This window comes from Cyclonatronum sp., assembly GCF_022565315.1.
Taxonomy (GTDB): Bacteria; Bacteroidota; Rhodothermia; order Balneolales; family Cyclonatronaceae; genus Cyclonatronum.
Map to the genome: position 1 here is coordinate 1 of NZ_JAIUMX010000004.1, position 84827 is coordinate 84827.

At 49.8% G+C, this 84827-nt stretch carries 77 protein-coding genes; 51 read left to right on the plus strand and 26 right to left on the minus strand.

Going from position 1 to position 84827, the window contains the following annotated elements; translation table 11 throughout:
- The first annotated feature begins 279 nt into the window (after positions 1–279).
- The 3 genes from dusB to LAT75_RS01560 are packed head-to-tail and all read left to right on the plus strand — an operon-like array spanning position 280 to position 2420.
- On the plus strand, positions 280–1266 hold the full coding sequence (dusB, locus tag LAT75_RS01550; protein WP_291480854.1) for a tRNA dihydrouridine synthase DusB: 987 nt from the start codon (positions 280–282) through the stop codon (positions 1264–1266).
- A gap of 51 nt (positions 1267–1317) precedes the next feature.
- On the plus strand, positions 1318–2019 hold the full coding sequence (pdxH, locus tag LAT75_RS01555; protein WP_291480855.1) for a pyridoxamine 5'-phosphate oxidase: 702 nt from the start codon (positions 1318–1320) through the stop codon (positions 2017–2019).
- A gap of 35 nt (positions 2020–2054) precedes the next feature.
- Positions 2055–2420: a hypothetical protein gene (locus LAT75_RS01560; RefSeq protein WP_291480856.1), complete on the plus strand. Its 366-nt coding sequence runs from the start codon at positions 2055–2057 to the stop codon at positions 2418–2420.
- A gap of 85 nt (positions 2421–2505) precedes the next feature.
- Here the strand turns inward: LAT75_RS01560 and LAT75_RS01565 are convergent, their stop codons facing one another.
- The 17 genes from LAT75_RS01565 to thrS form a co-directional block, all read right to left on the minus strand.
- Positions 2506–3903 (minus strand): phosphoglucomutase/phosphomannomutase family protein, encoded by a 1398-nt coding sequence (locus LAT75_RS01565; protein WP_291480857.1) that lies wholly within the window; start codon positions 3901–3903, stop codon positions 2506–2508.
- 178 nt (positions 3904–4081) lie between these two features.
- Positions 4082–5221, minus strand: coding sequence for a glycosyltransferase family 4 protein (locus LAT75_RS01570; RefSeq protein WP_291480858.1), 1140 nt, complete (start codon positions 5219–5221; stop codon positions 4082–4084).
- A gap of 11 nt (positions 5222–5232) precedes the next feature.
- Positions 5233–6204, minus strand: a complete 972-nt coding sequence (locus LAT75_RS01575) for a PorV/PorQ family protein (protein WP_291480859.1) — start codon at positions 6202–6204, stop codon at positions 5233–5235.
- A gap of 12 nt (positions 6205–6216) precedes the next feature.
- Entirely contained in the window at positions 6217–7290 is a 1074-nt protein-coding gene (locus LAT75_RS01580) for a hypothetical protein (protein ID WP_291480860.1), read from the minus strand.
- Between the two features lies 1 nt (position 7291).
- Entirely contained in the window at positions 7292–8830 is a 1539-nt protein-coding gene (locus LAT75_RS01585) for a hypothetical protein (protein ID WP_291480861.1), read from the minus strand.
- On the minus strand, positions 8830–9624 hold the full coding sequence (locus LAT75_RS01590) for a hypothetical protein (RefSeq protein ID WP_291480862.1): 795 nt from the start codon (positions 9622–9624) through the stop codon (positions 8830–8832). Before LAT75_RS01590 ends, LAT75_RS01585 begins: the two co-directional genes overlap by 1 nt.
- Before the next feature lie 340 nt (positions 9625–9964).
- A complete protein-coding gene (locus LAT75_RS01595; RefSeq protein WP_291480863.1) occupies positions 9965–10651 on the minus strand; it encodes a tetratricopeptide repeat protein in 687 nt (228 codons plus the stop codon).
- Between the two features lie 59 nt (positions 10652–10710).
- Complete coding sequence (locus LAT75_RS01600) at positions 10711–11415, minus strand: ABC transporter ATP-binding protein (protein ID WP_291480864.1); 705 nt, start codon at positions 11413–11415, stop codon at positions 10711–10713.
- A 31-nt stretch (positions 11416–11446) separates the two neighbouring features.
- Positions 11447–12259 carry a TIGR00282 family metallophosphoesterase gene (locus LAT75_RS01605; RefSeq protein WP_291480865.1) on the minus strand — a complete coding sequence of 271 codons (813 nt, stop codon included), beginning with the start codon at positions 12257–12259 and terminating at the stop codon, positions 11447–11449.
- A 195-nt stretch (positions 12260–12454) separates the two neighbouring features.
- Positions 12455–12769 carry a cell division protein ZapA gene (locus LAT75_RS01610; protein WP_291480866.1) on the minus strand — a complete coding sequence of 105 codons (315 nt, stop codon included), beginning with the start codon at positions 12767–12769 and terminating at the stop codon, positions 12455–12457.
- Positions 12766–13044: a hypothetical protein gene (locus tag LAT75_RS01615; protein WP_291480867.1), complete on the minus strand. Its 279-nt coding sequence runs from the start codon at positions 13042–13044 to the stop codon at positions 12766–12768. The genes LAT75_RS01610 and LAT75_RS01615 overlap by 4 nt, the downstream gene beginning before the upstream one ends.
- A gap of 13 nt (positions 13045–13057) precedes the next feature.
- The gene (gene pheT, locus LAT75_RS01620) at positions 13058–15478 is read right to left on the minus strand and encodes a phenylalanine--tRNA ligase subunit beta (RefSeq protein ID WP_291480868.1); all 2421 of its coding nucleotides are present in this window, start codon (positions 15476–15478) and stop codon (positions 13058–13060) included.
- Between the two features lie 6 nt (positions 15479–15484).
- Positions 15485–16492 carry a phenylalanine--tRNA ligase subunit alpha gene (gene pheS, locus LAT75_RS01625; RefSeq protein WP_291480869.1) on the minus strand — a complete coding sequence of 336 codons (1008 nt, stop codon included), beginning with the start codon at positions 16490–16492 and terminating at the stop codon, positions 15485–15487.
- A 107-nt stretch (positions 16493–16599) separates the two neighbouring features.
- The gene (gene rplT / locus LAT75_RS01630; RefSeq protein ID WP_291480870.1) at positions 16600–16947 is read right to left on the minus strand and encodes a 50S ribosomal protein L20; all 348 of its coding nucleotides are present in this window, start codon (positions 16945–16947) and stop codon (positions 16600–16602) included.
- Between the two features lie 41 nt (positions 16948–16988).
- Positions 16989–17186, minus strand: coding sequence for a 50S ribosomal protein L35 (gene rpmI, locus LAT75_RS01635; RefSeq protein WP_291480871.1), 198 nt, complete (start codon positions 17184–17186; stop codon positions 16989–16991).
- A gap of 249 nt (positions 17187–17435) precedes the next feature.
- Entirely contained in the window at positions 17436–17969 is a 534-nt protein-coding gene (gene infC / locus LAT75_RS01640) for a translation initiation factor IF-3 (protein ID WP_363320500.1), read from the minus strand.
- Positions 17970–18005: 36 nt separating this feature from the next.
- Positions 18006–19967: a threonine--tRNA ligase gene (gene thrS, locus LAT75_RS01645; RefSeq protein WP_291480872.1), complete on the minus strand. Its 1962-nt coding sequence runs from the start codon at positions 19965–19967 to the stop codon at positions 18006–18008.
- A 266-nt stretch (positions 19968–20233) separates the two neighbouring features.
- On the opposite strand from thrS, the gene LAT75_RS01650 reads away from it, so the two are divergent.
- The 18 genes from LAT75_RS01650 to LAT75_RS01735 all read left to right on the plus strand — a co-directional run bounded on the left by LAT75_RS01650 (position 20234) and on the right by LAT75_RS01735 (position 44751).
- Positions 20234–20494, plus strand: a complete 261-nt coding sequence (locus LAT75_RS01650; protein ID WP_291480873.1) for a hypothetical protein — start codon at positions 20234–20236, stop codon at positions 20492–20494.
- 189 nt (positions 20495–20683) lie between these two features.
- Entirely contained in the window at positions 20684–22054 is a 1371-nt protein-coding gene (locus LAT75_RS01655; protein WP_291480874.1) for an acyclic terpene utilization AtuA family protein, read from the plus strand.
- A gap of 67 nt (positions 22055–22121) precedes the next feature.
- On the plus strand, positions 22122–23168 hold the full coding sequence (locus tag LAT75_RS01660; protein WP_291480875.1) for an FAD-dependent oxidoreductase: 1047 nt from the start codon (positions 22122–22124) through the stop codon (positions 23166–23168).
- Between the two features lie 9 nt (positions 23169–23177).
- Complete coding sequence (locus LAT75_RS01665) at positions 23178–24977, plus strand: ABC transporter ATP-binding protein (RefSeq protein WP_291480876.1); 1800 nt, start codon at positions 23178–23180, stop codon at positions 24975–24977.
- Positions 24978–25103: 126 nt separating this feature from the next.
- Positions 25104–26756 (plus strand): ribonuclease Z, encoded by a 1653-nt coding sequence (rnz, locus tag LAT75_RS01670; protein ID WP_291480877.1) that lies wholly within the window; start codon positions 25104–25106, stop codon positions 26754–26756.
- Entirely contained in the window at positions 26743–28527 is a 1785-nt protein-coding gene (locus tag LAT75_RS01675; protein ID WP_291480878.1) for an ABC transporter ATP-binding protein, read from the plus strand. Before rnz ends, LAT75_RS01675 begins: the two co-directional genes overlap by 14 nt.
- Before the next feature lie 77 nt (positions 28528–28604).
- Positions 28605–29045, plus strand: a complete 441-nt coding sequence (locus tag LAT75_RS01680; protein WP_291480879.1) for a peptidylprolyl isomerase — start codon at positions 28605–28607, stop codon at positions 29043–29045.
- A 266-nt stretch (positions 29046–29311) separates the two neighbouring features.
- Positions 29312–31996, plus strand: coding sequence for an alanine--tRNA ligase (gene alaS / locus LAT75_RS01685; RefSeq protein ID WP_291480880.1), 2685 nt, complete (start codon positions 29312–29314; stop codon positions 31994–31996).
- A gap of 85 nt (positions 31997–32081) precedes the next feature.
- Positions 32082–33155, plus strand: coding sequence for a pyruvate dehydrogenase (acetyl-transferring) E1 component subunit alpha (pdhA, locus tag LAT75_RS01690; protein WP_291480881.1), 1074 nt, complete (start codon positions 32082–32084; stop codon positions 33153–33155).
- 36 nt (positions 33156–33191) lie between these two features.
- Positions 33192–34172: a pyruvate dehydrogenase complex E1 component subunit beta gene (locus LAT75_RS01695; protein WP_291480882.1), complete on the plus strand. Its 981-nt coding sequence runs from the start codon at positions 33192–33194 to the stop codon at positions 34170–34172.
- Between the two features lie 27 nt (positions 34173–34199).
- Positions 34200–35498, plus strand: coding sequence for a pyruvate dehydrogenase complex dihydrolipoamide acetyltransferase (locus LAT75_RS01700; protein ID WP_291480883.1), 1299 nt, complete (start codon positions 34200–34202; stop codon positions 35496–35498).
- 193 nt (positions 35499–35691) lie between these two features.
- A complete protein-coding gene (rfbD, locus tag LAT75_RS01705) occupies positions 35692–36561 on the plus strand; it encodes a dTDP-4-dehydrorhamnose reductase (RefSeq protein ID WP_291480884.1) in 870 nt (289 codons plus the stop codon).
- A gap of 12 nt (positions 36562–36573) precedes the next feature.
- The gene (rfbC, locus tag LAT75_RS01710) at positions 36574–37149 is read left to right on the plus strand and encodes a dTDP-4-dehydrorhamnose 3,5-epimerase (protein WP_291480885.1); all 576 of its coding nucleotides are present in this window, start codon (positions 36574–36576) and stop codon (positions 37147–37149) included.
- Between the two features lie 11 nt (positions 37150–37160).
- The gene (gene rfbB, locus LAT75_RS01715; RefSeq protein WP_291480886.1) at positions 37161–38162 is read left to right on the plus strand and encodes a dTDP-glucose 4,6-dehydratase; all 1002 of its coding nucleotides are present in this window, start codon (positions 37161–37163) and stop codon (positions 38160–38162) included.
- A gap of 228 nt (positions 38163–38390) precedes the next feature.
- Positions 38391–39041: a hypothetical protein gene (locus LAT75_RS01720; protein WP_291480887.1), complete on the plus strand. Its 651-nt coding sequence runs from the start codon at positions 38391–38393 to the stop codon at positions 39039–39041.
- A 75-nt stretch (positions 39042–39116) separates the two neighbouring features.
- Positions 39117–40799 (plus strand): hypothetical protein, encoded by a 1683-nt coding sequence (locus LAT75_RS01725; protein WP_291480888.1) that lies wholly within the window; start codon positions 39117–39119, stop codon positions 40797–40799.
- Positions 40800–41058: 259 nt separating this feature from the next.
- The gene (locus tag LAT75_RS01730) at positions 41059–43521 is read left to right on the plus strand and encodes a GAF domain-containing hybrid sensor histidine kinase/response regulator (RefSeq protein WP_291480889.1); all 2463 of its coding nucleotides are present in this window, start codon (positions 41059–41061) and stop codon (positions 43519–43521) included.
- 30 nt (positions 43522–43551) lie between these two features.
- The gene (locus LAT75_RS01735; RefSeq protein WP_291480890.1) at positions 43552–44751 is read left to right on the plus strand and encodes a hybrid sensor histidine kinase/response regulator; all 1200 of its coding nucleotides are present in this window, start codon (positions 43552–43554) and stop codon (positions 44749–44751) included.
- A gap of 26 nt (positions 44752–44777) precedes the next feature.
- Here LAT75_RS01735 and LAT75_RS01740 read toward each other — a convergent pair whose 3' ends face one another.
- Together LAT75_RS01740 and LAT75_RS01745 are read right to left on the minus strand one after the other, a co-directional pair.
- Entirely contained in the window at positions 44778–45209 is a 432-nt protein-coding gene (locus tag LAT75_RS01740; protein WP_291480891.1) for a MerC domain-containing protein, read from the minus strand.
- A gap of 3 nt (positions 45210–45212) precedes the next feature.
- Positions 45213–45659, minus strand: coding sequence for a Fur family transcriptional regulator (locus tag LAT75_RS01745; protein WP_291480892.1), 447 nt, complete (start codon positions 45657–45659; stop codon positions 45213–45215).
- 400 nt (positions 45660–46059) lie between these two features.
- Between LAT75_RS01745 and trpE the strand changes: the two genes are divergently transcribed.
- The 22 genes from trpE to LAT75_RS01855 all read left to right on the plus strand — a co-directional run bounded on the left by trpE (position 46060) and on the right by LAT75_RS01855 (position 66608).
- Entirely contained in the window at positions 46060–47526 is a 1467-nt protein-coding gene (gene trpE, locus LAT75_RS01750; protein WP_291480893.1) for an anthranilate synthase component I, read from the plus strand.
- Between the two features lie 44 nt (positions 47527–47570).
- The gene (gene trpS / locus LAT75_RS01755; protein WP_291480894.1) at positions 47571–48569 is read left to right on the plus strand and encodes a tryptophan--tRNA ligase; all 999 of its coding nucleotides are present in this window, start codon (positions 47571–47573) and stop codon (positions 48567–48569) included.
- Between the two features lie 18 nt (positions 48570–48587).
- A complete protein-coding gene (locus LAT75_RS01760) occupies positions 48588–49190 on the plus strand; it encodes an aminodeoxychorismate/anthranilate synthase component II (RefSeq protein ID WP_291480895.1) in 603 nt (200 codons plus the stop codon).
- Between the two features lie 11 nt (positions 49191–49201).
- Positions 49202–50242, plus strand: coding sequence for an anthranilate phosphoribosyltransferase (gene trpD, locus LAT75_RS01765; protein WP_291480896.1), 1041 nt, complete (start codon positions 49202–49204; stop codon positions 50240–50242).
- Positions 50235–51044, plus strand: coding sequence for an indole-3-glycerol phosphate synthase TrpC (gene trpC / locus LAT75_RS01770; RefSeq protein WP_291480897.1), 810 nt, complete (start codon positions 50235–50237; stop codon positions 51042–51044). The genes trpD and trpC overlap by 8 nt, the downstream gene beginning before the upstream one ends.
- Before the next feature lie 39 nt (positions 51045–51083).
- Positions 51084–51749: a phosphoribosylanthranilate isomerase gene (locus LAT75_RS01775; RefSeq protein WP_291480898.1), complete on the plus strand. Its 666-nt coding sequence runs from the start codon at positions 51084–51086 to the stop codon at positions 51747–51749.
- 102 nt (positions 51750–51851) lie between these two features.
- Positions 51852–52091, plus strand: coding sequence for an addiction module protein (locus tag LAT75_RS01780; RefSeq protein ID WP_291480899.1), 240 nt, complete (start codon positions 51852–51854; stop codon positions 52089–52091).
- Positions 52088–52381 (plus strand): type II toxin-antitoxin system RelE/ParE family toxin, encoded by a 294-nt coding sequence (locus LAT75_RS01785; RefSeq protein ID WP_291480900.1) that lies wholly within the window; start codon positions 52088–52090, stop codon positions 52379–52381. Before LAT75_RS01780 ends, LAT75_RS01785 begins: the two co-directional genes overlap by 4 nt.
- Positions 52382–52469: 88 nt before the next feature.
- A complete protein-coding gene (mnmA, locus tag LAT75_RS01790; RefSeq protein WP_291480901.1) occupies positions 52470–53585 on the plus strand; it encodes a tRNA 2-thiouridine(34) synthase MnmA in 1116 nt (371 codons plus the stop codon).
- Positions 53586–53590: 5 nt separating this feature from the next.
- Entirely contained in the window at positions 53591–55048 is a 1458-nt protein-coding gene (locus tag LAT75_RS01795; RefSeq protein WP_291480902.1) for a hypothetical protein, read from the plus strand.
- Entirely contained in the window at positions 55035–55799 is a 765-nt protein-coding gene (locus LAT75_RS01800) for a hypothetical protein (RefSeq protein ID WP_291480903.1), read from the plus strand. The genes LAT75_RS01795 and LAT75_RS01800 overlap by 14 nt, the downstream gene beginning before the upstream one ends.
- Before the next feature lie 86 nt (positions 55800–55885).
- A complete protein-coding gene (locus tag LAT75_RS01805) occupies positions 55886–56656 on the plus strand; it encodes a 5'-nucleotidase C-terminal domain-containing protein (RefSeq protein ID WP_291480904.1) in 771 nt (256 codons plus the stop codon).
- A 12-nt stretch (positions 56657–56668) separates the two neighbouring features.
- The gene (locus LAT75_RS01810; protein WP_291480929.1) at positions 56669–57613 is read left to right on the plus strand and encodes a metallophosphatase; all 945 of its coding nucleotides are present in this window, start codon (positions 56669–56671) and stop codon (positions 57611–57613) included.
- A 73-nt stretch (positions 57614–57686) separates the two neighbouring features.
- Positions 57687–58847: a 1-deoxy-D-xylulose-5-phosphate reductoisomerase gene (dxr, locus tag LAT75_RS01815; RefSeq protein WP_291480905.1), complete on the plus strand. Its 1161-nt coding sequence runs from the start codon at positions 57687–57689 to the stop codon at positions 58845–58847.
- Positions 58848–58902: 55 nt separating this feature from the next.
- Positions 58903–60255: an RIP metalloprotease RseP gene (rseP, locus tag LAT75_RS01820; protein WP_291480906.1), complete on the plus strand. Its 1353-nt coding sequence runs from the start codon at positions 58903–58905 to the stop codon at positions 60253–60255.
- 4 nt (positions 60256–60259) lie between these two features.
- Complete coding sequence (locus LAT75_RS01825; RefSeq protein ID WP_291480907.1) at positions 60260–60913, plus strand: phosphatidylserine decarboxylase family protein; 654 nt, start codon at positions 60260–60262, stop codon at positions 60911–60913.
- Positions 60914–60918: 5 nt separating this feature from the next.
- The gene (gene pssA, locus LAT75_RS01830) at positions 60919–61788 is read left to right on the plus strand and encodes a CDP-diacylglycerol--serine O-phosphatidyltransferase (protein ID WP_291480908.1); all 870 of its coding nucleotides are present in this window, start codon (positions 60919–60921) and stop codon (positions 61786–61788) included.
- Between the two features lie 88 nt (positions 61789–61876).
- Entirely contained in the window at positions 61877–62626 is a 750-nt protein-coding gene (locus LAT75_RS01835) for an HAD-IIB family hydrolase (protein WP_291480909.1), read from the plus strand.
- Between the two features lie 109 nt (positions 62627–62735).
- On the plus strand, positions 62736–63884 hold the full coding sequence (hppD, locus tag LAT75_RS01840; RefSeq protein WP_291480910.1) for a 4-hydroxyphenylpyruvate dioxygenase: 1149 nt from the start codon (positions 62736–62738) through the stop codon (positions 63882–63884).
- An 88-nt stretch (positions 63885–63972) separates the two neighbouring features.
- Positions 63973–65130: a homogentisate 1,2-dioxygenase gene (locus LAT75_RS01845; protein WP_291480911.1), complete on the plus strand. Its 1158-nt coding sequence runs from the start codon at positions 63973–63975 to the stop codon at positions 65128–65130.
- Positions 65131–65225: 95 nt separating this feature from the next.
- Complete coding sequence (locus tag LAT75_RS01850) at positions 65226–65834, plus strand: flavin reductase family protein (RefSeq protein ID WP_291480912.1); 609 nt, start codon at positions 65226–65228, stop codon at positions 65832–65834.
- 141 nt (positions 65835–65975) lie between these two features.
- Positions 65976–66608, plus strand: a complete 633-nt coding sequence (locus LAT75_RS01855; protein WP_291480913.1) for a class I SAM-dependent methyltransferase — start codon at positions 65976–65978, stop codon at positions 66606–66608.
- Between the two features lie 169 nt (positions 66609–66777).
- Here LAT75_RS01855 and LAT75_RS01860 read toward each other — a convergent pair whose 3' ends face one another.
- The 3 genes from LAT75_RS01860 to LAT75_RS01870 are packed head-to-tail and all read right to left on the minus strand — an operon-like array spanning position 66778 to position 68530.
- Positions 66778–67491: an SDR family oxidoreductase gene (locus LAT75_RS01860; protein WP_291480914.1), complete on the minus strand. Its 714-nt coding sequence runs from the start codon at positions 67489–67491 to the stop codon at positions 66778–66780.
- A gap of 5 nt (positions 67492–67496) precedes the next feature.
- Positions 67497–68147: a 7-carboxy-7-deazaguanine synthase QueE gene (locus LAT75_RS01865; protein ID WP_291480915.1), complete on the minus strand. Its 651-nt coding sequence runs from the start codon at positions 68145–68147 to the stop codon at positions 67497–67499.
- On the minus strand, positions 68147–68530 hold the full coding sequence (locus LAT75_RS01870; RefSeq protein ID WP_291480916.1) for a 6-carboxytetrahydropterin synthase: 384 nt from the start codon (positions 68528–68530) through the stop codon (positions 68147–68149). Before LAT75_RS01870 ends, LAT75_RS01865 begins: the two co-directional genes overlap by 1 nt.
- A gap of 102 nt (positions 68531–68632) precedes the next feature.
- On the opposite strand from LAT75_RS01870, the gene LAT75_RS01875 reads away from it, so the two are divergent.
- Positions 68633–69499, plus strand: coding sequence for a hypothetical protein (locus LAT75_RS01875; RefSeq protein WP_291480917.1), 867 nt, complete (start codon positions 68633–68635; stop codon positions 69497–69499).
- A 33-nt stretch (positions 69500–69532) separates the two neighbouring features.
- Positions 69533–70165, plus strand: a complete 633-nt coding sequence (locus LAT75_RS01880; protein WP_291480918.1) for a trimeric intracellular cation channel family protein — start codon at positions 69533–69535, stop codon at positions 70163–70165.
- 19 nt (positions 70166–70184) lie between these two features.
- Here LAT75_RS01880 and LAT75_RS01885 read toward each other — a convergent pair whose 3' ends face one another.
- A complete protein-coding gene (locus LAT75_RS01885; protein ID WP_291480919.1) occupies positions 70185–71675 on the minus strand; it encodes a sodium-dependent transporter in 1491 nt (496 codons plus the stop codon).
- Between the two features lie 88 nt (positions 71676–71763).
- On the minus strand, positions 71764–74160 hold the full coding sequence (locus tag LAT75_RS01890; RefSeq protein ID WP_291480920.1) for a M1 family metallopeptidase: 2397 nt from the start codon (positions 74158–74160) through the stop codon (positions 71764–71766).
- Between the two features lie 156 nt (positions 74161–74316).
- Between LAT75_RS01890 and LAT75_RS01895 the strand changes: the two genes are divergently transcribed.
- The 6 genes from LAT75_RS01895 to LAT75_RS01920 all read left to right on the plus strand — a co-directional run bounded on the left by LAT75_RS01895 (position 74317) and on the right by LAT75_RS01920 (position 81346).
- A complete protein-coding gene (locus LAT75_RS01895) occupies positions 74317–77328 on the plus strand; it encodes a DUF2723 domain-containing protein (protein ID WP_291480930.1) in 3012 nt (1003 codons plus the stop codon).
- Between the two features lie 182 nt (positions 77329–77510).
- Positions 77511–77963: a hypothetical protein gene (locus LAT75_RS01900; RefSeq protein ID WP_291480921.1), complete on the plus strand. Its 453-nt coding sequence runs from the start codon at positions 77511–77513 to the stop codon at positions 77961–77963.
- A 6-nt stretch (positions 77964–77969) separates the two neighbouring features.
- Positions 77970–78407, plus strand: a complete 438-nt coding sequence (ybeY, locus tag LAT75_RS01905; protein ID WP_291480922.1) for an rRNA maturation RNase YbeY — start codon at positions 77970–77972, stop codon at positions 78405–78407.
- Positions 78404–78853, plus strand: a complete 450-nt coding sequence (locus LAT75_RS01910) for a DUF494 family protein (protein WP_291480923.1) — start codon at positions 78404–78406, stop codon at positions 78851–78853. The genes ybeY and LAT75_RS01910 overlap by 4 nt, the downstream gene beginning before the upstream one ends.
- A 17-nt stretch (positions 78854–78870) precedes the next feature.
- Positions 78871–80271: a hypothetical protein gene (locus tag LAT75_RS01915; RefSeq protein WP_291480924.1), complete on the plus strand. Its 1401-nt coding sequence runs from the start codon at positions 78871–78873 to the stop codon at positions 80269–80271.
- Positions 80261–81346 carry a DUF445 family protein gene (locus tag LAT75_RS01920; protein WP_291480925.1) on the plus strand — a complete coding sequence of 362 codons (1086 nt, stop codon included), beginning with the start codon at positions 80261–80263 and terminating at the stop codon, positions 81344–81346. The genes LAT75_RS01915 and LAT75_RS01920 overlap by 11 nt, the downstream gene beginning before the upstream one ends.
- Positions 81347–81697: 351 nt before the next feature.
- On the opposite strand, the gene LAT75_RS01925 is transcribed toward LAT75_RS01920, so the two are convergent.
- Both LAT75_RS01925 and ade read right to left on the minus strand, forming a co-directional pair.
- A complete protein-coding gene (locus tag LAT75_RS01925; protein ID WP_291480926.1) occupies positions 81698–83029 on the minus strand; it encodes an MFS transporter in 1332 nt (443 codons plus the stop codon).
- A gap of 94 nt (positions 83030–83123) precedes the next feature.
- The gene (gene ade, locus LAT75_RS01930; RefSeq protein ID WP_291480927.1) at positions 83124–84740 is read right to left on the minus strand and encodes an adenine deaminase; all 1617 of its coding nucleotides are present in this window, start codon (positions 84738–84740) and stop codon (positions 83124–83126) included.
- Positions 84741–84827: the final 87 nt, after the last annotated feature.

Here is an 84827-nt window from a genome sequence, read left to right on the forward strand (position 1 = left end):
AATTCAAATTTGAATAAGTGTATGAGATTTGATTTGTGCAAGCGGGTTTATTTTTCTTTCTGCCTGTTTTTTAGGATGATGGGTGCTGTGCCTGCATAGCTTACGATGCTTCAAAGCGCTTTTTTGAGGATGTTATGAAACAGCACGACTTGTTTGATGTTTGAACCCTCAGCCTGCATTCACGGTTGAAAATGCTTATTTTAATAGCTTTTGCAGGAAACGAGTGCTTCAGCCTTTTTCCGGCAAACTTAACCTTCCCGCAACAAGATTTCTTTTTCCATGCAAATTGGTTCCATAAAGCTTCCCGATCAGCCCGTAATTCTTGCCCCTATGGAAGATGTGAGCGATTCACCCTTCCGACAGATCTGCAAGAGGCTCGGTGCCGATGTGGTGTACACCGAATTTATCAGCTCTGAAGCCATCATCCGTGATTCCGATAAATCCATGCACAAAATGCGGTTTGAAGAGATGGAGCGTCCGTTCGGGATTCAGATTTTCGGCGGCAGGGAAGAAGCGATGGAAGGGGCCGCACAGATTGCAGAGGCCAATAACCCGGACCTGATTGACATCAATTTCGGGTGCCCCGTCTATAAAATTGTGAAGAAAAATGCGGGCTCCGCCTGTCTGCGCGATTTGGGGCTGATGGCACGCATGACCGAAAAAGTGGTTGATGTCACCAAACTTCCTGTAACTGTAAAAACACGGCTTGGCTGGGATCATGACAGTATCCGTATTCAGGAAGTTGCGCTCATGCTGCAGCGTATTGGTGTGAAGGCGCTCACGGTGCACTGCCGTACGCGTGCGCAGGGCTACAAGGGCTGCGCCCGCTGGGAGTATCTGAAGCTGCTCAAAAACACGCCCGGCCTTGAGATCCCTGTTATCGGCAACGGCGACATCACCACCCCCGAAGAAGCAAAGCATGTGTTTGATTCTACCGGTGTTGACGGCATCATGATCGGCCGGGCCGCTATCGGCAATCCGTGGATTTTCCGGCAGATGAAAGTGTATCTGGAAACAGGGGAGAAGCTGCCGGAGCCAACGCTGCAGGAGCGCATGGAAATCTGCGCGGATCAGCTGCGCGCCTCCGTTGCCCATCACGGGGAGAAGTACGGGGTCATCACCATGAAAAAGCATTACGGCAACTACCTCAAAGGCATCCGCAACGGGAAAAAACTGCGCCTTGAACTGATGGAGCACGATACCCCGGAACCCATCATTGAAGCCCTGCTGAATTTCGACGATCAGGATGTGTATGCGCTCAGCTGAGCTGCATCGCGCTGATCAGAGGTCATCATCCTAAAAAAATCAAAATTTACTTTGCTAAATCCTATCAAGAGCTGGTTCAGTAAGCGCGACGTACAGACATGGCGCACGGCTGTGGCGGCTATGCGGCGCGAGTACACCGGTGAGCCCCTCACCGAAGAGGCTGCAGGAGCGAATCCGCTCGAGCTGTTTGAACGCTGGTACGCCGAGGCCGCCGAACAAAGCCTGTTCGATGCCAATGCGTTCGTACTTTCCACCGTTTCGGAAAACCGTCCGCATGCGCGGGTGGTGCTGCTGAAGGGCTTCGACGAGCGCGGGCTCGTTTTTTACACCAACTATGAAAGTGACAAGGCGCGGCAAATCGACGCCAACCCGGAGGTCGCCCTTACCTTTAACTGGCCGGAGTCGTTCCGGCAGCTTCGTATTGAGGGTACCGCAAGCCGCATCAGCGGGGCGGAGTCCGATGCCTACTTCAATGCGCGGCCGGCTGAGAGCAACCTGAGCGCGGTCATTTCGCCGCAAAGCCGCCCGGTTGAGAGCCGGCAGTGGCTGGAGGAAAAACAGGAGGCGCTCAAAACAGAGCTTCAGGTTTCAGGCAAACCGCTTGAGCGCCCGGCCAACTGGGGCGGCTACCGCATCATGCCGAAGTATTGGGAATTCTGGCAGGGCCGCACCGGCCGCCTTCACGACCGGATTGCTTTCATCCCCGATGCATCCCGCCCAAACACCTGGAAGACCCAACGACTTGCCCCCTGACCATCCCCTGACCTTAACTCTGAGAGAATCCGCACATGCTTTACACGCCCGTCAGCATTATTGTTGGTGCGTTAATCACCGCTGAAGGCCTGAAGCTTCTTATTGATGAGGGGCGTACAAACCGCTTCTCAAATTTTGTGTCCGCCGTTGAGCTGATGTGGATGCTCATCAGCCTTGTTTATATGTTTACCGAGGAACTGTACGGCATTTACCTTGTAATGCCGGCTTTTTTTGTGGCCTATGTGGCCGCCGGATTCGTGAGCAGCCTTTTTATGATCCGGCAGTTCAAAAGTATGGAAGAGCTTGAAGATTTCAGGGTACCCAAAAATTATGCCATTGTTTCGATGATTGCCGGATTTCTGTTCAGCGCGGTGAGCATGGCGATCTTTGCTGCCGGCTGAGCTTCATCCCATAAAAAAAGGTGCGCGGAACTGAATCCGACACACCTTTTTTGTGAGTACCTGAAAGTTAGCCCGACGGCCTGACTTACACCATCGCGCTCACATCATCTACAAGCTGCTGCGCACGGGCTCCGGTTGTGGCTTCGGAGTAAATCCGCAGCACAGGCTCGGTTCCGGAGGCGCGGACCAGCAGCCAGGTGCCGTCGGCCAGCCAGTGTTTGATACCGTCGATCTGCTCAACCTTCACTACTTTCTGACCGCTGATTTCCGTCAGTTTTTCCTGCTTGCACAGATCAATCATACGGTTTTTCCGCTCTTCGGTGGTGTGCAGGTCATTCCGGCGGCAGTGATGTTCGCCGAATTCATCAAAAAGCTCCTGCACCAAAGCGCTTAGCGACTTTCCGCGCCGGGCACACATCTCGGCAATCAGCAGCCCGATGTAGATGCCGTCCCGCTCAGCGAGATGTCCTTTCACGGCGATCCCGCCGGATTCCTCGCCGCACACAAGCACATCGCCTTCCAGAATTTTTTCGGTGATGTATTTGAAGCCGATGGGCGTCGTGATGATCGGCAGTCCGTACTTTTCGGCCTGTTTGCGAAGCATATCTGTGGTGGAAACTGTTTTAACCAGCTCGCCTTTCATGCCTTTCGTATCGGCCATGTACTTGGCAAGCAGCGACAAAATCTGATGGGAGTCCACGTAATTTCCCTGCTCGTCGAACATGGCTACGCGGTCGGCGTCGCCGTCGTTGGCAATGCCGAGCATGCATCCCTCATTCACAATAACCTGAGGCAGCTCGGTGAGGTTTTTCTCGATGGGCTCAGGCGGCACGCCGTTGAAGCCGGGGTTCTGCTCGCAGTTGAGCTCAACGGCGAGCTCGCCGAGCAGTTCGCCGATGAGGCCGGCACCGGAGCCGTACATGGCATCGTGGGCAATTTTGCCGCCATGTGCGCGGATCACATCCAGATCGATCCGCTCACGGATGATATCGAGGTAGCGCGTGTTCAGGTCGAGCAGCTCAATGCTGCCTGATTCCGTGAGGGCGCCGAAACCGGGCAGGCCGCTGGTATCGTAGTTTTCGGGGATACGCGCCTCAACTTCAGTAATTTGCGCCGGTGAGGCAGAGCCCCCGAACGGAGCCTTGATTTTGAAGCCGTTATACTCGGGCGGGTTATGGCTTGCGGTGATTACGACCCCAACGGCATCAAACTGCTGCGCCCCCAGACTTACCGCGGGTGTCGGGCAGATGTTGTCGGAAAAGCGCACGTGCAGGCCTTCATGCGCCATGATGCGTGCCGCAAGTTTCGCAAAAGCCTCGCTCTGAAAACGGGCGTCGAAGCCTACAACAACGCCATTTTGCGATATGCCGCTGTCTTTAATCCATCGTGCCGTTGCTGCCGCTACGCGAGCTACGTTTGAAAAAGTGTACTGATCAGCAATAACCGCACGCCAGCCGTCGGTACCGAATTTAATTGTGGACATAAAAGGGGGATTTAAGTGAGTAAAACCTTATTTGAACAGTCGCTTTGTTTGCGAAAAAGAAATCATACATAAGCCGTTGTTTGGTGCAAACCTGCAATGATGAAAGCTTTTTCCGTCCTGCATTATTTATAGTGTAAAAATAGGGGAAGCCGGCCTAAACCTGAAAGCTTAATTATGCCTAAATCAGCTTTTGGTAGAGCGCGAGCAGCCGTTCTTTTTCGGCTGACCAGGTTAGGTCGGCAGACGCCCGCTTTAGTCCCTCTTTGAGCCCTGCATCTTGGTTTGTAAGCTCCTGAAGGGCGCGGGCAATTTCCTCTGACGCAAACTGCTCGGCTGAAATGATGCGGCCGACTCCGTACTGCTCAACGATTTGCCTGATTTCCGGTAGGCCGGTTGCGATCACGGGCAGGCCGTAGTGGATGTACTCTGTGAGCTTGTTGGGCAGGGAGTAGTAATGGCTGAGGCCGAGCGGTTCGGTGAGCAGGAATCCCGCATGGCAAAAGCGGCTGATGCGCAGGATGTAATCGCGGCTTACCATGCCCGTAAATCTCACCCGATCCGTTATGCCGAGCTCAGCGGCAAGCTGCTCCAAAGCTGCTTTTTGGGAGCCGTCCCCGCAAATTACGAATCCCCAGTCCGGCGTTTGGGCTATTGCTCTGAGCATGGCATCAACGCCGCGGCCGTGCTGAATCACGCCCTGATAGAGGGCAAGGTACGGCTGAGGGGGCAGGCTGAGGCTCATGCGGCTGTCATCAGAGCCGGAAGGTGCCGGCAGCGGATCCGTGAAGTTGCGCACAACTACAGGCCTTTCTGCAAGCTTGTACCGCTGCTGCAGTACGCCGGCAATGCCCTCCGAAACAGTAATGACCGCATCGGCCTGCCGGATGTAGCGGTTTTCAATCAGTGCCCAAAGCTTGCGCGTGAGCGGGCGGTGCTGCAGGGAGTGTACTTCGGTGTGCAGCTCATGGCTGTCGTAAATCAGCCGGGCGTGTTGCTTTTTGGATGCCGGGGCACAGGCAAGCAACCCGTCCAGATCATGGGCATGGATGAGGTCAGCCGGCCGGAGTTCAGCGATTTTGGCACGGATCCGCTTCACAAATTCCCAATAGCGCGCTTTGCCGGTTTTTTTTTGTAGGGGGATGAAATGCACCCTGGCCCCATCTGCTTCTTCGCATCTTGCAAGGCTTACATCGGGCGATGCGGCAATGATTTCGAGCTCGTAGCCGGCCTGCGTGAGCGCGGCGGTTTCGCGACGGACCCGGTGATCGTGCAGGTAGTCGCTGTGTACCGCCATCAAAACCCGCCGGGTTTTACGCATTCGTGCCGGGCTTACAGGTTGAAATTGTAGTTCAGCCCGATTGAATGCACCATCCCGAATCCGGTTTCAAAGGGGATGAAGCCGTAGAAGAACTGAACCGGATTTACCTGAACAGATGCGCCAAAGGACCAGTTGCGGGCGGTTTCGCCGGTTCGGTAGCCGGCCCGTACGCCAATCATATCATAAAGCTCGGCCTGAAGACCGAACGTAAGAAAGTTCCCGGATTCGATAGCGGTATCTTCATTTCCGTTTACCCGGATGTTTTCTTCTTTAAGCGGCATCACAAAATCGGCGCTCAGGTTAATCACAACAGGAATCTCCGCACCGGAAAAGGCAGAAATCTGAACAGCATTAACATCGAAGCCGGTACGCCAGCGCGTCGGTACCGTTGTGCGTTCGTTCAGCAGTTCGCCCATGCGTCCGGCATTGGTAATCGCTGAACCCACCCGAAGCCGCTGATCCAGAAATTCCCCGGTAATCCCTCCTGAAAAAGCGTAGCCTGAAGCATTCTGCTGAAACAGCTGCTCGTAGAGGTAGCTCACAGAAGCACCAACCGAAAGAAACGAAACGTTGCGCGCATAGGCCGCCGTAAGGGCGAGGTACTGAACCGAGAAGCTTCCGGTTGAAGGCCCGGGGTTCTGACGCGCTTCGAAGTCATCAATCAATGATGACAAAACACCGAAACCGAACACATCGCGGTCGCGGCGTATGGCGGCTGAGGCCTGTGTATTCTGCGTGTCGGCTATCCAGAGGGAGTAGGAGAGGCCGAGGCTCGACTGATCGGAAAGCATGAGGTTCGCCGGATTGGTAAACACGCTGGCAGAACCCAGCGGCACGGCGGTATGCGCTTCAGAAATACTCAGGGAGTGCGCATTTGGCCCGATATTCAGGAAATCAAGTCCGGTCTGGGCCATGGAAACAGCGGGCGCAAGCAGCAGAAAGCTCAGCAGTATCCCTTTGAGGCAGCTTTGAAAGTTAGGCATGGTTGTGAATGTTTAGCGGATGATTCGAAGGGCAAAAACGTGCATGTAGCTGATGCCCTCGGGTTCACGTACAAAGGTATAATCAATTGCTGAGTTGAAATTCCGAAGGGGAAGTTTCAGGCTGAAACCACCCATAAACCGCTGCGATTCAGCGAGGTAGCTGAGATCACCGGCATCCCAGCCTGCCCGCAGGTCGATGCGCTCATGAATACCGTATTGCGTTCCGAAGCGAATCATAGATGAGCCGGTCGTGATGTCAGTTAGGGTGCTTCGGATTACGGGCTGCCCCGGTGTAACATCAACCTGCCTTTCCTGAATAAAGGAACTTTGTGAACGGGTTTCGAAATCAGCTGAAAAGAGGAGGTTGTATTCGGGCAATTCATAAGCTGCGCCGAGCTTGAAGCGCACCGGGAAATTGTCTGATCTGTTGCTGAGCGAGCCGCCGTAAACAGCTGAAGTGTTCCAGGTATAGTTGGCAAACATATCCTGAACGGTGCCGCCAATGCTCAGGCGTTCGCTTGCACGATATAAAAAGCCGATATCAAGCCCGAAAGCGAGCGGGTTGTCAACGTCGTCGAAGTAGCTGGCGTAGTAAAGATTTGCGCTGAAACCGAGGCTCAGTTTTCGGCCCGGGTTGAGCCCGAAAGCGATGAAAGCTTTGAATTCATTGGTCGAAAAGCGGGCGGTCGGCACCCCTGAGACTGTTCGTCCGTCGAAATCTGAAACACCGGCGTGTATCAGGCCTATGTTGATGCCGGCATTTGGCGGCAGCATAAAGGCCACGTTGAGCATATTCAGCTGCCTGTCGAGACTCATGGAAGAAGCCGAAAAATCAAACTCGGTGTCCGTTACGGTTGAAGCCAGCGCGGGATTGTAGTGTGCGAATACGCCCTGCTGATGTACGGCCGTCATGGCGTTGCCCATGCCCATACCGCGCGGACCAAAGCCCATCCGGCTGAAAGCACCTGCAAATCCGCCGTTTTGAGCCATAAGGTCGGCTGAGAAGAAGAGGCTCATCAGGCAGAGCAGCAGCGCGGAGCGGAGGGGTAATGTGAATGCCCGGGTTTGTTCAGGAAAGTTCATCATATTAATCCAGTACCAAAATTTTGCCGGTTATATCCGAGCCGCCGGCTGAGATGATATAAAAAACCGGGCCGTTTGCAACAATGCGGCCCCCACCGTCGGTGCCATCCCAAACCGCTTCGTAGGTTTCACCCCGGGTTACGGGCACGCCGGCATCGAGTTCGCGTATGAGGTTCATGCCAAAATCGTACAGGCGGATGCTCGCGTTGCCGCTGTGCGGGGCTTCGAACTTGATGCGGACGAGCTCATGTACCCGACGCGAGAACGGATTCGGGTAGGCGTAGCTGCGTACATCGCGTGCATCGGGTACAAACTGATTGCCGCCCTGAAGCGGAAAATTCACACGGGTGAGCTGCCAGGTTTCGCCGCCGTCGTCGGTTGAGGCAAGGCCGTCGGTAGTGCCGACCCACACGCGGTCCGTAGTTTTTGCAAGGCTCAGGTAGTTGGCGCTCGCCTTGATAAATCCGTTAGGGGTGCTGATCTGCCGGATCTGATTCCAGCTTTGGCCGTTATCGGGGCTGATGAACAGGCCGTTAGTGCCGGCCGCGTAAATCCGCTCTCCCTCAAAGGTAAGGTCATAAATTTGCTCACCGACCAGGTGCTGCTGAAAACTCTCTCCCATATCGTAAGTTACCACAACGCCCTGCTGATCGGTGCCGCTGTCGGCAATCCAGTTGGTCATCCAGACGCCGCCGTCGAAATTGTTTTCTCTGATGCGGATGATCCAGTTCCCCAGGAGCCCGTCGCTAAGGCCCGTACGCCGTTTTTTGTTCCAGCGCACCTGGTTTGCAGGAGCAGTGAGGGCGTTGTCGGAAATATTCAGCCCTCCGGCGGTACCTGCCCAGACATTCCCGTCGCGGTCAATCATCACCGAAAAGCCGAGGAAGTTATTGTCGAGGCGCGGGTCGAAAACGAAGTTGTAGGTGTTTTCCGGGGTGAGGATGCTTGCGTCGCGCGGTGGCAGAAGCAGCCTTTCCCAGGTTTCACCAAAATCCATACTCCGGCGGATGCCGGAAGCCCAGCCTGCAAAAAATACGGTTTCACTGCGAAAGTCAACATTGTAGGGCGGCGACTGCTGCGGCACAATTACGGGAACGGACTGAATTTGCTGATTGCCGTAGGTGATGAAAGTCTGGTCCGGATTATCGAGGGGAGGGGGGATGTAGGCCCAGTTCAGGCCGCCATCGGTTGAGACATGAAACCCCAGGCTTGTCTGTACGCTTGAGCCGCCGCTCACAAAATTGAATCCCAGCCCGGCAAAAACGGTATCGGGCGCAAGGGCGATGGAAAAAAGGCGTCCCGGCCCGGCAGCTATCGAATCGGCCCGTTCCGGGAAGGTAAAATCAAGACTGTTGCGCACATTCAGCATCATCAGCGGGCCGACCCAGAGCGAATCGCCGAGCGCGCCCATATTAGAGACGCTGTTTTGGCTGATGGAATTGAAGGTTTCCGGCGGGGTAGGACCCGTTATCTGCGCCAGGGCCGGCGCAGGAAGCATCCATCCTGAAAAAACAAAAAATAAAGCGGTGAGGCGGATCAGCATTACTGAATGGTAAGGGTTGATGAAATGGTGTCGCTTGAAAGACCCTGCCGGTCAAGGGCATAGGCTCTAACGTCGTAGGTTTCCGGCTGATTATTAGGACCAATTGAAAAGGCTCGTGTGAAGATACCGTCGCCAGCTTCCACATCGCCGGAATTCTGCTCATCGCCGTCGTCGAGCATGGTGAAGGGTTCACCGCCAAGCATATTTCCTGCGGAATCAAATAGTTCGAGCAGTACAGCAGCTATGTTCTCCTGACCCTCAGGGTGTACAACCCTTGCCAGGAATCTGAAAGAAGTTGTGCCTTCAGTCGGGATGAGAACAACACTCGGGTGAGCCAGAGACTGAATTTCGGGCGGCTGTGTGGTAAAGCCGGTCTGAATCAAACTTCTCTGCAGGGTATTTGAAAGCACGCCCCCTTCAATTTGGTCGAATACGTAAACCGTAAAAAAAGCACTGTTGTTGGTAGCCGTGCTGAAGCTGAAGCTTGCTGTGAGGTTACCGCCCGAATCCTGAGTAAGGCTTCCCTGCCTGAATACTTCTGAAAATCCCTGTCGCCGAACGCTGAACGAAGGATTTTGAACGGACGCACCAGCACGCAGCTGTGCACTGATTACTACGGTAACGGTTGTGTCCCTTATACCGGCTTCCGGGTCGAAGGTGAGCTCACCCGGCGTAAGGGTGAGGGTGGCGAAAGGTTGCGGACTGACCTGGTATGGTGCAGTGCCCGGCGGGGAGTCACAGCCAATAATCGCAACAGCTAAAAAAAGAAAAGCTGTAATGCTGGCAATGAGCACTCGAAACAAATTTATTGATGATGTTTTCAAACCTGCAATTTCGGGCATAAAAAAAGACACGGGTTAAGTGAGACGAGAAACTAAATTATCGAAATTACCGGAATGATTCTCGTTTCAATTTAAATCCAAGCCGGCAAACTAAGCTTAATTAACTGAGTATTGCACAACTGCAAGACACATTTAAAACTGTATGTCTGTCTAAAGGTTCCGTTTGGGAAGCAACAGTCAAAAAAAAAGCCCGGTTTGCGCTAACGAACCGGGCTTTGAATGGAGATTTTTTAATATGAGGTCATCTCCGTTGGTTAGACGGAGATGGAACCTCAAAGGTTACAAATAAAAATCAGTTTCTTGCAGAAAGCATGCCTTCGAGGCGCTGTGCATTAGGAGCCTGTTGCGAATTCGGGTAATCCGATTTGATGCGGCGTGCAAGTGTTGCAGCCCTGTTGTAGTTACCTGCTGCATAAGCTGCTTCTGCGGCATTGAGCAGGTTGAAGGGCGTAGTTGCTGAGTTAAGGTCCCAGTTGGCTGCGCGTTCAAACATGGAAGAAGCGTCGCTGTACTGCCCAAGCTGCATCAGAATCATACCGTGAAGACTTTTGGGAGCTACACCCATCACGCCGGAGGGGATATCAAAACGGCGGATGTTTTGGAGAGCAGAATCGTAATCACCAATTTCAGCAAAACTTACTGCAGCGTAGTAAAATGCGAGATTGCCGGCAGTTGTACGCGGAAAACGGCTGATAATTTCAACCAATCCCGGCTCAAACGCATCTTCATCTCCGAAAAGTGCATTTTCAAAATTGCCGCTCAGAAACTGCTCTTCTGCATAAGTCATGGCTTCACGGGCATTGTTTTCCGCTGCAGATGAGCTCGAAACATACCAAAGAATGCCTGCTATGAGTACAGTTACGGCAACAACAGCACCAATGATTGAAGTCTTGTTATCTTTGTAGAAGGAGAGCGCTCTCACATAACCTGTTACCAGCGCATCAGCTTCGAGTTCATCTTTTGAGAGTCTTTGAGCCATTTTTTTGTTTGAAAATTATAGTTGTTTACAGAAAGGCTAAAATAAAGCGTATTAAATGATTAGACAAGCCCCAAATTAGCTGTATCGGAAACAATCAAACCATTTTCTATTCTGAAAGTCCGGTCGCAGCTTGCAGCTATGGATTTGTCGTGCGTTACCATGATAATAGTAAGGCTTAGTTCATTTCGCAGCTCAAAAAGCTGCTTTAAAAGGCTTTTGGTATTGGCCTCATCGAGATTGCCTGTTGGTTCATCTGCAAGCAGAAGATCCGGCTTGTTCATCAGGGCTCTCGCAACGGCTACCCGTTGCTGTTCACCGCCTGAAAGTTCAGAGGGCCTGTGATGGTATCTTTTTGAAAGCCCAAACTTATCCAGCAATTCTTTTGCCCGCAGTTCACGTTCATTTGGAAACTGACCACCGATAAGGGCTGGCATCAGCACATTTTCCAGAGCAGAAAATTCGGGCAGCAGGTGGTGAAACTGAAATACGAAGCCCATGTTCTTATTTCTGAAGGCAGCAAGCTCTGCAGCATTGAGCTTGTTGAGGTTTGTGCCACGAAAAAAAACTTCACCCGAACCCGGCCGGTCGAGGCCGCCAAGAATGTGAAGCAGCGTACTTTTGCCCGATCCGCTTGCCCCTACTATTGCAACAACCTCATTTTCCGCTATAGCGATGTTTATGCCTCTTAAAACATGAAGTCTTTCTGCAGATTCTTTTTCTGCATAAGATTTCTCAAGGTCGCGTGCATGAAGTATTGGTTCCATTGGCCGGGAATCCATGGTTTTGGAAAAAAAACTACAGATTGGAATTACGGAAGGAAGGGTAAGCAAAAGGCTCAATATGAACGCATTTACCCGTTTCTGTATCAATTACAGAATGAATACCGCACAGCCTGTTATCGCCGTTTGCTGAGCTGTATTTGTGTGGCGTTTGCAGCAGGAACCGTTTGATGGCAGTATCTTTATCCATGCCAATAACTGAGTTGAAAGCACCGGTCATCCCTACATCCGTTATGTAGCCGGTACCGTTGGGAAGAATGCGTGCATCACCGGTAGGTACATGAGTGTGGGTACCCGCAACTACAGATACACGGCCGTCAACATACCAGCCAAAAGCCTGCTTTTCAGCAGTGGCTTCCGCATGGAAATCGACAAAAATGAGATTTGTTTCTTCCTGTATCTTTTCAATAACCCAGTCAGATGTGCGGAAAGGGCAGTCAAGAGGTTGCATAAATGTACGCCCCTGCAGGTTCACTATACCGATTTTAAGCCCTGTATCCGGAATTTCATACACCCCGTAGCCGTAACCGTGTGCACCTTTGGGGTAGTTGAGCGGCCGGAGCAGATTCCGGTCTGTTTTCATGTACGGGTAAATTTTCCATTTGGCAAAACTGTGATTGCCACCCGTTACAACGTGAGCGCCAAGGCGATAAAAATTTTTGACGATTTGCTCATTTGTTCCCATTCCCTCATGAGCGTTTTCCCCGTTAATTACAACAAAGTCTGAGTTGTACTTCTTGATGATGGTTTGAAGGAAGGTATCTGTAAGTGCAATACCCGCGTCGGATACAACATCACCGACAAACAGTAAATTTATAGTTTTAGACATTGGGGAAAATAAAAAAAGGACAGCGGGAATTGCAAAGAACCGTTTTACACACGGTGGGAACCCTCTCTTGCAAGTTCGTCTTCCACTATTTCCCGAAGGAACATGAGGCACGACGTTGTCGCACGAAGCCGGACTCCCTGTTGATTAATATCGTTCAAGCAATAACCAAACGCTGTCCTTATTAGAATATACAACCTATTTTGTGTTTTTGGAACCCTTAATTTGATCGATCGTGTCCCGAAGCTGTGTGCTTACTTCTCCGAAAAGCAATGCATTCAATGCTTTATCAACGGGTTCCGGCATATTTTTTTTTAATAAAAAAAGTTCCTCTGCCAAACTGAGGCAGGAGAGTATCATAATGGTATCATTGGGCTGGCCCGCAAAGTGTTTTTTCATCTCTCTGAGCCGTTTATCCACGAACTGAGCTACTTCTTGCATCAGAGCTTCATCACCTGGCTGTACCTTTAGCGGGTATTGTTTGTTTAGTATGGTAACCTTGATGGAATTCAAGCTTTTTCCTCCAGGTGTCGGTCGAGTCTGCGGATCATTCGGGCTAACTGCTGCTTAAGAATGAGCCGTTCTTTTTGGGTTAAGACCGGTTCAGCCTCTCGAACAGCAAGCTGATCTTTAATTTTTTCGTTTTCTTTTTTTAGCCGGCTGTTTTCCTGAACAAGTTCATTGTTGCGTTGCACAAGCAGGGCGGCAGCAGAACGAAGCTCATCCAGCAGGTCGCGAAGCTCCTGAATTTGTACTGATTTACCTCTTTTATGTGCAAAGTTGTTCATGATAAAGCCAGATTTAACCCCTGAGCTGAGCTCCCAATGTCTTTTCAAGACCGGCAGTGAGCTTTTTGATGACGGTGTTCACGTCTTCAATAGTAAGGGTTTTTTCTGCATCCTGAAAGATTAGCCGGAAAGCGATACTTTTTTTGCCTGCTTCTATGCTTTTTCCTTCAAAAACATCAAAAACATCAACGGACTTAAGACGGTTACCACCGTTCGTTCTGATGTAATCCATTAGCTTGACCGCTTCAAGATCACTGTCAACTATAAGAGCGATATCAAATTCAAAAGGAGGGAATTTTGGTATGAACTGATAGCGTACGGCCTTAAGGTTCGAAGCCAGTTTCACCAGCTCATCACAGTTTATTTCAGCTATAAATGCCGGTACATCAAGATCAAAGCGCTTGCGCTGTTCATCCGAAACTGCGTAAAGACGGCCTATGGCCCGATTGCCGTGCTTCAAAAGTGCTTCATGCGCTTCGTGTACTATTGTTACATCATTACTGAGCCGAAGCTGTTTCAGCAGCCCTTCAACCAGGGCTTTCAGATCGTGAAAGGCAAAGGGCATAGCAGGGTGCTGCCAGTGCTGATCCTGCTTGTTTCCTGCGAGGCCGAGCAGCAGGCTTTTCGATTCTTGGATACCTTTGATCCAGTTTCCGTCTCCTTTGCGGAATACACGGCCAATCTCAAAAGCTCTGAAACCTGTTGCTTTCCTGTTGAAGTTATAGGCGGCCGATTTCAGAAACCCATAGGACAGATCAGGGCGCATAATGGCCTGATCGCGTGAAATGGGGTTAAGGGTACGCACAAGTTTAGCTGCTTCATTTTCAGAGAGTTGTTTTTCGATGTTTTCGGGAAGCAGGGAGTTGTTATAAAGCTCAGTAAGGCCAAGCCGGAGGCAGGCCTGATGCAGTTTAGTGGTAAACTGTTCGTCAAATGGTGTTACCGGCGGTCGGGCAAAAGAAATGCGACCGGTAGTGGGGATGTTGTTATAGTCGTAAATCCGGGCGATTTCTTCAATAAGATCGACCTCAATACTCACATCCGGGCGGAAGGAAGGAACCGTGCAGTGAATCAGGCTACCTTCAGCTTTGGGTTCAAAACCGAGGCGGCTCAAAATGCTGATCATCGTTTCCTGCGGAATTTCGGTTCCGATAATCTGATGGGCACGGGCAATGCGCATGCTGAGCTGCTTTAGCTGAGGTGCAACAGGATGAATATCCGTTACCGGACCAACTGATTCAGCTCCCGTCCATTCTGTAATGAGCTGAGCGCAGCGGAGGGCGGCTTTCAGAGTGATACGGGGATCGGCACCGCGCTCAAACCGGTAGGATGAATCGGTTTGCAGGGAAAGTGTACGTGCTGTTTTACGGATTGAAACAGGATCGAACCAGGCAGATTCAATCAGAATTTCGGTGGTATCATCCTGTATTTCGGAATTTAGCCCTCCCATGATTCCGGCTAAGGCTACCGGTTTTTCCTCATCACAGATAAAGAGCGAGCCTGCAGGAACCTCATGCGCGGTTTCATCCAGGGTTGTGAAATTTACTGGCGAATCAAATGATTTCACCAAAATACCAGGTCCGCGGAGGGTCTTAAGATCGAATGCATGAAGCGGCTGCCCGAGCTCGTGCATCACATAATTGGTGGCATCAACAACCGCGTTACGCGGACGCAGCCCGATAGCTTTCAACCTGTTCTGAACCCACCGGGGAGACGGCTGAACTTTCACATTTTTCATTACAATGCCAACATATCTATGGCAAAGGCTGGTATTTTCAATACGGATTTGCACCGCGGGGTTGCCGTCAGGCTGATGGGTAACGTCAGCAGCTTTTAGTTTTTCAGCGGGGTGCGTAAAGGTTTCGCCGGTAACGGCAAACAAATCACGGGCAGTACCGGTATGGCAGGCCGCATCAGGGCGGTTTGGTGTGAGGCCGATTTCGAGCACAGTATCACGAGTAGGGGGTACGACTTCACCGAAGGGTGTGCCGGGTACAAGCGCCTGATCAAGCACCATGATGCCGCTATGATCGGTGCCGATGCCGAGTTCGTCTTCGGCGCAGATCATTCCGAAAGAAACTTCCCCGCGTATTTTGGATTTCCGGATTTTGAAAGGCTTGCCGTCTTTGTCAGTGAGTGGCAGGGTTGTGCCTACTGTTGCTACAGCTACTTTCTGGCCAGTTGCCACGTTGGGTGCTCCGCAAACGATCTGAACGGTGTCGGCGCCGGTATTGACCTGGCAAAGCGTAAGTTTATCAGCATTAGGATGCTTTTGTGCGCTGAGTACTTCCCCTACAACAACGCCGGCGAAATCACTGCCAACTGTTTCAAGCTCGTCAACTTCGAGGCCGGTAAGGGTGAGTTTGTCCGCAATTTCAGCGCCTGTCAGGCTTGTGGAAATATAATCACGGAGCCAGTTAAGCGAAATTTTCATAATGGATTATTGAAACTGTTGCAGGAAACGGAGGTCATTATCATAAAGCAGGCGGATATCATCTATGCCGTAAAACAGCATGGCAATACGTTCCACACCCATGCCGAAAGCAAAGCCGCGGTATTCTTCCGGATCAACGCCAACAGATTGCAGCACATTGGGGTGCACCATGCCAGCTCCTAATATTTCGAGCCATTTTCCGGTTTCATCATCACCCCACCAAATATCCATTTCAAGGCTGGGTTCGGTAAACGGGAAGAAAGACGGCCTGATGCGGTAGCGAACACCTTCCCCGTAAATCATTTCCACGAACATGATGAGCGTATCCTTTAGCTCAGCGAGGGAAACATTTTTATCAACATAAAGGCCTTCTACCTGATGGAACAGGCAGTACGATTTCGCCGTGATGGACTCGTTCCGGTAAACCCTTCCCGGCATAATGGAGCGGAACGGGGGGGTGCCGTTTTTCATAAGGCGAATCTGCACCGGTGAGGTATGGGTGCGGAGCACGAGATCGTCGGTGTTGGGGTCGTCAGATTTTTTTATAAAAAAAGTATCCTGCATATCGCGTGCAGGGTGTTCAGGCGGGAAGTTGAGCGCAGTAAAGTTATGGAAGTCGTCTTCGACCTCGGGCCCGTCAGCTATTGAGAACCCAAGCCGGTAGAACACATCTTTGATACGCGTAAGTGTCTGAGACAGGGGGTGGGCAACGCCAAGGGATAAGGAGCTTGCTGGCAGGCTTATATCATCTGTTGCTTTACGGCTTGTTTTTTGTGATTTGTGCAGCCGCTGTTCTGCTTCCTCAAGCTTATCGTGTGCCAGTTTTTTTACGGCATTTACTTTTTGCCCGAAGAGCTTTCTTTCCTCAGCAGCAATACTGCCGATTTTGCCAAGCAGAGAAGATACCCGGCCTTTTTTGGAAAGGTAGGTAAGCCGGAAGTGCTCAAGTTCTTCGCGGCTGTTTATCTTGAAGGACTCAATATCTTTTTTGAGCTTATCAGTGAGTTCACTCATAGTTTGGTAGGATGCGCTTCAAAAAAATGATCAGGATGAATAAAAAAGGCAAGCCTATGTTGGGTAGGCTTGCCTGAAATCTTACATAATCGAAAACAAGAACACGCTTAGGCGGTTGCTTTTTTAACGATTGCCGAGAATGTTTCCGGCTCGTGTACGGCAAGATCCGCCAGGATTTTGCGGTCGATTTCAATATTGTGCTTTTTCAGAGCACCCATGAGTCTGGAGTAAGAAACCCCGTTTATTCGTGCCGCGGCGTTGATCCTGATAATCCAGAGTTTTCTGAATTCGCGCTTGCGGTTACGGCGGTCTCTGTACTGATATTGAAGACCTTTTTCTACAGTATTTTTGGCAACTGTATAAACCTTGCTTCGTGAACCCCAATAGCCTTTCGCTTGTTTAAGAATCTTTTTGCGACGGCTTTTGGAAGCCACTTTGTTCACTGAACGTGGCATTTGATATAGCTCTAAGGTTAAATGTTAAAATTGAATTCTACTTACAGGTTTGGAAGAAGGCGCATGATGTTGCTCATGTCGCTCTTATGAACCAAAGTAGATTGCCGCAGGTTGCGCTTGCGCTTGGGCGACTTTTTAGTAAGGATGTGGCTTTTGAATGCCTTCTTGCGCTTAAGCTTCCCGGTACCGGTAAGCTTGAAACGCTTTTTGGCGCCACTGTTTGTTTTAAGTTTAGGCATTGTGTTATTCGTATCTAATTTTCGATTTGAATACAGAATCGCAAATATAAACACTTTTTGAACCTAATACAATTTGATTTGAAGTATCGGCCACTGCTGTTCTGATTCGCGCATTCAGATGATTTGTTTAAGGCCTTAAACATCACAAAATGAACGGTCGTAATCGCTGAAAAAACGGTGTCTTTCCAAAAAAAAAGGAAGCATTACCTTAAAGAAATGCTTCCCTGTTTCAAAAGTACATTTGTTTTGTTACTTGGCCGGAGCTACAATAAGCGACATACGTTTGCCTTCAAGCTTCGGCTTAGCTTCAATTTTTCCGAGTTCTTTCAGGTCGTCGGCAAATCTTTCAAGCAGGTCGCGGCCGTTATCGCTGTAGATAATATCCCGGCCTCTGAACTGTACCGTAGCCTTAACCTTGTTGCCTTCTTCAAGGAAAGATTTGGCATGTTTGAGCTTGAAATTATAGTCATGATCATCAGTATGCGGCCGGAACCTTAATTCCTTGATTGTAACCGTATGCTGTTTTTTCTTGGCATCTTTCTCTTTTTTCTTCTTTTCGTACAAGAATTTTTTGTAATCCAAAATACGGCAAACAGGCGGATCAGCGTCTGCAGCTACTTCTACGAGATCGAGCTCAAGACCACGGGCAATAACCAAAGCCCTGTCTGAACTAACTATTTCGTGTTCTCCATCTGGTTTAATAACACGCACTTTGGGTGCATCAATGTCTTCATTAATGCGCTCTGTGTTGTAATTCTTGTATTGTTTATAACGCTTTCCGATTGTTGTGTCTCCTAATTAATTCAGGTTTGTGCCGGTTTAATTTGAATCAGGCAGGGTTTTGCGGTTAATTTCGTTTGTTAATTTAACAAGGTATTCATCAAATGCAAACGTTCCGATGGTTCCTTTACGGTGTTTACGTAATGAAACTGTTTGATTTTCAGCTTCCCTTTCGCCAATTATGAGCATATGAGGGATTTTTGCCTTCTCTGCTTCCCGTATTTTCAGGCCGATTTGTTCGCTGCGGTCGTCAACCTGTACGCGGATTCCTCTTTCATGCAGTTGTTCTTTGTAACGGTATGCAAATTCATTGAACTGATCAGAAACAGGAATAATGGCAACCTGCTTTGGTGATAGCCAAAGCGGGAAGTTTCCTGCAAAGTGTTCAATCAGGATAGAGGTGAAGCGTTCCATCGAACCAAATGGTGCCCGATGAATAATTACCGGACGGTGCTTTTTATTATCGGCTCCCATATATGTGAGGTCGAAGCGCTCGGGCATTACATAGTCGAGCTGAACGGTACCAAGCTGCCATTTACGACCGATGGCATCCCTGATAATGAAATCAATTTTCGGGCCGTAAAAGCTGGCTTCGCCTTCAGCAATAGTATAGTCGAGGCCCAGCTCATCGGCCACTTCGCGTATTTCGCGCTGTGCACGATCCCAGTGCTCAGCTTCACCGCCGTACTTTTCATCGTTATCGTCGCGGAATGAAAGGCGGATATCAACAGGCATATCAAAGACGCCGAAAACGTGCTGAGTGAGGTCGATACAATTTTTAATTTCGTCTTTCAGCTGATCGTGCGTGCAATAGATGTGTGCATCATCCTGCGTAAAGCCCCTAACACGGGATAGCCCGTTAAGCTCACCCGACTGCTCGTAGCGGTAAACCGTGCCAAACTCTGAAAGTCGGATGGGAAGGTCGCGGTAGCTGTGCATCTCGCGGGCATAAATGCGATGATGATGCGGGCAGTTCATGGGTTTGAGCATGTAACGCTCATCATCCACCTGCATGGGATCGTACTGAGAATCCGCATAGTAAGGGTAATGACCGGAGGTTTCATACAGCCGCAAATTGGCAATATGCGGGGTAATGACTTCCTGATACCCACGGTTTACCTGTTCATCCCGAAGGAAGGCTTCGAGTGTTCTGCGAAGCACCGTGCCGTTTGGAAGCCACACAGGCAGACCGCTTCCAATCATCGGGTCTATCATATAAATTGAAAGCTCTTTTCCCAGTTTTTTATGATCCCGTTTTTTGGCTTCTTCGAGCATGTGCAGAAATTCATCCAGAATTTTCTGCTTAGGAAAACTTATGCCGTATATCCGGGTGAGCTGCTTGTTGTCGCTTTTGCCTCGCCAATAAGCGCCTGCAACGTTAAGCAACTTAATAGCTTTAACTTTTTCGGTATTAGGAATGTGAGGCCCCCGGCACAAATCAGTGAAGTTGCCCTGTCTGTAAAAAGAGATGGTACCGTCTTCCAGCTCATTCAGCAGCTCAAGCTTATAGGGATCGTTCTTATCGGTGTAAAAGGCCAGCGCATCTGATTTTGAGATTTCTTTTCGTGTGAAATCAGCCTTGGTTCGGGCTAACTCGAGCATTTTTTTCTCAATGGCCGGCAGGTCTTCAACCGAGATGGTTGTGTCGCCAAAATCTATATCATAGTAAAACCCCTGCTCAATGGCCGGGCCTATTCCAAGCTTAACGCCGGGGTAGAGAGCTTCTACGGCTTCCGCCAGAAGGTGTGCACTGCTGTGCCAGAAGGTCGTTTTGCCGTCTTCAGTATCCCATGTGTTGATTTTGATACTGCCGCCATGGTTTATAGGCCGGCTCAGGTCCTGTACGGTTTGGTTAAGGGTTATGCTTAATGCATCTTTTGCGAGCCTTGGTGAAATACTTGCTGCAACCTCATAACCCGTTGTGCCTTCGGGAAAGGTGCGAATGCTTTTATCCGGAAATGTTAGTTCTATTTTTTGAGATGCGGTTATTTCCTGAGCCATTAAAATGCTTAAAACTGAATGAGTAAGAAATTATATCGAAGAAAAATACTTAAGCTCCGAATATACAAAAAACGCAGATAACCTTTTAGGCAGATTAGGGGTTGTGCGAATTTCAATAATGTAAAGCTCATTTTCAGTTTTAGGGAACGCAGCAGGGTTTTAGAATGTAAATGAACCGTTAGATTAAGACTGTAAGTATTCCTTTCGCATGCGTTTAGCATCGGGAATTTTTTCACCACTTTCATATAATTAAATCACAATCCCTTATGGACGCTCTAAAAAAATGGAAGAATTACGCGATTATTGCGGTTGTACTTGTCGGACTCGGAATTAATCTTGTAGCAGAAGCAACCATCATTAAAGCGAACAGTCCGGATTATTTCGACCTGAGGCATATGGCTCTTTGGTTTTGGATCGGGTTGGCCGGGCTTGCAAGCATCAACGCCGGGATCTCCTTTATGGCCGAATCAGTGAAGCACAGAATTTATGCGGAACAAAATTTCAAGGAGCCGGGTAAGCCAGAATGATTATTCGGTAATGAACCGGTACTTTGTTAAATTCAGTACTAAAATCAGATCAGATTCGCTACTGATTGAATGCTTGTTTTGTACGAATTAGTGGTTATAACGGCATGATGTGCGCCGTATGCCACAATAATTTAATGAACTTAAATTCAGCGTGTTTCTGTGACCGCTGCCAAATCAACTCTTTTCATTTTGAATAATAAAACGATTCGAATCGCATCGGGACAAGGCTTCTGGGGTGACCTGCCTGTAGCCCCGGTTAATCAGGTTAAACTTGGCCAAATTGATTATCTGATGATGGATTACCTTGCAGAGGTAACCATGTCAATCATGCAAAAACAAAAGCTTCGAAACCCTGATTTTGGATACGCGCGTGATTTTGTGGGAGTGATTGAGCAAATTTTGCCTGAAATAGCAGCCGGGAAAGTACGTGTACTTTCCAACGGTGGTGGAGTTAACCCGCAGGCCTGTAAAGATGCTATACTTCGAATTGCACGTGATGCCGGTTATACCGGCCTCAAAGTTGCGGTTGTTGACGGCGACAACATCCTTCCTGATCTTGACAGGCTCATCTCGGAAGGGCATGAGCTCAAAAATATGGAAACAGATGCAGCGGTTACTGAAATAAAAGATAAACTGCTCAGCGCTAATGTATATTTCGGTGCCGAAGCTATGGCAGAAGCACTTGATGCAGGTGCTCACATCGTCGTTACCGGCCGAGTTACGGATACAGGTTTGTGCCTTGCGCCAATGGTTCATGAATTTGGCTGGCGGTTTGATGATGCTGATAAAATGGCAGCAGGAACTGTAGCCGGCCACATACTGGAGTGCGGAGCGCAAAGCTCCGGAGGAAATTTTACCGACTGGCAACTTGTTCCCGACATGGAAAACATCGGTTTCCCTATTGTTGAAGCCTCAGCTGACGGCAGCTTTGTCGTTACAAAACATGAAAAAGCCGGCGGACTCGTTAGCGTTGCAACAGTTAAGGAACAGCTTCTCTATGAAATTGGTGATCCGGCCGAGTACATCACACCCGACTGCATAGCCGATTTTACTTCTATTGAACTTGCTCAGGAAGGCGATAACCGGGTTAGGGTTTGGGGGATTAAAGGCAAACCTAAAACACCTTTCTATAAAGTTTCGGCGAGCTACCTCGACGGTTACAAATTGACCGGTACTTTGGTCTATGCCTGGCCTGATGCTCTCAAAAAGGCTGTTCGTGCGGGCGAAATTCTGAAAGCCAGGGCTGAAAATCTTGGACTTCAGTTTGATGCTTTTCATGCTGAATATGTTGGCTTCAACGGTTGCACCGAGCAGCCGGCAGGCCCTGATTATGATCGTGATATACCAGATGAGGTACAGCTTCGTGTCTCGCTTAGCGGGCCTTCAAAGGCTGACCTTGACCGTTTCGGTATGGAAATGGCACCTCTTATTCTCACAGGTCCAAGTGCTGTAACCGGTTTTGCCGGCGGCCGGCCAAAAGCCGGCGAAATTGTCGCCTACTGGCCTGCGTTAATCCGAAAAGATGCTGTAAAACCGCGAATGACTATCTTTTCTACCTGATTTTGTTGTAGTTTACCTGTACAAATAACCTTCTTACGATTAACTGAATCTGTAATTCACAAAGACTATGCTTATTGGTATCATAGGAGCCGGAATATCCGGACTTACGGCCGGCCGAATTCTGGCCAAAGCCGGTCACGAAGTAGTTGTATTTGAAAAAAGCCGCGGTTACGGCGGAAGAATCTGTACCCGCTACTCTAATAAATACGAAGGGGTCCGCTTTGATCACGGTGCTCCCTATATTTCAGGCGATGATCCGCTTTTCCTGGAATTCATACAGGAATTAACAGAGAAAGGAGTAGCACGAAAATGGACAGATACATTTCATTTTCATGACGGCGAAAAAATGTATGATAAACATCCAAACATGCCCCCTAAGAGTCGCTATGTTTGTGAAGATGGCATGAATGCTATTGGCAAATACCTTAGCCGATGGGTTGATGTACGCCTCAACTCAAGGGTGATAGGGTTCACCTATCAGGGCGACCGAAGAACGACCAAAAGGGCATGGATGCTCAATCTTGAAAACTTCGATACTTTCGAAGTTGATGCCATTGTAGTTGCTGCCCCGGCTGTACAAGCCTACGGATTAATTGAAAACAGCATCGATGAAACAATGTTTAAAACCATAATCAAAGACATCGACAGCGTTTTGTACAGCCCCAAACATGCCCTGATGCTTGCTTACGAAGATGCGCCCGCCCCTGATTTTGCAGGTCTGGTGGTGTCTAATAACCCTGTAATAAGCTGGATCTGTAACGAAAACTCAAAGCGCAACACCGATGGAAAGGTGGCTTTAACGGTTCATACACAGTCCGATTTTTCTAAAAAGCACGTATTTGACGGTACAGCACCCGAAATCATAGAGCTTGAAATCGCACAGCAACTCAGAAAAGTACTCGGCGACTGGGCGGGCAGGTACGACGAATCGCAGATGAGGTTGTGGCGTTACCCGCAGCCGGGAAATTATTTCGATAAGGATTTCGTTGAACTTGGCGGAGATATTAAGCCAATTGCCCTTACAGGAGATTACATGCGCGGAAAAACACTCGAACACGCTTTCGTTTCGGGTTACAAACTGGGCCATCATTGGGCTAACCGTTTTTCGAAGTAAATACATTAGTTGAAAGAGCTCTTAAAACTCAACCGTTTTTTTTGGAAATACAAGGGTACCGTACTTCTCGGTACCCTTTTTCTTGTTAGTGCAAACATCTTCCTGGTCTGGATTCCAATTCTGATCCGGCAAACGATTGACGCAGTAGAAGTACTAACGACCGAGAACAAATACACAGGCTTGGGGCTTTGGGAAATCCTCACGTCTGCTGAGGGGGGCGGCCTGCTGGCAACCAATACCGCTTATCTCATGCTTGCTGTAGTGCTCTATGGTGTTCTGTTATACGCCACAAGGCAAACTCTCATCGTAACCTCGCGAAAAATTGAGTTTGATATGCGGAATGAAATATTTGACCGCATCCAAAAGCTTCCCCAAAGCTTTTACAGTCAAAATAAAAGCGGAGATATTTATGTAAGGGCTACCGAAGATGTACAGCGTGTTCGGGAATACTTCGGTCCCGCGTTTATGTACACGATTCAGACCGTATCAAGGGCGGCCATAATCATTACCATAATGGTGCTTGTTAACCCTGTATTAACACTTTGGGCACTGCTTCCGCTTCCGGCCCTCACGCTCTTTGCATACTGGGTTAGCGGGTTTATACACAAACGGTCGAACGAAATACAGGAACAATACGCCTCTCTTGCCGGCCGTGCAAGTGAAGCTTTTTCAAGTATCAGGCTTATTAAAGCATATGCCCGCGAAGATTATGAGAAGAAGCGGTTCATGCATGAAAGCGAAATATACCGCAGGCGCAAGCTCAGACTCGATGTAGTTGAATCTTTATTTCATCCTATGCTTAGCCTGCTTATCGGGCTCTCGATAGTGCTGGTAATATGGCAGGGTGGAATAATGGTGGTTGAAGGCATCATCACCGTAGGAAATATCGCGGAATTTATCATACATGTTACCTATCTTACCTGGCCGGTAGCATCATTGGGCTACACTATAAACCTCATACAACGCTCGGCAGCTTCACAGGAACGCATCGCAAAAATGATGCGCACACCAAATGAAATTCAGGATAACGAGGAAACTGCATCTGATATCCGGGAAATTAAAGGCCATATTTCATTCCAAAACATATCGTTCAGATACCCTAAAGCTGAAGCGCTCGCACTCGACCGCATTTCATTTACAATAAAGCCAGGGCAAACCGTAGCTTTTGTGGGCCGGACAGGTAGCGGAAAAACAACCCTTGTGCAGCTTATTCCGCGCCTTTTTAACCCAACAGCAGGAAGCATTCAAATTGACGGCCGTGATATAAGTACACTGCCGCTGGGGGTTTTAAGAAAAAATATTGGTTTTGTACCTCAGGATACTTTCTTATTTTCAGATACAATAGCTGAAAACATTGCATTTGGTTTAGAAAATTGTTCTATTAAGGAAATTGAAAGAGCAGCAGACAATGCTCAGGTACTTGAAAACATAAATGAATTCGAAAATGGTTTTGATACAATGCTCGGAGAGAGAGGCATAACCCTCTCTGGCGGTCAAAAACAGCGCACAAGCATAGCACGCGCAATAATAAGAAAGCCCTCAATCCTGATTCTGGATGACTCACTAAGCGCTGTTGACACAAAAACTGAAGATGCAATACTAACCCATCTTAAATCTGAATTTAAATCCAAAACAACTGTACTGATAAGCCACCGAATTTCTACTGTAAAGGATGCCGATTGCATTTTTGTGCTTAAAGATGGCAAAATTACCGAATCAGGGAAGCATGAAGAGCTAATTGCAAAACAGGGCTATTATGCAACTATGTATAAGAAACAGCTGCTTGAACAAGAATTGGCTCAGCTTTAAATACCACATCTGACACCTCAACACATCAACCAACCAACACACCCACGAGCCTGGCTTTGCCTTTAGGACTGAGCGCTTGATTGTCGCGGCACTGCCGGCACAAATACCGATACCCAGGAGAAAACCATGATCATAGTACCATTAGGGGTTGCATCTGCAACACCAACAGCCAAACGTCACTTATCTTCCGTTGCTTTATGGCGGGATGGGCGCGTTTACCTGTTTGATTGCGGAGAGAATGCTCAAATGCGCGCACTTCAGGCAGGGCTCAAACGCTCAAAAATCGACTACATTTTTATTTCCCATATGGATGGCGACCATTTTTTCGGTTTGCCAGGCCTTATTTCCACCATGCAGCTACAGCGGCGTGAAAATGTTCTCAACATTATCGGGCCTGAAGGTCTGAAAGAGTTTCTGGAAGCAGCTCTTAAAGCAGCAGGTATTGAGTTGACTTTTGAAATTGTGTTCAAGGAATTCAAAGACGGTTTTGAACATGAAATTGTAGTTGACGACCCGGAGTTTTACATTGAAGCACGACCGCTTGAACACAAAAACCTTTGTGTCGGGTACCGGTTTCAGGAAAAAGATAAACCCGGCAAGGTTGATGCAGCCAAAGCTGAATCAATGGGTATCACTGAAGACTGGCAGTATAAGAAACTTAAAGCCGGTGAGGATGTCGAACTGGAAAACGGTACCGTTGTAGCTTCATCTGAAATAGTCGGTGAACCTAAAAAAGGCGACAGTTTTGCCTATGTTACCGATACACTTTTTTCAGTGAATGCGCTTAAACTTGCCTATAAAGCAACTATTCTTTATCACGAAGCTACGTTTGATCAAAATCTTAAGGATAAGGCTGAAGAGACATTTCACTCAACTGCAGAAGACGCAGCAACCATTGCACATAAAGCAGAAGTGCAGCGCCTTGTTATCTCACATTTCTCTGCCAGGTACACCAATCAGTTTGTACTGCTAAAAGAAGCACGCAAAATTTTCCCTGATACATGGGTTGCAACTGAACTTCGCCCTATTATGACCGATCCGGAGCACGAGCGCGGTATTATTAAAGCCAAAATTCAGATCGATACCGCCACACCTGAAAAAGGCAACTATTCCCGGTCCGGCTATAAAGGCGGTGGCGACAGAGGTAAGTATTTCCGTCCGAGAAAAAGATTTGACCAGGATTCCGGCGGCGGATATCGCGGTGGTGGCGGCGGCCGTGGTGGCTATGATAATCGCGGAAGAGGGCCAAGCCGGCCTTACGATAACCGTGGCGGAGGCAGCAGCCGCCCATATGATAATCGCGGCGGAGGAGGAAGACCCTACGACAACCGCGGCGGCGGCGGAAGACCTTACGATAACCGCAGCGGTGGAAGTGGGGGCGGTTTCAGGCGCGATTATGATGACAGAGGCGGCAGCCGTCCGTATGATAACCGCGGCGGCGGCAGACCATATGATAACCGCAGCAGTGGCTCAAGCCGCCCTTATGATGACCGGGGCAGCCGTCCGTACGATAACCGCGGCCCGCGCGAATGGGATAACAGAGATAACCGCGATAATCGTGGTGCACCTCCCCGAGATTACGACAACCGGAACCGTCGTTTTGAAAACCGCGATACACGCGATACACGGGACTCCCGCGATGACCGCTTCGAACGCCGTAACCGAGACACACAGAGTCGTGACCGAAACAATACCGGAAAGGATTTTGACAAAGACATGGATCAGTCAAAACTTCCGATAAAACCCCGTACCCCTTACGACGATTTTGACCGCTTCTAAACAAAAGCAAAAATCTGATTCTAAAGCCGTCGATTCAACACTGATTCGACGGCTTTATCAGTTTCTGAAGCCCTACAAATGGTACCTCGTTCTTGCTTTGGTACTCACACTCGTTGTCTCCTTTTCAGGGCCCCTGCGACCATTTCTGATTCAGATTGCTATTGATGATTACATAGCAACCGGCGATGTACCCGGTCTCACTAAAATAGTACTCTTTATTTTCGGGGTGCTGGTTGTTGAAAGTGTACTCATGGTGGGCGTAACTTTTATAACCCGCTGGATCGGTCAGGGCGCGCTTCTTTCTTTAAGGAATGCCGTATTTGAAAAAATTCAGTCGTTACACGTTCAGTTCTTCGACCGAAACCCAATCGGAAAGCTCATCACCCGAACCACTAACGATATTGAAGCCCTGAGTGATTTGCTTTCTTCCGGGGTTGTGAACATCATCGGTGATCTTTTCCGAATATTTTTCATTCTGCTGTTCATGTTCGCCATGAGCTGGGAACTCACACTGGTTTCCATAAGCATATTACCGGTTCTTTTCTATGCAACCTTTTGGTTTAAATCTAAAGTAAGGGTAGCCTTTTTAGACATTCGCGACTGGATTGCACGGCTCAACTCTTTTGTGCAGGAACACATCAACGGGATGAGCATTGTACAGCTATTCGGCCGTGAAAAGAAAGAAATGCAAAAGTTCAGTGCAATTAATAATGAACACAAAGCGGCACATATCCGCACAATCTTTTATTTTGCTGTATTCTGGCCTATTGTTGAAGTGCTTTCCAGTCTTGCAATGGCACTTGTAATCTGGTACGGTGGTGCAAGCGTGTTATCCGGCACACTTACTTTCGGCATACTCGTTGCTTTTATTCAATATGTGCGTTTATTTTTCCTGCCCATTCGGGACTTGTCTGATAAGTTCAATACCCTTCAAAGTGCGCTTGCATCATCAGAACGGATTTTTAGCGTGATGGATGAGGAAAATGAAGTTAAAGAAGTATCACATCCCATCACCCTGAAACCCAAATCGCACGATATTAGCTTCCGGAATGTATCTTTCAAATATCTTGAGGATGGTGAGCAAATTCTGCGGAATGTCAGTTTTTCAGTTAATGACGGGGAAACGGTAGCTGTAGTTGGTGCAACAGGCTCTGGGAAAACAACCCTCATCAATTTGCTGATGCGTTTTTATGATATCAAAGAAGGGGAGATAGTGATTGACGGGCATAACATCAAAAACTACGCCCTCAGTTGTCTCAGGCGATGTTTCGGACTCGTTTTGCAGGATAATGCCCTGTTTTCAGGCTCAGTTTATGACAATGTTACCCTGGGCAACCAAAATATAAGTTTGGAACAGGTTGTTGCTGCTGCAAGAGCTGTTGAAGCAGACCGCTTCATCGAAAAATTACCCGGCGGGTATAATTTCGTACTTCATGAACGGGGTGCTTCCCTTTCGATGGGGCAGCGTCAGCTGTTGTGTTTCATGCGCGCGCTCGTTTACAACCCCGGTGTTCTCATTCTTGATGAGGCTACCTCAAACGTTGATTCTGAAACGGAAGCACTGGTAACCAATGCCATTGATACCCTCCTGAAAAACAGAACCTCTATCGTTATTGCTCACAGGCTTGCAACCATACAGCATGCCGATAAAATACTTGTGATGCATAAAGGCGAAATAAGGGAGCAGGGCACCCATCAGCAGCTCATCAAAAAGCGTGACGGAATTTACCGCAGGCTGTACGAACTTCAGTATAAAGATCAGGCTGCCTGAACCTGATCTTTGAATTTATCTATTTGAGCATCAGGCAACCCAAATAAGCAATCAAACCAAAAACAGACGTTAAAATTATGAAAACAGCATTTTTGACCACCCAACACGGAGTAATGAAAATTGAGTTTTTCGAAAAAGATGCTCCCGGCACCGTTGCCAATTTTGTTAAACTTTCAGAAGAGGGCTTCTACGACGGACTCACCTTTCACAGAGTAATTCCGGGTTTTGTAGTTCAGGGCGGATGCCCTAAAGGAACCGGAGTTGGCGGCCCGGGCTACAAGATCAAGTGCGAACTCGACGGCGGAAATCAGTACCACGACCGCGGAGTTTTGTCGATGGCTCATGCCGGGCGCGATACCGGCGGCTCACAGTTTTTTATCTGTCATAATCGCGATAATACCGCTCACCTCGACCGCAGGCATACTGTATTCGGAAAGGTAACCGAAAACGTAGATATTGTTGATAAAATAAAAGCGGGCGATAAAATCGAAAAAATTGAAATCAGAGAAGAAGAGTAAACCCCGCAACTTAATCAGCAAGGCCGGCCTCTGAAACCCTGTTATCAGTAATTAAGCCTGCATAGCGATAATCAGCATGCTTTTTTCGCTGACAGCGACCGAATAAAAACATATTTTTTGTATTTTATGCCATTCATTTAGCCGGCCTTCTTTAATCACTATTTTCAGAATTACCAATTCGCTATTGTTCGGTTCATTCAATGGGCAAAGTTCTTAGAAATTTTGCTCATTCACTCACCTAATAAGCTGTTTCAGAACAACTATTTATGCAACATAAATCATCTGCTGAAATCAGGCAGGAATTTCTTGACTTCTTTGCTGCCAAAGAACACGCTATTACGGCAAGTGCACCGGTAGTGCCGCAGGACGATCCGACCCTGCTGTTTACTAATGCAGGTATGAATCAATTCAAACCAATTTTTTTGGGTGAACAGCAAACTTATGCTCAGGACGGGCGGCATTGGTCGAGAGCTGCCAACACCCAAAAATGTATCCGTGTAAGTGGCAAACACAACGATCTCGAAGAAGTCGGTATCGACACCTATCATCACACGCTTTTCGAGATGCTGGGGAACTGGTCTTTTGGAGATTATTTCAAGAAAGAAGCCATTTCCTGGGCCTGGGAACTCCTGGTGGAACAATGGGGCCTTGATTCCGGCAGGCTTTACGCAACCGTATTTGGTGGTGATGAACAGGACGGTCTGCCTGTTGATGAGGAAGCCATTGCGCTCTGGAAGGAAGTAACCTCAATAAAGCCGGAACACATTCTTCGGTTTGGCAAAAAAGACAACTTCTGGGAAATGGGAGATACAGGCCCGTGCGGTCCATGTTCTGAAATTCATGTTGATCTACGCTCCGATGAGGAGCGTGCCAAAGTGGACGGTGCAACCCTCGTTAATGCTGACGATCCCCGCGTGATGGAAATCTGGAACCTGGTTTTCATTCAGTTTAACCGGCAGGCTGACGGCAGCCTGCACAAGCTGCCTGCACAGCACGTTGATACCGGTATGGGTTTTGAACGCATTTGCGCCGTGCTTCAGGGGAAAAAGTCAAATTACGATTCAGACGTATTTCAGCCACTCATTCAGGAGATTGCAGGTCTGGCGGAAAAAACATACGGAGAGAATGAAAAAACGGATATCGCTATTCGTGTTATCGCCGACCACATCCGTGCCGTATCTTTTGGTGTTGCAGACGGCGCCTCACCTTCTAACGACGGGCGCGGTTACGTTATCCGTCGTATTCTGCGCCGTGCGGTTCGCTACGGCTGGGACGTTCTCGAACTGCGGGAACCCTTCATGCATAAATTAGTACCCGGTATAGGTAAAGTTTTTGAGCATGTTTTCCCTGAGCTTCAGGCGCAGCTTGCCTACGTAACCTCTGTTATCAAAGCAGAAGAAGACAGTTTTCTGAAAACCCTGGGGCAGGGGATAAGCCTCTTTGAACAGCTTGCTGAGGGTTCAGAACTTATTTCCGGCGAACAGGCTTTTAAACTCCACGATACCTATGGTTTCCCGATTGACCTAACGCGCCTTATGGCACGTGAACGGGGTATCAGCGTTGATGTAGCTGGTTTTGACCGGCTGATGCAGCAGCAAAAAGAGCGTGCAAGAAGTGCCGGACGTTTTCAGGCTGAAGCAGCCGGCGTGCAGCACTGGACCTTCAGTAAAGGGTACGATGAACTTCCGCCTACCTTGTTTACCGGGTATGATGAATTTGTTTCTGAATGCAAGCTAATTGCATGGCGCCCAACAGCTGAGGAAGGTTCATTTCAGATTGTTCTGAACCGTACACCCTTTTATGCTGAAAGCGGCGGACAGATAGCTGATACCGGAGTACTGCGTTTTGGTGATACAAGCATTCAGGTATTCGATGTTCGTAAAAAAGATGATGTTTACTTCCATTTCACCCGAACCGCTCCGCCCGAAGGTGCCACTGCCTGTGTAGCAGAGATTGATGCCGGCCTTCGTACTGAAATCCAGAAAAATCACACCGCTACTCACCTTGTTCATGCCATCCTGCGACAGGAACTTGGAAATCATGTTGCTCAGAAGGGTTCGCTTGTTTCCGCAGATAAACTCCGTTTCGACTTCTCTCATTTTGAGGCCGTAACACAGGAACAGCTCGATACCATTGAAGAGCAGGTCAACAAAAAGATTCAGGAAAACATCCCCCTCACCGATGAGCGTGAAGTACCGATAGAAGAAGCCCGTTCCCGCGGCGCTATGATGCTGTTCGGCGAGAAGTACGGTGATTTTGTAAGAGTTGTGACCTTTGATCCCGCTTTTTCAGCAGAGCTCTGTGGCGGCACACATGTGAAGGCTACCGGCGAGATCGGCTATTTTCGATTTGTCTCTGAATCAAGCGTGGCCTCAGGTATCCGACGGATTGAAGCGGTAACAGGTCTTCAGGCCGATGCACTTCTAAGAACGGAGAAACAAACGCTTGCAGGCCTGAAAAAAGCTGCCGGAGCCGGAAAAGATCCGCTTGATTTTGTGGACGAGCTGTTGCTCGAGCGCAAAAATCTTCTCAAGGAGCTGAAAGAGCTGAAGATGGAGCTTGCTGGTGCAGGGCTTGAACAGCTGCTTAATAAAGGTGAAGTCATTTCTGAAAACGTTACTCTCATAAAAGGCATCATCGAGGGATCTGACATGAATCAGCTTAAGCAGCTTGGTTATGAGGTACTGAACCGCAGGGCTTCCGCTACTGTTTGTTTACTCGGAACAGCCGATAAGGAAAACGGCAAAGTATTTATCATGGCTTGTGTTACCGATGACCTCATTCAAAAAGGCCTGAAGGCCGGAGCGCTTGTTGGTGCTGTTGCAAAACTTGTAGGCGGAGGGGGCGGCGGTCAGCCTAACCTTGCTACAGCCGGAGGAAAGAAACCGGAAAAGCTGCAGGAAGCACTTGATAAAGCAACGGATATTATCAACAGCTTTATTCAAAAATAAAAATATAAAAAACGGGCCGTTTTGGGATTGCCCGAGAACTGAAAACTGATCATTAGTTAACCCTAACCAATATATTCCTGAAATTATGGCAAAAAAAGCCGATGAAGGGTTTACACCCACAGGGAAGGTTTACAAGAGCACAACGCTTCCTAAACCTACAACCAAAAATCACAAGGACTTAGGTATAAAAGATGAACAGCTTCCGGAAATTTACCGGAACATGTACTTGCAGCGCCGTTTTGAAGAACGGGCAGCACAAATGTATCAAAAAGGAAAATTCGGTGGTTTCCTTCACCTTTACATTGGTCAGGAAGCCGTTTCAGCAAGCACGGTACACGTGCTGAATGATGATGATGATATTATCAGTGCCTACCGGGTGCACGGCCTTGCACTCGCACGGGGCACAAGTCCGAATGCGTGCATGGCCGAGCTCTTTGGAAAGGTGACCGGCTGCTCAAAAGGTAAAGGCGGCTCCATGCACTTTTTTGATGTTGAAAAACACTTCTGGGGCGGCCACGCGATTGTTGGGGCACATATTCCGCTTGGCGCCGGTCTGGCGATGGCCAATAAATACCAGGGTAACGGGCGTATTGCAATTTGTTTCTTCGGCGACGGCGCGGTAGATCAGGGTTCTTTAAACGAGACCTTCAACATGGCCCAGCTCTGGAAGCTTCCCGTAATTTTCGTGGTTGAAAACAACGGTTACTCAATGGGTACAGCCGTTGAGCGCCATTCGGCCGGTCAGCTCCACAAGAGGGGCGAGGCCTACGGCATGAAAAACGGCGTTGCCAACGGCATGGATTTCTTCTCTATGGTTGATACACTCTCTGATATTGCGAAAGAAGTCCGCGAAACCAATGAGCCCTACTTCCTTGAGGTAAAAACCTACCGCTACAGAGGTCATTCAATGAGTGATCCCGGTAATTACCGCACCAAGGAAGAGCTCGAAGAATTCCGCTCATTCGACCCTATCGAGCGCCTGAAGACCTACATGTTCGAAAACAAGCTTGTAAGTGAAGAAGAGATCAAAAGCATCGAGGATGAAATCAACAAAGAAGTGCTCGATGCCATCGACTTCGCCGAAGAAAGCGAGTTTCCGCCGGCTTCCGACCTGTACGAGCATGTTTATGTGCAGGAAGACTTCCCGTTCCATACCTAATCATCACGACAAATTCAGAAGGGAGAATAGAATCTAATGTCTGTTAAACAATTCAGAGATGCCATCCGCGAAGCGATGGTAGAAGAAATGCGCCGTGATGAAAGTATCATCATCATGGGAGAGGAAGTAGCCGAGTACGACGGAGCCTACAAGGTTACACAGGGTATGCTCGAAGAATTCGGCCTGCGCCGTGTAATCGATACACCCATTTCGGAACTCGGTTTTTCCGGTATCGGTGCAGGTGCAGCTATGAACGGCCTACGGCCTATTATCGAATTTATGACCTTCAATTTTGCTGTTGTGGGTATAGATCAGATCCTGAACAACGCAGCCAAAATCCGGTACATGAGCGGCGGACAGGTAAAGTTTCCGATGGTTTTCCGCGGCCCGAACGCCTCAGCGGGTCAGCTCGGAGCTACGCACTCCGTTGCCTATGAAAGCCTGTATGCCCACATTCCGGGCCTGAAAGTGATGTACCCTTCCGAGCCCTACGATGCCAAAGGCATGCTCAAAACCGCTATCCGCGACGACGACCCGGTTATCTTTCTTGAATCCGAGCAGATGTACGCTATGAAACAGGAAGTGCCGGACGAAGAATACCTCATTCCGTTTGGCGTCGGTAAAATCAAGCGCGAAGGCGATGATGTTACCATTGTTGCACACGGCAAGATGTATCATATCGCTCAGCAGGCGGCAAAAGAACTTGCCAAAGACGGTATCGAAGCCGAGGTAATCGACCCCCGCTGCATGAAGCCCTTTGATTTTAAGATGGTGATAGAATCCATCAAAAAAACCAACCGTTGTGTAATTGTGGATGAATCCCATCCTTTTGCAGGTATGGCCGCTGAGATCGGATTCGTAATTCAGCGGGATGCATTCGACTACCTCGATGCACCTGTTCAGCGTGTAACCATCCCCGATGTGCCGGCACCATTCGCCAAGAATCTGTTCGATCTCTGGCTGCCCGGCCCTAAACAAGTAATTGACGCGGTGAAAGCCGTGACCTATAAAAACTAATCACCGCTAAAGCTAAGGATTGCAGTTATGGCTATAGTTATTGATATGCCCAAACTCAGTGACACCATGGAAGAGGGTGTTATTGCTAAATGGAATGTGAAAGAAGGAGACAAGGTAAGCTCAGGCGACATCATCGCAGAAGTTGAAACTGATAAGGCTACCATGGATGTAGAAGTTTTTGATGATGGCACTGTGCTTAAGCTTGTGGCATCTGAGGGGGATTCCATCCCGCTTGGCGGCATCATCGCAATTATCGGAGATGAAGGGGAAGACATCAGCGGTTTGCTTGATGGCGGATCCGATTCCAAATCGAAAGAAGCTCCGAAGCAACCAAAAAAGAATGATTCTGAGGCCGAAGAAAAGAAAGATGATAAAGATTTTGATCCGCTGTTCGGCGAACTCGAAGGCGAGGCATCTTCTGAAGAGAAGGTTCCAAACGAAGACGGCGGACGCGTAAAGGCATCGCCACTTGCCCGGAAAATGGCAGAAGAGCAAGGGATTGATCTAAGCAGTGTGAAAGGTTCGGGGCCTAACGGTCGTGTGGTTAAAGCAGATATCGAAGGTTTTGAGGCAAAGGCTGAAGCTCCGAAACCTGAACCCAAAGCAGAACAAAAACAGGCTGCGAAAACGGCCACTGCCCCTGCAGCCAATTATGAGGACATCCCCATCAATCAGATGCGCAAAACGATTGCGCGCCGCCTGAGCGAAAGCATGTTCACGAACCCGCACTTCTACGAGACGATCGATATCGACATGAAGAAAGCGGTTCAGATGCGCGAAAGCCTCAATGCCATGCCTGATGTTAAAGTGAGCTTTAACGACATGGTTGTGAAGGCCTGTGCCGTTGCACTGCGCCGGCATCCGAAAATAAACAGCTCCTGGCTGGGCGATGTAATCCGGATGCACAAAGATGTGCACATTGCCGTTGCAGTTGCTGTAGAAGACGGACTCCTCACGCCGGTAATCCGCGATACTGACAGAAAAGGTTTTGCCGAAATCGGCAATGAAGTGCGTGTGCTTGCCGGTAAAGCCAAAGAGAAAAAGCTTCAGCCGGATCAGATGGAAGGCAGTACCTTTACAATCAGCAATCTCGGCATGTTTGGTATCGAAGAGTTTACGGCCATCATCAACCCGCCAAACGCCTGCATTCTTGCAGTGGGTGCCATTCGTGACGTTCCTGTAATAGAAAACGGTGAAGTTGTACCCGGCAAACGCATGAAAGTAACCCTCTCAAGCGATCACCGCGTAGTTGACGGCGCACTTGCAGCCCAATTCCTGCAAACACTTCGCAGCTTGCTGGAAGAGCCAATGGGGATGCTGCTGTAAGCACAACAAAAATTCACAGACAAACGAAAAGAACACAAAAACAGCCGGAAATCGAAAAAGCATTTCCGGCTGTTTTTTTAACAGGGCCTTATTAACACCTGCAAAATTGGTAAAACAGATTTGTTATTTGTGCCTACTGTTTTACCTTAATACCTGAGTATCTACTTATTACCCTTCATCAAACAAGTACCCCGTGAAATATTTAATCTTGGGTGCCAAAGGTCAGCTTGGGCTGGAGTGGACCAAAAGACTTAGCCGGGAAAACCTGGCATTTACTGCTACAGATTATCAGGAGCTTGATATCTCCGATACCGAAGCAGTTGCTCTTTACCTGGATGAGCACAAGCCAGACGTTGTTCTGAATTGTGCAGCCTATACAAATGTGGATGGCGCTGAATCTGATTTCAAAGCCAATAATTTACTAAATCACAGTGCGCCGGCTGCAATAGCAGAGCTTTGTGATGCAAAGGGAATAGTCTTCGTTCATTATTCGACTGATTATGTCTTTAGCGGTAATATTGAAGACAAGCAGGCTTATCCATTAGGTTATCCGATTGATGCACCCGTAAATCCGGTCAATAAATACGGCGAAGCTAAACTTATGGGAGAGCAGGCTATTCAGCAGTCGGGTAAGAATTATCTGATAATCCGTATCGCATGGCTTTGCAGCGCTTATGGTAAAAATTTTATGAAGACAATGATTCGTTTTGGTTCCGAAAAGCCCAAACTGACCATTGTAAACGATCAGTTTGGTTCACCTACCTTCACCTTCGATGTGGTTGACGCAACGCTCAGAATACTACAGACGCCTGAGCGCGGTATTTTTCATGTTACAACTGAAGGAATGTACTCCTGGTTTGACTTTGCGAACGCCATATTTAATGAAGCTGGTATTAAGGTAGAAACGGAGCCCGTTGGCAGCGATGCCTACCCTATGGTTGCAAAACGCCCTGCTTACTCTAAACTGGATACATCCCGCTTCAAAAAAATAAGCGGGGGCGTATCGTATCACATGGCCGACGGCATAAAACGTGTGCTTAGCGAACTAAACTCATCCTCTTAACATAATCGCCTTATGAAAGTTATTCGAACAGAAATTGACGACGTTGTTTTTATCGAACCCAAAATATTCGGGGATATCAGGGGTTTTTTTACGGAAACTTACCGTAAGAGCTGGTTTGATGAAGCCGGAGTACCCTCCGTATTTGTACAGGATAACCTTTCCCGTTCCAAAAAAGGAACATTGAGGGGGCTTCACTATCAGTTCCGCAACCCGCAGGCCAAGCTTGTGATGGTAACCCGGGGTGAAGTACTTGATGTTGCAGTTGATATACGGAAAGGCTCCCCGACTTTCGGAAAGCATGTGAAGTCCGTTTTGTCTGACGCAAATAAGCGTATGATTTTCATTCCGGAAGGTTTTGCACACGGCTTTGTTGTTCTCAGCGAGGAAGCCGATTTTCAGTACAAATGTTCTGATTATTACGACCCCGCAAGTGAGAGGTCTGTATATTGGAACGACCCGGCAATAGGCATCGATTGGAGCCTTGAAAACCCCATACTGAGTGAAAAAGACAAAACAGCCCGATTGCTGAAAGATGTTCCGGAAGATGAACTGCCCGTTTACAAGGGCCCGCATAACCTTCAACCTTAAATTTCACATCTATGAAACTCCTGATTACCGGCGGCGCCGGCTTTATTGGTTCAAATCTCATTCTGCATCTGCATGAGGCCTATCCTGATTATCACATTCTGAATGCAGATAAACTGACCTATGCCTCAGATCTCACCTATCTTAAGCCTTTGGAAAAGAGTACGCGTTATTCTTTTTCAAAAACAGATATTGTTGACCGGGATGCTGTACGACAGTTGGTCCGTTCGTTTAAGCCCGATGGTATCATCCATTTAGCTGCCGAATCGCATGTAGATAATTCCATTACAGGGCCTGAACCATTTATTCTGACAAACGTGCTTGGCACCTTCAACCTGCTCGAAGAATGCCGCGCTTTCTGGAATGAGAGTGGAAAAGATTTTGGCTCATTTCGCTTTCATCATGTTTCTACTGATGAGGTTTACGGCACTTTAGGCGATACGGGGCTTTTCTCTGAAACTACACCATACGCACCAAACTCTCCTTATTCTGCAAGCAAGGCATCCAGTGATTTTATTGTAAGGTCATACCATCATACCTACGGAATGAATGTTGTAACCACAAACTGCTCCAATAATTACGGCCCGCATCAGCACGATGAAAAGCTTATTCCGGTGGTAATACGAACAGCTCTAAATAAAAAACCAATACCTGTTTACGGTAAAGGTGAAAATATCAGAGACTGGCTCTTTGTAAGGGATCACTGCAAGGCCATCGATATGGTTTTTCATGAAGGCAGAAGCGGTGAAACCTACAATGTAGGGGGCCGGAATGAGTGGAAGAATATTGACCTTGTGAGGGCTATTTGTGATGAGCTAAATGAGCTGGCAGCTAACGGGCCCAACGGAGACTATAAAAACCTTATCACCTTTGTGACCGACCGGCCCGGACATGATCTTCGCTATGCGATAGACGCCACTAAACTGGAAAATGAGCTTGGCTGGCAAAATACGCAGGATTTCCGTCGCGATTTGCGTGAAACAGTTAACTGGTACAAAGTTAAATATGGCTTTTAGCAGGGCAGAACAGCTCTGGCAACCTGTGTTTTACCCCCAAAAGATGCAGAATTGATCTGCATCTTTTTTAATGGCATAAGGATATATACAGGCGAAATCTCCGAAGTCAATTAATTAAGTGCCGGATTTAAATAATAGCGTTAAAACCTTTAAATTAAGTCGGGTGGTAACTTTGCGATACAACCCCCTATTAACTCTACCAATAGCAGTAAATCAAACATTTCATATATGAAAAAAATAATCTACAGTACGCTAACGGCTTTTTTTCTTTTACTATCTGTAAATGAGGTTAATGCGCAATCATTTGGCGCGAAACTTAATTTCGGAACACAAGGAATCGGCTTTGAAGGTATCATGCGCGTTTATGAACCCTTAAATGTTCGTGTAGGGGGCAACTTCCTGAATGCCAGTTACCTGTACGAAACCAGTGCAAGTGACGATTATGATGTTGATGCATCTCTTTCACTTTCAACCTTCTCGGCTTTGTTAGACTGGCATCCGTACAAAACAAGCCTAAGATTGTCAGCAGGTCTTGTGTATAATGCAAATGCCGTAAACACTTCTTTATTGCCAAAAAAATCCTATACAATAGGTGGGGATGTGTATTCACCTGATGAGCTTGGGAATTTAGATGCCGAAGTAACCTTTAGCCCTGTTTCACCATATCTGGGTATTGGTTTTGGAAATGTATTCTCCGGTTCAAGGTTCGGTTTTAACACCGATTTTGGTGTTCTGCTGCATGGAAAACCAGCCGTGAGCCTCACTGCAGATGGCTTACTGTCGCCTTCTGCATCTCAGGCCCCGCAGCTCGAAGAAAATCTTAGCTGGGCAACCCTGTATCCTGTAATTACATTCTCATTTACCTACCGCATCAACTAAGATTATGCAGATGCAGCTTAACTGCATTTATTCCGCAATAATTTATTTTATTTCCAATCTCATTCCCCACGTATTATGACAAACGGCATTAAACTCATTAAAGGAGCCTTATTTACGCTCCTTTTGTCTGCATTATTCTACCTGAGTGGTTGTGATATTACCGACCCTCTTGACGGCATTAAAGTAATACTTGATACAAAAGAACGAGAAACAACGGTTTCTGTAATATTCAGAGATGCCTCCACGAATGAACCAATTGGTTTTTCCGGCGATCAGAATGTTACTATAACACTAACCGGTACTGATGAAGGCCAGGTAATTGACCTTTTAAGCCGTGAGCGGAATTCTTTTGAATCACGCAGAGGATTTGTTTCATTTGCAATTCGTGACGGCCGTACCCCAAGCCGGGAAAACCCGGTTGAGCTTGTGGCTCAGGTAAGTGCCCCGTCAGGTGATTTTATCGCCACAACACAGCGTTTATTCGTAAACACTGTAGGCTCAAATGCATTTGAAATAAGGATGGTGAATAAAAACACTCTCCCGCAGGGGGTAAACGGAGCTTCAGTTGCGGCGATTACTACTGTTTCTTCAGGTGGAGGAACTGTCTCTGATGTAGTATTAAGCGGTGAACAGCTCGGAATGCAAACGCCCCTGACAATCAGAATACCTCAGGGAACCCGTCTCTTTAATGCAAACGGCACAGCCTTGAATGGGGAGCTTTCCGCAGAAGTTTTCCATTTTAACCATAAAGAAAGAGAATCCTTACAAAGCTTTCCTGGTGGGTTAGCTGGTGTGGTTTCAAATTTTGATGAAATTTCCGGCATTCCGGGTGGCCTGATGTCAGATCTGCAAACCGAAGGTGCAACAGTTCACTTTACACCTGCTGGTTTCATGTCGGTGTCTTTCACGATTGGCGGGCAGCTTGTACGTACAGCTGACGGCCTTATGGAGTTTATTATCGGATTACCTGAAGGGGTTTTTAACCGAAGCGGTGAACGCGTTATGGTAGGTTCAAGTGTTCCCATATGGAGCTACGACCGCGACCTGGGTGAGTGGACTTTCGAATTTGAAGCTCAGGTTATGGAAACACCGGCAGATGACCCGGATTTTGGACCCGATTTCCCTCCGATGTACATTTTAGGCCAAACGAATCACTGGTCTTTTTGGAATGCAGCTTATGCAAGCCCCGTATGTAAATCAGGTGTTCAGGTAAATTTAACAGGCCTTCAGATGCCGGCAATTGGCAGGCTATTGCGGACTGATACCGACGAAAATGTATTTATGGGCCTATTCCCATCTGAAGTAGCTTCTGATGGAAGCCGTTTTATTGAGCTGACAAATGTACCGGAAGATATTCCCGGCAGGCTTGAAATACTTGATCTTTTTAACAATGTTATTGCTGAAGTTGATATTCCACAGCTTTGTAATTCTGAACCAGTGAATCTCGATTTGGGCAGTGTATCCGAAACCGTAATTACATTCAGCGGCACCGGTATTTGCCCGGGTAAAGATGTAGAACTCAGGCCCAACATTCCAATTCTGATTAAACCTGATACCGAAGACGGACAGTGGCTGCACGTCGGTAATACAAGGCAAGGGCGCATCACACTTGGAATTCCTGAGCCCGGAACTTATTTATTCGGAACTTACTTTGAAAACCGCTGGTACGAATACAACGTTGACCTTTCCGGTTTCAATGATGGTGATGTTCATGAAGAAACAATTGAACTGCCGGATAACATCTGCAGAGACTTATAACTTCACAATTTATTAATATATAGAACAGCCCCTGTTTTCAGGGGCTGTTCTTTTTAACCCAAACCCAAGCTTCATAATCTTGTTTTATGAGCTGATGAAGTTTGCAATGGGGTGTAGTTTGCGAAAAAGAGACTAAAAGTGACCAAAAAATAAAGTATTTTAAGCCCATCTACCTTAAGAAAAATTATTCAGGGGCTCATCTTTATATTCTGCGGCACAATAGAAGCCTGTTGACATATGAACTTCTGTATATTAACCTGTGAAACAAATCCGAATGCATCGTATGAATACCGGAAGAACACCTGCGGAACTGCTCGAAAATATACCGGCTCTTACATTTTGTGTTTTTCTGGAAGAATCCGGACAGAAATTGACCTTTGATTCTTTTAATCAGAATCCGGGTATTATTTTTTCATCGACTACTGATAAACCCGAAAAGGAACTTTCGGCATATATCAACGGCGAAGATCTGCCTGAAGTAATTGATGAAATAAAAAACGCCATCGGTCAGAATACCCAGCGAAGTGCCGAGTTCAGAGTTGCAGGAAGTGAGTCGGAATGGATGGAAATCTCAGTGTCGCCGGGCGGTAAAGCCGAAAACTCACAAATGGCTTACGGGCTGATAAAAAAAGCAGGCAAAGCCAGGCTTGCACTCAGAGAAAGTGAAGAAAAACTACAGGGGTTAAATGAGCTGCACAGTTTGATTAACCGATTTGCATCCATGCTGATTCAGACAGGGGTACACGGTCTGCATGATGCCATCAATGAAACTCTTCGCATCTTAGGCGAATATGCTAATGTGGACCGCGTATATATTTTTGAACATCAGGAAATTAGTGACACAGTTGACAATACTTTTGAATGGTGTGCTGAAGGCATAAACCCCGAAATTGATAATCTCATCGGCATTCCTTTTGATGCGGTTCCTAAGTGGAAGGAGAAATTCGGAAAGAAAGAGTATGTTTATATTCCTAAAGTGTCTGAAATTCCGCCTGAATATCATGTAGAACGAGAAATACTTGAACCGCAAGGAATTATTTCGCTTCTTGCAATCCCCATGTTTTATGGGGAAGACTTTGTAGGGTTCATAGGTTTTGATTCGGTTCGCAAACAGCGCGTTTGGTCAGAAGAACACATATCACTGCTAAGGCTGGCGGGTGATATAATTGCTGGTTCAATTTTCAGGGAACATTTCGAAAAAGCTATTCTGGAAGCACAGCGAAAAGCTGAAGAAGCAAACAGAGCAAAATCAGAGTTCCTCGCTAATATGAGCCATGAAATTCGTACACCGATGAATGCCATCCTCGGATTCAGCGAGATATTGCTCAATACGACTGATGACGAACGAAACAAAGGATATCTTTCTACAATCATGAGTAGCGGAAGAACACTGCTATCACTCATAAATGATATCCTCGACCTGTCAAAAATTGAATCAGGTCAGCTTGAAGTTCAGGAAGAACCGCTTAATATCCATAATATTCTGAATGAAATGATTCAGGTATTTTCCAATAAAGCGGATGATAAAAAACTTACAATCGACCTTGATATTTCAGATACTTTGCCGTCAATAGTGCTGCTTGATGACGTAAGGCTTCGGCAGATTCTGTTTAATCTGATTGGCAACGCAATTAAATTTACGACGGAAGGCGGTATCGTAATCCGTGCACACGCCAAGCCGGGGGAAATAACAAATGATCTTTACGACATCTCCCTTGAAATACAAGATTCAGGCATCGGTATCGGTGAAGAGTTTCACGAGAGTATTTTTGATTCCTTTTTCCAGGTAGAGAGTGATAATACCCGAAAATACGGGGGAACCGGTCTCGGGCTTGCTATCACCAAAAAACTGGTAATGATGCTTGGCGGTGAAATTCGTATCGAAAGTGAAATTGGCAAAGGAAGCAACTTTATAGTGGTGTTTCACGATGTTGAAACCTCAAATGTTGAACCCGTTAAAACACAAAATTTTAATTGGTCGGTCAAAGAGGTCACATTCAAACCGGTAAAACTTCTACTCGTTGATGATGTCGTCTTCAACAGAGATTTGGTAAAAAGCTTTTTGGTAGGGTTTGAAAACGTAAATCTCATACAGGCAACTAATGGACAGGCCGGGGTTGATAAAGCTCTCGAAATTAAGCCGGACCTGATTTTGATGGATCTTCGAATGCCCGTAAAAAACGGTTATGAAGCTACAAAAGAACTTAAATCAGACCCCCGAACAAACAAGATACCGATAGTTGCCTTTACTGCCTCTTCTATGAAACACGATGAGGACCGCATTGCAGATCTTTTTGACGGATTCCTGAGAAAACCCGTTTCACGGGATGAGCTTATTAATGTTCTTGTTCAGCATCTGCCAAATGAAATAAAAAGAAAGAGCACAATTGAGGAGGATGTTATGCTGCAGAGCAAGCAGCGTTCATCCGATTCGTCTGAGTCCTTGCCTGTCTTAAGTGTCGCCAAGGCTCAGTCTTTCATTTCGCTTTTCGACAAGAAAGCTGTTAAGCATCTCGATGATTTACTTCAGTTTATGGATACTGATTTGCTTGCAGAATTTTTAGACGAGCTGGAGGAAATTTGTGAACAGGTTGGAATCTCACATTTCGAATCATTAGTTATTGCTCTTAAAAGCGACGCAGAAAGATTCGATTTTGAAAATTTTTCAAGAAACATCGAAAAGCTGAATGCGACAATTATTAATATCAGAAATCTCGTATAGCAATTTTATCTTAAGCCTCTTTCAGATACAATGAACGTAGACACCAACGCTCCATATCCTGCATCGGTTCTGGTTGTTGATGACAACCCTCGTAACCTACAGCTTATTTCCACTCTGCTTGCTAAGTCGGGCTATAAAGTTAGTGCAGTGAACAGCGGGATTAAAGCAATTAAATTTGTTAAAGAGAAAAAGCCGGATCTCATACTGCTGGATGTTATGATGCCGGAAATGAATGGTTATGAAACCTGTAATCAAATCAGGCTTGATGCTGAAGCGGATGAAATCCCCATAATTTTCCTTACAGCCAAAAGTGAGATTGAGGATATCATTACCGGTTTCAAGCAGGGCGCCGTTGATTACATTACAAAGCCCTTCAAATCAGAGGAAGTGTTAATCCGACTGAAAACCCATCTGCAGCTCAGAGCTTCCAGAGCGCAGCTTAGAGAAAAAAATGCGGAGCTTGAAAAGCTTAATAAAGAACTAATTGAAACCCGCGCCATAATCAAAGAAGATGCTAATCGGCTTAAAGCGCTTAATGCCGAAAAGGACCGTTTTTTTTCTATTATAGCACATGATTTAAGGGGGCCGCTTTCCGGTACTATGGGGCTGGCCGAGATTCTTTCAAACAATGCACGTGATATCTCAATCGAAGACATTGTTGAGTACTCAACTGCCTTATACTCAAGTACATCTGATATGTACAAGCTGTTGCTCAATCTGCTCGACTGGGCACGTTTGCAAATGGGATTGGTGAGTTATAAGCCGACAGACATCAAAGCAACACAGCTGATTCAGGAGGGCCTCAGCATGTATGAGGCCATGGCAAAAGAAAAGAAACTAACTATAAATCAGAATGTTGAAGACGACCTCACCCTTTATGTTGATCATAACATGATTAACAGTATAATGAGGAACCTCATCTCTAATGCCATTAAGTTTACCCCTAAAAACGGAAAAATAGAAATACGTGCCTTTAGTAATTCCCCCGATACAAGTATTATCGAAGTAAGCGACTCAGGTATTGGAATTCCGCTTTACATGCAGGATAAGCTCTTTCGTTTGGATGAAAATGTTTCAAGATCTGGCACAGAAGGTGAAGAAAGCACTGGAATCGGACTATTGCTGTGCCGGGATATAGCAGAGAAGAATAAAGGGAAACTTTCCTTCGAAAGTGAAGAAGGTATAGGTTCAACTTTTCGGGTGGAATTACCTGCTATAAAAGCTGAGTAGGGTACTCAGCTTTTAAATTTAGTTTTTCAATGCTTATGATGCGGGTTCTTGCAGCTGTGCGTGTGCTTTGAGTTTTTGTAGGTAACCCAAGCAAGCCCGAGGGCGCCGCTAACCAGAATTACAAGCTCAGCCAGATGTTCAAAAGAGGCCATGTGTACACCTGATGCCGAATGATCATGGCTGAAGCCAAATTGCCCGGTAAGCAGTAAAAGTACACTCGTTAGGTACACGGTTAGATACGTTTTGTTCTTGTGCCGCATCCATGTTGGGAAAAAACCAAAAGCGCTAAGGGGCACTACCGTGAGTATCAAAATCATTTCAAATGTGCTACCCGTAAAGAAACTCATAGCAGGTAGTGCTACGATCAGAACGGGAACAGCAAGGCAGTGAATGATGCAGATACTTGATAAGTATATACTTAGCTTGGAAAATATATTTACTTGAGATATAGCTTTCATAGTTTATTTGCAGACCGGACAGGTACCATGCAGCCGGATTTCGTGTTGTTTAATGCTGAACCCTTCGAGCTCAGCCTTTTTTAAGTCAATCTGCTTTTCCTCTATCGGAAAGCAGTAAATTTTATCGCAGGCTTCACAGATGAAGTGTGCATGCGGCGATTCATGATGCTCGTGCTGATGATTATGCTGCTGTACGTCTTCACTGTAAATTGCATAGAGCCAGTTTCGCTCGTCTGTTGCAACTTTGTGTGCAAGGCCTACCTCGACAAAAGTATTAAGCGTTCGGTAAAGCGTAACTTTATCCAGTTCGAATGCCTCGAGCGCGTCCGTTATCTGGGAATGTGACATAGCTATGCGCGACTGCAGGAGCAGGTCAAGTACGCAAAGTCTTACCTTCGTTACTTTAAGATCGAATTCTCTCAGGATTTGCTTTAACTGTTCGTCGTTCATAAGTATCTGAAGTTAACTATAATGCAACTTAGTTGCAATAATTTAGTTTTCACTGTTAACCAAAATACGGTTTTTGGGTTGATTTATCACCATACATGCAACTAAAGTGCACTCTAACAGTTGTTGTTGCAACAGTGTTCATCTGGGTAAAAAAAACAAAGTAAATGCTCCTCTTATCCTTATTCCGACAGCTATTGTTTATTTACAGGTTGACATTGCCCCGTCGGTAAACTAACTTCGGCACATGAATTTTAAAAGCACAGCAAATTCCTGGTGGTGGTTGTTCGCAGTTGCGGATTAGCTTTGTTGTGCCCTTAAACCGTTACCATACAAAGCCCGCGTCGATTAAGTCCGATAGCGGGTTTTTTGTTTTTTCATAAATCTCATACCCAAGACATTGATGGACCGATCACAGTTTCATGAATTCGCCAAAACCTGTACGGCTATTCCGGTTTGGCGCATGGCGATGGCGGATACCCTAACGCCGGTTTCTGTTTTTCTTCGCATCCGGCAGCGGGCGCAGTTTCCCTTCCTGTTCGAATCTGTGGAAGGAGGCGAGCAGCTGGCCCGGTATTCTTTCCTTGGCAAAAATCCGTATCAGGTGTACCGCTTTTACGAGAACAGGGCTACGCTCGAAAAACGAGACGGCACCGTTCATGAGCTCGGAACTTCCTACTACGACAGTCTGCGGCCGCTCACCCAAACCTATGTTGAGCCCAAAATTCCTGACCTGCCCCGGCTTACGGGCGGAGCTGTCGGTTTTTCGGCTTATGACACCATCCGGCAAACCGAGCACCTGCCCGATGTGCCGCCGGATGATCTGGACCTGCCGGATGCCGTGTGGGCTTTTTATGATGAGATTTTTGCCTTCGATCACGTGAAGCACCGCATCGTGATGCTTAAAACCGTTTTTACGCAAGGGCTCGATGAAGAAGCATTGAACACCGCCTACGACGATGCGCAGCTTGCCCTCAGCAGGATGGAGGCCGAACTTTCGCTTTCCTACGAGCAGCAAACCCCGCTCGAAATAACCTCGGAGTCGATTTCGAGCAACTTCACGCAGCAGCGTTTTCATGAAGTGGTTGAAACCGCCAAGCGGCATATCTATGAAGGCGATATTTTCCAGGTTGTGCTTTCGCAGCGGTTCAGCAGCGGCTTCAGCGGTGACCGTTTCATGCTTTACCGCGCGCTGCGGATGGTGAACCCCTCACCTTATTTGTTTTATTTGGATTTTGATGATTTCGCCCTCGTCGGCTCATCGCCGGAGGTGCTGGTTTCCGTGCAGGAAGGCGTTACCAAGGTATTGCCGATTGCGGGTACGCGGCCGCGCGGCCGCAGCACGGAAGAAGATGCCCGCTTTGCTGCTGATCTCGCTGCCGATGCCAAAGAAGTTGCCGAACACGTGATGCTCGTTGACCTCGGCCGGAACGACCTCTCCCGGATTTGCAAACCCGGCATGGTGCGCGTCACCAAAGATCAGATTATCGAGCGGTACTCGCATGTGATGCATATCGTGAGCGAAGTTACCGGTCAGCTCGCCGGCGGCTCAACCGCCGTTGATGCCCTGCAGCACTGTTTCCCGGCCGGTACCGTGAGCGGCGCCCCGAAGGTGCGCGCCATGGAAATCATCGATGCCCTCGAGCCGGTTAAGCGCGGTCCCTACGCCGGCGCCGTCGGCTATTTCGACTTCTCCGGAAACATGGATACCTGTATCGCCATCCGTACTATGGTTGCAACCCGCGATACCGTGTACATTCAGGCCGGCGCGGGCATCGTAGCCGACAGCGTACCCGAAAGCGAGTATCAGGAAACACATAATAAAGCGAGAGCTCTTTTTGAAGCGCTGAAACTATCCATCAGCATGTAACACATCATCCGAAAATTTTCCCAACACGATTTTATTTTCCGTTTATGAGCACATCCCCAGATAAAAAACCCGTCATTCTGTCGGGAATTACCCCCTCCGGCAGGCTTCATGCCGGAAACTATTTTGGTGCCATGAAGCAGCACCTCGAGTACATCGAAAAGGGAGACGCCTTCTATTTTATCGCAAATTATCACGCCCTCACTTCCCTGCGCGACGGCAAACTGCTTGAGCAGTACACCCTTGATGTCGCCCTCGACTACCTCTCCCTGGGTCTCGATCCCGAAAAGTGTACGTTTTTTGCGCAAAGTGATGTGCCCGCCGTCACCGAACTTTCCTGGATTCTCGGCACCCTTTGCCCGGTCAGCCTGATGGAAAAAGGCGTGGCTTACAAAGACAAAGTTGCGCAGGGGCTGCTCCCGAACATCGGCCTGTTTACCTACCCGATTTTGCAGGCGGCCGACATCCTGATTTATCACTCCGATATCGTGCCGGTGGGTGCGGATCAGAAGCAGAACCTCGAGTTTGCCCGCGACCTCGCGCAGAAGCTGAACCACACCTTCGACGGCGAGTACCTCAAACTGCCCGAGCCGTACATTGTGAAAGATGTGGCCATTGTTCCCGGCATCGACGGGCGCAAGATGAGCAAATCGTACAACAACCACATTTTCATTTTTGATGAAGGCAAGGTGCTAAAAAAGAAAATCATGAGCATCCTCACCGATGCAACTGCCCTCGAAGACCCCAAAAATCCGGATAGCTGCAATGTGTTCAGCCTGATTAAGCTGTTCGCAACTCCGGATAAGCGGGAGGAAATCCGGGAGGCGTACCTTGCCGGCGGCTATGGCTACGGACATGCCAAGAAGGAACTGCTTGCGCTGTTTAGTGATTACTTTGCTGAAGCCCGCGAGCGCCGTAAAGAGCTCGAAAAAGCCCCGGATACGGTGCGCGACATCCTTCGTGAAGGCGGCCGCAAAGCCCGCGAACGGGCCGAACAGGTGATGCAGCCCATCCGCGAAGTAACCGGCATCATCCGCACTCACTAACTTGTTTTTACTTCAGATATGATTCTCATAATTGATAACTACGACTCCTTTACCTACAACCTCGTGCATCTCGTGGCGCTGCACACCGACGACTACAAGGTTGTGCGGAATGATGCCATCACCCTTGAGGAAGTCAAAGCCCTGGCCCCGGATAAAATTCTGATTTCGCCCGGACCGGGGCGTCCGGAGGATGCCGGCATTTCTGAGGCCATCATCCGGGAGCTGGGCCCGACTACGCCTGTGCTGGGCGTTTGCCTCGGTCATCAGGCCATCGGGCAGGTTTTCGGGGCAACCGTGGGTTACGCTCCAAGCCTGATGCACGGCAAAACCTCCATCATCGAGCACCAAAGTGACGGGCTCTATCATAACGTGGCGCAGCATTTTACGGCAACCCGCTATCACTCGCTGGTGCTGAATCCCGAAACCATCCCCGATGTGCTCGAGGTTACCTGCAAAACACCCGACGGCGTTGTGATGGGGGTGAAGCACAAATCTTTCCCCATCGAAGGCATTCAGTTTCATCCGGAAAGTATCCTCACAACGGAGGGACCCAAACTGATCGAAAACTGGATCAGGCAGGGCGCGCATCCATCGGAAAAAACCTCAACAGAAACGAGCTAATGCCGGAATCCATGATATTTTCTGATTTTAAGCAGGTACTGGAGCGGCTTGCTTCGGGCCGCGATTTTGAACGGGAGGAAGCCCGTCAGGCGATGGAATTCATCATCAGGGGGGAAGTGAACGAGGCACAGACCTCGGCTTTCCTGTTCGGGATGCGGCAGAAAGGCGAGCAGGCGGATGAGCTCACGGGCTTTGCCGAAGCCATGCGCGCGGCCATGATTCCGGTGCAGACCGATGTGTCCGGCGCGGTTGATCTGTGCGGAACCGGCGGAGATCACAGCGGCAGCTTCAATATTTCGACCGCCGCGATGTTTGTGGTTGCTGGTGCCGGTGTGCCGGTTCTGAAGCACGGTAACCGCAGCATTTCGAGCAACAGCGGCAGCTACGATGTGCTCGAAGCCCTCGGCGTGGCACCCGCACTTGAGGCGCCCAAAGTGAAAACCTGCTTCGAACAGACCGGCATGGCGTTTATGTTTGCCCCGCTTTTTCATCCGGCGATGAAATATGTGATGCCTTCGAGGCGCGCACTCGGCATGCGGACCTTCTTCAACATTATGGGGCCGCTGCTCAATCCCGCCGGGGTGAAGCGTCAGCTGGTGGGCACCTTCGATGAGGGTACGGCTCATTTGTGCTTCAACATTTTGCACCGTCTTGAAGCGGAGCGCATCGTAACGGTGCACTCTCAGGACGGCATGGACGAATTCAGCACGGCGGCAGATTCGCACGTGCACTACCTGCCGGCCGATCAGATCCCGACCTACATCATTTTTGGTCCGGAGCAGCTTGGCCTGAAGCGCGCAACGCACGCCGAGCTGAAAGGAGGCGATAAAGAGGTGAACGCGGAAATTATCCGGGCCATCCTCAGTGGAAAAGCGACTGAGGCACAGACCGATATCGTGCTGTATAATGCAGCGATGGGCATTTTCACCGGCGGCCTCACGGATGATTTCAAAGAGGCGCTCGAACTGGCCCGGGAAAGCGTGGGTAGCGGGAAAGCGGCCGAAAAGCTGAAGCATTTTGCCGAAGCCACACAGGAGCTGGCCCATGAGTGAATTCCCGTTTAGCCCGCCCACCATTCTCGATAAAATTGTAGCGCAAACGCGCGAAGATCTGCATCAGAAAAAGAAGAAAATTGCGGCTTCCGATTTCCGGTCATTTCCGGAGTACGAGGCTGAGCGCCGCGATTTCAAAGCAGCTTTGCGGAAGGAAGGCAGCATTCGCGTAATTGCAGAGGTAAAAAAAGCTTCGCCCTCCAAAGGCATCATCCGGGAAGATTTCGACCCGGTCCGCATTGCCGTTCAGTATGATGAGGCCGGAGCTGCGGCCATTTCCGTGCTGACCGAGCCGCACTTCTTTCAGGGCGACCTGGCCTATCTGCGGCAGATTCGTCCGGAGGTTTCGGTGCCGTTGCTGCGCAAGGATTTCATTGTGGATTTTTATCAGATTGAGGAAGCCCGTGCTTCCGGAGCCGATGCCATACTGCTGATTGCGACCATCACAAGCGGGGCGCAGCTTTCCGAGCTGCTGCATGCCGCGCAGGAAGCCGGCCTGCAGTGCCTGGTTGAGTGCTACAGCCGCGATGAGTTCGAAGCGCTCTCCTTCAGCGAAGTGAACATTGTGGGCGTTAACAACCGCAACCTCAAGACCTTTGAGGTGAACCTGCACCGCGGGCTTGAGCTGCTGGCCGAAGCCCCGAAAGAAGTCATCAAAGTGTCGGAAAGCGGCCTGAGTTCCCCCCGCGATATCGAAACCGTGCTGGAGTACGGCATCGACGCGGCGCTTATCGGCGAACATTTTATGCGTCAGCCGCATCCCGGCGACGCCCTCAAACGCCTGACTGAGCCCTTCAGCTGAGTGAGGCCCGGAACCCCATCACCCGAAAAAAACAAACACGTGTATCAGCAAGACCGCCGGACCCGAATTAAAATCTGCGGCATCACCCGCCTTGAAGATGCCCGCTTTGCAAGCGGCGCCCTGGCCGATTTCCTCGGCTTCATTTTTGTGGAAGGCACCCCGCGCTACATCGCACCCGAAAAAGCCGCCGAAATCATCAGCTGGATTGAAGGCCCGCGGGCTGTGGGGGTGTTCATGAACGAAACACCGGAGCGCATCAACGCGGTTACGGCCGACAGCGGCGTACACATGGTGCAGCTGCACGGGGAGGAGTCGCCTGAAGTGTGCCGGCAGGTGCTTGCACCGGTAATTAAAGCGTTTCGGGTAAAGCCGGGCATGAGCCGCGATGATGTGATTGAGATGCTGCGGCCCTACCGTGATGTTGCCGAATATTTCCTGTTCGACAGCTGGGTTGAGGGCGTAGCCGGCGGTACCGGGCACACTTTCGACTGGAACATCATCCGGGATTTGTCTGAAGACTGGCCCGTGATGCTGGCAGGCGGCATCAGCGCGGGGAACGTACGGCGTGCGGTAAACCTGGTGCAGCCGCACGCGGTAGATGTGTCGAGCGGCGTTGAGCTGTCGCCGGGCATCAAAGATTTCGACCGCATCGAGGCTTTGATGGATGAAATGCGCGAAATCTGGGAGGAGCAGGAGGGGATGTGAGCTTTGGGATGAGCAACAAACAAAATTCGGCCAAATCCCTTATTTTATAAGTACAGATGCCAGGCAACAAAAACTGGCTTCCTCAGAAACACCAAAATATTCATGAGCATGGATGCAAATTTTGCACAGGTTAAAAGCGCTGCTTTAAAGCTCGGTGAGAATGACCGTGCAGAGCTGGCAAAAAAGCTGCTCTTAAGCCTTGATCCAAATGATGATGATGATGTCAGGCAGGCATGGGAAATCGAATTAGAGAAGAGATTGAGTGCGGCTGAATCTGGTCAGGTTTCTTATACCGATGGTGAAGGGGTTCATAAAACAGCACGGAAATTATTTTCTAAGTGACCTTCAAATACCATCCTGAAGCGGTTAACGATTTGCTCAGTTCAGCTGAATATTATGAAAGTAAGTCCTCGGGGTTGGGTGAGGTATTTATTATTGAAGTTGAACGTGCAATTGGTTTAATAATCGAAAGTCCGGATTCCGGTTCACCTGTAGCTTTTAACAATCGTATGTATTTGTTGAAACGATTTCCTTTTGGAATCATTTATTCGACTTCCGGATCAACAATTAAAATTAATGCTGTAATGCACTTAAGGCGTAAACCAGGTTTTTGGAAAAAAAGAAATCTCTGATTTCATACCGTAATTCAAATACAAAACGCAATAACACAAATCCACAAACACAAAATCGCCCGGACTTTGAATCCGCGGGGAGGAACACATGAGTAAAAAAGGAAAAGTTTTAGTCGCCATGAGTGGCGGCGTCGATTCGTCAGTTGCAGCGGTGATGCTGCGGGAGCAGGGGTACGAGGTAATCGGCATCACCATGAAAACCTGGGACTACACCAGCTCAGGTGGCAAATCGAACAAAGAAACCGGCTGCTGCTCGCTGGAGTCGATGAATGATGCCCGGCAGGTCGCCCTCAAATACGGCTTTCACCATTTCATCGTGGATATCCGCGAGGAGTTCGGCGACTGGGTGATCGACCGTTTCGTGGAAGAATACATGGACGGGCGCACGCCCAACCCCTGCGTGCTCTGTAACACGCACATCAAGTGGACCGCGCTGATGAAGCGTGCCAATCACCTCGGCTGCGATTTCATCGCGACCGGCCACTACGCCAACGTGCGCGAGGAAAACAGCCGTTTTGTGATATCACGCGGCAAGGACTTCAACAAAGATCAGTCGTACGCGCTTTGGGGCGTTTCGCAGGAAAACCTGTCGCGCACCATGTTCCCGCTGGGGCAGTTTCACAAGCCGGAAATCCGGAAAATGGCCGAAGAGTTTGGCCTGCTGAACGTAGCCAACAAAAAAGACAGCTACGAAATCTGCTTCGTGCCCGATAACGACTACCGCCGCTTCCTCAAAAAGCGCGTGCCGGGCCTGGAAGAAAAAGTGGATGGCGGGCTTTTCGTTGATAAGCACGGCAAGGTCGTAGGCAAGCACCGCGGCTATCCGTTTTACACCATTGGTCAGCGCCGCGGGCTGCACCTGCCGATGGGCCGGCCGGTTTATGTAACGCACATCAACCCGGAAACCAACACCATCACCATTGGCGATGAAGAAGACCTGCAAAGCACTTACTGCACAGCGAAGCAGATCAACATGGTGAAATACGCGCAGGTGCCGGAAGAAGAAATGCCGGTAACAGCAGCCATCCGCTACAACGACGACGGCGAGCCCGGCTTCCTCACCCAAACCGGAGAAGACGAGCTCACGGTCCGATTCCCGAGCCCGAGAACGGCCATCACGCCGGGTCAGGCGCTGGTTTGCTACGAAGGCGACGACGTAATCGGCGGCGGCTGGCTTCACAAAGTGAAGATGGACTTCGAATAGTGCACATGGCCCGCGTTCTGCTATTTGCCGATGTGCCGGAAACATACAAGCCGAAAGCTGGTTTTGCCCTCAAAACCATGCTTTCGGCTTTTTTTCGGTATGATGACATCCGGATCGTAAACAAGCTTGCCGCCATACCGGAAGAATCAGACGCCATCCGGCTGTACTACGGCACTGACGCCCGCCGGAAAGATGACCGCTTCGATCTGCGCATTCAGATGGCGGCGAACGCGCCGGCATTTTTTGAAGGCAGAAAGGCGCGAAAGGCTGAGGATGTCATCACCCTAAACTCACCCGAAACAAATCTGCCGCTTCTTTTTGGGGATGCGGAAACAGCAGGAGAGACGCCCGCTGAGGGATACCTGCCCTGGGATGTGGTGGCTTCGGCCTTTTATTTTTTGAGCGACTGGGAAGCCTGGCTGCCCAAACGTCCCGCTGACATGCATGGCCGCCTGCCGTACAGCAGCACGCTTCAGGCAAAGCTGAATCTCGCTGACCGCCCGATTGTGAATGAATATGCAGCGCTGATTATCGGATGTATTACATCTACAAAAAATGTAGATATAAAGCCAAAAATGATTGGTGGACATGGATTTGCGGCATGTATCACGCACGACTTCGACCGCATCAAAAAACGGTATCGTGGTACTTACGTCCGGGAGTTTTTTGAAATTCCGTTTCTGAATCCGCACGGATTTACTCGTGAAGAGCGGGTCAGGCGTTTCCGGAAGTCTGTTGCTGACCTGCTGCAGCCGGGCGACGGCTATGAGCGATCCATCCTCGGGATGTTTGCATTGGAAGAAGAGCTGGGTATTAAACCGACCGTACTGGTGAAATCCATCCTCGAAAAACACAAAAACGACGCCGCTGATTACCTGAGCTATCCGTTTTTCAACACTATTTTGGAGCGTGTTGGGGAGCTTCGCGGGGAAATCGGGCTGCATGCTTCCTATGAGGCGGGCTATAACGAGCCGCTGTACCATCAGGAAATTCGTCAGCTTGAAGCGCGGGTCGGGCAAAAAATACGCGCTCACCGCTTCCACTACCTCAGATACCGGCACGAGCGCCTGCCGAGGCTGCTTTCAGCGGCGGGCCTCTTTTGTGACAGCTCGGTAGGGTGGGCTGAGCGCGCCGGATTTCGGGCGGGTTTCACGCATCCATACTTTTTGTTTGACCTCGAACGTAATGCAGCCAGCCCGGTGCTGGAAATTCCGCTGCTGATGATGGAGATGCAGCTTCTCCAAAAAATGCAGCTGAGTCCGCAGCAGGCTCTGGAGCATGCCTGCAGTCAGGCTGATATCGTGCGCAGGTACGGAGGGGTCCTTTGCTGGGATTTCCATCACCATGCCCTCGATGATGCCGAAGCGGAAGGAGCCGGCTTTTTATTTGAGCAGGCTTTGAGGTATCTTCATCACCAAAATCCCCGTTATTTAACCCTTCGTGAGGTTTATGAACACATCTGATTCTACCAAACATCTGCTAATCAGCATCTTACTGATTCTTTTCTTTGTACCAGCCGCCACGCTTAGTGCACAGCATTTTGAGGGCGAAATTACGTATGAATTTACAGACGTAACAGACGGCAGCACCGATACACTTAATATGCTGGTAGCTGAGAACAGGCTTGTGCTAAGAGGAAATGTGCGTCAATACGTAGATTTTCCGCTTTTTCGGGATACCATCACTATTCGGACAGACCGGAATGACCTGCTGATACATACCGAGACCGCTGTTGCTGCGGTAAATCTCGGTGAATTAAGCACTATTCTGCGGCAGTTCATGAACAATTCCGGAAATGCGCAGCAGCCGCAGACAGCTGACACTGACCGGCTTGCGGAGCGCACTTACCTCACGGAAACAACTGAAACGCGGCGGATTCACGGTATGCGTGCACGAAAGTTCATTCTTCACGACCGTGAAATTGAAAACCGCGAAACACATCTATGGCTCGCTGATGCGGATATCAACTGGGGAGCGTTGCTGCAGCCCGTTAATGATCTGCTGAGTACTTTTGGCGGAGGAACATCTCTCAGCTCCGTGCCCTGGGAGCTGAGTATGACCCCGCTGCTGGCTGAAGATTACGTTGGCGGGGAGCTGCGGGCAAAAGTTGAAGCTACGCAGTTTCAGTCAAGGCGCCTTTCTGCCGATGAAAAAGATATCCCGGAAGGAAAGCAGCAAATTTCGCTCTTCCAGCTGATGATGATGCAAAACTGATTTTAAGTTTTGACGCTGCCTTTAAAGCTTATGCTGTATTTTAAGACCGCTCTCAGCAAAACTTGTCAGATACCAAATACATGATTATGATTCCTAAGTCTTCCCGTTTCTTTAAAATATTTGCCCTGCTTTTTTTATTTGCAGGCACAAGCAGCTGTGCATTTATATGGCAGGATGATGGTCTCGACCGCGTACATATTGTCAGCAGTTTTGAGCCTGATTATATACGGGTTGATGAAAGCTTCGAACCCGACCCTGAAGTAAGCGAATTCATTTTAAGCTTTGCTACTGAACTCAACCGGAAAATGAACCGGCGCATTACGGTGAGCCGCGCCGTGATTGAACGGGGGCAGCCCGAGAGTCCGCTGGGAAACCTGACTGCTGATATCCTTCGTTTTATCAGCGGGCGCGAACTGGGGCAGGAAGTTGATATCGCCATTCTGAATCGCGGCGGCCTTCGAATTCCCATCCCCGAAGGCGATATTACGGTTGGTACCATGTTCGAGCTGATGCCTTTTGAGAACTACATCACCCTGCTCCGCTTCGACGGGCGGCAGATCCGGCAGCTGGCTAACGAGCTGGCGATTGAAGGCGGCGAGCCCGTAAGCGGGCTGCGTATGCGCATTGAAGGCGACCGTGCGACCGACTTGCTCATAAATGACGACCGCGTGCGGCCCGAGCGCATGTACTGGGTTGCAACCAACAACTGGCTGGCCGACGGCGGGGGGCCGCTCCCAACCCTCTGGCAGCCGCTGGAGCGCATCAATACGGAAGTCCTGATTCGTGATGCTTTTATTGAATATCTGAACACACAGCCGTACATCGAACCCAGAACCGACGGAAGAATCCGCAGATAATTTTTGAAAACCATGCTCAACAGAAGAGAATTTTTAAAGCAGATTGCAACCGCCGGGGCCGGACTCGGCCTGATCGGCCTCACGCCGGTACTCAGCTACGGCAACAGAAGGCCCTCGTCGAAGATCATCACCATCATGCACACCAACGACACGCATGCGCGTATTGATCCCTTCCCGATGGGAGCAGGCCGGTTTGAGGGGCTGGGCGGCGCAGCACGCAGAGCGGCGCTGATCAAAAAAATCCGTGAGCAGCAGCCCAATAACCTGCTGCTTGATGCCGGTGATACGTTTCAGGGAACGCCCTACTTCAATTTTTACGGAGGCGCGCTCGATTTTGAACTTATGTCTATGATGGGCTACGATGCCAGCACCATCGGCAATCACGAGTTTGATAACCGCGTTGAAGGTTTTGTGGAAGTAGCGCCGAAAGCGAATTTCCCTTTTGTGATTTCCAATTACGACTTTTCAGGAGCGCCTGAAATGGGCGTCTTCACCCGCGAGCTGATGATTAAGGATGTGGACGGTGTTCGTATCGGTATTTTTGGTCTCGGTATCGCCTTCGACGGACTCGTGCTGCCCGGCCTGCACGAAGGCGTGCGGCATATTCGTCCGCAGCTGGTCGCCCGTCAGCTTGTGCGCCGCCTCCGTGTTGATTACGGCTGCGACATGATCATCTGCCTGAGCCATCTCGGCCTTGAGTACAGCAGCTACCGGCCAAGCGATATGGTTATTGCAAATGAAGTGGACGGCATTGATCTCATCATCGGCGGCCATACGCACACCCTGCTCGACGAGCCCCGCATCGTAGAGAAACCCAGCGGCAGGCCTACGGTCATTTCGCAGGTCGGACATGCCGGGGTCGTCCTCGGTCGTTTGGATTTCGAATTTGACCGTACCAACCGCATCCGCCGCGTACTCGTTGCCAATCAGCAGCTTAATCCGGAACTTGATGACTGAATGTGATGGTTGAAGTACATCACAAAACCAACTGCCGGATGTACTGATCCGCTTATTACCCAAAAATTATTCCATGTCTTCGATTAACGTACTGCTGCTTGGCTCAACCGGCTCCATCGGGACGCAGACCCTTGATATCATTCGCGATAACCCGGACCGTTTCACGGTCGCAGGCCTTACAGCCAACAGCAACTGTACGCTGCTTGCCGAGCAGATTGCCGCATTCAGGCCGCCGGTAGCCGTAATTGCCAACGAAGACAAGCGCGAAGAACTGCTGCAAAAGCTGGGAAACCGCGCCCCTGAAACAAAAATTTTAGCCGGTTATGATGAGGTCGTAAACCTCTGCCGCGATCATGCTTACGATGTGCTGCTGAATGCGCTGGTTGGTTTTGCCGGATTCATGCCAACGGTTGAAGCGCTGGAATCGGGGCGAAAAGTAGCCCTGGCCAATAAAGAATCGCTGGTAGTGGGAGGGGAGCTGCTGCAGCGCTACACCCGGAAAGGCATCAGCAGGCTAATACCGGTTGACTCCGAGCACAGCGCCATTCTGCAATGCCTTATTGGTGAAGAAGGCAACCCCGTAGAGAAGCTCCTCATAACAGCAAGCGGTGGTCCCTTCAGAACCCTTCCCCTTGATCAGATGGCTTCTATTACGCCGGAACGTGCGCTGAAGCATCCCAACTGGGCAATGGGGGCAAAAATCACCATCGACTCTGCAACCATGATGAACAAAGGCCTGGAAATTATTGAGGCCTACTGGCTTTATCACCTGCCCATCAATCAGATAGAAGCCGTCATTCATCCGCAGAGCATCATCCATTCGATGGTAACTTTTCAAGACGGCTCAACCAAAGCACAGCTGGGCTATCCGGATATGAAGGTTCCGATTCAGTACGCCCTTACCTGGCCGGGCCGCATCCCCCTTGATACCCCGCGCATGGATTTTTCGACCCTGCGGGAGCTCACTTTTGAGGAAGTCAGTTTTGAGCGGCACCCCTGCCTTAAACTTGCGCTCGATGCCATCGAAACCGGCGGTTTTGCCCCGGCTGTACTCAATGCAGCCAATGAAATTGCCGTTTATCGCTTTCTGAACAGGGAGATTCCGTATATTGGAATTCCAAAAATTGTAAGTGAAGCCCTTGAGCAGATTCAGCCAAATACAGAAGTGAGTCTGGAATCTTTAAAAACAGCCGATGCAGAAACACGAATTTTTGCCGGTGAAGTAAAAGTCTGATTATTATCATTTTAAGATCGTTTCATTAGAAAGGTTATTCATCTAAATCGGAAGTATGGAATTTATTACAGGTATAGGCGTAACGATATTATTGTTTGTTGCCGCCATTTTTATACTGGTTTTGGTACACGAGCTCGGGCATTTCCTTGCTGCCAAGGCTTTTGGTATGCGCGTTGAACAATTTTCGGTTGGCTTTCCGCCCCGCCTGTTCGGGAAAAAAGTGGGAGATACGGATTACTGCATTTCGGCAACCCCGCTGGGGGGCTACGTTAAAATTGCAGGCATGATTGATGAAACCAATGATGGGCGCTTCCTCACAGATGAACCGCAGCCCTGGGAGTTCCGGTCGAAACCGGTTTGGCAGCGTCTTATTGTGATGATCGCCGGGGTTGCCTTTAATGTACTGCTTGCAGCCCTCATTTTTGGAATGCTGCTGTTTTACTATGGCCGCGAAATGATCCCCGCTGAGAATGTAGGCGCTATGTTTATTCCGGAAACTTCCGTTGCCCACGAAATAGGCTTTCAGACCGGCGACGCCCTTATTTACATTAACGGTAACCGTCCGGATATGTACCAAAGCGGGAATATGGTGCCCATTGGCGAGCTCACAAGAAGCAATCTGAGTTTTACCGTTCTGCGCGATGGTGAGCAGCATACTATCGAAGCACCTTCCAATTTTCTGGACTACCTGAATCGTAACCCTGAGTTTCTTTTTGTAACCTATGCCATACCGAGTGAAGTCGCTTCAGTAGTTCCCGGCTCTCCGGCCGAGGAAGGGGGCCTGAAATCCGGCGACAAAGTCGTTGAGATTAATGGTACACAGGTTGGTTTTTTCCTGCAAATGTCGCAACTCATCCGCAGCTCTGAAGGGACACTCACGCTTGGGGTGCTTCGGGATGGCGAACTACTTTCACTGGAAGTAACACCAAATCCGGAAACCCGCCTAATTGGCGTAGGGATGATCGATCCTGTGGACTATTTCGGGGTTATTTACCAGAATGTAGGCTTGCTAACGGCACTTGGCGGCGGCTTTCAGGAAACCTGGGATACCACAACCGGTATGCTGAGTGCTTTCGGGATGATGTTCAGGGGTACTATCTCCTTCAAAGATAATCTCGGGGGCCCCGTTGCAATAGCCTCAGTTACGCGTGAAGCTACCGACAGCGGCGGTGTGCGCGGATTCTGGTTTTTGGTCGCTTTCCTGAGCATTTCACTGGCCATTGTTAATATGTTGCCTATACCCGTACTCGACGGCGGGCACGTTATGTTCCTGCTTTATGAAGCCGTAACCCGCAGGGAGCCAACAGTAAAAGTAAGGATGGCCCTGCAGCAAATAGGCTTAATCTTTATCATTGGCTTGTTTATCTTTGTCACTTTCAACGACATCATGCGCCACATCATCAATTAAGCTTATGTTTGCTAAGGAAGGCTATTCCGTAATTGGCACTGCCATTACTATTTCTGTTGTACTTCTCGTAATCGGGGTTTTTGCAGGCGGTGTAGCTGCTTACATCCTGTACATACTTGCAGTTTTTGTAACTGCATTTACGCTTTACTTTTTCAGAGATCCTTCAAGAACGCCACCCGCCGGTTTTGAAGACAAGCTGATTGCTCCGGCCGACGGAAAGATCATTTTGCTCACCAAAGGGCTGAAGCACGATTTTTTTGACGAGCCCTGCACGCAAATCAGCATTTTCCTTTCACCTCTTGATGTGCACGTAAACCGGGTACCGGCCAGCGGGAAAATTACGCAAGCCGAATACTACCCCGGAGAATACCTCGTAGCCTGGCACGAAAAAGCCTCCGAGCTGAATGAGCGCTCCGAATTCGGCATGGTACACCCCTCAGGCGGGAAAGTTTTCTTCCGGCAGATTACCGGTTATATCGCCCGGAGGATCGTTTTTGATTTGAAAGAAGGCGATGAAGTAACCGCAGGGGAAAAGTTCGGAATGATGAAATTCGGCTCACGGATGGATATTCTCGTGCCTGACTCCATGAAACTGATCGTAAAACCCGGCGACCGTACAGTAGCCGGCGAGTCAGTCATGGGAATTTTTAAATCCTGATATCTGTGATTCAGCGAGGCGTAAAAACAAACGTACCCCGAAAACGCCGCATTAAAGGCAGAGGCAAGGAGTTTCGGAAAAAAGCAAATGAACGCTTTCAGGAGCGTATCAAAAAGCCCATTCCGCGCTCCGTTGTGCCGAGCTTTTTTACGCTGATGAACCTGTTTTCAGGTTTTCTGGCCATCCTGATGGTTTTTGAAGGAAAGCTCACCGTTGCCGCATGGCTTATTGTGCTGGCCGCTTTTTTTGATGTGCTCGACGGTTTCATGGCACGGCTCACCAACGGCGACAGCGTTTTCGGCATCGAACTGGATTCCCTCAGCGATATCGTTTCATTCGGCGTAGCACCCGGCATCCTGATTTACGCATGGCTTTTTTCAGCACCCGCACCCGGGCCGGTAAATATTGCGCTGCCGCTTGTTGCAGCACTTCCTGCGCTATGCGGTGCAATCCGGCTGGCACGCTTTAACATTGATGCCAAAGTAGAGCAAACCTCTTTTTTCAAAGGTCTGCCCATTCCGGCACAGGCCATGATGCTCGTTGCCTTTTTCCTGACCTTCAAAAATAACCTCGAAGTTTTTGAGGTCTTTAAACACGGAGCAAATTCAATTGTCATCCCCGTTATCATAGTGCTGTCCCTGCTGATGGTGAGCACTGTGCCTTTCGATAAGGTGCCGCGCTTCAACAAAGAATACATGCGGCAAAACCGCCCGCTTGTGTTTCTGTTCATCGTTTATGCGCTCACAATCATATTGCTGCAGGAATACGGACTGATGATCGTGTTTACCATTTTCATTCTGCGCGGCCTCATTATGTTTGGTTTTAGTTTTTGGGATGATCTGATGGGGGATGATGAAGTCGCAGAGCAAACGTAGAGCCATCCGCAAAACCCTGATTGTGCAATGATGTGAATAAGGGAATGGCATCTGCGCCTGTCAATCAAACTTAAACAGAGACAATTTCATGATTTCGCTTTTTGTGCTGGATATCGACGGATGCATCACCATGCCGTTCCAAACACCTGACTGGCAAGCACTTACAAAACTTCGGGAGCTAAACGACCGAAGCAGAACCGACCCGACTGTTCCGGCCCTGAGTATCTGCAGCGGAAGGCCGCAGCCTTATGTGGAAGCCGTAGGTCAGTGGCTGGGCATGTACAAGCCGCTCATTTTTGAAAGCGGCGGCGGCATGTTCGATCCCCGCGATGTTTCCCTGCACTGGCCTGATACCCTCACCCCGGAACGGGAAGAAACCATTCAGGAAATACGCACCTGGGTAGGTGAAAACATCATTGCAAAGCAGGAGGGAGCCGTTTCCGAATTTACAAAACGCACCGATGTGGGCATCATCCACAAAGATGAGAAAGCCATCATCGAAATGTACGGCGAGGTTTGCAAAAAAATCGAAACTGACTATCCTGACTTTGAAGTTCACCGCACCGAGATCTCCATCAATATTATCATGAAAGGTGCAAACAAAGGAACTGGTTTGCGCTGGCTGTCGAAGGTCTGTGAGGTACCGCTCCAAAACATGGCGTACATCGGGGATAGCAGCGGGGATATTCCGGCGCTGGAAGTGGCCGGTCATGGGTTTACACCGGCAAACGGCATCAGCCGTCTGAAAGAAATGCCGGGTGTAATCAGCACGAACGGGCAGGCGACCCATGGCGTGATTGAGGCTTACGAGCACATCATCAGGCAAAACAACTCTTAACAACAGATTTTCCTGTTGACTCTGATTGCGGCTCATAGTTTGCTTATATTCCGTCAGGTAAAATGAAAAGCGCTTTTTTAGCGTAAAATCAATCAAATTTAATTCTATTATGAGCACAAACACAGCAACAGAAGGCGTACTGAACGATCAGCGGATTGAAGCTGAATACGATGATCACCTGGGCCTTATCGACATCGATTTTGTAGAACTTTACGTGAACAATGCCAAACAGGCTGCCCATTACTACATCACAAGTTTTGGATACAACGTGGTAGCTTACCGCGGCCTCGAAACGGGTGTCCGCGACCGGGCATCATACCTGCTGGAGCAGGGGAACATCCGCCTCGTACTTACCTCCCCCTTAACGGGCAGCTCCGAAATTGCCGACCACATCCGCACACACGGCGACGGCGTGAAAGACATTGCCATGCTCGTGAAAGACGTTCACAAGGCATACACCGAATGCATCAAACGCGGTGCTGAAAGTGCAATGGAACCGACTGAGTTTACGGACGAAAACGGTACCATCATTATGGCCGGCATCAAAACTTATGGCGACACCATTCATTCTTTCATTGACCGCAGCGGCTACAAAGGCATCTTTTTCCCGGGATTTCAGGAAACGGATTACCCGGTGAAGGGCAATCCCGTTGGTATTGAGTTTGTTGATCACTGCGTCGGAAACGTTGAGCTGGGCAAGATGAATCACTGGGTAAAGTTTTATGAAGACGTTCTCGGCTTCACGCAATACCTGCACTTCGATGATAACGACATCGCGACCGAATATTCTGCGCTGATGTCCAAAGTGATGGCCGGCGGCCGCGGGCGGATTAAGTTCCCGATTAATGAGCCTGCCAAGGGCAAGAAGAAATCACAAATTGAAGAATATCTCGATTTTTACGGAGGCGCAGGCGTACAGCACGTAGCCCTGCTTACCTCTGATATTGTTGATACCGTAACCAAATTGCAGGCCAACGGCGTGCAGTTCCTCAACATCCCGACAACCTACTACAAAACGCTGCTGGATCGCGTAGGCAAAATCGATGAAAATATCGACGACCTCGAGCGCCTCGGCATCCTGGTTGACCGCGATGAGGAAGGCTACCTGCTGCAGATTTTCACCAAGCCGGTTTCGGACCGCCCGACCCTTTTCTACGAAATCATTCAGCGTAAGGGCGCCCGCGGCTTTGGTGTAGGTAACTTCAAGGCGCTGTTCGAGTCTATTGAGCGCGAACAGGCAGTACGCGGAAACCTGTAATTTCAGTTCCGGTACTAAACCATGTAAAGGGGCTGTGAAAAAAGCGCAGCCCCCTTTTCTTACCTGAAGCTATCAACCATCCGATTTTATGTACTACCACAAACTTGGCAAATTCCCGCAAAAAAGGCACACGCAGTTTCGCCGGCCAGACGGGAAGCTCTACACCGAAGAACTTTTTGGAGCAGAAGGGTTCAGCGGAAATTCCTCCCTATTGTATCACAACCATCCGCCCACAACCGTGAAGCGCGTTGAACAGGGCGCTGAAATCAAAATTGAGCCCTGGAAGGAGGGACTCCTCCGCCATCATCATCTCGTCACCAAAGACCTCAAGCCCTGGGGCGACCCCATCAGCGGGCAGATCTGCGTGATGTTCAATGATGATGTGAAGATTTCCCTTTGTCTCCCCAAAGAAGAGATGAAGTATTTCTACCGCAACGGCGAACACGACGAGCTGATTTTCATCCACAAAGGCGAAGGCTACATGCAGTCGCAGTTTGGCAGGCTCCCGTTCAGACCCTTCGATTACATCGTAGTTCCGCGCGGCACAACCTATAAGCTGCATTTCACAACAGACGACAACCGCATGCTCATCTGCGACTCTACCGGTCCGATTGAGTTTCCGAAGCGCTATGTTTCCAAAATGGGACAGTTCATGGAAAACAGCCCGTTTTGCGAGCGCGATATCCGTGTGCCCGAAGAACCTTTGTTTTTTGATGAAGAAGGTGAGTTCGAACTCCGTATCCGCAAGCAGGGGCGGTTCCATCACTATTTCTTTGCTTTCAATCCGCTGGATGTTGTCGGCTGGGACGGTTACCTGTACCCGTACATCTTCAACATGAAAGATTTCGAGCCGATTACAGGTCGTGTGCATCAGCCGCCTCCGGTTCATCAGACCTTCGAAGCACACAACTATGTGGTGTGCTCGTTTTGTCCCCGGAAATACGACTACCACCCGCTGGCGATTCCGGCACCGTACAATCACTCCAACGTCGATTCCGATGAGGTGCTGTACTATGTGGAAGGCGATTTCATGAGCCGTAAAGGGGTTGAGTTTGCCTCCCTCACACATCATCCGGGAGGCATCCCGCACGGCCCGCATCCCGGTACTGTCGAGAAAAGCATCGGCAAAGAAGCAACAGATGAGTATGCCGTGATGATCGATACCTTCCGGCCGCTGCATCTTACAATGGCGGCTAAAGAAATGGACGACGGACACTATCCGTACTCCTGGATAGCTCACGCCTGACAGGTGTTTTAAGAAAAAAGGCTTCCCGGCCAAAATTACCGGGAAGCCTTTTTTATATTTGTAACTTCCTAAACTTACATCATCTAAAAGTATTTATGGAAATCAATCCGGAAAAACTTTCGCAGCAGGAGCGGTACAAGCTTTTAATCGGCTCGGTTATTCCTCGCCCGATCGCTTTGGTATCAACGGCAGATGCGCAGGGCAACAGAAACCTCGCGCCTTTTTCTTATTTCACCATTGCCGCCGTAAACCCCATGATTGTGGTCTTTTTCCCGCTCAGGTATAAAGAAGGAAACGAGCGAAAAGACACGGTAAAAAACATCTTTGAAACCGGTCAGTTTGTGGTCAATATTGCTTCAGCAGATATCATGGAGCAGCTGAATAATGCATCTGGTGTTTATGATAAAGATGCGGATGAGTTTGATATTACGGGGCTTACCCCAATAAAGTCGTCAATGGTAAAACCTGACGGTGTTAAAGAATGCCGCATCAGAATGGAGTGCGAGCTGTACAAAACGCTGGCAATAGGGGATGAGGGATCCGGCGGGAGTGATGCCATATTCGGGAAAGTTGTGCATTATTACGCAGAGGATGCGCTGATTGAAGACTACAAAATTGATGAATCAAAGCTGAATGCGTTTAGCCGTCTGGGTGGCCTTAAATACGGCCTGATTGGCGATATCAAAGAAATTCCGAGACCATAAAAAAAGCCTGCCCGATCCGGGCAGACTTTTGTGTTAGCACAACTGCAGATGATTTGTTTTTCCAGGTTTCCATTGTTGGACTCTGAATGAAATATATTTGCCAATAGTGACTACGTACTGTCACCCTAAAAAAATAAATTAATGACTGATACACCGGTACTGTTACAGAAATACGCTGATCAGCACTGCAGCGAAGAGAGCGAAGCTCTGAAATTTATTGCAAAGGCAACCCAGGAGGAACTTCAGTACGCGGACATGCTTTCCGGCAAACAGGTGGCCGGATTGCTGAGACTGCTGATCCAGACCGGGGATTTTAAATCTGTGCTTGAAGTCGGGATGTTTACCGGCTACGCAACAACAGCAATGGCGGAAGTCCTTCCAGCTGACGGTCATATCACAACCCTGGAGATGAATACTTTATACGCGGGAATTGCCGACCGCGGATTTAAGGTCGCCGGCGTGGAGGATAAAATCACCGTAATAATGGGAAGCGCCCGGGAGACGGTTCAGAACATTGAAGGCAGTTTTGATCTGATTTTTCTGGATGCTGATAAGCAGTGGTATCCGGAGTACTACAGGGTACTGAAACCCAGACTGAGAAGCGGCGGCTTGCTGGTTTCGGATAATGTTTTCTGGTACGGCGGGGTCCTTGAATTAGAAGACCGAAAGAGCCGGGCAATCCATGCGTTCAATGAGATGCTGCATGAGGATGAGGACATGGAAGTTGTGATGCTTGGAATCCGTGACGGACTGAGCATCGCAAGGAAGCGATAGCCGGCAGACAGCTCTGGATTTGATGTCTTGAAGTGATGGGTTCGGTGCGACGTTATTTGGTTATAAATGTGTTTTATAATATATATTATGTTAAGTAAATAGGGGAAAGACGGAGAAACAGGCAGGTTATAGCTTGTTCCAATCGACCAACCTCTTCCCGCGCTAAACCCTACAAATCCCCTTTTTGGGGCCGGATTACCATTTCTTCCACGCAGGTTCTTGATGATAAGGTGCACAATGTTGCCACTACCCTGCCAACATCAGCTGCATCGGCCAGTCGGTGCGGGTCCACATCAAGACCGTCCCAGCTTGTAGAGAACGTCTGACCCAGAATTACGGAGGTTACCCCTACCGAGGTTTCGAATGTCGCTTCCCGCAGGCTTTGGATATACCCGTTAAGGGCGTGTTTGGAAACACTGTAGGCGCCGCATCTTGCCTGTCCTTTCTGTGCAGTAACGGAGCAGATAAACACGATTCTGGATTCCGGTTTGTCCTCTAAAATTTGCATCATAAGCTGTGTTAAGCGTATGGCGCTTAGTGCGTTAACCTCAAACTGCCGCACATAGTCCGGGATAGTGCATTCATCCACCGGTTTCGGGAGGAAGTATCCCGCATTGTTAATCAAAGCCCCGCACTGATTTAAGCGTCCGCTTTGGACAAGCGCTTCCACCTCATCTGCTTTGGTGAGGTCGCAGCATTCTGTTTGGGGTCTTTTCCCTGATATTTCGAAACAAAGCTGAGCTGTTTCTGATAGCCCTGCCCCATCTCTCGCGAGCAGAATCAGCGGATTTGGGAGGAGTCGGGCGCACTCAAGCGCAATACTACGGCCGATGCCCCGGCTTGCACCTGTAATCAGAACGGATGAGTCTTTCGGAACTGCCATTCAGATCAGGGCACGTTTAGAAACTTGTGCGTTTGCAGGCTGATGCCCCACTGCGGATTCTTTTTCACATACTCCACAATCAGCGGCATGCTTTTGGGCGTATCCCACTCAGGCTGAAGCAGGAGCCGGGTTCCTTCCGGACATTTGGCCGCGTTTTCTTCAGCCCAGATCAGATCTTTGTTGGTGAGTACCACCACCTTCAGCTCATCAACATAAGGGTAAACTTCATCCAGCGGTTTTTTAAAGCGTTTGGGCGAAAGGGTAATCCAGTCCAGTATGCCGCTCAGAGGTGAGGAACCGCTTGTTTCGATATGGATTTCGAGGCCCCGTGCTTTGAGGCTTTTGGTGAGCGGGAGCAGATCGTGCAGCAACGGCTCTCCGCCGGTTATTACGGCAAAGGGTGCTCCGCTGTCTTTCGCGAGCTCTGCAAGCTGTCCGGTTTTCATGCGGGGGTGCTTGCTTTCATCCCAGCTGTCTTTCACATCGCACCACCAGCACTGCACATCGCAGCCGGCAGTTCGGATAAAATAAGCGGCGCGGCCACTGTGCGCGCCTTCCCCCTGAATGGTATAAAAATGCTCCATTACGGGGTATTCGGTCTGGTCAGAGATTTCGGCAGATCCGATCGCGGCAGGTTGTAGTTCAGCAGGATACATCAGTCGGCGGTATATTCAACCCAGTTGGTTTCAGTTTCCCATACGGTTACGGTAAGCTCAATACCTTCGGGCAGGCGTTTGATGGTTTCTTTGTGCAGAAACTCGGCAATGCGTTCGGCTGTAGTCGAAACCGTCATCACATCATTTAAAACCGCATGATCAAGACCGCCCTTTTCGAAGTCGGCAGCTGCCCACTTCAGTTCTTTAAAATCACAAACCATGTCGGGCGTTTTGAGATAGGCCGATGGATTGAGTTTCGTGGACTCAGCGGTCATCCTCACTTTGTAGGTGTGCCCGTGCATACGGCCACATTTTCCGTCGTAGCCTTCGATAAAATGAGCGGAGTCTATTCTAAATTCTGTATTGAGTTTCCAGCGAGGCATATTTTGTTCTTGTAATCTGATTTGGCTTAATTAGGTAAAATAAGCATATTTTACTTTCTTTTCGCCATCAGGCTCCCGATTCGCATAAATCCCTCCCCTCACTTGCCTTACCTCCTATCCCTCCTGCTGCCGGCTCTGCTGTTTTCCGGCTTATCAGTTCCCCCACAAGATGTTGATTCAGATGACCCGGATACGGTCATTATACGCGGACTCTGGCGCTCCGGCGAAATGGCCCGGTTCGAGCTTTCAGAAACCGTCCGGATTTTTGAGGACGGACAGCTTTCGGGCGAGCGGCAGCAAAGTACGCTGGTTCACGTGGATGTTGCCGCCCGTACGCCGGGGCAGCGCTACGTGCTGATCTGGCAGATGCTTGAGACCAATGCCGTTTTATTCGGCGACCCCGCCCTTGATCAGTTTATGCACAGCCTGATCGCGGACGGCATTGTGATTGAAACCGACGGCTACGGGGGGATCCGCCAAAGCACAAACATGAGTGATATTTTCGGACACTTCAAAAACGCCGCCCTTGAGCTGGATGAAGCGAATCACTGGACCGGCCGGGAGCCGTTCAGGCAGCAGCTTCAGCTGTATCTGGATGATGAGTCCCTCTTTGAATCCCTGCTCATGCGTGATATCCGGTTTATGTTCGGGTTGCACGGGGTTGAGCTGCGGCTGGATCAGGTTTTTGAGTATCAGACCTGGCAGGAAAATCCCTGGGGGGCCGCAGCGGAATCAACCGGTCTGCTTTTTATTGAAGATTATGATGAAGCCCGCCAAATTCTGACCGTCGTGAATGAAGTGCGCCTGCCTCAGCCGCTGCCCGAAGGCCATCCGGTTCTTGAGGAAACACAGCGATACGACATTCAGGCACGTACCGGCTGGCTTCAGGAGGTCTGGCTTACCGATGTAATCGATTTTGATGGCATCAGGCGCGAACGTGAGCTGCATATTCAGAAGGTGCCGTTCTGATGCACACCCATCTTTCAAATTCATAGTTCTGATATGGATACCCTGCAGCTGCTGATTTACATAGCCGACCTTACCGGCGTGGCAGTTTTTGCGATTTCAGGCGCTCTCGCTGCCGGCCGCAAAAGCCTTGACCTGCTTGGAGTGCTCATCATCTCGGTTGTTACAGCCATTGGAGGCGGTACGCTGCGCGATTTGCTTCTGGGTCGGAATCCCGTTTTCTGGATGCTCGACCCAACGTATTTGTACGTTATTTTTGCCGCGGCGGGCCTCACCCTCATTTATTCGCGCTACAACAAACCGCCGCTTCGGGCGCTGCTGATTGCCGATGCCTTCGGCCTCGCGCTGTTTGCCATCCTCGGTGCCGGCATTGCTGAGAATGCGGGCGTCTCCTGGATCATCGTCATCATCCTCGGTACCATGAGCGGCGTTGCCGGCGGCATCCTGCGGGATATCATCACCAATGAAATCCCCCTGATTCTGCGCCGCGATTTCTATGCTTCTGCCGCAATTGCCGGCATCATCATTTATCTGCTTGCGAAACAAACCGGCCTCGGCGAGCTAAGCGCTTCCGGTTTGGGATTTTTGGTAGCGGCTGGTTTGCGTCTTGCCGCGATTTTCAAGGGACTCCGCCTACCGGTCTTTCAGCTGCCCGACGAACCGAGTTAGCAGGACAACTCCACTATCATTATCTCTGTTTGGCTACAATTTTCTTGTTGAAAATCAGCAGTAAAATCAACAGTAGGCCGGTCTGGAAGACAAAAGTTGCGAAAGAGTAAAGATCAAACGGGTTGAACCAGCTGTCGGGTGCGAACACGAAAATGGACTGATACAGCCACCATCCCAGCAGAATAGCAGCTTCGACCGGGATAACGTAGCGGATGAGGAAGGTCCAGAGGCGGTGCACGCCCGTTACGGCTTCACCCATACAAAGGATGTCGCTTGTAAATGAATCGGCTCCGTACCGGATGATGGCGATGGCAATGAAGAAGCCCGACACCATAAGCCCAACACCCCACACAAAATCCTGGTTTGCGAAAATATCGAGGGAAAGCGCGGAAGGAAGTCCGAAAAGGAAACCCAGCGTGCAGACCATGCCGGTTGCCTTGTACCGCAGCCAGCCGCTGTCAACCAGTACTTTGGTTGCCAGCTCAATCATGGCGATGAGGCTGCTAAAGGCCGCAAAAGTGAGGGCAAGGAAAAACAGCACGGCAAACACGCGTCCGCCCGGGATTTCAAGGAAAAGCTGCGGCATCCAGATAAAGGTCAGGCCGGTTGAAGCCGGTCCGGAGGTTTGCATCACTTCTACAATCTGTGCCTGTGTCATGCCGGCCCCAAGAATGGCGAAAACGGTCGCAAAAATAGTAACAGCTGCCCAAAGTGAGACCAGGTTGTTGCCGATCCCGGTTTGGAATGCGCTCTTGATGATGCGGTCGCTTTTGCGCATGTAGGCACCATAAGTGAGGATCAGCCCCCATCCTGCTCCGGTATCCCAGGCGTTTTGGGTGAGGGCTTCCAGCCAGATGCGGCCGTTGCCGAGCATGGACCAATCGGGTGTAAACAGGTAGGTGAGGCCCGCGCCGCTGCCCGGCAGCGTTAAGGCCCGAATTCCTGCAACGATGAGAATCACCAGCAGGGTCGGCACCAGAACCAGGTTTACCCGCTCAATCATCTTCACCCCTTTGAACACAACCAAACCGGCAAGCACGATGGCTGCGGCATGAAAAAGCGACGGCATCATACTTCCCTGAAAACTGTCCCACACGGCGTTGGCTGTTTCCATATCAGCCGGAAGCGGCACGAAGAGGGACTGCGCGAGGTAGTACATGGTCCAGCCGGTGACTACGCTGTAATAAAACATGATGGCGGTTGCCACAAAGCCGATGAAGCCGCCCATCCATGCAAAACGCGCGCCCAGCAGTTTGATGAATGAGCCGATAACGCCCCGCCTTCCGTTTCGGCCGATGGCGTATTCGGCGATAATCAGCGGGATTGACCATAGCAGCAGTGAGATCACCCAGGCGAGGATAAATACCCCGGCGCCCTCTTCCCCGCCGTTCTGAGCAGCGATTCGCGGGAAACGCCAGATATTACCCGTGCCGACCGCTATGCCGAGCACGCTTATGATGAGCCCCCATTTCGTAGTAAATCGCTGCAGTGCCTGCTTCGCTTCCGCCATAAGTAGTTGTCAGGTAGTTAGGTTACTGAGAATGCGTGTTTGCGAATCTATGCGTTTCTGATGCATCATGCAACGAGAAATCCGCGGCCTACTCAACCGGTGCGGGTTCGGTCTGCCGCCGGGCTTTTTCTTCCTGCTCGCTCAGCCAGTCAGCAGCGCGCCGGCTAAAGGTCTTGTCGCCGGGCCAGGCAGCAAGCTGCGCCAGAACCTCCGCGGCCTGATCCGTACCGAGCGCAATCATCGCGTCCGTTACAGCTTCCTGATGCAGGTAATTCCAGGAGTAGCCATTCAAATAAGGCGCAATTCGATCAAAAGCATCATCATACCCGGCGGCGGCGTAGATCCGCATGGCCTCCGTGCTCACGAAATAGCTCGAATCTGCGATGGCCTCACGCAGCGTTTGCTGTACGCGCTCATTTTGGGTGAAGGATTCGAGCAGGCGAAGCGCACCCAGCCTCACCTCAACATCCGGCTGACGCCCGTGTTGCCAGTGCTGCAAGCCCGTTTGCAGCACATAAAGGCTTTCCGTACCCCGAAGCAGCTGCATGGCTTTGGCCCGGTTCCGGTGGCTGCGGTCGTTGCGCGCAATAAAATTGAGGTCCTCAGAAAACTGCGATACCATCTCCTGCTGACCAATCATTTTCAGGGCTCCGTACCGTACCGCCGGCTCCATGTGCGCCAGCCGCACACGCAACTGCAAGGCCCCAAGCTCCTGCTGCACTTCTGCCAGCTGATATCCGTACGGGTCAAAAATCACATCAACAACCCGCTCTGGTGCCTTAAAATAAAAGGTGTGCTCTTCCTCGAAAAGTTCAACATCAACCCGCTCAAACCCAAGGCCTGCAATAATATCCAGCTGTGCCTTCATGCGGAACAGCGGCTGACGCGTAAGGTCCTGCGTTTGTTTTAGGGTGATGCGCACCTCGGCCTCACCCGTTTCGGGATTGCGGCCGTTTTCGAAGGAAATGCCGAGCTCAGGGTGCCCCGGCTCATAAAACCACTGATCAAAAAACCAGGCCAGGCTTTCGCCATACTCCGTCTCAAAAACGGCCTGCACATCCCGCATATCAACCGCGCTGAACGCGTGTGTGCGGAGCAGGCTTCTGACCGAGGCCCACCAGACATCATCACCCACCAGCTCATGCAGCATGCCCAGCACCTGCCCGGCTTTGGCGTAGGTGTGCCGGTCGTACATATCCTCCGGCTCGCGGTACTGATTCCAGATTACGGGCCGCCGGTACATTCGGGCTTCCTCAAAATAATCCTGCTTGTGACGAAAGCTGTGATCAACTCCGGTTTCGTAGCCCATCCGGTCCCGCTTGTAGAGGATTTCAAAATAATTGGCAAAACCTTCGTTAAACGGCAGGTTCGCCCAGTCGCGGGTCGTAACCAGATTGCCAAACCACTGATGCACCAGCTCATGTACGATTAAATCGGTATTGTCGCGGTCCAAAGCACCGCGCTCATCATACTGCGCCAGGTGATAGAGGAAAGTCGCCCCCGTGTTTTCCATCCCCCGTGCAATGAAATCCCGAACGGACACCTGCGCGTAAGCTCCCCAGGGATACGGGTAGTCGAAACGCTCCTCAAAATAGGCCATAATATCCTCAGTTCGGGCATAAATGAGGTCTTTGTACGCGGCATAGCGGGGCTCGGTATGGTAGCTATAGAGGATGTCTCCCTCCCATTTTTCAGTGCTTGCGAAAACGCCGGCCGCGAGCGCAAAGAGATAGGGCGCGTGCGGCTGATCCATACGCCAGTAATCTGTACGCAGCCCGCTTTCAGGATCTGTGACGGCCGAAATCAGAAACCCATTGGAGATGGTCGTCATGGAGTCGGGCACGGTAATCCAAAACTCGCTCGTAGCGCGCTCGGCCGGGTGATCGATGGTCGGCAGCCAGAAGCTGTTGTCCTCGGGCTGACCAAGTGTCCATATTTGCGTCGGGCGCGTCGGATCATTTCCGTCGGGATCAATAAAATATAAGCCTCGTTTTGGCGGGAAAGAGCTGAACTCAACCAGCAGGCTCAGCGTATCGCCGCGTGTAAAATCGTGGTTAAGGTCGATGTTTACGAAGGCGGAGTCCTGCACGAAGCTCAGCTGCTGTTCAGATCCGCTGATACTTACGCGATGCAGGGTTGTGGTTTTGGTGTCCAGTATAAGTTCTCTGCCCCGGGCTTGAAGTTTTTCAAAATGAAGTTCTGTTTTACCCGTCACTGCACGGTTTTCGAAATCAAAACCGAGCCAGGCCGACTGATGCATCAGATTCCAGGTCCGCGGCCTGAGAAACTGAGGCTCCCCTTCCGGAATGATCCAGCTTTCAGTTAATATTTCTTCCTCAGAGCTATCAGCGGAGCCGGCTGAGGACGGGAACAGTCCCCCGGCAGCTGAGCATCCTACCCAAAAAAGAGGAATAAAAAAAAGAAGTAAAACAGAAAAAGGTTTTGGTGCGTTAACGGCTGTTTCGGGAAGTGTGATAAACTTCATAATCGGAGACTGTAAACTAATTTCTGATGGCTTGTAAGTCCATAAAGCTATTCCTATTATTACAAGCTTACAAGTTTTCGATGCAAACTCTGCAAATGAATTCCCGAAACGTATTCGCGCTCTCTTTTCTAATCTCTCATTTATTCTGATTTCTTGATGCAAACGGACCACAAAACCCTTAACCGGATTTTTGCCTTAGTCAGTTTTCTGTTCGCTTTTGTGCTGTACATGCTCACCCTTGCACCAACGGCAAGTTTCTGGGATCCGGCTGAACGGATTGCTACAGCCTATGCCCTACAGATTCCGCATCCGCCCGGCGCCCCGATGTATATGCTGCTTGGCAGGCTTTTTTCCATGTTTATGCCGGTGGAGCATGTAGCTTACTCCATTAATATGATGAGTGCGATTGCTTCAGGCATCACCATCATGCTGCTGTATCTTATTGTTGTTCGGCTCGTGCGCACCTTCACCGCAGGGCACCCCGACAGCTGGGATGCTTCAGCCAAAATAGCCATGTACGGTGGTGCTTTAATTGGTGCCCTCACTTTTGCCGCTACCGACAGCCTCTGGTTCATTTCGGTTGAAGCCGAAACCTATGCGATGTCTCTCACATTTACAGCACTCGTTTTCTGGCTGGCTTTGAAATGGGCTTCTGTTGCCGATGAAAAAGGCAATGAGCGCTGGCTGGTTCTCATCGCCTATCTTGTGGGGATAGCCTTCGGGATTCACCTGCTGAATCTTCTGGCCATTTTTGCTATAGGGTTGATAATCTATTTCCGCAAGTTTGATTTCACGGTTACGGGCTTTCTTGCCGCTTCAGGTCTGTCAGTACTGGCCTTTCTCGTAATCTTCCCCGGTACTATTATTTGGATTCCAAACCTGGCGAACAGTCTGAGTCAGGCTACGGTCGGGTTAATAGGTCCGGGACTTTTCATGTTCGGGGTGATGTCGATTTTGGGTGCCGGAATCTGGTACACACATCAAAAGAAAATGAAGGTCGCCAACTACATTATTGTTGCCTACACAGCCATCATGATCGGCTATTCGAGCTATGCTGTAATTTTTATCCGGTCTATGAGCAACCCTGCGATTGATCAGAATAACCCGGATAACATCGAGCGCTTCACGAGTTTTATAAAGCGCGAGCAGTACGGTTCAGCTCCGCTGCTTACAGGCCGTACTTTTGATAACATGCAGATGGATATCGACCGCAGTAGCGAGGCGTTTTTCCCTCGCAGGCACTCCTCTCAACCGTCGCATCTCGCGGTTTATGCCAACTACTCGAGCGATCTGGATTTCTTCCTGCGTTATCAGCTCGGGCATATGTACTTCCGATACTTTAACTTCAATTTTATAGGCAGGCAGGCCGACATTCAGGATGCCCCTTCTTATTGGGGGGTGTTTAAAGCTGATGAGCGCTTTGCAGATAACCCGGCAAATAACTTTTACTGGTATCTGCCTTTCCTGCTCGGACTTTTCGGTGCAATTTATCATTTCGTGCGCGATTGGAGGCGCGCACTTTCGGTGCTTGCGCTGTTTGTAATGACGGGCATTGCGATTGTCGTTTTCCTAAATCAAACACCTATGCAACCGCGTGAACGGGATTATTCCTATGCGGGCTCTTTCTTTGCCTTCTCTATTTGGATAGGGCTGGGCGCTACAGGCCTGATTGATATGCTTCGGATGGCCGTTCGCAACAACACGGCTTTAATCGGGGCGCTTGTGGTGATGTACCTGCTCGTACCGCTGCGTGTGCTAACGGAAAATTATTTTGACCATGACCGCAGTCAGCGCTATGTAGCACCCGACTACGCCTATAATCTTCTGAATTCAGTTGAGCCGCACAGTATTCTATTCACCAACGGGGATAACGACACCTTCCCGCTCTGGTTCCTGCAGGAAGTGTACGGCATCCGTACCGATGTGCGCATTGTGTGCCTGAGTTTGCTTAACACCTCCTGGTACATCGATCAGGTGAAGAACCGCTGGAATCACGATGCCCCGCCGGTCCGCCTCTCCTACACTGACCGCGAAATACAGAATATCGAAGACAAGTTTCAGTTTGCGCGGGAGTCTGATTTCCACCGCCCCGGTACCGTCCGGATTCCGTTTGACCGTGAGCGCTTTGCGAGAATCATCGCAGATGAGCGTCAGCCGGGGCAGGTCACCATCGATGAGCACATTGCCGCGGGCGTGCCCGTTTGGCCTGAAGACCTTCACAAGCCGGAATTCACCTTCCACATCCCCCTCGAAGAACTCGATGATGAAATCAGCTTCTTCCATCAGGGTCAGGTGCTGTTTTCTGATGGCGAGCGCACCTTCCATTATACCCGCATTCAGGACGACATCGTACTCGACATCATCCGCGAAAACCTTAACGAGCGGCCGATTTACTTCGCCATTACCGTAGCCGGCGATGCCATGCTCGGCATGGAAAACTACCTCCGCCTTGAAGGCAAAGCCTTCCGCGTGATCCCCCAATTCCATGAGGAAGAGTTCGGCCATCTCGATACCCGAATACACGGCGAGCGCCTGAAGCAGTTCCGCCTTCGCAACGTGAATAAGGAAGGCGTGTATTTCGATCAGAACATCCGCCGTATGCTCGATAACTACCGCACGGTCTTTACCCGTCAGGCAAATGCGTACATTTTGCAGGGCGACTCCGGGCGTGCCAATTACTGGCTCACCTGGGGTGAGGAAATCATGCCGTTCCATACCGTTCAGCCTGACCTCACCTCCCTGCTTACTTACGCGCTGCGCTATGCGCAGGCCGAAAACGGAGAAGACGCGACCCGGCTTGCAGATGAATTCCTGCCCGAATTTATGCGTGAGCTCACCCGGGTAGTAGCCGGCATGGATTCCGTTGAAGATGAGCTCGAACGCATAGAAGCCCGCCTTCGTGACCCCGCAATACGCGGAAATGCAGACCGCAGAAACAGGCTCATCGCACGTTCACAACATCTTGAAAATACCCTGCGGCAAAATCACCGCCGGTACACGAGCAACCTCTCCCGCCTGATCGTGATGCAGCAGATTTATTTCCTGGCCGGAGAAGAAGATAAAGCCGTTTCTGTAGCTGATCAGATTGACGCCATCGTAGGTTCGCCAACTAACTTCCCGCGCGACCGTCAGTCGAATGATGAAGCCTTTAGCAGAATTTTTATTTAGTCCGGTATGCGGGTCATCTGAAGTTTTCAAGGTGACCCGCCCTTTGGCTTTAGTGATAAAGCTTCTGTATATTCAGTGTTAAACTAACGTTCAGAACGAATCCGGGGCTGAGTTCAGTTAATGGAACCAACACGGACCCGAACGTTTGATGCATGCGTCCGAAACCAAACCATCATTACCTCATGATACACGACTTTTCTGCTGATCACATAGATGATGTAACAAGAGTGCTCGATAGCGTATACAAAAAAATAGGCGATATCTACCGGTTTATTTTGTATGCTGAAAATTCTGAAATGAAGTCGGTCGTGGAAATTAATATGGGTGTTGAACATGAGGGCAAGCAGGTTAATCTTGTTTCTGTTTATGCGCACAATGTATTTCTTCAGCTTCACAACTGCACCGGATTTGTAGCAAGTGATACCCTGCAGCAGGTTACCTTTTTTGGTAAAACAGGAGGCCAAACCACAGGCCTTATCATTGAGCGGAACGGTTCTGTGAATATGTATGCCAATGTTGACGATACATTGCTGAGCGGCGATTTCACAAAGCTGCCACCGGAAATCATGATGGGTTCCATCGCCCTTTCTTTAACTGAATCCCTTGATTTTGAAGGGTTTTCATTTGATGAGTAAATACCGTTGGCAATAGCTGAGTTTAATTTTTTTAACGAAACAGACCTGCGGCTTCCACTTGATGAAAAAGTAGCGCTGAAAATTACAGGCGCCGTTTTTCAGGGGGAAAATCGCAGTTGTTCCCTTTTGGAGATTGTTTTTGTGGATGATGCTGAAATTCTGCGTATCAATCAGGAGCACCTGCAGCATGATTATGTTACAGACATTATCACCTTCCCCTACCATGAGGGGGAAGAAGACATCGAAGGGACTCTGTTTTGTTGCGCTACTCAAATTATCAGACAGGCAGCTGAAGAAAAAATTTTGGCAGGCACGGAATTTGCAAGAATACTGATTCATGGCGTGCTGCATTTATGCGGCTATGAAGATGCACAGCCGGCGCAGAAACAGCGCATGACCGAAAAAGAAAATTATTATTTAAATCAGCTTGAATTTACAGTATGAGAACCAACGTAATTGATCTCATTATTGAGATGATCAGGCAGGTAAGGGCCGGTCAGAAGCTCAAAGACATTGATCCAAAGTCTTTCGACGGCTACAACCGTGCGGAAACTTCCGCAGCTTACTCATGGATTCTGCATAAAAGCGACAGGGATAAAATAAGCAAAGAAGCCGGCGTAATTGACGCCCGACGCAACACCCGTATCCTGCACTCTGCAGAGCGGCTGATGCTTTCAACAGAAGCGCAGGGATATCTTATTGAGCTGTTTAACATCGGCGTTATCGATAATTCAGATATGGAAAATATCATCGAACACTGTATGATTACTTCCATGGAAAAAATTGATCTTGAACGGATGAAAGAAATTGTGGCAAGTCTGGTTTTCGGAACCGGCGAAAAAAGCCGACCCAACTCCGTTTTCCTGCGCGGTAACGAGACCATCAACTGAATTTCAGGCCGGAACCAATGCCCCGAAGCACGGGCGAAATCGTTTCCGGAACCCTGCTCATTGTAGAGTCACCGGTACTTGCGGCAGCTGTAAACCGCCTGAAGCTGCCGCAGATTACTGCTTTTGCAACCCGCGGCTTTGCCTGGCTCCCAAAATCAGAACCCGGAACGGGCCGCCTGATTGCAAGAGCAAACCCGGATCTCTCCGGGGTCAGAAAAGCGCTGAAGGAGCTGCATCCGGCTTTTTACGATATCGTAATTGCAGCCGATGCTGACCCAAGCGGGTATTTCATTTCCCGCGCGGTTGCGAAATTTCTGGGGAAACGCGGCGGTATCCGTTTTGGTCAGCTCACCGCGATAAGTGCTGAGGCGCTGGAAAAAGCCATTGCAACAGCCCGACCGGAGCTGCCCTTTGATGACGAACAGCTCCGGCGCCATTTTTTTATCCGGCAGCAGTACCGCTCATTCTTTTCTGAGCCGCTGCCGCTCATGCTCGCTTTGGGGCTGCTTTCCGGGCCTTTCCCGGCGCAGACCTACATCACCCCAAACAAAAAACACTTCATCCGAAGTCTGAAACCGGCGCTTCAATTGGCTGAGGTTTCCCTTAAGCTCCGGCCTTCACCCGCCGAAGGCCTGTACCCTGCTGTTCCGGCTCCGCCCTCTGCGGCTGTGCTCCCGTATGTGCGCGGTCAGCGTTTCGCAGCGACGCAGGAGCAGATCAGCAGGCTTTTCTGTTTTCAGGATGATGCCCTTGGCCGCACGCTCATCAGCTATCCCCGAACGCGGTCGAACGCCTGGTACCCCGAAACCTGGGATACGCTGGGTGAACAGCTGCAGCGCACTGAGCCGGGCGCGGTTCAGATTCCGGTAGCCATGCGGGCGATCGCTCCGGCCGGCAGCGCGCATGAGGCGCTTCACGTGATCAGCCTCAGCGACAGCCCGCATCAGATGCGCGCTTTCCTGAAAAAAGAGCTGCTCTTTCTTTATGAGCTGATTTACCGGCATACAAAAGCTGCGGTGAGCATCCCTCCTGCTTTACACAAAAATCAGATCCTGCAGGATGAACAGGAACGCTTATTTTGGGCCGACCTTCCCTTGTTGAAGGATGAGGTGATGCAGGTTAAGCCGGTCGTGACGCTTCAGCAGTTTATGCAAATGCTGCTCAATACCGGGTGGGTTACCGCAGGGAGTCTTGGAACCGCCACGGATGCGGTACTCACTTCGGGACACATCACCCTTGAAACCCGGCCGGAACCGCACCTGCGGGTGAATAACAGCACTTCGGCTCAGGAACTATGCCTTCGGGCGAAACGTACACGCCGTATGATGGAAAACGCTGCCGGCCTGAAATCAGATGCAGCTTTGAGTCCGGCACAGTTCAACAAGCTATGTACCCAACTATTCAGGGATGAAAACTGACAATCCTACTTTTGAATCGGTCTTCCGGAAACATCTTTCCGGCCGGCTCGCTGGTGAGGGCAAGTACGCCTCACCCAAACCCCCGCCCGAAAATACCCCGCCGACAGCGGGCCTGCGCCTGCTTATGGCCGTGCCCTGGCTGCTCGGAATTTTGTTTGTGCTCTCCTTTTGGTGGGATTTCGACGGCATGGTGATTGAAACCGGCTTTCAGCGCCTGCCGCTTGAAGGGGTGCTGCGCATCGTGAGCGTGAGCGGACTGATCGGCTTCCTCACCAACTGGATTGCCATCAGCATGCTGTTTTACCCGAGGAAGAAGCGTCCGCTGCTGGGGCAGGGCCTCATCCCGGCACAAAAAGACCGCATCGCGAAACGGCTCTCCGCGGCGGTTGAGCGGGAGCTGATCAACCCCGAGCTTGTGAAAAAGGAATTTGTGGAATCGGGCCTGCTGAACCGCTACACCGACCTGCTAATCTGGGATGTGAAATCTCTGGTTGATGATCCGGGCTTCCGGGAAGACCTCAGCAAGCTGATGCACCGCTACATTACCGAAGCTTTTGCGGACCCGGCCATGAAAGCGCGGATTGTGGATGAAGCCGAGCAGGCGGTGCTTGAAAGCGTGCGCGAAAATAGATTTGAGACAACCGCCCTCAAAATGTACCTGTTGGTGCGTGGTAAAACGCTGCGGGAGATGCTGGCTGATGCAGCAGAAAAACTGCCGGCCAAACTAACGCGCGCAACCGAGCCGATAGAAGAGCTGCTCAGCACCATCCCGGCCCGCATGCGCAAAGACCGCGCACAGCTGCAAAACCTCTTCCTGCTGGTGATTAACGGCATTGTGGATAAAATCGAAGTGCAGAAAATTATCGAGACCAACATCAACAGCTATGATGAGTCAAAACTTGAGGCGGTAATCCGCGGTGCTTCCGATACGCAGCTGCGCTACATCAAATACCTGGGTGCGGTGATTGGCTTCGGTGGCGGCTTCGTAATCTGGCAGCCCATGCTCAGCCTTGCCGTTTTGATCACCGCCGGATTTGTGATTTGGCTTGCGGATCGGATTTTAGGCGGAGTCTGAACAGGATTGTCGGGAAAATTACCTGTCTTTTATTCTGATTATTTTTGACCCAAATGGACAAAATGACAAAGCCTGCAGGACAAAACCCGGGCGGGATTGCAACTATAATGAGCCCTGAAGGGGCATTTAAACTGTCACCTGAATTTACCGGATTACTTCGGGTTTACAGGATTTCAGGATGGCAGTGCGATCCGGAAACGGCAACAACCAAAAGCAAGAGCTTTGCCGTAGGGTTGGAGGTTTTGAACTGTAACGGCTGACCGTGATGTGCACGGCGTTTACCCCAAAAAGCATACGCATGAAATGCCACTCCAGCTCTACTCAGGTTTACAAAATGATTGCTGGTAATTTTTAGCCAGGGGCTTTCACCATATTTTCCGCTTCGGGAAGGCTTAGGGCGGTGAGGATGCCGGCGAGCATGATGAGCGCAAACAGGCCGATGAGCCAGGGTGTGCCGAAGAGGTCGGCGACGAAGCCGAGCACGGCGGAGCTGAGGGTTACGAGGCCGATCAGGGTGTTGCTCACCGCAACGTAGAGCGGACGGTCCGCCTCGGGGGCGGCATCAACGATGTAGGTTTTGCGGCCGAGGCGGGTGCCGGCCTGCGCCATGCCTCCGATAAAGAAGACAGCCGCAAACGCCCAGGGCGTCTGCCAGGATTCGGGAAATATCAGGAAGGAAAGGGCGAGTGCGCAGCCGAGCATACCGACCACGCCTCCGGCCGCCATCACCAGGCGGCTTGAGCGGTCGGCGAAGCGCCCCCAAAAATAGCTGCTCAGCACCGAAGCAAGGCTGCTTGCGATCACAAAAATGCCGAGGCTGCTCACCGCTGTGCCGGTCACCTCCCGGGCAAGCAGGGCGTAGAAGGGAATCACCAGCATCACGCTGAGCAGCAGGCCGCGGGCCAGCACGAGGCGGGCGAAAAACGGCTGCTCTTTGATGAGCTTCCAGCCGGCTTTGGCTTCCTGCAGGGCGTTGCGCCCGCCGGCGGTTGCGCCGTCTTCTTCCCGGATGAGTGCGAAAAGCAGCGCGGCGCCGAACCAGAGTGCGGCGGCGGTGAGCAGCAGCCACACGTAAAGGGCGATATCCTCCCCTTCACCAAGGTAGCGGTGCAGCACGAAACCCGCGCCGAGCGAGAGGAGTCCGCCGGTTGTGGCCCGAACCGACAGCAGCGTGCCCCGCTTTCCCTTCGGGATGGTTTTAGCCAGCACATCTTTGAAGCTCACCGATCCGACCCCGCTTGCCAGACTAAAAATAAGCAGCAGCCCGAGTACCGCGATGCCGCCGGCAAGTCCGTCGAGCAGGAAGGCCGCAGCGGCCATCAGCAGCAGGGCGAGCGCCTGAACCGTGCCGGCCCCGACCCAGAACCACTTCCGGCGGGCGAATTTCCGGATGCGGCCCGAGACCGAAAGCTGCGGAATCAGCGAGCCGCCTTTGTGCAGCGGCACCAGAAAACCGCTCAGGCTTGCGGGAGCGCCCATGGCCCCCAGCAGCCACGGCAGCACCAGCGAAGGACTCGCAATCTGCTCGGCAAGCTTGGTTGCGGCACCGTTCAGGCTGTTGAGCAGAAAATTGCCCGGGGCCTCACGGCAGGCGCTGTCGGGTATGGCCTCGCAGCTTCGCTCATCCTCTTCCGTGAGGATTTCATATACCCGCTCAACCGTTTTGTTTTGGTGAAGGCTCATCTCAATACTTAAAAAGGTGATTTCAGTTTAGATCGCAGATCAAAGGTTTGGGAGCTCTTCATCATTTCGGAAGCACATCCATCGAAAAAGAAAATCACCATTCCACAAATGTGAAGGAATCGCCGTCGAACAGACCTTTGTCGCTTAGCTTGAGCGAAGGGATCACGAGCAGGGCCATGAAGGAGATGAGCATGTAGGGGGCCTTCAGCGTGCTGCCCATGTCGCGGGCGATGCGTGTGAGCCGCTCGTAGGCTTCGCCCACATCTTCGCCGGGCGCATTGGTCATGATGCCCGCGACCGGCAACGGCAGCAGGTCTTCCTGCTCGCCATGAAAGGCCGCAATGCCGCCTTTGGCTTCCATCACCAGATTTACAACCCGCGCGAGGTCGGCATCGGAAGTTCCCACCGCAATAATATTGTGGCAGTCATGCCCGACCGAGGAGGCAATCGCCCCGTTTTTGATGCCGAAATTCTGAATGAAGGCAACGGCCGGTTTCGCCTGCTGATAGCGGTTTACGACGGCCATTTTCAGGATGTCGTTTTTGAGGTCCGGCTGCACGAGGCTGCCGAGTTTGGGCAGTACGCGCATTTCTTTTTGGGTGATAAGCTCCCCGTCGATGGCCTGAATGACCGGAAAAATCGTTGCGGAGCTTTCCTTCTCAAAATCCTCCGGGCTGAGGGTGTAGCTCACAAAGTTATTCAGGAGTCCGGCCTGCACTTTCGGGAACTGCACCCTGCCGCCGGCAAAAACCTGCTTTCCGTCGATCCAGGTTTCGGTGACGCGGAAATGGGTGAGATCTTCGGTGATGATGAAATCGGCCGGGTCGCCGGGCTGAAGCAGGCCTGCGGGCAGGCCGTAGTGCTGCACCGGGGCAACACAGGCCGCATGGAGCACATCAAACAGCGGATACCCCAGCCCAACGGCCCGCGCCACCAGCTCGTTGATGTGCCCTAACACCAGATCATCGGGGTGCTTGTCGTCGGAGCAGAACATCAGCCGGTCGGGATAGTCGTCGAACAGACTGATGAGCGCATCGAAGTTTTTGGCCGCGCTTCCCTCCCGAATCAGGATTTTCATGCCGGCCGCGATTTTGTCGAGGGCTTCTTCTTTGGTGAAGCACTCGTGATCGGTCGAAATGCCGGCCGAGGCATATTTCCGCGCCTGTTCGCCCTTCAGACCCGGGGCGTGACCGTCAACCGGTTTGCCGGCTTTCCGGGCGGCTTCGATTTTTTTGAGGACTTCGGCATCATCATACAAAACACCCGGCCAGTTCATCATCTCGGCCAGGTAGTAGATATCGGGCCGGGCGAGCAGCGCAGCGACATCATCCGCATCGAGCACGGCACCGGCGGTTTCGAACCGGGTTGCGGGCACACAGGAAGGCGCCCCGAAGCAAAATTTCAGGGGCACAGTTTGGCCGTCTTCAATCATAAAGGTTACCCCTTCGAGTCCGCACACGTTCGCAATTTCGTGCGGATCAGAAACCGTGGCAACGGTTCCGTGCTTCACCGCAAGCCGGGCAAATGCCGAGGGCACCAGCATGGAGCTTTCAATATGGATGTGCGCATCAACGAAACCGGGAAGGATAAACTGTTGCGGCGCAGCGGCTTCCTCTTCTATTTGCAGAATCTTACCGCCCTCTGTGTGAAGGGTTCCGGGATAAATCCGCCGGCTGATGACATCAACAATCTGACCTGAAATTTTTGGCATCTTCGTTTGCTGCTTAAAACGTAGTTGGTTAGGTTGGCTGGGAAGATAGGAAAAGCCGACTGATTTACATGAGTCCGGGTGGTTTTC

Coding starts and splice junctions, on each gene's coding strand:
- dusB (WP_291480854.1), top strand. CDS start 280: ATGCAAATTGGTTCCATAAAGCTTCCCGATCAGCCCGTAATTCTTGCC.
- LAT75_RS01560 (WP_291480856.1), top strand. CDS start 2,055: ATGCTTTACACGCCCGTCAGCATTATTGTTGGTGCGTTAATCACCGCT.
- LAT75_RS01565 (WP_291480857.1), bottom strand. CDS start 3,903: ATGTCCACAATTAAATTCGGTACCGACGGCTGGCGTGCGGTTATTGCT.
- LAT75_RS01570 (WP_291480858.1), bottom strand. CDS start 5,221: ATGCGTAAAACCCGGCGGGTTTTGATGGCGGTACACAGCGACTACCTG.
- LAT75_RS01575 (WP_291480859.1), bottom strand. CDS start 6,204: ATGCCTAACTTTCAAAGCTGCCTCAAAGGGATACTGCTGAGCTTTCTG.
- LAT75_RS01580 (WP_291480860.1), bottom strand. CDS start 7,290: ATGATGAACTTTCCTGAACAAACCCGGGCATTCACATTACCCCTCCGC.
- LAT75_RS01585 (WP_291480861.1), bottom strand. CDS start 8,830: ATGCTGATCCGCCTCACCGCTTTATTTTTTGTTTTTTCAGGATGGATG.
- LAT75_RS01595 (WP_291480863.1), bottom strand. CDS start 10,651: ATGGCTCAAAGACTCTCAAAAGATGAACTCGAAGCTGATGCGCTGGTA.
- LAT75_RS01600 (WP_291480864.1), bottom strand. CDS start 11,415: ATGGAACCAATACTTCATGCACGCGACCTTGAGAAATCTTATGCAGAA.
- LAT75_RS01605 (WP_291480865.1), bottom strand. CDS start 12,259: ATGTCTAAAACTATAAATTTACTGTTTGTCGGTGATGTTGTATCCGAC.
- LAT75_RS01615 (WP_291480867.1), bottom strand. CDS start 13,044: ATGAACAACTTTGCACATAAAAGAGGTAAATCAGTACAAATTCAGGAG.
- pheT (WP_291480868.1), bottom strand. CDS start 15,478: ATGAAAATTTCGCTTAACTGGCTCCGTGATTATATTTCCACAAGCCTG.
- pheS (WP_291480869.1), bottom strand. CDS start 16,492: ATGAGTGAACTCACTGATAAGCTCAAAAAAGATATTGAGTCCTTCAAG.
- rplT (WP_291480870.1), bottom strand. CDS start 16,947: ATGCCACGTTCAGTGAACAAAGTGGCTTCCAAAAGCCGTCGCAAAAAG.
- rpmI (WP_291480871.1), bottom strand. CDS start 17,186: ATGCCTAAACTTAAAACAAACAGTGGCGCCAAAAAGCGTTTCAAGCTT.
- thrS (WP_291480872.1), bottom strand. CDS start 19,967: ATGGCTCAGGAAATAACCGCATCTCAAAAAATAGAACTAACATTTCCG.
- LAT75_RS01650 (WP_291480873.1), top strand. CDS start 20,234: ATGGACGCTCTAAAAAAATGGAAGAATTACGCGATTATTGCGGTTGTA.
- LAT75_RS01660 (WP_291480875.1), top strand. CDS start 22,122: ATGCTTATTGGTATCATAGGAGCCGGAATATCCGGACTTACGGCCGGC.
- rnz (WP_291480877.1), top strand. CDS start 25,104: ATGATCATAGTACCATTAGGGGTTGCATCTGCAACACCAACAGCCAAA.
- LAT75_RS01680 (WP_291480879.1), top strand. CDS start 28,605: ATGAAAACAGCATTTTTGACCACCCAACACGGAGTAATGAAAATTGAG.
- alaS (WP_291480880.1), top strand. CDS start 29,312: ATGCAACATAAATCATCTGCTGAAATCAGGCAGGAATTTCTTGACTTC.
- pdhA (WP_291480881.1), top strand. CDS start 32,082: ATGGCAAAAAAAGCCGATGAAGGGTTTACACCCACAGGGAAGGTTTAC.
- LAT75_RS01695 (WP_291480882.1), top strand. CDS start 33,192: ATGTCTGTTAAACAATTCAGAGATGCCATCCGCGAAGCGATGGTAGAA.
- LAT75_RS01700 (WP_291480883.1), top strand. CDS start 34,200: ATGGCTATAGTTATTGATATGCCCAAACTCAGTGACACCATGGAAGAG.
- rfbC (WP_291480885.1), top strand. CDS start 36,574: ATGAAAGTTATTCGAACAGAAATTGACGACGTTGTTTTTATCGAACCC.
- rfbB (WP_291480886.1), top strand. CDS start 37,161: ATGAAACTCCTGATTACCGGCGGCGCCGGCTTTATTGGTTCAAATCTC.
- LAT75_RS01720 (WP_291480887.1), top strand. CDS start 38,391: ATGAAAAAAATAATCTACAGTACGCTAACGGCTTTTTTTCTTTTACTA.
- LAT75_RS01725 (WP_291480888.1), top strand. CDS start 39,117: ATGACAAACGGCATTAAACTCATTAAAGGAGCCTTATTTACGCTCCTT.
- LAT75_RS01735 (WP_291480890.1), top strand. CDS start 43,552: ATGAACGTAGACACCAACGCTCCATATCCTGCATCGGTTCTGGTTGTT.
- LAT75_RS01740 (WP_291480891.1), bottom strand. CDS start 45,209: ATGAAAGCTATATCTCAAGTAAATATATTTTCCAAGCTAAGTATATAC.
- LAT75_RS01745 (WP_291480892.1), bottom strand. CDS start 45,659: ATGAACGACGAACAGTTAAAGCAAATCCTGAGAGAATTCGATCTTAAA.
- trpE (WP_291480893.1), top strand. CDS start 46,060: ATGGACCGATCACAGTTTCATGAATTCGCCAAAACCTGTACGGCTATT.
- trpS (WP_291480894.1), top strand. CDS start 47,571: ATGAGCACATCCCCAGATAAAAAACCCGTCATTCTGTCGGGAATTACC.
- LAT75_RS01760 (WP_291480895.1), top strand. CDS start 48,588: ATGATTCTCATAATTGATAACTACGACTCCTTTACCTACAACCTCGTG.
- trpD (WP_291480896.1), top strand. CDS start 49,202: ATGATATTTTCTGATTTTAAGCAGGTACTGGAGCGGCTTGCTTCGGGC.
- trpC (WP_291480897.1), top strand. CDS start 50,235: ATGAGTGAATTCCCGTTTAGCCCGCCCACCATTCTCGATAAAATTGTA.
- LAT75_RS01780 (WP_291480899.1), top strand. CDS start 51,852: ATGAGCATGGATGCAAATTTTGCACAGGTTAAAAGCGCTGCTTTAAAG.
- mnmA (WP_291480901.1), top strand. CDS start 52,470: ATGAGTAAAAAAGGAAAAGTTTTAGTCGCCATGAGTGGCGGCGTCGAT.
- LAT75_RS01795 (WP_291480902.1), top strand. CDS start 53,591: ATGGCCCGCGTTCTGCTATTTGCCGATGTGCCGGAAACATACAAGCCG.
- LAT75_RS01800 (WP_291480903.1), top strand. CDS start 55,035: ATGAACACATCTGATTCTACCAAACATCTGCTAATCAGCATCTTACTG.
- LAT75_RS01805 (WP_291480904.1), top strand. CDS start 55,886: ATGATTCCTAAGTCTTCCCGTTTCTTTAAAATATTTGCCCTGCTTTTT.
- LAT75_RS01810 (WP_291480929.1), top strand. CDS start 56,669: ATGCTCAACAGAAGAGAATTTTTAAAGCAGATTGCAACCGCCGGGGCC.
- dxr (WP_291480905.1), top strand. CDS start 57,687: ATGTCTTCGATTAACGTACTGCTGCTTGGCTCAACCGGCTCCATCGGG.
- rseP (WP_291480906.1), top strand. CDS start 58,903: ATGGAATTTATTACAGGTATAGGCGTAACGATATTATTGTTTGTTGCC.
- LAT75_RS01825 (WP_291480907.1), top strand. CDS start 60,260: ATGTTTGCTAAGGAAGGCTATTCCGTAATTGGCACTGCCATTACTATT.
- LAT75_RS01835 (WP_291480909.1), top strand. CDS start 61,877: ATGATTTCGCTTTTTGTGCTGGATATCGACGGATGCATCACCATGCCG.
- hppD (WP_291480910.1), top strand. CDS start 62,736: ATGAGCACAAACACAGCAACAGAAGGCGTACTGAACGATCAGCGGATT.
- LAT75_RS01845 (WP_291480911.1), top strand. CDS start 63,973: ATGTACTACCACAAACTTGGCAAATTCCCGCAAAAAAGGCACACGCAG.
- LAT75_RS01850 (WP_291480912.1), top strand. CDS start 65,226: ATGGAAATCAATCCGGAAAAACTTTCGCAGCAGGAGCGGTACAAGCTT.
- LAT75_RS01855 (WP_291480913.1), top strand. CDS start 65,976: ATGACTGATACACCGGTACTGTTACAGAAATACGCTGATCAGCACTGC.
- LAT75_RS01860 (WP_291480914.1), bottom strand. CDS start 67,491: ATGGCAGTTCCGAAAGACTCATCCGTTCTGATTACAGGTGCAAGCCGG.
- LAT75_RS01865 (WP_291480915.1), bottom strand. CDS start 68,147: ATGTATCCTGCTGAACTACAACCTGCCGCGATCGGATCTGCCGAAATC.
- LAT75_RS01870 (WP_291480916.1), bottom strand. CDS start 68,530: ATGCCTCGCTGGAAACTCAATACAGAATTTAGAATAGACTCCGCTCAT.
- LAT75_RS01880 (WP_291480918.1), top strand. CDS start 69,533: ATGGATACCCTGCAGCTGCTGATTTACATAGCCGACCTTACCGGCGTG.
- LAT75_RS01885 (WP_291480919.1), bottom strand. CDS start 71,675: ATGGCGGAAGCGAAGCAGGCACTGCAGCGATTTACTACGAAATGGGGG.
- LAT75_RS01890 (WP_291480920.1), bottom strand. CDS start 74,160: ATGAAGTTTATCACACTTCCCGAAACAGCCGTTAACGCACCAAAACCT.
- LAT75_RS01895 (WP_291480930.1), top strand. CDS start 74,317: ATGCAAACGGACCACAAAACCCTTAACCGGATTTTTGCCTTAGTCAGT.
- LAT75_RS01900 (WP_291480921.1), top strand. CDS start 77,511: ATGATACACGACTTTTCTGCTGATCACATAGATGATGTAACAAGAGTG.
- LAT75_RS01910 (WP_291480923.1), top strand. CDS start 78,404: ATGAGAACCAACGTAATTGATCTCATTATTGAGATGATCAGGCAGGTA.
- LAT75_RS01915 (WP_291480924.1), top strand. CDS start 78,871: ATGCCCCGAAGCACGGGCGAAATCGTTTCCGGAACCCTGCTCATTGTA.
- LAT75_RS01920 (WP_291480925.1), top strand. CDS start 80,261: ATGAAAACTGACAATCCTACTTTTGAATCGGTCTTCCGGAAACATCTT.
- LAT75_RS01925 (WP_291480926.1), bottom strand. CDS start 83,029: ATGAGCCTTCACCAAAACAAAACGGTTGAGCGGGTATATGAAATCCTC.
- ade (WP_291480927.1), bottom strand. CDS start 84,740: ATGCCAAAAATTTCAGGTCAGATTGTTGATGTCATCAGCCGGCGGATT.